Origin of the sequence: Thermoleptolyngbya sp. C42_A2020_037 (assembly GCF_015272455.1) — a bacterium.
In the GTDB taxonomy this organism is placed as follows: Bacteria; Cyanobacteriota; Cyanobacteriia; order Elainellales; family Elainellaceae; genus Thermoleptolyngbya.
The window spans coordinates 113,605-228,947 of record NZ_JACYLP010000048.1; the positions used below are offsets into that span (position 1 = coordinate 113,605).

At 56.6% G+C, this 115,343-nt stretch carries 95 protein-coding genes, 2 tRNA genes, 1 pseudogene and 1 other annotated feature (2 of these 99 only partly in view); of the genes and pseudogenes, 44 read left to right on the forward strand and 54 right to left on the reverse strand.

The window, feature by feature from the left end:
- A protein-coding gene (locus IGS16_RS16785) for an Npun_R2821/Npun_R2822 family protein (RefSeq protein ID WP_367185808.1) crosses the window boundary here: on the forward strand, positions 1-534 show its 3' portion. Its footprint begins 363 nt before the window's first position; the window shows 534 of its 897 coding nt (coding positions 364-897); the start codon falls outside the window, past its left edge; it ends in the stop codon at positions 532-534.
- On the opposite strand, the gene IGS16_RS16790 is transcribed toward IGS16_RS16785, so the two are convergent.
- The 4 genes from IGS16_RS16790 to IGS16_RS16805 form a co-directional block, all read right to left on the reverse strand.
- Positions 531-2,111, reverse strand: a complete 1,581-nt coding sequence (locus IGS16_RS16790) for an HlyD family efflux transporter periplasmic adaptor subunit (RefSeq protein ID WP_297087355.1) — start codon at positions 2,109-2,111, stop codon at positions 531-533. The genes IGS16_RS16785 and IGS16_RS16790 overlap by 4 nt on opposite strands.
- A 69-nt stretch (positions 2,112-2,180) precedes the next feature.
- Positions 2,181-5,165, reverse strand: a complete 2,985-nt coding sequence (locus IGS16_RS16795; RefSeq protein ID WP_297087357.1) for a type I secretion system permease/ATPase — start codon at positions 5,163-5,165, stop codon at positions 2,181-2,183.
- A complete protein-coding gene (locus tag IGS16_RS16800; RefSeq protein ID WP_297087359.1) occupies positions 5,162-6,226 on the reverse strand; it encodes a peptidylprolyl isomerase in 1,065 nt (354 codons plus the stop codon). Before IGS16_RS16800 ends, IGS16_RS16795 begins: the two co-directional genes overlap by 4 nt.
- Before the next feature lie 403 nt (positions 6,227-6,629).
- The gene (locus tag IGS16_RS16805; protein WP_297087361.1) at positions 6,630-8,387 is read right to left on the reverse strand and encodes an ABC transporter ATP-binding protein; all 1,758 of its coding nucleotides are present in this window, start codon (positions 8,385-8,387) and stop codon (positions 6,630-6,632) included.
- Positions 8,388-9,199: 812 nt separating this feature from the next.
- Here IGS16_RS16805 and IGS16_RS16810 point away from each other — a divergent pair.
- Together IGS16_RS16810 and IGS16_RS16815 are read left to right on the forward strand one after the other, a co-directional pair.
- Entirely contained in the window at positions 9,200-10,705 is a 1,506-nt protein-coding gene (locus IGS16_RS16810; RefSeq protein ID WP_297087363.1) for a hypothetical protein, read from the forward strand.
- A gap of 292 nt (positions 10,706-10,997) precedes the next feature.
- Positions 10,998-11,258, forward strand: coding sequence for a DUF3146 family protein (locus IGS16_RS16815; RefSeq protein ID WP_068508581.1), 261 nt, complete (start codon positions 10,998-11,000; stop codon positions 11,256-11,258).
- A gap of 18 nt (positions 11,259-11,276) precedes the next feature.
- On the opposite strand, the gene IGS16_RS16820 is transcribed toward IGS16_RS16815, so the two are convergent.
- From IGS16_RS16820 to ntcA, 3 genes are all read right to left on the reverse strand, one after another.
- Positions 11,277-11,726, reverse strand: coding sequence for a pre-16S rRNA-processing nuclease YqgF (locus IGS16_RS16820; RefSeq protein ID WP_297087365.1), 450 nt, complete (start codon positions 11,724-11,726; stop codon positions 11,277-11,279).
- A gap of 42 nt (positions 11,727-11,768) precedes the next feature.
- Complete coding sequence (locus IGS16_RS16825; RefSeq protein WP_297087367.1) at positions 11,769-13,193, reverse strand: DUF3084 domain-containing protein; 1,425 nt, start codon at positions 13,191-13,193, stop codon at positions 11,769-11,771.
- 220 nt (positions 13,194-13,413) lie between these two features.
- The gene (gene ntcA, locus IGS16_RS16830; protein WP_172353241.1) at positions 13,414-14,085 is read right to left on the reverse strand and encodes a global nitrogen regulator NtcA; all 672 of its coding nucleotides are present in this window, start codon (positions 14,083-14,085) and stop codon (positions 13,414-13,416) included.
- A gap of 463 nt (positions 14,086-14,548) precedes the next feature.
- On the opposite strand from ntcA, the gene fabI reads away from it, so the two are divergent.
- Complete coding sequence (gene fabI / locus IGS16_RS16835) at positions 14,549-15,325, forward strand: enoyl-ACP reductase FabI (protein ID WP_297087369.1); 777 nt, start codon at positions 14,549-14,551, stop codon at positions 15,323-15,325.
- A 160-nt stretch (positions 15,326-15,485) separates the two neighbouring features.
- Here the strand turns inward: fabI and IGS16_RS16840 are convergent, their stop codons facing one another.
- The 3 genes from IGS16_RS16840 to IGS16_RS16850 form a co-directional block, all read right to left on the reverse strand.
- Positions 15,486-18,122: a tetratricopeptide repeat protein gene (locus tag IGS16_RS16840; RefSeq protein WP_297087371.1), complete on the reverse strand. Its 2,637-nt coding sequence runs from the start codon at positions 18,120-18,122 to the stop codon at positions 15,486-15,488.
- 344 nt (positions 18,123-18,466) lie between these two features.
- Positions 18,467-18,901: a VOC family protein gene (locus tag IGS16_RS16845; RefSeq protein WP_297087373.1), complete on the reverse strand. Its 435-nt coding sequence runs from the start codon at positions 18,899-18,901 to the stop codon at positions 18,467-18,469.
- Between the two features lie 371 nt (positions 18,902-19,272).
- Positions 19,273-20,799: a polysaccharide biosynthesis protein gene (locus IGS16_RS16850; protein ID WP_297087375.1), complete on the reverse strand. Its 1,527-nt coding sequence runs from the start codon at positions 20,797-20,799 to the stop codon at positions 19,273-19,275.
- 878 nt (positions 20,800-21,677) lie between these two features.
- On the opposite strand from IGS16_RS16850, the gene IGS16_RS16855 reads away from it, so the two are divergent.
- Positions 21,678-23,273, forward strand: a complete 1,596-nt coding sequence (locus IGS16_RS16855; RefSeq protein ID WP_297087377.1) for a DEAD/DEAH box helicase — start codon at positions 21,678-21,680, stop codon at positions 23,271-23,273.
- 311 nt (positions 23,274-23,584) lie between these two features.
- Here IGS16_RS16855 and IGS16_RS16860 read toward each other — a convergent pair whose 3' ends face one another.
- Together IGS16_RS16860 and IGS16_RS16865 are read right to left on the reverse strand one after the other, a co-directional pair.
- Positions 23,585-24,430, reverse strand: a complete 846-nt coding sequence (locus IGS16_RS16860; RefSeq protein ID WP_297087379.1) for a class III extradiol ring-cleavage dioxygenase — start codon at positions 24,428-24,430, stop codon at positions 23,585-23,587.
- A gap of 5 nt (positions 24,431-24,435) precedes the next feature.
- Positions 24,436-25,179, reverse strand: a complete 744-nt coding sequence (locus IGS16_RS16865; RefSeq protein WP_297087381.1) for a dienelactone hydrolase family protein — start codon at positions 25,177-25,179, stop codon at positions 24,436-24,438.
- Positions 25,180-25,257: 78 nt separating this feature from the next.
- Here IGS16_RS16865 and IGS16_RS16870 point away from each other — a divergent pair, with 78 nt between their 5' ends.
- Together IGS16_RS16870 and mgtA are read left to right on the forward strand one after the other, a co-directional pair.
- Complete coding sequence (locus tag IGS16_RS16870) at positions 25,258-25,449, forward strand: hypothetical protein (protein WP_297087383.1); 192 nt, start codon at positions 25,258-25,260, stop codon at positions 25,447-25,449.
- Positions 25,407-28,019, forward strand: a complete 2,613-nt coding sequence (mgtA, locus tag IGS16_RS16875; RefSeq protein WP_297087385.1) for a magnesium-translocating P-type ATPase — start codon at positions 25,407-25,409, stop codon at positions 28,017-28,019. Before IGS16_RS16870 ends, mgtA begins: the two co-directional genes overlap by 43 nt.
- Positions 28,020-28,057: 38 nt before the next feature.
- Here mgtA and IGS16_RS16880 read toward each other — a convergent pair whose 3' ends face one another.
- From IGS16_RS16880 to IGS16_RS16895, 4 genes are all read right to left on the reverse strand, one after another.
- On the reverse strand, positions 28,058-28,252 hold the full coding sequence (locus IGS16_RS16880) for a hypothetical protein (RefSeq protein ID WP_297087387.1): 195 nt from the start codon (positions 28,250-28,252) through the stop codon (positions 28,058-28,060).
- Between the two features lie 27 nt (positions 28,253-28,279).
- Positions 28,280-30,331, reverse strand: a complete 2,052-nt coding sequence (locus tag IGS16_RS16885; protein ID WP_297087389.1) for a serine/threonine protein kinase — start codon at positions 30,329-30,331, stop codon at positions 28,280-28,282.
- 210 nt (positions 30,332-30,541) lie between these two features.
- On the reverse strand, positions 30,542-31,804 hold the full coding sequence (locus IGS16_RS16890) for an esterase-like activity of phytase family protein (protein WP_297087390.1): 1,263 nt from the start codon (positions 31,802-31,804) through the stop codon (positions 30,542-30,544).
- A gap of 79 nt (positions 31,805-31,883) precedes the next feature.
- Complete coding sequence (locus tag IGS16_RS16895; protein WP_297087392.1) at positions 31,884-32,642, reverse strand: response regulator transcription factor; 759 nt, start codon at positions 32,640-32,642, stop codon at positions 31,884-31,886.
- A 103-nt stretch (positions 32,643-32,745) separates the two neighbouring features.
- Here IGS16_RS16895 and IGS16_RS16900 point away from each other — a divergent pair, with 103 nt between their 5' ends.
- Genes IGS16_RS16900 through IGS16_RS16910 form a run of 3 tightly spaced genes read left to right on the forward strand, consistent with a single transcriptional unit; the run spans position 32,746 to position 34,139 of the window.
- Positions 32,746-32,886, forward strand: coding sequence for a hypothetical protein (locus IGS16_RS16900; RefSeq protein WP_297087394.1), 141 nt, complete (start codon positions 32,746-32,748; stop codon positions 32,884-32,886).
- Positions 32,887-32,915: 29 nt separating this feature from the next.
- A complete protein-coding gene (locus tag IGS16_RS16905; protein WP_172353815.1) occupies positions 32,916-33,164 on the forward strand; it encodes a DUF6761 family protein in 249 nt (82 codons plus the stop codon).
- A 60-nt stretch (positions 33,165-33,224) separates the two neighbouring features.
- A complete protein-coding gene (locus IGS16_RS16910) occupies positions 33,225-34,139 on the forward strand; it encodes an ADP-ribosylglycohydrolase family protein (protein ID WP_297087396.1) in 915 nt (304 codons plus the stop codon).
- Between the two features lie 14 nt (positions 34,140-34,153).
- Here IGS16_RS16910 and IGS16_RS16915 read toward each other — a convergent pair whose 3' ends face one another.
- The 5 genes from IGS16_RS16915 to IGS16_RS16935 all read right to left on the reverse strand — a co-directional run bounded on the left by IGS16_RS16915 (position 34,154) and on the right by IGS16_RS16935 (position 39,606).
- Positions 34,154-35,218 carry an ABC transporter permease gene (locus IGS16_RS16915; protein WP_297087398.1) on the reverse strand — a complete coding sequence of 355 codons (1,065 nt, stop codon included), beginning with the start codon at positions 35,216-35,218 and terminating at the stop codon, positions 34,154-34,156.
- A gap of 43 nt (positions 35,219-35,261) precedes the next feature.
- Complete coding sequence (locus tag IGS16_RS16920; RefSeq protein ID WP_297087399.1) at positions 35,262-35,774, reverse strand: adenine phosphoribosyltransferase; 513 nt, start codon at positions 35,772-35,774, stop codon at positions 35,262-35,264.
- 106 nt (positions 35,775-35,880) lie between these two features.
- On the reverse strand, positions 35,881-36,975 hold the full coding sequence (gene corA, locus IGS16_RS16925; protein WP_367185814.1) for a magnesium/cobalt transporter CorA: 1,095 nt from the start codon (positions 36,973-36,975) through the stop codon (positions 35,881-35,883).
- A gap of 380 nt (positions 36,976-37,355) precedes the next feature.
- The gene (locus IGS16_RS16930; protein ID WP_297087403.1) at positions 37,356-38,624 is read right to left on the reverse strand and encodes a bifunctional oligoribonuclease/PAP phosphatase NrnA; all 1,269 of its coding nucleotides are present in this window, start codon (positions 38,622-38,624) and stop codon (positions 37,356-37,358) included.
- Between the two features lie 484 nt (positions 38,625-39,108).
- Entirely contained in the window at positions 39,109-39,606 is a 498-nt protein-coding gene (locus IGS16_RS16935) for an HNH endonuclease (protein ID WP_297087405.1), read from the reverse strand.
- Between the two features lie 91 nt (positions 39,607-39,697).
- On the opposite strand from IGS16_RS16935, the gene alr reads away from it, so the two are divergent.
- The gene (gene alr, locus IGS16_RS16940) at positions 39,698-40,912 is read left to right on the forward strand and encodes an alanine racemase (RefSeq protein WP_297087406.1); all 1,215 of its coding nucleotides are present in this window, start codon (positions 39,698-39,700) and stop codon (positions 40,910-40,912) included.
- On the opposite strand, the gene hisB is transcribed toward alr, so the two are convergent.
- Entirely contained in the window at positions 40,890-41,531 is a 642-nt protein-coding gene (gene hisB / locus IGS16_RS16945) for an imidazoleglycerol-phosphate dehydratase HisB (RefSeq protein ID WP_068508626.1), read from the reverse strand. The genes alr and hisB overlap by 23 nt on opposite strands.
- 110 nt (positions 41,532-41,641) lie before the next feature.
- On the reverse strand, positions 41,642-42,520 hold the full coding sequence (lipA, locus tag IGS16_RS16950) for a lipoyl synthase (protein ID WP_297087409.1): 879 nt from the start codon (positions 42,518-42,520) through the stop codon (positions 41,642-41,644).
- Positions 42,521-42,612: 92 nt separating this feature from the next.
- Between lipA and IGS16_RS16955 the strand changes: the two genes are divergently transcribed.
- Positions 42,613-42,686, forward strand: a tRNA-Pro gene (locus tag IGS16_RS16955).
- Positions 42,687-42,906: 220 nt separating this feature from the next.
- Here the strand turns inward: IGS16_RS16955 and psb29 are convergent.
- On the reverse strand, positions 42,907-43,635 hold the full coding sequence (psb29, locus tag IGS16_RS16960) for a photosystem II biogenesis protein Psp29 (protein WP_297087411.1): 729 nt from the start codon (positions 43,633-43,635) through the stop codon (positions 42,907-42,909).
- 115 nt (positions 43,636-43,750) lie between these two features.
- Complete coding sequence (locus tag IGS16_RS16965; protein WP_068508638.1) at positions 43,751-44,113, reverse strand: STAS domain-containing protein; 363 nt, start codon at positions 44,111-44,113, stop codon at positions 43,751-43,753.
- 299 nt (positions 44,114-44,412) lie between these two features.
- Between IGS16_RS16965 and mutL the strand changes: the two genes are divergently transcribed.
- Positions 44,413-46,146: a DNA mismatch repair endonuclease MutL gene (gene mutL / locus IGS16_RS16970; protein ID WP_297087414.1), complete on the forward strand. Its 1,734-nt coding sequence runs from the start codon at positions 44,413-44,415 to the stop codon at positions 46,144-46,146.
- Positions 46,147-46,200: 54 nt separating this feature from the next.
- Here the strand turns inward: mutL and IGS16_RS16975 are convergent, their stop codons facing one another.
- The 3 genes from IGS16_RS16975 to IGS16_RS16985 all read right to left on the reverse strand — a co-directional run bounded on the left by IGS16_RS16975 (position 46,201) and on the right by IGS16_RS16985 (position 51,889).
- On the reverse strand, positions 46,201-47,790 hold the full coding sequence (locus IGS16_RS16975; RefSeq protein WP_297087417.1) for a DUF3370 domain-containing protein: 1,590 nt from the start codon (positions 47,788-47,790) through the stop codon (positions 46,201-46,203).
- Positions 47,791-48,476: 686 nt separating this feature from the next.
- Positions 48,477-51,032 (reverse strand): U32 family peptidase, encoded by a 2,556-nt coding sequence (locus tag IGS16_RS16980; RefSeq protein WP_297087419.1) that lies wholly within the window; start codon positions 51,030-51,032, stop codon positions 48,477-48,479.
- Between the two features lie 41 nt (positions 51,033-51,073).
- Entirely contained in the window at positions 51,074-51,889 is an 816-nt protein-coding gene (locus tag IGS16_RS16985; protein ID WP_297087420.1) for a hypothetical protein, read from the reverse strand.
- 348 nt (positions 51,890-52,237) lie between these two features.
- Here IGS16_RS16985 and IGS16_RS16990 point away from each other — a divergent pair, with 348 nt between their 5' ends.
- A complete protein-coding gene (locus IGS16_RS16990; protein WP_297087422.1) occupies positions 52,238-53,188 on the forward strand; it encodes a hypothetical protein in 951 nt (316 codons plus the stop codon).
- A gap of 33 nt (positions 53,189-53,221) precedes the next feature.
- Positions 53,222-53,893, forward strand: a complete 672-nt coding sequence (locus IGS16_RS16995) for a trimeric intracellular cation channel family protein (protein WP_297087424.1) — start codon at positions 53,222-53,224, stop codon at positions 53,891-53,893.
- Positions 53,894-53,974: 81 nt separating this feature from the next.
- On the opposite strand, the gene IGS16_RS17000 is transcribed toward IGS16_RS16995, so the two are convergent.
- A complete protein-coding gene (locus IGS16_RS17000; RefSeq protein ID WP_297087426.1) occupies positions 53,975-56,719 on the reverse strand; it encodes a GAF domain-containing protein in 2,745 nt (914 codons plus the stop codon).
- Between the two features lie 641 nt (positions 56,720-57,360).
- On the reverse strand, positions 57,361-58,599 hold the full coding sequence (argG, locus tag IGS16_RS17005; protein ID WP_297087429.1) for an argininosuccinate synthase: 1,239 nt from the start codon (positions 58,597-58,599) through the stop codon (positions 57,361-57,363).
- A gap of 261 nt (positions 58,600-58,860) precedes the next feature.
- Between argG and IGS16_RS17010 the strand changes: the two genes are divergently transcribed.
- A complete protein-coding gene (locus IGS16_RS17010; RefSeq protein ID WP_297087431.1) occupies positions 58,861-59,463 on the forward strand; it encodes a CHRD domain-containing protein in 603 nt (200 codons plus the stop codon).
- A gap of 214 nt (positions 59,464-59,677) precedes the next feature.
- Complete coding sequence (locus IGS16_RS17015) at positions 59,678-60,379, forward strand: hypothetical protein (RefSeq protein ID WP_297087433.1); 702 nt, start codon at positions 59,678-59,680, stop codon at positions 60,377-60,379.
- 173 nt (positions 60,380-60,552) lie between these two features.
- On the opposite strand, the gene IGS16_RS17020 is transcribed toward IGS16_RS17015, so the two are convergent.
- The 4 genes from IGS16_RS17020 to IGS16_RS17035 all read right to left on the reverse strand — a co-directional run bounded on the left by IGS16_RS17020 (position 60,553) and on the right by IGS16_RS17035 (position 67,166).
- Positions 60,553-60,999, reverse strand: a complete 447-nt coding sequence (locus IGS16_RS17020; protein ID WP_172353850.1) for a tellurite resistance TerB family protein — start codon at positions 60,997-60,999, stop codon at positions 60,553-60,555.
- Positions 61,000-61,137: 138 nt separating this feature from the next.
- Positions 61,138-63,003 carry an ATP-binding protein gene (locus IGS16_RS17025; RefSeq protein ID WP_297087435.1) on the reverse strand — a complete coding sequence of 622 codons (1,866 nt, stop codon included), beginning with the start codon at positions 63,001-63,003 and terminating at the stop codon, positions 61,138-61,140.
- A 294-nt stretch (positions 63,004-63,297) separates the two neighbouring features.
- A complete protein-coding gene (locus IGS16_RS17030; RefSeq protein ID WP_297087437.1) occupies positions 63,298-64,182 on the reverse strand; it encodes a hypothetical protein in 885 nt (294 codons plus the stop codon).
- A 176-nt stretch (positions 64,183-64,358) separates the two neighbouring features.
- Positions 64,359-67,166 (reverse strand): CBS domain-containing protein, encoded by a 2,808-nt coding sequence (locus IGS16_RS17035; protein ID WP_297087439.1) that lies wholly within the window; start codon positions 67,164-67,166, stop codon positions 64,359-64,361.
- A gap of 107 nt (positions 67,167-67,273) precedes the next feature.
- Here IGS16_RS17035 and psbZ point away from each other — a divergent pair, with 107 nt between their 5' ends.
- Both psbZ and ribH read left to right on the forward strand, forming a co-directional pair.
- Complete coding sequence (gene psbZ / locus IGS16_RS17040; protein WP_068508879.1) at positions 67,274-67,462, forward strand: photosystem II reaction center protein PsbZ; 189 nt, start codon at positions 67,274-67,276, stop codon at positions 67,460-67,462.
- A gap of 20 nt (positions 67,463-67,482) precedes the next feature.
- Complete coding sequence (gene ribH, locus IGS16_RS17045) at positions 67,483-68,061, forward strand: 6,7-dimethyl-8-ribityllumazine synthase (protein ID WP_297087441.1); 579 nt, start codon at positions 67,483-67,485, stop codon at positions 68,059-68,061.
- Positions 68,062-68,075: 14 nt separating this feature from the next.
- Here ribH and murB read toward each other — a convergent pair whose 3' ends face one another.
- Positions 68,076-69,023: a UDP-N-acetylmuramate dehydrogenase gene (gene murB / locus IGS16_RS17050; RefSeq protein WP_297087442.1), complete on the reverse strand. Its 948-nt coding sequence runs from the start codon at positions 69,021-69,023 to the stop codon at positions 68,076-68,078.
- A 307-nt stretch (positions 69,024-69,330) separates the two neighbouring features.
- On the reverse strand, positions 69,331-70,863 hold the full coding sequence (gene murC / locus IGS16_RS17055; protein ID WP_297087693.1) for a UDP-N-acetylmuramate--L-alanine ligase: 1,533 nt from the start codon (positions 70,861-70,863) through the stop codon (positions 69,331-69,333).
- A 1,098-nt stretch (positions 70,864-71,961) separates the two neighbouring features.
- Between murC and nadD the strand changes: the two genes are divergently transcribed.
- The 11 genes from nadD to IGS16_RS17110 all read left to right on the forward strand — a co-directional run bounded on the left by nadD (position 71,962) and on the right by IGS16_RS17110 (position 85,475).
- A complete protein-coding gene (nadD, locus tag IGS16_RS17060; protein ID WP_297087444.1) occupies positions 71,962-72,639 on the forward strand; it encodes a nicotinate (nicotinamide) nucleotide adenylyltransferase in 678 nt (225 codons plus the stop codon).
- A gap of 161 nt (positions 72,640-72,800) precedes the next feature.
- Positions 72,801-73,424, forward strand: coding sequence for a TetR/AcrR family transcriptional regulator (locus IGS16_RS17065; protein WP_068508874.1), 624 nt, complete (start codon positions 72,801-72,803; stop codon positions 73,422-73,424).
- A gap of 152 nt (positions 73,425-73,576) precedes the next feature.
- Complete coding sequence (locus tag IGS16_RS17070) at positions 73,577-74,251, forward strand: HAD-IA family hydrolase (RefSeq protein WP_297087446.1); 675 nt, start codon at positions 73,577-73,579, stop codon at positions 74,249-74,251.
- A 143-nt stretch (positions 74,252-74,394) separates the two neighbouring features.
- Positions 74,395-75,951, forward strand: a complete 1,557-nt coding sequence (locus tag IGS16_RS17075) for a hypothetical protein (RefSeq protein ID WP_297087448.1) — start codon at positions 74,395-74,397, stop codon at positions 75,949-75,951.
- Between the two features lies 1 nt (position 75,952).
- The gene (locus tag IGS16_RS17080; RefSeq protein WP_297087450.1) at positions 75,953-77,032 is read left to right on the forward strand and encodes a HAMP domain-containing protein; all 1,080 of its coding nucleotides are present in this window, start codon (positions 75,953-75,955) and stop codon (positions 77,030-77,032) included.
- A gap of 210 nt (positions 77,033-77,242) precedes the next feature.
- A complete protein-coding gene (locus IGS16_RS17085; RefSeq protein ID WP_297087452.1) occupies positions 77,243-78,565 on the forward strand; it encodes a hypothetical protein in 1,323 nt (440 codons plus the stop codon).
- Between the two features lie 223 nt (positions 78,566-78,788).
- Entirely contained in the window at positions 78,789-79,883 is a 1,095-nt protein-coding gene (blsG, locus tag IGS16_RS17090) for an arginine 2,3-aminomutase (protein WP_297087454.1), read from the forward strand.
- Positions 79,884-80,058: 175 nt separating this feature from the next.
- Positions 80,059-80,820, forward strand: a complete 762-nt coding sequence (locus IGS16_RS17095) for a MinD/ParA family protein (protein ID WP_297087456.1) — start codon at positions 80,059-80,061, stop codon at positions 80,818-80,820.
- Positions 80,821-80,877: 57 nt separating this feature from the next.
- On the forward strand, positions 80,878-81,588 hold the full coding sequence (locus IGS16_RS17100; RefSeq protein WP_367185809.1) for a diacylglycerol/polyprenol kinase family protein: 711 nt from the start codon (positions 80,878-80,880) through the stop codon (positions 81,586-81,588).
- 246 nt (positions 81,589-81,834) lie between these two features.
- The gene (locus tag IGS16_RS17105; protein ID WP_297087458.1) at positions 81,835-83,154 is read left to right on the forward strand and encodes a valine--pyruvate transaminase; all 1,320 of its coding nucleotides are present in this window, start codon (positions 81,835-81,837) and stop codon (positions 83,152-83,154) included.
- A gap of 899 nt (positions 83,155-84,053) precedes the next feature.
- On the forward strand, positions 84,054-85,475 hold the full coding sequence (locus IGS16_RS17110; RefSeq protein WP_367185815.1) for a DNA phosphorothioation system restriction enzyme: 1,422 nt from the start codon (positions 84,054-84,056) through the stop codon (positions 85,473-85,475).
- A gap of 294 nt (positions 85,476-85,769) precedes the next feature.
- Here the strand turns inward: IGS16_RS17110 and IGS16_RS17115 are convergent, their stop codons facing one another.
- Complete coding sequence (locus tag IGS16_RS17115; RefSeq protein WP_367185816.1) at positions 85,770-86,072, reverse strand: hypothetical protein; 303 nt, start codon at positions 86,070-86,072, stop codon at positions 85,770-85,772.
- 191 nt (positions 86,073-86,263) lie between these two features.
- On the opposite strand from IGS16_RS17115, the gene IGS16_RS17120 reads away from it, so the two are divergent.
- The 6 genes from IGS16_RS17120 to IGS16_RS17145 all read left to right on the forward strand — a co-directional run bounded on the left by IGS16_RS17120 (position 86,264) and on the right by IGS16_RS17145 (position 91,465).
- On the forward strand, positions 86,264-86,461 hold the full coding sequence (locus IGS16_RS17120; RefSeq protein ID WP_297087464.1) for a hypothetical protein: 198 nt from the start codon (positions 86,264-86,266) through the stop codon (positions 86,459-86,461).
- A complete protein-coding gene (locus IGS16_RS17125) occupies positions 86,458-88,536 on the forward strand; it encodes an AAA family ATPase (protein WP_297087466.1) in 2,079 nt (692 codons plus the stop codon). The genes IGS16_RS17120 and IGS16_RS17125 overlap by 4 nt, the downstream gene beginning before the upstream one ends.
- 42 nt (positions 88,537-88,578) lie before the next feature.
- Positions 88,579-89,268 carry a Uma2 family endonuclease gene (locus IGS16_RS17130; RefSeq protein WP_297087468.1) on the forward strand — a complete coding sequence of 230 codons (690 nt, stop codon included), beginning with the start codon at positions 88,579-88,581 and terminating at the stop codon, positions 89,266-89,268.
- A 210-nt stretch (positions 89,269-89,478) separates the two neighbouring features.
- A complete protein-coding gene (locus IGS16_RS17135) occupies positions 89,479-89,934 on the forward strand; it encodes a DNA phosphorothioation-associated protein 4 (RefSeq protein ID WP_297087470.1) in 456 nt (151 codons plus the stop codon).
- Positions 89,935-89,981: 47 nt separating this feature from the next.
- Positions 89,982-90,527, forward strand: coding sequence for a hypothetical protein (locus IGS16_RS17140; protein WP_297087472.1), 546 nt, complete (start codon positions 89,982-89,984; stop codon positions 90,525-90,527).
- Positions 90,524-91,465, forward strand: a complete 942-nt coding sequence (locus IGS16_RS17145) for an HNH endonuclease (RefSeq protein ID WP_297087474.1) — start codon at positions 90,524-90,526, stop codon at positions 91,463-91,465. The genes IGS16_RS17140 and IGS16_RS17145 overlap by 4 nt, the downstream gene beginning before the upstream one ends.
- Here the strand turns inward: IGS16_RS17145 and IGS16_RS17150 are convergent.
- Positions 91,462-91,692: a helix-turn-helix transcriptional regulator gene (locus tag IGS16_RS17150; protein ID WP_058882655.1), complete on the reverse strand. Its 231-nt coding sequence runs from the start codon at positions 91,690-91,692 to the stop codon at positions 91,462-91,464. The genes IGS16_RS17145 and IGS16_RS17150 overlap by 4 nt on opposite strands.
- 91 nt (positions 91,693-91,783) lie before the next feature.
- On the opposite strand from IGS16_RS17150, the gene IGS16_RS17155 reads away from it, so the two are divergent.
- The 3 genes and pseudogenes from IGS16_RS17155 to dndE all read left to right on the forward strand — a co-directional run bounded on the left by IGS16_RS17155 (position 91,784) and on the right by dndE (position 92,833).
- Complete coding sequence (locus IGS16_RS17155) at positions 91,784-92,044, forward strand: hypothetical protein (RefSeq protein WP_297087477.1); 261 nt, start codon at positions 91,784-91,786, stop codon at positions 92,042-92,044.
- Positions 92,031-92,414 (forward strand): annotated as a pseudogene (locus tag IGS16_RS17160) (DNA sulfur modification protein DndD); the annotation flags it as partial. The gene IGS16_RS17155 and the pseudogene IGS16_RS17160, both read left to right, overlap by 14 nt.
- A 20-nt stretch (positions 92,415-92,434) precedes the next feature.
- A complete protein-coding gene (dndE, locus tag IGS16_RS17165) occupies positions 92,435-92,833 on the forward strand; it encodes a DNA sulfur modification protein DndE (protein WP_297087480.1) in 399 nt (132 codons plus the stop codon).
- A gap of 86 nt (positions 92,834-92,919) precedes the next feature.
- Here the strand turns inward: dndE and IGS16_RS17170 are convergent, their stop codons facing one another.
- From IGS16_RS17170 to deoC, 11 genes are all read right to left on the reverse strand, one after another.
- Positions 92,920-94,116, reverse strand: a complete 1,197-nt coding sequence (locus IGS16_RS17170; protein WP_297087482.1) for a phosphoadenosine phosphosulfate reductase family protein — start codon at positions 94,114-94,116, stop codon at positions 92,920-92,922.
- Between the two features lie 203 nt (positions 94,117-94,319).
- On the reverse strand, positions 94,320-94,718 hold the full coding sequence (rplL, locus tag IGS16_RS17175) for a 50S ribosomal protein L7/L12 (RefSeq protein WP_068508824.1): 399 nt from the start codon (positions 94,716-94,718) through the stop codon (positions 94,320-94,322).
- A gap of 74 nt (positions 94,719-94,792) precedes the next feature.
- A complete protein-coding gene (gene rplJ, locus IGS16_RS17180; protein ID WP_068508823.1) occupies positions 94,793-95,326 on the reverse strand; it encodes a 50S ribosomal protein L10 in 534 nt (177 codons plus the stop codon).
- Between the two features lie 66 nt (positions 95,327-95,392).
- Positions 95,393-95,549, reverse strand: a sequence feature (ribosomal protein L10 leader region).
- Positions 95,550-95,634: 85 nt separating this feature from the next.
- On the reverse strand, positions 95,635-96,351 hold the full coding sequence (rplA, locus tag IGS16_RS17185) for a 50S ribosomal protein L1 (protein WP_297087485.1): 717 nt from the start codon (positions 96,349-96,351) through the stop codon (positions 95,635-95,637).
- Positions 96,352-96,453: 102 nt separating this feature from the next.
- Positions 96,454-96,879: a 50S ribosomal protein L11 gene (gene rplK / locus IGS16_RS17190; RefSeq protein WP_172353831.1), complete on the reverse strand. Its 426-nt coding sequence runs from the start codon at positions 96,877-96,879 to the stop codon at positions 96,454-96,456.
- 7 nt (positions 96,880-96,886) lie between these two features.
- Positions 96,887-97,540 carry a transcription termination/antitermination protein NusG gene (gene nusG / locus IGS16_RS17195; RefSeq protein WP_068508818.1) on the reverse strand — a complete coding sequence of 218 codons (654 nt, stop codon included), beginning with the start codon at positions 97,538-97,540 and terminating at the stop codon, positions 96,887-96,889.
- Between the two features lie 14 nt (positions 97,541-97,554).
- The gene (secE, locus tag IGS16_RS17200; RefSeq protein WP_068516086.1) at positions 97,555-97,749 is read right to left on the reverse strand and encodes a preprotein translocase subunit SecE; all 195 of its coding nucleotides are present in this window, start codon (positions 97,747-97,749) and stop codon (positions 97,555-97,557) included.
- 374 nt (positions 97,750-98,123) lie between these two features.
- Entirely contained in the window at positions 98,124-99,326 is a 1,203-nt protein-coding gene (locus IGS16_RS17205; protein ID WP_297087488.1) for a glycosyltransferase family 4 protein, read from the reverse strand.
- 58 nt (positions 99,327-99,384) lie between these two features.
- On the reverse strand, positions 99,385-101,100 hold the full coding sequence (locus IGS16_RS17210; RefSeq protein WP_297087490.1) for an MFS transporter: 1,716 nt from the start codon (positions 101,098-101,100) through the stop codon (positions 99,385-99,387).
- Positions 101,087-102,214: a DNA repair protein RecO gene (gene recO, locus IGS16_RS17215; RefSeq protein ID WP_297087491.1), complete on the reverse strand. Its 1,128-nt coding sequence runs from the start codon at positions 102,212-102,214 to the stop codon at positions 101,087-101,089. Before recO ends, IGS16_RS17210 begins: the two co-directional genes overlap by 14 nt.
- 95 nt (positions 102,215-102,309) lie before the next feature.
- Entirely contained in the window at positions 102,310-102,990 is a 681-nt protein-coding gene (gene deoC, locus IGS16_RS17220; protein ID WP_297087494.1) for a deoxyribose-phosphate aldolase, read from the reverse strand.
- Between the two features lie 436 nt (positions 102,991-103,426).
- Between deoC and IGS16_RS17225 the strand changes: the two genes are divergently transcribed.
- Both IGS16_RS17225 and IGS16_RS17230 read left to right on the forward strand, forming a co-directional pair.
- Positions 103,427-103,558, forward strand: coding sequence for a hypothetical protein (locus IGS16_RS17225; protein ID WP_297087496.1), 132 nt, complete (start codon positions 103,427-103,429; stop codon positions 103,556-103,558).
- Positions 103,559-103,734: 176 nt separating this feature from the next.
- On the forward strand, positions 103,735-104,679 hold the full coding sequence (locus IGS16_RS17230; RefSeq protein ID WP_297087498.1) for a VCBS repeat-containing protein: 945 nt from the start codon (positions 103,735-103,737) through the stop codon (positions 104,677-104,679).
- Positions 104,680-104,730: 51 nt separating this feature from the next.
- Here the strand turns inward: IGS16_RS17230 and IGS16_RS17235 are convergent, their stop codons facing one another.
- The 3 genes from IGS16_RS17235 to glyA form a co-directional block, all read right to left on the reverse strand.
- The gene (locus IGS16_RS17235) at positions 104,731-106,218 is read right to left on the reverse strand and encodes a hypothetical protein (protein ID WP_297087499.1); all 1,488 of its coding nucleotides are present in this window, start codon (positions 106,216-106,218) and stop codon (positions 104,731-104,733) included.
- Positions 106,219-106,524: 306 nt separating this feature from the next.
- A complete protein-coding gene (locus tag IGS16_RS17240; RefSeq protein WP_297087501.1) occupies positions 106,525-107,838 on the reverse strand; it encodes an amidohydrolase family protein in 1,314 nt (437 codons plus the stop codon).
- A 799-nt stretch (positions 107,839-108,637) separates the two neighbouring features.
- The gene (gene glyA / locus IGS16_RS17245; protein WP_297087503.1) at positions 108,638-109,921 is read right to left on the reverse strand and encodes a serine hydroxymethyltransferase; all 1,284 of its coding nucleotides are present in this window, start codon (positions 109,919-109,921) and stop codon (positions 108,638-108,640) included.
- A 263-nt stretch (positions 109,922-110,184) separates the two neighbouring features.
- On the opposite strand from glyA, the gene IGS16_RS17250 reads away from it, so the two are divergent.
- Positions 110,185-110,258 (forward strand) — tRNA-Pro (locus IGS16_RS17250).
- 579 nt (positions 110,259-110,837) lie between these two features.
- A complete protein-coding gene (locus IGS16_RS17255) occupies positions 110,838-112,799 on the forward strand; it encodes a hypothetical protein (protein ID WP_297087505.1) in 1,962 nt (653 codons plus the stop codon).
- A gap of 28 nt (positions 112,800-112,827) precedes the next feature.
- Here the strand turns inward: IGS16_RS17255 and IGS16_RS17260 are convergent, their stop codons facing one another.
- Both IGS16_RS17260 and IGS16_RS17265 read right to left on the reverse strand, forming a co-directional pair.
- The gene (locus IGS16_RS17260; protein ID WP_297087507.1) at positions 112,828-114,222 is read right to left on the reverse strand and encodes an AtzE family amidohydrolase; all 1,395 of its coding nucleotides are present in this window, start codon (positions 114,220-114,222) and stop codon (positions 112,828-112,830) included.
- Positions 114,223-114,284: 62 nt separating this feature from the next.
- Complete coding sequence (locus tag IGS16_RS17265) at positions 114,285-114,506, reverse strand: DUF4089 domain-containing protein (protein WP_297087509.1); 222 nt, start codon at positions 114,504-114,506, stop codon at positions 114,285-114,287.
- A gap of 229 nt (positions 114,507-114,735) precedes the next feature.
- On the opposite strand from IGS16_RS17265, the gene IGS16_RS17270 reads away from it, so the two are divergent.
- Positions 114,736-115,343: the 5' portion of a hypothetical protein gene (locus IGS16_RS17270; RefSeq protein WP_297087511.1), read on the forward strand. The gene runs 34 nt beyond the window's last position; the window shows 608 of its 642 coding nt (coding positions 1-608); the start codon lies at positions 114,736-114,738; the stop codon falls past the right edge of the window.

Consider the following 115,343-nt stretch of genomic DNA (forward strand, 5'->3'; position numbering starts at 1 on the left):
GTTTTAGAGTATTTGCAGACTTACGACTTTATCTGCTGCGACTATCAGCATCGCGGCGGCATTCAAAATGTGTTTACCTCAGCAATTCTGGAGGCTCCAGGATTTAACGAAAGCGTCCTGGCAGAAATCTTTAACTGTGGCTTTTGGGGTAGCAAAACCGAGTTGATTTCTGCCTCAGACTTGGAGGCTATCTTGGCAGAATGCGCGGCTCATCCTGATTATTTCGACTTTAGCCAAAAAACGTCCGATCAGCCGATTATTAATTATCTAGTGCTAAAGCAAATTCCCAATCGGTTTAACCTGGTGCATCGGCCCGGCGGCGCACCGGGAAGCTGGGCCGGCAGCAAGTTTCGCCAGCGGGATTGGCGACTGTTCGACCCGAACCTGAATCAGCCGCTGCAATACCTCCACTGGGCTGGCTTTCGGCTGCGGCCGGGGTGTCCTTACTGGGCGCTGTGGCAGCACTACCGAAACTTGAATGAGCCAAAACTGCGATCGCCCAAATTTCGGTTCCGCTTGCCGTGGCGGTCTTAACGAACGGTCTTAATGCTCTCGATGCGGCGCGAGAACAGGTCGGTAAAGATGCTCAACACCGTGCGATCGCGCGTAATGATGTTAGCCGTCACCGCCATCCCCGACTGGAGCGGAATTTCTCTGCCATTCACCTTCAAAGTCTGGCTATCCAGCCGAATCTTGGCCGGAAACCGATAGAAGGGATAAATCTGGTCTGGGGGCAGCGCATCTTCGCCAATATTCACCACTTCTCCCTTGATGTCGCCAAATTCGCTGAAGGGGAAGGAGTCGATTCGCACGTCTACAGGCAGCCCTTCGCTGACAAAACCAATGTCTTTGTTGGTGATGTAAACCTCAGCCAGGAGGTTATCTGTGGGCACGACTTTCAGAATCGGTTCGCTCGTATTAGCCACAAAGCCAATGCCCTTTGCCTTTAGGTCAAACACCACGCCATCGATTGGGGCGCGGAGTTCCTGATATTTCAACGTGAGTTCGGTTTGGCTAAGCTGGCTGTTAATTTCAGCAATGCGACGCTCATTGTCTACGATCGCCCGGTTAATCTGGCTGTCAATATCCGCAATCCGCTTTTCGTTGTCGGCAACCCGGGCTAGCAGGTCGGTGCTGGTGGTTGCGACGGTGTTGGAAAGGCGCTGACGAGCCTGATCCACCGCTAAACTCAACCGCTGCTGTTCTAGCGTCAGCCGATTCACCTCTGCCCTGCGATCCATCATTTGTTGCCGCTGCCGCAGCATTTGAATCCGTGACAGTGCGCCCTGTTCTGCAAGCGGCTCGATATCGCGCAAAATGCCTTCGTCGATGGCCAGCGTTTGGCGGGCCGTGGAAAGCTGCTCCTGGGTTTGGATCAGCTGCTGCTGGAGCTGGGCCACTTCAAGCTGGGCGGCGGCGGCGCGGGACTGTGCCTCAAGCTGGTTTGCCGACAGGCGAATCCGCTCTTCGTCGGAAAAGCTGCCGTCTCCCCCATAAACCTGTGCCCGAAAGAGCGCTGTCTCCGAGGCAAGGGCAGCACGGTTGGTCAGCAGCGCCCGCATTTCGGGGGGAATGCTCTGGGGCTGGTTGGATGGCTCCAGAGAAATGCCGCTGAGGGCGCTGCGATAGAACTGATTTTCGGCTAGGTAGGAATCGCGCACCTGCTCTAGTGACCTGCGCTGGGCCGCGGCGGCTGTTGGGTCAAAGCGGATCAGCACCTGCCCTTTTTGGACTCGTTCGCCCTCTTCTACCAAGATTTCTTCGACCACGCCACCTACGGGAGCCTGAATCTCCTGGACGCGATCGCCCGGTTCTAGCTTGCCCGTCGCCGGCACCGCTTCCTCAATCCGCGCCACGGCCGCCCACAGCAGCACTGCCGACGTTACGCCGATGATGCCGCTCACTACTAGCTTTGACCACAGCGAGGTTTGCTGCAAGATCACGGGCTGGTCAAACGCTTGGGCTCGCACCTGCTTTTGCGACGGCAACTGGGTTCCCGTTTCTTCGTCCGGGGATACCAGCACCAGTTCCGTCTCCTCCGGCTGAATCGGGGTCTTTGGAGAGCCGTTGGCGGCTCCGTTTCCGTTGTGTCTGGGGGAGGTCTGAGTCATGGGGTGGGGGGAAAGGGGAGAAGGGGTTGGGTGCAGGAGCGCAAGCCGGAAGTTGGGAACTGGCTATCTCTAAAGCTGCGCTTCCTGCTGCTGATAGAGGCAATAGTAGCGACCACGCATGGCCATCAGGTCTTCGTGGGTGCCCTGCTCCACAACCGAGCCTTGATCCATCATAAGAATCAGGTCGGCGTGGCGGATCGTGCTGAGGCGGTGGGTGATAAAGAAGACGGTGCGGCCGCGAAAATGCTCCGCCAGGTTCATACAGACGCGACGCTCGGAGTCGTAGTCGAGGGCGCTGGTGGCTTCGTCCATGATTAGCAGGCGCGGATTCTGCATGACCGTGCGGGCGATCGCAATTCGCTGGCGCTGACCCCCAGAGAGCGACGCACCCCGTTCCCCAACGCGGGTGTTATAGCCGTTGGGCAGACCCATGATGAACTCATGGGCAGCGGCGACTTTGGCCGCTTCGATAATTTCCTCAGCAGAGGCATCGGGAGCATTCAGCGCAATGTTTTCCTGCACCGTGCCGTCAAACAGCAGCGTGTCTTGGGGCACAATGCCGATTTGCTGTCGCAGCGAATAGAGTTCCACCTTGGTAATGTCGTAGCCGTCAATTAGGATGCGCCCCGATTCCAGGTCGTAGAGGCGAGGCAACAATTTCATCAGGGTACTCTTGCCGGAACCACTCTGGCCCACAATACCGACGAAGGAGCCGGGGGCAAATTCCAGGTTGATATTGCTGAGTTGGAGCGGGCCGGTGGTTCCAAAGCGGAAGGATACGTTTTCGTAGGCGACTTCGCCCTGAATCGGCGGCATGGGAATGTTTAACCGATCCAGTTCGTCAGCTTCAGGGGCAGAGTCTACGATGTCGCTAAGGCGCTCAATCGACAGACCCACTTCCTGGAAGTTTTGCCAGAGCTGAGCCAGGCGCAACAGGGGACTGGTCACGTAGCCCGCGATGATGCGGAAGGCAATCAGTTGCCCTAGGCTAAGCTCCTGCTTTAGCACCAGATACGCGCCCACCCAGAGAACCAGCAAGCCCGAAAGCTGATTCAAGAAGTTGCTAAGAGAGCCTGCAAAGGTGGAGGTTTGCACCGTATTGAATCCGGCGCTGACGTAGCGGGCGTAGCGCTGTTGCCACTGCCAGCGCGATCGCAGTTCCATATTCTGCGCTTTCACAGTCTGAATGCCGCCCAGCACTTCCACCAGATAGGACTGGGTTTCGGCGTTGCGTTCTGCCTTGACCCGCAATTGGTTGCGGATAATCGGCGAGAAGACCACCGCCAGCGCAATGAAGAAAGGAATCGTCGCCAGCGCCACCAGCGTCAGCAGCGGGCTATAGAACAGCATGACGACGATGTAGACGACGGAGAAGAAGGCATCCAGCACGACGGTCAGCGCTGTGCCCGTCATAAAGGAGCGGATATTTTCCAGTTCGCCAATGCGGGTGGAGAGTTCGCCCACAGGACGCTTCTCGAAATACCGCAGCGGCAGCCGCAGCAGGTGGTCGATAATTTGCGACCCCAGCGTCATGTCGATGCGGTTGGTGGTGTCTACGAACAGGTAGGTTCGCAGCGCCCCCAGCAGCGCCTCAAAAAACGCCAGGAGCAGCAGCAAAATGCCCAGCACTTGCAGCGTGTCGGGGCTGTTTTGCACGATCACTTTGTCGATGATCACCTGGATCATCAGCGGGTTGGCCAGGGCAAAAAGCTGCACAAAGAAGGAAGCGAGAAACACCAGCAGCAGCACGCCGCGATATTTCGTCACCGAGGGCAAAAACCAACTCAGGTTAAAGCGCTTTTGTGGCGTTTGCTTGGTGGCCCGCAGCAGCAGCACGTCGCCCTGTTCGCCCCAAGTGGCGGCAAATTCTGACGGCTTGCGGCGCAGCAGCCCCAGTTCTGGATCGGCGATCACCATTTCCCGTTCGCTGACGCTGTAGAGCAGCACGGGGCGATCTTGCCAGCGCACCATTGCGGGGGCTTCCAGGCGACCGACGGATTGGGCCGGCACGGTGACCAACTGGGCGCTGAGGCCCATGAATTCGGCGATCGCCCCGCACAGATCCAGCGGCAGCCCGCCCGTGCGCTCCATCTGGTTCACCAAAATGCGGCGCACCACGTCTCGTCGGAACGGCAGATTTAAATGCTGACAGAGCATCTGGAAGCAGGCCATCGTCGCCTCTAGCTGCCCCCGCCCGCGCACGATGGGGTATTCCTTGGCTTTGCCCTTGCTGTCGATGATGACGGGTTCCAGTTCTTCTGGGCGCTCCGGCGCGTAGGGAATATCGAGCGCTCCAAGCGCTGCGTCTGCCCGACTAGTGTTTTGCGGGTCTTCTGGGGCAGAACGGCGGAACAGAGATAGCGGAAAGCTAACCAGCCGCGCGGGTTTCTCGCCCGCCACCTCGATTTCGTCGAGTAGCCCCAAATTGAGCCGACTGCCGACAGGATAGCCCGTGATTTCGCCGCTGCTGACCAGCCACAGGCGATCGCGCTGGAGCGAGTGCGTGGCAAAGGTTCCCGGCGGAATGCGGCGCACCTCTGCCTGAGATAGCCCTGCGTGGGTCAAATCCTTCAGATCCAGCGTGCCGTCGGCCTGGCGCGACAGTTCTTCCCCCAGCAGATCAAACACCTCAATCGGCGCAGCCTGAGCAGACAGGGCGCTGGCGACGGCTGGCTCTTTTTCTAGCAGGTCGAGGAAGACGCGGGCTGGCAGCGTCAGGCAGATGGATTCCTCGGAGGCGATCGCCGTTTCGCAGGCCACGCGGCGCATCAGGCTGACGGCCCCCAAAACTGCGCCCGGTTGCAGCAGCCCTAGCGTGGTGGGCTTATCGGTGCGGGGGTCATAGCCGAGCGATCGCGCCTGCCCTTCGTACAAAATCGTCACCTGGGCGGGCATTTTTTCGCGCACCAAAATTGCCTGCCCCATCTTGTAGCGGAACGGCTGAACCTGTTCGAGCAGGCGAGCCAGGGCTGTGTTGGAAAGCTGGGTAAACGGAAAGACCGTTGCCAGAAATTCTTGAACCGTTTCTCTGGGGAGGTTTTGGGTAAACGTCATGATTCAACAATGGGGGCAACAGCGGGGGCAACGGTGGGGGCGGCAGGCGGGGAAGACGATAACGTGGTTGGCTTTACGGCTTTCGGATCGGGCACACTCAGCAAAATCGAGGTCGGCACGAGCTGGGGTTGGGCAGCGGGGGGATGTCCGCCGTTGCCTTGTCCGCCTGCTGCACCAGAGGGCGGCTTGGGCGCTCCGGGCTTGGTAGGTGGCTCGGTGGGTGGGGCAGTTGACGAGGAGGCTGGCGGCTGGGAGGATGCGTCTGCCGCAGAAGGCTCGCTGGGTTCGGCGGTGGGCAGAGATTCGGCAGCAAGCGGCACTGTCGGTAGCGCATCCGCCAGAGGACTCAGCGACACTTCATCCAACTGCTGCTGGAGCCACTGATTAAACGACTCGTTGAGCAGGCGACGGCGCATTTGCTCGTCCATCTGGGCAGGGATGAATTTTTCCAGACGAATGATCACAATCCACTCGCCGATGCGGTGGGGCGGCCAGAGTTGCCCCGGCTGGCTAATGGAGAGCATATGCGCCAGTTGGGGATGGGGCACGCTTAGCTCCACTGGGCCAATCAGCCCGTCGGTCTGGGCTTCCGGTCCCTGAGAATAGGTGCGGGCGAGTTCGGCGAAGCTCTGTTCGCCTTCCATGACGCGGAAGTAGATTTCTTGAGCGATGCCCATGTCCTGGGTGCGGATGAGCGAGTAGATGACTTTATCTAGCTTGCTCTTGCGCTCCAGGAAGTAGGATTCGAGCTTGGCTCCCCAGGTGGCTTCTTTGAACTTCTCGATGCGGAGCGATCGCGTGGCCAGGGCATCGAGCTGAGCCAGGGTCATGCCGTGCCGGTTCAGCCATTGCTGACGGGTGGCTTCGTCTACGATCTGGTGCTGGGCGTAGAACTGGTCGCGGGCCCCGATGAGTTCTTCTTCGGCGCAGGTGATGGGGGCGATCGCCTCATCAATCAACACTTCCTGCACCAACTGCGGCAGCATTTGATAGCCTGCCAGCAGCGACGGCAATTCTTCCGATGTGACCGACCGATTCCCAATCTGCAATACGTGTCCCATGCAAATCCATCCATCAACAGCGGAAAACCCTGATGCGTCGTAGTTAACTATCAGGTGTTTGGTGGTCAGCTACGCATATAGTCCCAGCCCGGTCACACAACCCCAACCTAAATTATGGGTTTCCAGGGTTGGAAATCAAAGGATAGTTACGAAAACTTTTAGCTTTGACCCATAAATCTTAGGTAAATCTCTGGGCGAATATTTACGGACATTGCGCGTTGCTGGGCATAGCATTCCCAAATTTTGGACGGTTCTCTACTTTTAGTATTCAGCCAGAAGATTTAGACAGCAGGATTGTGGCTCGCAGGTTTTTTGCATGGCTTGTTCAGATGACAGGCAGGCTGCTAAAGCATACGAACCCTTCAGCGAACTATTAAGCTGATGATGCAAACTGCTATGCACACTACGCAAACTGCTGGGCATAGAACTGGGCATAGCGTCCATCTTGGGCCAAGAGTTCTGTATGCGTGCCAGATTCCACCACGCGCCCCTGTTCTAGCACGAGGATGCGGTCGGCGCGGCGCACGGTGGCCAGCCGATGGGCAATGATGAACACGGTGCGCCCCTGCATCAGTCGCTCTAGCGCCTCCTGCACCAGGGCTTCGGATTCGGAATCGAGGGCAGAGGTGGCTTCGTCCAAGATCAGAATGCGCGGGTTGAGCAGCACGGCCCGGGCGATCGCAATTCGCTGGCGCTGCCCACCCGATAGGTTTACGCCGCGCTCACCCACCCACGAATCATAGCCATCGGGAAATTGTGAGATAAAGGCGTGGGCGTTGGCGATTTTTGCGGCTTCGACCACCGCTTTCTGGTCATAGTCTGTTTGTCCAAAGGCGATGTTTTGGGCGATTGTGCCAGAAAACAGCACCGTTTCCTGGGGGACGATGCCGATTTGCCGCCGCAGGCTATATAGCGTTACGGTGCGGATATCCACGCCGTCGATCAAAATTTGCCCCTGCTGCGGGTCATAAAAGCGTGGCAATAGGTTCACCAGCGTCGTCTTGCCTGCGCCGGAGGGGCCGACTAGGGCGATCGCCTCGCCAGGGAAGGCCAGTAGGCTGAGTTGGTGGAGGACGGGTGATGGAGCGGAAGCAGAATCCTGGTTCCCAACCCCTGACGGGGGATAGGCAAAGCTGACGTTGCGGTATTCCACTTTGCCTGTGACAGGCGGCAGCACGAGGGCATTTGGGGCTTCATGGACGGCGGGTTCCACGTCCAGCAGTTCAAAAATGCGATCGACCGAGGCTTGCCCCTGCTTGAACTCGTTGTAATTATCCGTTAGGTGGGCGATCGGGTCTACCAGCATTGCCACGGCAAACACGTAGCTGCCAAACTGTTCGCCCGTCAGGTTGCCCCGCGAAATTTGCCAGCCCCCCAGCAGCAGCAGCAGCAGCACGCTGACCGCATACATAAAGCCCACCACGGGATACTGCACTGCCTTGAGCCAGGCGGCGGCATATTTTGCTCGGCGATTGCGCTCGGCTTCGCGGGCAAAGCGGCGAATTTCGTAATCCTCAGCAGCAAAAGCCCGCACTAGGCGGATGCCGCTAAAGACTTCGGTGAGGAGCGAGGACAGGTCAGAGACAAGGTTCTGGCTGCGGCGCGAAATCTTCAACATGCGATCGCCAAACCAGCTAATCAGCAGCCCCATCAGCGGCACCATTACCAGGCTGGCCAGGGTCAACTGCCAGTTGAGATAGACCATATAGCCGAAGACAAAAATGAGCTGCAAGATGCAGGGCGTAAAGTCGTGAAACACTTTGTTGACCACTTCGCCGATGCGGTCGATGTCTTCTGTGAGGCGATAGGACAGGTCGCCTGTTTGGGCCCGTTCAAAATAGCCGAGGCTGAGGGTTTGCAGGTGGGCGTAGGTGCGGGTACGGAGGTCGAGGGCGATCGCCAAGGCAGCCTTGGCCATCAGCGCATCCTGACCGTACTGGGCGATTTTTTGCACCAGAAACACGCCCGCCACAATGCCCGCCATCTGCGCCAGCGATCGCACATCCCCCGCCACCAAAAAGCGCAGCAGCCGCCCCGCCAGCCATGCCAGCAGCGGCCAGGCCGCCGTAAAGATGAGCGTGCAGCAAAACGCCCGCACCACAGTTCCCCAGTGGGGTTTGAGGTAGGGCAACAGTCGCCAATAGCCAGACCGAGAATCCAATGCAAACCTAGCCGAATAACTATTCCGAATATTCCGAATACTCCAATGAACCAGAAACCGGGGGCAGGAAGCAACGGCGTGGCGGTAGAGGCGATCGCCGCAGGCTTACAGCAGCAAAAGGAAAAATGTTGGAGACTTTCGGCAGAGAGGTTCTAAGGGCGATCGCCCCCCCAGTTCCAGATCCACACATCAGGCAAATTACGGTTGACGAATAGCTGAATAGGCTGAGTTCTTCACATTTTCCTAGCCTATCAAGCCTGTCAATCATTCAGCGTAGCTCGAAGAATTTCCACATACATCCACAGAGAACGCCCGCAAATCAGGCATTTCAGCCCTTCTCTAAATTTCCTAGAGAGAGAGTCTCTAGTTGGGATACCTCTGCCAAAACTCGCAATTTATGCCGAAATCAAGCTGAAATGTAAAGAAAAAAGAACAAAGTCTCCTAGAATATACGGACATAGCTCTATTATGACCGGGTACTGGCAATATAAACTGTTCGAGTTGTTTCAAAAGCCTGTAATAGACGCAGGTTACGAAAAAACAGAGGATTAAGCGCTCCTCTCTCGCATTTTCAGTTTCGCATTTTCAAAAAATCAGGCAATCTACTGGCGATTCACGATCGAAAAGCAGCATTAGAAAACCAGAGCAAGTTCGCGAAAACCACGCTCATGCCGAATTTGCTGTTTGCCCAATGTCTGGTGTCGTGCCCCCACGGGTCAAACGCAACAGACATCGTTCCCTCTGAGATTGACCTCAGCATTTGAGTCATGCTCTATCAACGTTTGTTTTTTGTTACCAGGGTTTAAAATTTCATGGCAATCGATCCTAATGTTTCTCCCGCAGGCGGTGCTCTGCCCAGCGGTGTCACCATCATTGGTGGTATCGTTCTCGACCTTGTTGGTGTCAATGGTCAGCGCCTTGTTGCACAGCTTGCTGCGTCTGATCTGTACGAAGGTACAGTTACCACTAGCCAGCAACTCATTGGCACCCAGACTGGGCTAACCCCCACCTTTATCAATACGCTTGGCGGCGGGCTAAGTCGGGTTGCGGTGCGCGTTACTCTGTTCGACGGGGATAACGCGCCCTCAGACTTTGACTTTAACCAAAACCGACTCCTGCTTAACGGTTTCGACATCGGCAACTGGAGCGATGTCGAAACCATCACCACAGACGGGCTGGGAAATCCAATTAGCTCTCCCCGCCCTAACTTTGGCTTTGCCAATGAAGAGCTAGACACAGGCTGGTTCTTTGCCCAAGACCCCACCTTCCTGGCGAACTTCTATAATTCGCTGGTTTCGGGACAGAGGGTTGATTACACCTTCGTGGATAATACTGTCGCCGAAAACTTCCTCGACTTCAAGCAAGGGCTAGACGGCAGCCTGATTGGTGGTGGTGGCGGTGGCCCCATCATCGATCCTGGTGGCGGCGGCAACGGTGGCGGCGGCAACGGTGGCGGCGGCAACGGTGGCGGCGGCAATGGCGGCGGCAACGGTGGCGGCGGCAATGGTGGCGGTAATGGTGGTGGCCCCGGTGGTCCAGGGACGCTCCCTGGTGATGTGATTGTGGGGGATGGGCAAACGGGTAATTCGGCGATTCCGCTGAGATGCCGAAACGGTACGCCTGTCCCCTTCCTCACCCCCAGAGGGCAGCGTCGTTTGCAGCCGATGACCTTAACGAGTGGGCCCAACACGCTGACGGTAGAACTGGTGTCTACACAGCCGGGACAGCCACGCAGTTGGCGAGCCGCGGCCGCAGGTTCTCCTGCAAGGGCCCGCAAGTTCAATCGGGCAGGCTATAGACCCGGTGGCGGTTTTGAGATGTTTGGTGGTGGGGGGAATGATGTATTGCAGGTGCGTCAGCGGCAGAACATCCTCCGGGGTCAACAGGGTAATGACATCCTGACGGGTGGCCCACGGCGAGATTTCCTGCTGGGCGGGCGGGGCGATGACGTGATCAATGGCGGCGGCGGCAAGAACACGATTGTTGGCGGTGCAGGGAATGACACGCTCATCGGTGGTCCAGACCGCGATATGTTTGTTTATCGCCGGGTCAATCACGGAACGGATTTGATTCAGAACTATCAGCCAGGGGTTGACGTGATTGACCTGCGGCGCATCTTCGCCCGCGCTCCTTTCCAGGTTGCAGGACGCAGCAACTATCAGCGGCTCAACACGTTTGTTCGGTTGATCGAACGTGAGGGAAATACGCTGGTTCAAATTGATAGGAATGGCAAGCAAGCAGGTAAGTCCTTCAATACGCTGGCGGTTTTGGAAGGAATCGCCGTGAGCCAGCTTAGCTCCTGCGATTTTGTGGTGTAAGGGGCGATCGCCCGTTCGTGCCCGCCCTTTCATCGTTCGTCAAGTCTTTCGTCTCTCTCGTTAGAGGTTGACGACGCGAATTCACTAAAAATGCTGCACGAACCCTACGCGATTGGGTTTGTGCGGCTTTCTTTTTGGGCGATTTTGGTGGGGAGTGGAATCGTCAATGTTTTCTGAGAATGTTTTCTGAGAATGTTTTCTGAGAATGTTTTCCGAGGTTGATGGCGATCGCCCTTGAACTTGCGCCGACCCCGTGCCTATAGTGGAAAGCATTTGACCCCTTTCTTCTTCGATGAGCAAGCGCCTTCCTGAAACCACCGCTTACGTTCGGATTACCCATCAATCCTGGCAGCAGGGCAAAATTGAGGGTGAAGTGCGGGCGAATGCCTACGAGTGGCAGTTTCAGTGGTGCTTTCGGCAGGGGCAACTGATTGTGCAGCCGTCCCTGGGGCGAGCGCTGATCAAAGACCCGCTAGAGCGATTTTTGGAACGCAGCGACTATCAGCTAGAACTGGGGGGCGACTATTCGTTTACCATTCGGGCAGAAATTTGAAGCCTGGCCTGGCCGCGTCTAAACTGGCTCAGACAAGCGATCGAGGTAGCGCTCAATCAGCAAGATTGCCACAATATCGTCGATGGGGCGTGGCGGCGTTCTCATTCCCTGGGGCAACAAGCGCTGGAGTCCCTTGGGTGGATACATTTGCCAGTAGCGATCGCGGGCTTCCAGCGTCGAGTAGCGTTCATCAACCATGACCACGCGGATTGGGTCGATGAAGGCTTCGCTGAGCGATTGTTTCCACTGGCGGGCGCTGGTTTGATCGCCCATGACCAGCAGCGAAATCGGGTATTGCTGGCGGAGCGCCTGAATTGTGGCGATCGCCCGCTCTGCTGCGACGACTTGATGCATAAACAGGTTGCGATCGACCCCCATCACAGCCAGCCCACACTTTTGCCGACCCGGATCGAACCCCAGAATGACGGGCTGCCCCAGAGCTTCAGGTGCAGAAGTGGAATAGGACATGGGTAAACGGCAGGGGTGAAAGGCAAACGGCAGCAGGACGGTTTAGTTCGTTGGCGCGAAGGGCGATCGCTGCGGGGGTGGTGTGGTGTTGACTCTGCTGTCCGTGCTGAACAGAACCCGCCCATTTTGCACGGCGGCCAGGTCGAGCCGAACCGGCCCAGCGGTGAAAATAGTTTCAGAGGCGATCGCATGGAGTTCTACCGGGCGACCGTAGGCTCGAATATCTTGCAATAACCTAACCACAGCCTCGGTCTGTCCGTCCGCAATTTGCAGCACATCGCCCAGCACCCCAGCCTGTCGCGAGCGAAACTGAGCATTGGCAATCAGGAGATTGACACGCTCCACCAATTCTTCATCTCGCATCCGGGTGGGATCGAGCGCAATCGTGACCACCAGATCGCCCTCTCGAAACACCACTTGATTGGGCGCAGCGTTGACATAAACCTGGATGCAAGCCTCGCCCGCCAAGACGCAGGGTTCGCCGATGATGTAATTGCCTGCCGACAAAATCCGCACGACATAATCTTTGCCGTCCTGGATTTGATTGATCAATTGCTCCACCTGGGCGTTGGTAATTTGAATCACCTGCTTGTCTACATTCACCGTGCCCGGTTGAATGCGCTGGCTGGCGAAGCGGTTTGCCTCTAGTAGGAGGCGATTGACAGCGCTGGGAGCAGCCTCCGGGGTGATCACGCGCACCACGCCGGAGGCCATGGGCTGGTTTCTCAGCACCGCCACGCTACCCTGGCGCAGCCCTTGAAATTCGCGCTCCAGGGTTTGCACTTCTGCCAGCAGGGCGCTACGCTGGGCTTCCAGGTCATCCAGTTGCAATTCTTTTTCGCGGATTTGGGCGGTGCGTTCGGCAATCTGGCGATCGCGCTCGGCCACGTCTCGGTCGCGCTGGGCAAGCTGCCGCTGGCGATCGGCCTGGAGTTGCTGAATTTCGGCACGAAGCTGGGTGGCCTGCTGTGATACGTCCGTGAGCAATGTCTGTGCCTGCTGATAGTTGGCAGCGACCTGGCTCAACTGCGACTGGGTGCTTTGCAATTCCTCGCGGGTGCGGGTTTCCTGGGCGATCGCCGCTTGCAGCGACTCGTTGGTGCGGCGCAGGCGGCGCTGAGCGGCTTGTTGTTCTCGTTCAGCGCGATCGCGCTGTCGCTGCACTTCGGCGGTTTGCTGCTGCGCTTGGTTGAGTTCTGCCAGCGCTGCGTCTCGCTCCTGCTGCACGTCTTCTAGCTCAAACACGCCCGTTCGCAGTTGGTCATCGACCGCGAACAAAATGCCAAAGGTCATCGCCGAGATGAGAATCCCCGTCATCACGGTGATCAGCGTGGCAGTTTGACGGGGGCGCAGGCCAAACAGGCTGAGGCGAGCTTTGCCCACCTTCATCCCAAGGCGATCGCCCACCGTGGCCACCACAGCCCCCAGCACCAAAATTGCCGCAATCAAGACCAGCCCGGTGGTCATCGCCGATAAAACTCACACTCAGCTACACCATACTGCAATTGTGCCTTTGAACGGCGTAGCTCGCAGTTGCCCGGATACCGCAACACCGCAAAAATGCTCATACAGGTCGGCCCTCGGCCGAATGATTGCCCCATCCGGTGAACCGTCACCCCGATTTCTGTTTTCACAAGTGCCCCAAAGCTGGGCACCTTCCCTCAGACCTGACCCGAATTCCCAATCCCTAAGTAAACTGCTGACTCAGCGCCACTGGGTTATAAACCGTGATCTTCTTCTTGTGAATAGAGATCATTCGATCCTGGCGCAGGTCGCCCAGCAGTCGCGTCACTGTGACGCGGGTCGAACCAATCGCCTCGGCGATCGCCTGGTGAGACAGCTTCAGGTCGATCGTGATGCCCTCGGACGTAGGAACCCCAAAATCGCGGCACAAAATTAGCAAAAAGCTGACCAAACGTGACCCCATGTCTCGGTGGGCCAACGTTTCAATCATCATTTCGGTTTGCAAAATCCGAGACGACAGCCCCTTCAGCATCAGCATCGACAGGTCGGGATTTTCCTTTAGCGCCTTTTCGACCTGCTCAATCGGCACTGACAGTAGCTCCACTGGCGTAAACGCGACAGAATGATAAAATCGGTCTGCCTTTTGCCCCGTAATCAGCGACAGCACGCCAAACACGCTATTCTCTCTTAGCAGCGCCACGGTGATTTCTTCGCCTGCCTCATAGACTCGCGACAGCTTTACTGCGCCCTTGAGCAAGAAATAAACCCGCTCAGCCGGATCGCCCGGAAAGAAAATCGTCTTTCCCCGGTCAAAGGTTTCTACCATCGGCGGAAACGCGCCGCCGCTCAATTGGCGAAACACATCTGCTAAAGGCTTTTCATGTGAGGCAACCATACCGTCCGATTCCCAGCGCCCTCAGGGAGCGAATATGACCGAAATATGACCGAGACATGACTGAAACAAAAGATGAAAGCAAAACCCAGATTTTGCCCAAGAGGCGAAAAACCAGGATAAATGCAGTCTTAGAACACTTAAACTAAGTTTGGGGCCGCTTTTTGTATCTAAAAACACGCTTCCATAGGAAGAATGATCGTTTCGATACCAATTTCTGCGTTTGCTCTATCGGTAGACCCGACTGAGAGAACCCAGACTCTATTCTGGAAACTGGGCGATCGCCCTCAATCCTGCGTTCCAGACAGCATATCGCAATTGTATCTAAGAGATACAATTTAGGAAAAAATTTTCCCCGCTCACCCCCCAAACCCTTTGCCTTCTCCTCGGCCCACCTTCCTCTATCCTTCCTGCCCCATTTTTGAGTATTTTGTGAATTGCCCTCGAAATTTGGATGCCGTTACCCATGCTTGACCTCGCCGGAAAAAATGCACTCGTCACGGGCATTGCCAACAATCGCTCAATTGCCTGGGGCATCGCCCAACAGCTCCATAAAGCCGGGGCAAACCTGGGCATCACTTACCTGCCCGACGACAAAGGCAAGCTAGAGAAGAAAGTGGCGGAATTGGTTGAGCCGCTCCAGCCCAGCCTGTTTGTGCCCTGCGATGTGCAAAATGATGAGCAAGTCGAGGCGGCGTTTGCCACCGTGCGCGAAAAGTGGGGGCGGCTGGATGTGCTGATCCACTGCCTCGCCTTTGCCAATCGCGACGATCTCAGCGGCGACTTCAGCAACGTGTCCCGTGAGGGCTTTAACCTGGCGCTGGACGTGAGCGCCTACTCGCTGGTGCAGCTTTGCCGCGCCGCCAAGCCGCTGATGACCGAGGGCGGCGCAGTGGTGACGCTGACCTATCTGGGCGGCGTGCGCGTCGTGCCCAACTACAACGTCATGGGCATTGCCAAGGCCGCGCTGGAAATGAACGTGAAATATCTGGCGGCAGAGATGGGCCCGCAAAACATCCGGGTGAACGCGATTTCAGCCGGGCCGATTCGGACGCTGGCCTCTTCTGCGGTGGGCGGCATTTTGGACATGATTCACCATGTCGAAGCGGTCGCTCCCCTGCGCCGCACAGTGACCCAAACTGAAGTGGGCAACGCAGCGGCGTTTTTGTGTAGCGACCTGTCTACGGGCATCACGGGTCAAGTGCTATATGTGGATGCGGGCTACGAGATTATGGGGATGTGAGGACTGGGGTCTGTGTTGAAGGTCGGCTCTCTGGGTGCGTCATGCAAAAAATGAATCTGCCCTATGAACGGGATTGCCATAGCCTCGTAGACGCTTGTAGCAATCCAAAACCGCAAATCCAAAACCGCAAATCCAAAATCAAGAATGAGATAGCCCGTCTTTAGTTCTCCTCAAAGGCGATCGCCACAGGAACTGGCGCAGCATCGGGCACTGCATCGGGGTCAAAGACAGGTGGGGTGCCGTTGCGGGTTTTGGTAAGCCGCTGGAGGTGACTAAAGATCTTGCGGGCGTTGGTTTCGTTGCCCTGCTGGGCGAAGAGTTCGAGGGCTTGCTGCAAGTCGGCGATCGCCCCAGCGGGGTTGCCGGAACGAGCCAGCCCCCGGTAGTAGTAGGGCGTGGGCACATCGGGTGCAAGCTGGATGGCGGCGGCGTAATCGCGAAACGCGGACTTGATTTCGCCCAATTTTTGCGCGGCCAGCCCCCGGAAAAAGTAGATCATGGCGCAGTTGGGCTGGATCGTCAGGGCGTTGGTAAAGTCGGCGATCGCCCCAATCAGGTCGCCCTGCTCTGAGCGCAGATAGCCCCGGTTGCAGTGGGCATCCATTTGGTTGCGGTCTAGCTGGAGGGCCGTGCTAAAGTCGGCGATCGCCTGCTGCTGCTCTCCCAGCTCATCGTGACACAGCCCACGCAGATTCCATGCCAGCGCCTGATCGGGGCGAATGCGTAAAATTTGCTCCACATCGCTGAGTGCCCCTTGCTTATCGCCCAGTTCATAGCGCGTCACGGCTCGATTCCAGTGAGATTGCACATCGGTCGGATGCAGCACTGGGTTTTCAAACCGCTGCGTCAACTGCTGCACGGTGGCGGGGTCGCTCGTCCGCAGTTTGAGTTCCAGCCGGGGAATGCCCAGATCGTCCACCAGCGACTCGTCCAGCCCCAGCACGGCGTAGCGGTCATCCGACACGAGAAAGTTTTCCCGCGTTCCTAAAATCTTGAACTGAAACTGGTTGGGAAACTGTCGCTTCAGTTCCAGCAGGTTTTGCAGCGTTTCTTGCAGGCTGCGGGCTTGCTCAGACGGGGCGTGCCATCGCTGCACCATCGCGCTAAGAAAGCGGGGCAAATCCTGGTCAGCGCTGTAGCACCAGCCGATTTCCAGCCGCCGACCCTGAGACAGAAAATTGTGCAAACGGCGCACCATTGGGCGATCGATAGGGCACTGGCTTGACCAAGGCAGCGTTATCAACAGGCGATCGCCCGTGGTATCCAGCGCTTGCTCCAGCACCAGCCGACTGTTGGGCACATCGAGCAGCGCCGCCGCCGTGAACTCGTCATACAGCGCGGGATGCAGGGCTGTGGCGGCCTCGACTTCGGCGGGTAGTCCGCCGCGAAAATCCAGGACAAACTCGTAGCGCGGCCCCGTTGGATAGGTGCGGAGGTGCTGGTTTAGCTCTTGCAGCACGCCCAACACCGTTGCCTCAACCTGCATCTGGAAGGTGCCGCCTGTGGGGAGCGATCGCAACTGCTGGCTGATGCGCTGTAGCTCTTGCCGCAGCATCGCTTCAACTTGAGCCTCAAATAGCGCTTCGGCGGTTTCGGTCGAGTCGGTCGGGTCGGCGCTGGGAGCTAGGGCAAGGGGGCGATCGCCCGTCTCTGCACGATTTCCAGCCATTAAATCCTGCAACTGCTGGCTGATAATCCGCAGTTCCGCTTGCAGCGCTTGCTCGACCTGTGCTTGAAATTCCTGCTGCTGCTGCAAGGCGCTGACCTGTCCCACAAGTCCGCTGAAATCTCGCTGGGGAACCAGATCGCCCACCACTCTCAGCAATCGGGCAATTTCTCGCCGCAAAGAGGTGGGGTCAAAGGGCGGCGGCAGATTTGCTACCTGCTGGCTCAGGTGATTGACCTGCTGCTGGAGCGAGTGCAGCGTTTCGCGGCTGGGCTGGTCGCGCAGTTGTTGGGTCAGGTCTTGCACCTTGCGCCGCAGCAGCTCCTCCGCCTGCGCCTGCGCGTCTTGCTGTTCATAGAGCGACTGCATCTCGGTCACCAGCGCTGTCCAGTCGCGCCGGGGCACCAGATCAGACACCACGCGAATCAGTTCGGATACTTCCTGGCGCAATGTGCTGGCATCAAAGGGCGGCGGCAAGGCTTGAAGCTGGCGATTCAGCCGAGTGATCTGCTCTTGCAGCGTATTCAGCACCGGGCGCGTCTGGTCGCTGAAAACTTGCAGGCTGGTTTGCAGATGGGCGGTGTCGGAGCGAATCTGGGCGATCGCCGTTTCCAACTCCTCAACCTGGCGAGAACTCGACAGGTCATGCAGCCGCTCGGTGATATGCACCATGTCGTCGCAAAGCTGGCTATATTGGTCGCGCAGCCGCCGCACCTCGCCGCGCACGCTGCCCAAGTCGCCCGCTTCCAGCGCATCCAGCCGAATTTGCAGATCTTGCTGCAAGGTTTTTAGGTCAGCCGCAAAGGCCTCCGACGCTTCCCGGCTTTTCACCAGCATGGACTTTTTCAAACTGCCCATCATCTCTGGCGTGGGCAGCGACCCAATCTGCTGATTCAGCAACTCCACATGCATCGAGAGGCGCTTTTCGATTTCGTCGATGGCAACGCCGACCTGATTTTGCATGGATTGCTCGAATCGGCTGCGGTTAGCCAGGTTGAGCAATACCAGCAGCGAAATGGGTGCGGAGGTGTAGACCAGTTGCGACGTAGTGAAAGAGGCGACGGAACCCACGCCCAAGCCCACCAGCGATGCATACTCCGCCAGATCCAGCCAGTGATATTGTTTACTCACGCTTTGCCCCTCAATGCTGTGAAATCTTGCCAGGAAATCCTGTCAGAAAATCCTGCCAGACAATCTTGCCAATTTGGGGCGATCGCCCTTCAGCTAAACTGTCGTGATTAGCCGCGATCAGCCGTCACAAGGCGAATCGTCCCAAAACAGTGTGTAATATTTTCCTTCTTCCGCTGTGGGTCGCTGGGATCAGGAAACCTGACACACCTTGAAGCAATTTAGGAATTCGCGAGTCTTGAGGGGCTGGAGGCGGAGGGGCAAGAGAAAGGCGCGATTCTCTTGAATGTCATCCCCTAAAGAGGCAAGCAGTAGACCGATGCTCCTTAATTTTTGCTTGCCTGCCTTCAGCCTGCGGTATCTCCAATCTGGGCAAACGCTGCCTGCCCAAAAATCGCGCTGGCATAGCGATAAAACTTAAACTCCATCAGGTTGTAGAACGGATCTTCCAAGAAAAATGTGCGGTGTTCTAGCGGCGTGCCAACAAAGCGCTCTTTGGGCGGCTGATAAAAGCGAAGTCCCAATCGCTGCGATCGCTCTAAAAGGGCTTCCCAATCGGCCTCGTCGGTAAAAATCACGCCAAAGTGCCGGGGATATACGCCACGCTGGGGCATCAGCGGTTCGTGGGCCAGGTGCGCTACGATCTGATGTCCGTAGAGGTTCATAATCACCGAGCTGGCGTTTTCGCGGCCGATCTCGCAGCCCAGCCCATCGGCATAGTAGGCTTTGGCTTCGGCCAGATCACTCACCGGAAACGCTAGATGAAAGAGGGTGGTTGCCATAGTGCTTTGCAGGGGAGTTGCAAATGGTAGGAGACAGCGCCAGGGTCGGAACGCAATTACAGATGCGATCACTGACGCTGAGACACTGAACTTTAATCTCAGATGCTAAATTAACATCTTGCTCAAAGCCCCGTCCGGTTAGCGCTTTACCATAACCCCACTGCTTTTATCTTTCCAATACGGAAAGGCGATCGCCCCTTGGCTGTTGGCAATCTCAACGCAGATTGAAAGTGCGGGTTGAAATTGCCAACATTCGGAGCCAAGTGCAAAACGCCTCGTTCGCCCTACTCACAGCACACGTCAGACTCAGCCTGATCAAAGCGCAGAAGTATTAAAGCGCACTCACCACAGGCTTAATCTTGGCGATCGCTTCAACGGGTGCTGAGACTGCCGCTGTGACTGGCGCTGTTTCGATACTTGGCAGATAGGCTTTCAACAAACAGGCGAATTGTAGGTTGATGGCTATCTAGCGTCGCACCGTCCAACTGAAGATAGTCAGGGTCAGTGCCCCAGTTCAGCACCTTTGAGAGCAACTCAATCGGTGCCTGAGAATAAATAGAGCGGGCAACCCTCATAATACAATCGGCTAGCACCTGTTTAATTTGGCTATCGGCGCTTGTAGGGTCATTGAGAACCTTCCGCACAGCAGCCACCTCAGCTTCTAGACGCTCAAAACAGCAGGGCAAAACAGGAGTCACAATAAAGTCACCAGAGGCATCAACTCGACTCGACACTTTTTCGATCGCGTTGACCAATAAGTTAAACGCTGAGGGATCGTCCCAATCTACATTGCCCCGAAAGAAGCCCTCTTCATAGCCGACGGGCGAACCTTGAAAATAAATTGGGATGTTCTTTCCAGATTGCAGAATCTTGTATAAAGCAACCTCTAGGGTTTCAACCGGCCAGCCCAGATTTCGACAGACCAAAAATTCTAGCTTTCCGGGTTTAGAGACGACGAGACTGTTCAGCAGCAGGCTGACGGCTTCATGAACATTTTGACCACAAACATACTTATCAGGAGCATGAATGTTGACAATTTTCCCGTGCTTGACCTTTTGGTCAAACTGTTCGCAGGCGGCGCTGTTGTCCAGCATATGGGTAAATCTAACCATGCCATACACGGTTGAGCCTGATTGAGCCGCCTGGTCAAAAAGCCATTCACACACCTTTTTGGTGGCTGCATAGACTTCTCCAGTAACATAGCGTGATGCCTTCCCTGTTGAGGAGAATATGCACTTTTTGACCCCATATTTTTCGCAGAATCGAATCACATTATGGGTTCCCATAATATTCGTTGAAACAGCATCCCTAACCCGCTGCTCCGCCATTCCAGGGAGGCGTATGGCTGCCAGGTGAAATACGAGATCGGGCTTTTCTTGGAGGAAAACCTTCTCTAGTTCATTCTGGTCTCTAATATCAATGCCATAGAATTTGACCTTCTCAACTGAATCACCATGCTCGTTTTCAGAAGACGATTCATCTCCCATCAAGTCCAGGCAAACAATTTTCTCAGGCTCAAAGGTTTTCAATTCCTGGATCAGTTGAGTGCCGACGCAGCCATTTCCACCCGTCACCAGAATACGCCGCCCCTTGACCTGCTCTGCGACCAGATCTCGATAGCAGCGAACCCGGCGATTCCATGCATCTGCGAAGGGATCTTCCCTCAGTTGTCCAGCTGCTTGATAGACCTTCGTGAGTTCTTGTGTCAAGCTTGCTAGCTGGTTTAAGACTTGTTCATCCTCAGGTTCAGGAGAACCAGCGGGGACAAGCATCTTAATTTCATTGATAATCTCGACTCTTGATCTTAAAGAAGGTTTTGTACTGCTGCCCAAACTCAGGCATTTTTCGGGTGCTTCATTCGTTTCCAAAGCGAAACCCTGATCTACCGATGTCAGCATAGCCAAAGAGTTCCTTGAATGAGTAGTTAGGCGTAGATTCCCTGTCTTCTTGAACTCGAACGTTCCGCGCAACAGACATGCCGCCGTCCGACAGATGTTGTAAAAATATGATCCTGATAACAAAGACTTTATAGAGATGCTCTTAGGGGTGGGGCAACGGTTCTTGTTCAAAAATTATTAGCTTCACTCTTGATAAACGCATCCGTGTGGTGCAGATGAATGCGAATCTTTACGGAGAAAACTGAAATTATGAAGCTTCAGTGATTGCCTGCCTTAATAAAAGTTAATACGGTGCAAATAAATAAAAGACTATGAAAAAGCCGGAATCATAAAGCTTTTACAATTGATTCTTGAAATAGCATGGGCACTCATCGATTGTGTCGATTCTCGATTTTGAATCTGTGATTCTGGATTGTTAGTCCCGTATCTGTTGGGGCTTCCAGTAATTTCATTGGTGCAGCGCGATCGCCCATCCTGCTTGAGCTTTGCCAAGAAGCGTCCACTCACAGAGCGCGTTTTATCGTGTTTTGTATAGTGTTCTGTATGGCGCTTTACCAGATTCACGCGGCATCTGTCAGGGTGCAATTTTAAGGCATTACACAGCGTGCGGCGTTGGCTTTATATCCCGCTGTAGCTGATAGCTGAAATATCGTTTATCTAAGCTCTTTTGAGTGATTTTGAGTGATAAGTAGATGAATTACTCTAAATTTAAGGAGGCTTTCTCGCCAAACCTCTTGCTCTCGATGGGTGACTCGTTTTCTTAAATCGCAGCACAAGGTTTTGACGGCTTTCAGTACACGCGAACTCTATTCCGGGCCGTCCTTTGCTACAGTAAGCCTTAGAGATTTTGCCTGTTGCTTGCCCACAACGCTTCGTGCATGACTGCCCAAAACGCGACCGATCCCACGCCGCCGACGCTGCGCCCTTATCAGGTGCAGTTGATTAGGGATCTTTACAACAAGCTAGGCGAGGGCTATCAGCGCGTGGCGGTGATTGCTGGAACAGGCGCAGGAAAAACGGTGATTGCCGGGCAAATCTGCGCCCATGCGGAGGCGCGGGGCTGTCGGCTGCTGTTTTTGGTGCATCTGGATGTACTTGTAGGGCAGACCTACGATAAGATGCGATCCTTTGGGCTGCACTGTGGCTTTATCAAAGCGGGCTGGAAAGAAGACCCGACTGCGCCGATCCAGATTGCCAGCGTGCAAACCATGACCAAGCGCCACTGGTGGAAAAAATGGCACGCCGATGTGGTGCTGTTTGACGAGGCGCATACGACGGTCTTTAGCCAGGTGGGGCAGCAGGTGCTTTACAAAACCCATCCCCAAGCGGTGCATCTGGCGCTGACGGCGACTCCATATCGCCTGGGCAAGTCGCAACTGGGCGACCATATGGAAACGCTGGTGGCCTCGCCCGTGCCGTCGGTGCTGCAAAAGATGGGCTATCTTGCGCCGATGAAGTATTACGGGCTGTCGGCGGAGCATCAGATCGACCTGTCGGGTGTGGGCACGGTGGCGGGCGACTATGACGAGCGGGCACTGAAAAATGCGTGCGATCGCCCCGAATTAGTCGAACGCATTGTCGAAGAATGGCTGCGGCTGGTGCCCGACAAGCGCACGATCGCCTTTTGCGTAGATGTAGAACACGCCCGGCACGTTGCTGAAGCCTTTAACCAGGCAAATGTCCCAGCGGCAACGGTGGACGGTGAAACGCCGATTAAAGATCGCCAGAAGCTCTACGCCGACCTGCGCGACGGGCGCATTCTGGTGCTGACTTCCTGCAACGTGATCAGCATTGGCTTTGACGAGCCGAGCGTAGAGGTGGGGCTGCTGCTGCGGCCAACTCAGTCGCGGGCGCTGCACCATCAGCAGATTGGGCGCGTCATGCGAATTGCGCCCCACACGGGCAAGCTGCATGGCACGATTCTCGACCAGGCGGGCAATTTGGCGCGGCTGGGCTTCCCGGAAGACATCCAGTTCTATCACCTGCCTACAAAAGAAGACCCCGAAGGCACAGGCATCGGCAGCGCTCCGACAAAGCAGTGCCCCGGCTGCGGGCGGATTGTGCCGATTTTTTTGATGACCTGCCCCGATTGCAAGCACGAATGGCTAGACGAAAGCCAGGTTTGCCTGGATGACCTGGAAGAGGTGCTGAGCGACGAGCAGGTGCAAATGATCGAGGAGCAAGAAATGCTGCGCTTTTTCCACGCTCAGCGCAAGCGCAGCTATCAGGAAGGGGCGGCCCCGTCGTGGAGCGATCGCCGCTTTTTTGAAAAATTTAACTGTATGCCTAAGGATGCCTGGTGCCTCGGCTCGATTTTCGGCCCAGCACCCACCCTAGACGACAAGCACAACTACAAGCATTATCTGATGCGCGTCGCCCAACGCCAGGGCAAGTCGATTGCCTGGGTGATCAGCGAGTTTCAAAAAGAATTTGGTTCCCACGGCTGGGAGGCAATTTTTCTCAAAAATGCCTGACTTAACCTGACTTAAAATGCCTGAGTTTTTCTATGTGCCCAAATGCGAGAAGCAGACAGCCAGTAGCCCCCACCGCTGTCTGCTTCTGCGAGGATGATCGGAGCCACCCTCCCGTTTAGGATAAACGGTTTGGCAAAAAATGGTGTGAAGGCAACCATTGATTTTTCAGAAGAAACATGAGGGACTTTAAGCTTTTGCAACAAGTCCTACAGCTTCCCGATGGTGGCTCTGCGATTTCGGGTTGCCAATCAAGTGTTTATGAGGCTTTTAGCCATTTCATCCGTAGCGTCACGCTAGGAAAATTGTGATATTTAGTGCAACGAGATTGAAGGTTCGTGAATAGTCATAGCAGCAGAGGCAGAATCGGGAAAACGGTCTTCTCCGCTGAACCCATAGGCGGCCATGCTGAGGATGCCGTAGGTGGTGCTGTGGTGTAGTTGGGTGCCGCGATCGCCCCCTGCGCCCAGCGCCACCAGCAGCGGCAAAAAGTGTTCTTCGCTGGGGTGGTTTTTGGCGGCGTGGGGGGCAACCTGGCGATAGTTCAGCAGCGCATCGGTGTCTCCCTGGGCGATCGCCGTTTCTAGCCACTGGTCAAATTCCGTCACCCAGTCCGGCGGCGCAGCGTCAAAGGCATAGCCGCCAAAGGCTCGCAGGTTGTGGGTGGCGGCTCCGCTGGCAAGGATCAGCACGTTTTCCTGGCGCAGGGGGGCGATCGCCCGGCCCACTTGCAGGTGATGCGCGGCTCCCAAATGCGGCTGCACCGAGAGTTGCGTCACGGGAATATCGGCTTCTGGATACATCAGCAGCAGTGGCTCCCATGCGCCGTGGTCGAGTCCGCGATTGGGGTCGAGCGCTACGGTCATGCCCGCCTCCGTCAGCAGCTTTTCGACCCGCTCTGCCAGTTCCGGCGCACCGGGCGCAGGATATTGCAGGGCGTAGGTTTCTGGCGGAAAGCCGCCAAAGTCGTGAATCGTTTTCGGCTGGAGAGCGGTACTCACAGCGGGCGATCGCGTTTCCCAGTGGGCCGACACAGCGAGGATGGCTTTGGGGCGCGGTAGCTGTGTGCCAAGTTGCTTGAGAAACTCCACAGCGGGCGCAGTTTCATATAGCGGTAAATCGGGTGCGCCGTGGGAAACGAAGAGAGAAGGAAGAGACATAGGACTTAGGACACCTTGTTGAGATGTTGACGGAGAAACTGAGTTAGCTCTTGCCACGCATCCTCAGCGGCGGCGGCATTATAGGACGATCGCTCGTGGCAGAAAAATCCGTGGTCGGCATCGGGGTACACTTTGAGCCGATATGCTTTGCCCAGGTCTTTGAATCGCGCCTCGATGTGCTGCACGCGCTCCGGCGGAATGAACGGATCAGCGCCGCCGTGAAACAGGTAGACGGGCACGGTGATGTCTTTGATCGCCTCTACCCAATCGTCCAACACCATGCCGTAAAAGGGAGCGGCTGCCGCGATGTCGCTGGAAAATCGACACGCGGTTAAAAAGGTCAACCCCCCGCCCAGGCAAAACCCGGTAACGCCAATTCGATCGGGTGAAACGTCGGGTTGTGCCTTGAGGAAGGCGATCGCCGCCTTGAGATCCTGTTCCACGGGCTGCCCAAAATCCATGCGATACATGGTCGCCATCGCCTGTTCCACCTCCTCATAGCCAAATTTGTTGTGGGGCAATTCGCGGTAGTACAGGTCTGGCGTGAGGACAATGTAGCCCTCGGCGGCGATGCGAGCCGCTACGTCCCGAATGTGGGGGGTTAGCCCAAAGGCTTCCATCAGCAAGAGAACGGCGGGACTGGATGCCGACGCAGCGGGCGCAGCGGGGCGATAGAGAAAGGCGGGCATCTCTCCACTGGGCGTGGGGATGATTGCCTCAGTTTCCACGATTGCCGTTTTGAGAACCATTGGGCATCCCTGTCCTACCATAGGCTATTCAGCCTATGGTAGGACAGGGATGCTTGAATTGACTTTTGGAGCGTTGGGATGCAGCAGGCTTGTAGCAGCAGACTTGTATTGGTCGGGGTATGGCTGGACACGTCGGCGATCGCCCCAGCACGGCATCATGAAAAGCAGCCCTCTGGCGAGGTGTTTGCCCTATGCTCTCCTGGTTTTCTGTTGCGTCCCATCGCGCCATGCCTGCTGCGTCTGGTGAGTCATGGCTGCCGCTTGCAGTAAAAGCGGCTCAAACCGATCCTCATCATCTGCTGAACCAGCTCGAGACGCATCCCTATGGGCTGACGGCTGTACAGGCTCGCCAGCGCCGCCGCCAGTTTGGGCCCAATGAAATTGCCCATGACTGCACCCCCACCTGGTATCAGCAGTTATTCCGCGCCTTCAATAGCCCGTTTGTGTATTTGCTGCTAGTGCTGGCGATCGCCGCCTGGTTCACTCGCGATCAGCGGGGTGCAGCGCTGCTTCTGGGGATTGTGTTGCTCAGCGGGGTGCTGCGGTTTGCGCGGGAATATCGCTCCAGCCGCGCCGCCGAAAAGCTGCGGGCCCTAGTCGAAACCACCGCCACCGTCAGCCGCTACGACGATTTGCTGCCAGCCGAGCGCCGCCAAGAAGTTCCCATTCGCAAGCTGGTGCCGGGGGATATCGTACATTTGGCTCCAGGGGATATGGTGCCTGCGGATGTGCGGCTGCTGGAGGCCAATAACTTCTTTGTGGGCCAGTCGATCCTCACGGGGGAATCTGACTTGGTGCAAAAATATAGCGCCGTCCGCGCCGTGCCATCGCCCGACGGCGACTGGTGGGATCTGCCCAACCTTTGCTTTATGGGAACCACAGTGTTGGGGGGCAGCGCTCGTGCCGTGGTGATAGCCACTGGAGCGCAGACCTATTTGGGAATGCTGTCGAAAACGCTGATCGGGCGGCGATCGCCCACTAGCTTTGACACGGGCATCAACCACATCACCTGGCTGCTGATCGGGTTCATCGCCATCATGGCTCCCAGTGCGGTTTTGCTCAACGGCCTGGTTCGCGGGCAGTGGACGACTTCTCTGATCTTCGGGGTGGCGGTCGCTGTGGGTCTGGTGCCAGAGCTATTGCCCCTGATTCTCAGCATTGGCCTGACACGCGGGGTCAGTGCCCTGGCCCGACAGCAGATGCTGGCCAAGCGGCTGGATGCGGTGCAAAACCTGGGCGCAGTTGACCTGCTGTGTACCGACAAGACGGGCACGCTCACCCAAAATCAGGTGTCGTTTCACAGTGCGATCGCCCCCCTGGGCCAGCCCAGCCCCGATCCGCTGGCCGATGCCTACTTGAACAGTTACTACCAGACGGGCATTCAAAACCGATTGGACGATGCCATTTTGGAAGCGGCTGACGCGAGTGCCTTGTCCCAGGTTGCATTGACCCATCGCAAGCTGGGGGAAGTGCCCTTCGATTTTGCGCGACGGCGACTGTCTGTGGTGGTCGAACAGGAGGGTTTTCCGCGGCTAATCTGCAAAGGGGCTGTGGAGGAGGTGCTGGGTCTATGCAGCCACCTCCAGCACCAGGGAGAGCCAACGCCCCTGACCGAAGCGCTGCATCAGCAGACCCTCCAAACAGCCCAGCAGTTTAGCCAGCAGGGGTTTCGGGTGCTGGCCGTGGCCTGCAAGCGGCTGGATGCACCGCAGGATCACTATGACCCGACAGATGAGGCGGGGCTAAGGCTAGTGGGATACCTGACGTTTCTCGATCCGCCGCAGGAAACGGCAAAGGGGGCGATCGCCGCCTTGCAGCAATACAACGTGTGCGTCAAGGTGCTAACTGGAGACAATGAGCATGTCGCCCGCACGATTTGTCAGGAGGTCGGGCTGCCCGTTCAGCAAGTCTGCCTCGGTTCGGCGATTGACCCGATGACCGACAAGGAACTGGCTGCCGTGGCTGAGAACACGACGCTGTTTGCCAAGCTGTCGCCCCTGCAAAAAGCCCGAATTGTGCAGGTTCTCAAACAGCAGGGACACACGGTGGGCTATTTGGGCGATGGGGTCAACGATGCGCTGGCCCTGCGAGAGGCGGATGTGGGCATTTCGGTGGAGTCGGCGGTGGATGTGGCCAAGGAGTCGGCCGACGTGATCTTGCTTGAAAAGAGCCTGCTGGTGCTGGAGCAGGGCATTGTGGAAGGTCGCCGCACCTTTGGCAATATCATCAAGTATCTGAAGATGGCGACCAGCTCCAACTTTGGCAATGTGCTGAGCGTGATGGGCGCTAGCGCTCTGCTGCCCTTCTTACCGATGCAGCCGCTGCAACTCCTGGTGCAAAACTTGCTTTACGACCTGTCCCAAACGGCGATTCCCTTTGACCGAGTAGATGAGTCCTATCTGGTGCAGCCCCAGCGCTGGTCTGTGCGGGATTTGCGGCGGTTTATGTTGTGCTTTGGTCCCGTCAGTTCCATTTTTGACTATGTGACGTTTGCGGTGCTGTGGGGGGTGCTGGGGTTCAACTTGCCCGCTGATGCGGCGCTGTTTCAGTCGGGCTGGTTTGTCTACGGGCTGTTGTCCCAAACCCTGATTATTCATTTGATTCGCACGGTTAAGGCTCCGTTTACCCAGAGTACGGCCGCCTTGCCTGTGCTGGGGATGACGGGGCTGGTGATGGCGATCGCCCTGCTGCTCCCCTTTACGCCCCTCGGTGTGAGTATTGGGCTGGTGCCGCTGCCGGCCCGCTATTTCCTCTGGCTGGTTGCCATTCTCCTGGGCTACTGGCTGGTCACTCGCGGGGTCAAAGCCGCCTATATCCACCGCTTCAAGACCTGGCTTTAGAAGGGTTCATCTGCTAAGTTTGCCAGGTTCCTGCCCGCCTAGGCCGATGACCGCCTCTGCCAGGTGAGCCAGCCCAGCAGCACCGCCATCGCCACTGTCGGGGTTAGCACGATCGCCCACACGACTTCATCCCTGGCAGGCACCAGCGCCAGCGGTGGAAAGTATTTGATGGCGATCGCCCCCAGGGCAGAACCACCCATCACCTTCGCCAGTAGCCCTAAACTATCTCTCATCCCTGCTTGTGCCTGATTGTGAGGGTTCTAGTTAATCGCTGTCGCCCGCAGCACAAAGTTCACGGTCTGGTTGGCGCTCACGTCGATCTGATAGCGGCCCGACTGCGGCAGCCCCGGCCCGATTTGCAGCGTGCCGCCCGATGCACTGGAGAGCGATCGCCCGTTTGGGTCGCGGATATCCACCAGCACATCACCCTGAATGATCTCGACGACAAGACCCTGGTCGCTCTGCAAATCCACCAGATAGCGCCGCATCCGGTTCACTCGCACCTGGCTATCCACCTCCCGCGACTCCCCGGGCAACAGATTCAGCGCTTCGGTGCGGATATCGACTTCCGGCGGCGGCTCTGGCGTGGGTAACGGATCAGGCGGCGGCGGTGGCGGAGGTGTGGGACTCGGCGGCACGCCTTCTAAACTCAGATTCAACGCATAGTCCGTCCGCGAGATGCCCGACAGCGGCTTCACCTGCACGACGTAATCTCCTGCATAGGCTGCCGTGCCGCGCCACTGCAACACCTGCGAGGCCTGTCCGTCCACAGGCTGGCGATCAGGATTCAGCACTGTCATGATCACGCCATCGCCATCCAGCCGGGCCGTCAGCGCCTCTCCTGCTTCCATCGAAATCAGGTAGTTGATGGTTTGGTTATCTCGCAGGCTGCCCCGTGCTGTGGTGTTGGAACCGGGCCGCAAATTGAGCCGCTGGTCAAACTCGACGGGCTGGCTGGGCGAGGGACTGGGCGAGGGCGACGCCGTTGGGCTGGGGCTGGGCGAGGGCGACACCGTCGGGCTGGGCGTAATCGTTACGGTCGGCGACGGCGTTGCCACAGGCGGACTGCCGTTCAGCAGCGCACTCACCACCGCCCAAGACGCAATGCCCGTAATCGTCGCTAGCCCAATGCCAATCGCCAGCACTGCCAGCGGATTGTCCCACACCGAGGTCTGGCGCGGCGCAGGAATTGACCGATTGGGCACTTGCCGACCCGCATTGCCCACTGCCTGCGTATGCGCCGTCGTCGTGCTGGGCGGCACGGGTCGCCCCACTGCTACCGTCTGCATCTGCGAGAGCGGGTCGGGCGGCGGGCTGGCGTCGGGCTGGGGCGTTTGGGATGGGTGCGCGGCCGGATAGCCCGGTTGCGAATAGCCTGGCTGGGGATAGCCCGCTTGGGGATAGCTGGGCTGGGGATAGGTGGGCGACTGGTAGCCGGGCGGCTGGTAGGTGGGCGGCTGCGTTGCGGGATAGGTCGCCGCATTGGTTACTGCCTGGAGCGCCTGGGCAACTTCGGCCACCGATTGATAGCGATCGCCCGGCCGATAGCTCAGCATCTTGTTCAACACCTGCGCCAGTCCAGGACTAACGTTGGCGTAGCGCTGCCAGTGCCAGGTCAGGTTCATGTCATCGTAGAGATCCTGCGGCTCCCGCCCCGTCAGCAGCACCACCGCCGTCACCGCCAGCGCGTAGAGATCGCTGTTGGGATAGGCACGTCCCGTCTGCATTTGCTCACTCGGCGCATAGCCCAGCTTGCCGACGGTGGTCGATTGCGTCGCCGTTTGCAGCCGTGTGGCAATTTCCTTCACCACGCCAAAGTCAATCAGCACCGGAAGCTGATCCGCTTGCCGCAGCATGATGTTATCTGGCGCAATATCGCGGTGAATGATGCCACGGGCATGGATATGGGCTAGCACAGGCAGCAGTTGCCGTAGCAGTTGCACCACTTCTGGTTCTGAAAATGTTTGTCCACTCAGCTTGCGCTCCGTCAGCAAATCCCGGTAGGACTTGCCTTCTACATAATCCTGCGCCAAAAACAAGCGCTGATTTTCCTCAAACGTGGCGCGAAACTGGGGAATCTGCGGGTGCTGAATCTGGTAAAGAATCGCCGCCTCCCGCTGAAACAGTTCCTTCGACTTTTCCAGCGCATAGTCTCCCGACTGCGACGGAATGAATTCCTTTAGCGCACACCGCTCGCTAAACCGCCCCAAATCCTCTGCCAAATACGTGCGCCCAAACCCGCCCTGGCCAAGCAGCTTCACCAGGCGATAGCGATTTTGTAAAACAGTGCCAGCGGACAAAGGAGGTTGCATGTTAGGGGTTGGGAGTTAGGGGCAGGCGATGGGAAGCTAGTTCAACAGTATAGATACAACAATTGTGGGATCAATTTCGGAAGCGGGGGGTGGATGAGTGGATGGGGTGACGGGGGAAAGGACGGAAAAAACGAAAAATGGAACCTCTTCGTTCTTCGTTCTTCGTTCTTCATTCTTCGTTCTTCATTCTTCCCTCTCCATCACTCCTCTTCACCGCAGGCGAAATAGCAAAAACTGCGTCACCTGGAGCGGGTTGAAGTTATCATCGCTGACCAGTAGCAGGCTGGCGGAGCCGTCAGGAAGACGGGGGCCGAGGGTCATGGCTTCCAGGTTATCTAACCGGATGCCTAAGTTGCTCAGGTTGAGCAGAAGGCGCTTGCGGACGGGCTGGATGCCGCTCAGGTCGCCCTGGAGTTGGGGCATCCCAGAGGTGTCGGTGGCGTTGCCCATCACCATCTGGAAGAGTTGCGCGGTCACGCCTGTTTGCGGCGTAAAGGCCCGCTCTAGGCTGAGGAACTGTCCACCCGCATCGATCGCCAAGAGTTCTGTCAGCCCGGGTTCGCCTTGCTCTGGCGGCAGCGCGTCTCGGTCATAGAGATGCTCGGCCAGCAGGGTTGCCTGGTCTTCGCCGATGAGGTAGTGCAGCAGGCGCAGGGGCGGCAATTCACCCGGCGAGCCAGCGTCCCGATCCTGAAGCAGCGAAGACTCGGTGGCGGCAAACAGGCGAAAGGGTTCTAGATGGCCGGCCGTGCCGAGGGCGCTGGGGTCGGGGGTGAGAGACTCAAAGCCCAGGTTTTCCTGCACGCCGCGTGGCGGCTCGTCGGCGGACGGTAGCAAATAGCGCTCTGGAAGTTTGAGACGAGATTTTCGGCGGCCAGTTTCCAGGTCGAACTCGTCGATGAAGGGCGGAATGCCCTGGCTGGGGATGCCTTCGCTGGCGATGTAGAGGGATTGGCGGGGCGTGAGGGCGATCGCCTCTGGATCGACCGTTCCTGCTGCAAAGGGCTGGCCGTCTTCAGTCAGCAGCGGTGTAACGGATTCCACTTCAACGGAGCCGATGCGGGGATTTTCAGGGTCAACCTGATCCAGCGTGAGCTTGAGCGTGTAGAACCGGGCGGGGCCGAAGTTGCTGCGGTCGTCCGACAGGGCGTAGAGGCGATCGCGCTGACGGTCATAGGCCAGCCCCGACAGACCGCCCACGGGCGCACCCTCAAACTCCTGCGGTGGCAGTCGGTATTCGCCCAAAAAATCTACCGACAGGGGCAAAAATAGCCGTTCTTCTGCATTGACGTGGGGCAGCGTGCAGCCTGCGGTTCCCAACAGCAGCAGGAAGAGAAGGGGAAGGGCGATCGCCCTCTGTCCTTTCAACGTTTTGCCGAGCCACTGCGCCAAAACTCGCAGCCCAACTTGCAGTCCATTACTTCGCAGCAGCGGCTGAATGCCAGAATCCTTAAAGAAAAACCCGAAACCCATAACAACAGCAGACAAGCGCAGCTAGCAGCAGCATAGCGCAACCGCCGCTTCTTCCGACGTAGTGAAAGAGGGTCTTAACTCAGGACAGAGAATGCATCGCTGCTCGGTGGTTGTGGTTTGGGCTGGGATTAGAGGCGGCGACCAGACCCGGCCCGGCGACTTCGGTATTGAAGCGATAGCCGACGTTACGGACGGTTTGGATCAGATTGGGCTGGCGCGGATCGACCTCGATTTTTTTACGCAGAGAAAGAACGTGCGTGTCCACAGTGCGGTGATTGTCGATGGCATCGGGCCAGGCTTTGCGGAGCAGTTCCGAACGGCTGAGGGGCAAGCCACCCGCCTGCGCCAGCACGTAGAGCAGGCTAAACTCTTGCGGGGTCAGGTCGATTAGCTCGTGCTTGAGATGAACGCGGCGCTGCACCAGGTCGATTTTCAGATCGCCATAGTCCAAAATGGCCGGGGCCACCGTGGGGCGACTGCGGCGGGTCAGCGCCTCTACCCGCGCCAAAAACTCCTGCATTCCAAAGGGCTTAGTCAAATAGTCATCTGCGCCGGCCCGCAGACCAGCTACAATATCGGACTCGGTGCTGCGGGCCGAGAGAATCAGCACAAAGGGCTGGCTCTGCTGTCGCAGCCATCGGCAAAACTCCAGCCCGTTTCCGTCTGACAGATCTGAATCTAGCACTACAAGCTGGGGCTTACGGTTCAAGTAGACATCTTTGGCCTGCTGCAAGCTGGCAGATTGATAGACCGAATAGCCGACCTGCTGGAGGTGCCACCCGAGAAGCGATCGCAAATGGGGATTTCCCTCGACAATTTGGATGCAGACAGCGCTCACAATGTCTAGCTACGACTTAGCTGATGATACGGATTGTTTCTAAAGCTAACAGAGCGCTTGTCAAGGTTTTGTAACCACTGCTACGGGCAATGCGACTCAAGCCTTGACAAATGGGCCGTTTGTGGAGAACGGGCTGGCACGGCGGTGGGTTGTAGAAACGTCGTTGAAACTCGGTATTCAGAATGCTTATCTGTCTGGTCAGACTGGGGCGATCGCCCCTACTCCACCCCAGTCTTCGGGGTAAAATAGGGCATAGCATTGCACCACCTCTCCATGCTTCAGGACGCACAAATTATCCGGTTCTATCAGCGCCTCACCGACGCGCTGAATGAGCAGTGGCATCGGGGCTATCGCTTCGACGAACTGCGCCTATACCTCGATGGATATCTGGCCGCCCTTCGGCATACGAACGTCGTCGAACCTTACCTGATTCACCAACTCGAAGAAGAAGCCACTCGCTATCTTTACGACCCCTCTAGCTTCGTTGAGCCGCAGCCCGAGCCAGAGGTCGATTTCTACTAAGCTCTCTGATCTCACGTTGTCTCCTCATTTCTGACCCGGATTGCCTCGGGCCTGTTTAGAATGCCAGTTTCACCTCTAGAACGTGCGCGGGGCTGTCTGCTAGGGCTGGCCGTGGGGGATGCAGTGGGCACCACGGTCGAGTTTCAGCCGCGTGGCTCGTTTACCCCGATAGCCGACATGGTGGGCGGCGGCCCCTTTCGGTTGGCAAAGGGCCAGTGGACCGACGACACCTCGATGGCGCTGTGTCTCGCCACAAGCCTAGTGGAACGGGGCACCTTCGACGCAGCCGACCAGATGGAGCGCTACTGCGCCTGGTTTGAGCGGGGCTATCTCAGCAGCACTGGGGTCTGTTTTGACATTGGCAACACGACCCAACAGGCTTTGCAGGCTTACAAAGCGTCTGGCAATCCCTTTAGCGGCTCGACTCATCCCAGAGCGGCGGGGAATGGCTGCTTGATGCGGCTGGCTCCAGTGCCGATTTTTTACTTTCCCGATGGCGATCGCACGCGGCATTTTTCTGGCGAGAGTGCCCGCACCACCCACGGCGCAGCGGAGTGCGTCGCAGCCTCGCAGCTATTTGGCGAGATTTTGCATCGCGCTTTAGCAGGCGCAAGCAAAGCCGAAATTCTGTTGGAAAGTGATCCAGCATCCTTTGCCGAAGAGTCCGTGGGGGCGATCGCCCAAGGCACGTATCGCGACAAACCCATCGACCAAATCCACGGCACAGGCTATGTCATCCAAAGCCTGGAAGCCGCCCTCTGGTGCTTTTGGACGACCAACACCTACGAGCAGGCGATTCTCGCAGCGGTGAATCTGGGTGACGATGCCGACACCACCGCCGCCATTTGCGGCCAGGTCGCGGGCGCGTTTTATGGCGAGTCGGGCATTCCGTCCCACTGGCTGGAGCCGCTGACGTTGCGCGACGAAATTGGGCAACTGGCGGAAAAGCTAGTGGCGATCGCCCCTAACCCCTAACCCCCAGCCCCTAATCACTGCATACTGCTCAGCTTGATCCTTGGATCAACCGCCTTCAGCAGCAGATCCGCTAGCAAATTGCCGATGATCAGCATCGCCGCGCCCATCATCAAACTCGCCATCACCAGATACAAATCCTGCGCCGTAATCGCCTCCAGCACCAGTCGCCCCAAGCCGGGCCAATTAAAGAAATTCTCCACAATAAATGAGCCGCCCAGCAGACTGGCAAACTCGAAGCCCAGCAGCGTCACCAGCGGGTTCAGCGCATTTCGCAGCGCGTGGACGTAAATGACGCGATTTTCCGGCAGACCTTTGGCGCGGGCGGTTTGAATGTAATCCTGTCGCAACACGTCCAGCAGTTCGCCTCGCGTGATCCGCTGAAGCCCCGCAAACCCAACCAGGCTCAGCGCCAGCGTCGGGAAAATCATGTGCCAGCCGATATCCAGCAGCTTGCCAATTGGGGTCAGGTCGGCGTGGTTGATGCTGGTCATGCCGCCCACGGGCACCAGCGGTGAGAGTTGCTGCGCCAAAAACAGCAGCAGCAGCCCCATAATCAACGCGGGCATCCCCTGACCGATGTAGCTGATCACGCGGAAGATGCGGTCGATCAGCTTGTTCTGATTCACCGCGCCGATAATGCCCAGGGGAAGGGCGATCGCCCAGGTAATCACCAAAGAGGCGATCGACAGCAGCAGCGTCGCCGGAATCCGCTCCCACAGCAGCGAGGTCACCGGCCGCTGAGAATAGATAAAGCTCACGCCAAAATTGCCGCGCGTGAAAATCTGCCACAGCCAGCGAAAATACTGCTCAATCGGCGACTTGTCCAGCCCAAACTGTTCGCGAAACGCACTTAGCGTCTCTTCCGAAATCTGCGGATTTTGGCGCAGCGTGTCCAGATAATCTCCCGGCGCAAGCTGAATGATGAAAAAGCTCAGCGCCGAAGCCAGCAGCAGCGTCAGCGCCCCTTGCAGCAGCCGTTTTACCACATAGCCCACGGTTTCGCTGGCAAAGAACCGTTGCACCTGCACCAGCCCTTCCGAAAACCGCTGTTGCGCTGAAGCCGTGTCGCGAGAAGTCATAGTCGCCCTGCCTAACCTGAGCCTAAACGGCAGCTTAAACCGCCTAATATTCCACCAGGGTAACAACTGGAACGTCCGGCAGTTTCTTTCGCCCCTCCAGTCCCGTCAGTTCAATAATGAACCCAAACCCCGCCAGCTCACAGCCCGTTTGCTCCACTAGCTTAGCCGTTGCAGCAGCCGTGCCCCCAGTCGCAATCACGTCATCCACAATCAAGATGCGGGCAGGCGGCTCGGCCGCATCGCGGTGAATCTCCAATTTGTCGGTGCCATATTCCAGTTCATATTCGACGCTGTGAACCGGAGCAGGCAACTTTCCTGGCTTTCGCACCGGAATAAACCCGGCCTCCAGCTTGTAGGCCAGCGGTGCCCCAAAGATAAACCCACGAGACTCCATGCCAATAATGTAATCCACTGACAGATCGGCACAGCGATCGGCCATGCTGTCAATCGTATAGCGCAGCCCTTCGGGATCACGCAGCAGCGTAGTAATGTCTCGAAACAAAATTCCCGGCTGGGGGAAATCGGGAATATCACGAATCAGCGATTTCAAATCCATATTTCAAATCTACAAAGTCTGTGGAGAGTCTCTAGCTTGAAGAACTGGGCACGCAGAGATTGTAAACTGTTTGCTGAGCAGTTCAACCAAACGGACAAATCCAGCGCTAGTCTTCCCGGATTCCTGAATAATTTTCAAACCAGCCGCGCTTCCAAAAATAAAACAGCAGCCCCGCCGAGGTCAGCAGCATCACTGCCCAGCACAACGGATAGCCCCAGTACCAGTTCAGTTCGGGCATATTCCAGGGAGAAGCGTCAGGATTGAAGTTCATGCCATAGACCCCGGCAATAAATGTCAGGGGAATGAAGATGGAGGAAATCAGCGTGAGCTGCTTCATCAGTTCGTTCATGCGGTTGCCCACAGAGGAGACGTAGACATCCATTAGACTGGAGGCGACCTCCCGATAGGTTTCTACCATGTCCAGCACTTGCACGGCATGGTCATAGCAGTCTCGCAGATACATCCGCGCTTCGTCCTGGAGCAGGTCTTCGCCATCGCGGATGAGGGCGCTGATGGCATCCCGCATCGGCCAGATCGATCGGCGCAGGTTAAGCAGTTCTCGCTTGATGGTGTGGATTTTTTCTAGGGTGGTGCGGACAGGTTTTGCGACTACCTCATCTTCCAGTTCTTCTAGCTCCTCGCCGTAAGTTTCCAGTACCGGAAAGAATCCGTCCACAATCGAGTCGAGCAAACAGTAGGCCAAATAGTCGGCTCCACGGCTGCGAATCGTGCCCTTGCCCAGGCGAATGCGCTCGCGCACGGGTCCAAAGGAGTCGTATTCAGGTTCTTCTTGCACCGTCAGCAAATAGTTTTTTCCCAGAATAAAGCTCACCTGCTCGGTGAAAAAGCCACGACCGCTGTCCTTCAGCGTCACCATGCGGGTGATGAGCAGCAGTTGGTCGCCATATTCCTCGACTTTTGGACGCTGGGGCACGTTGACGATATCTTCTAGAACGAGCGGATGCAGGTTAAAAATATTGCCCAGGCGCTTGAGTACGTCTTCGCTGCCCAGTCCTTTGACATCTACCCAGGAAACTGAGTCGGCATCTAGGTAGGGAATCGCTTCTTCTGGTTCGTTGATGGGAATTCGAGTCGCACTGTCTTCGCAATAGTCAATCAGGGTAATGACGGGGGGCGGTGCGTCGTCCTCAATGGTGAGTGTTCCTGGTAGGGCACCCGGCTCATGGTAGGAATATTCCATGTAGGGGTTATCGTCTTCTTCTTCATCAGTCAAACCCTCGACAAAGAAGGCGCGGGAGAGTGCCTCGGCCGTCAGTTGTTCCACCCTGTTATGGGCTTGTTTTGCATGAGAACTGGAGGGTTTGGCTGCCATAGATTTAGTCCTAAGCATTGGGATCTGACTGCTGAACGGGGGCAGACGGGAAGACCCGGGCCAGCGCTATCAGAAGTGAAGTCAAGAAGAGGCTGTGTCAAGCATACTCCAGGTCTGCCTGCGTGCCTGTAGCGTAGCCTGTGGCATGAACGGGGGGGTTGGGCAGAATTGAAGACCAAGCTGCCCAGAATTCCCAGTGATTTTATTCGGCGGGGTATAGATTAGCTTAAGCGCGTTGCTGCCAACCTCTACGATGTGCGGATTACTTCGTCTTCGGGGTTGACCAGTCGCAGCAGCTTTTGCTTTAGCTGAGAGTCGAACACTTCCCACTTGAGGCGGGTGTAGTCGCTGTTTTCGTTGAAGCCGGAGAGAAAACCCATCGGAATCTCGAAGCCACCTGCCATCGATCGCCCGCCGCCAAAGTATCGTCCCTGAGCATCTTGTCCAAAGGCTTCCTTGATGAACTCATCGGGGTCGAGGGTCAACTTGTTGGTACGGAGGGAGCCGATGACGATTTCCAGGTCTTCGTCTTCGTCGTGGACAATACCGTAGACCACGGCCGTATGGACGTTTTCCTCTGTGACCAGGAAATCGGCTGCTTGGGGAATTGCGTCGCGGTCGTCGTAGCGTAAGTAGCCGACCCCGGCGATGGAGAAGTTGTTGCGAATGATGCGGTTGCGGAGCGATCGCTCGATGACATCCATCACCCGCTTTGAGCGAGAGGATTGCAGCACCGCGTTGAGTAGCTGCGCGTCGGCGTAGCGGCTGAGGTAGGCCGCCGCCAAAAAGTCTTCTTCTTGCGCCTGCATCAGTCGATTGGTATCGCAGCGCAGCCCATGCATCAGCGCCGTGGCACATTTCACATGCTCGTTATTGCTGGTGTCCAGCCGCACCATGCCGGACTGAATATATTGCGTCAGGATGGTGGCTGTGGCGCGGGTTTGGGGGCGAATGTCGGAAAACTCGGCGTGGAGATCGCTCTGCAAGCTGTGATGGTCAATCACAACCGCTACGGGAAGCTTGAGTTGCTCAATCAGGGGCAATAGCTGCGTGGTGGTGCCCTGGTTATCTACAAACACTGCGCCGCCGTAAACCGAGAGGTCTTTTTCCTTTGCAGCTTGATAGCTCCAGCGCTGCACCGGCAGCCCCGTCAGCCGCACCAAGGCAATGTTTTCTTGGTGGCTGAGGGTGCCCGCGTAGACAATATCGCAGCGAATGTTGAACTGGTCGGCGATGAGCTTGTAGACCCAGGCGCTAGAGAGGGCATCGGGGTCGGGAAAGTCTTGCAGAATAATCAACTGGCGATCGCCCCGATGCTGTTCCAACAACTGTCGCAAAGCGGTGGTCTTTTGCTCCGTCAGCCGTCGTCCTTGGGGAGTTGAGAGTGTCCAATCGGCTCGCCGTTGAAAGGGGTCGTCGCTGTCTGTTGTGGGGCGATCGCCCGTGCCAAAGGCAACCGAACCAGACCCTATATCCGTCGGCAGTACATCTAGAGAAGGAACTGAATTCAATTGCATAGCGTTGGAAACTGATGTCAAAAACGGATACTAAGTTACGCTTGCACGTTGCGCTTACAGGCTGCTTCTAGGTTGCTTATAGGCTGCTTCTACTGCGTTGCATTTACGAGTTGCATTCACGGGTTGCAACGATCACTTGCAAAGCTTAAATCCACCGTAGGGGAGGGCAGTATCCCCAGTCAACCGAGTGAGCGATCGCTCATCAATCCTTTTTCTTTTCACGATCCCCGTTCCACACAGCCCTCTAAACTGTGCGCTCTGCCAAACCCGCTTTGTCAAGCAATTTCAAGACGTTTTGCGCCTAGGTCGAGGTTCGCTTCATTCCCCTACTGCGATCATGACAAAAAAAACATCGCTTCGCAGTCCACCTAGGGGCCAGTTTCCCGACCTTTCGCCAGACATAGCCTCAGAACCCAAAACCCTTGTAGAACTAGGGTTGGGCGATCGCCCAAGCAAAAACCCCCGTGCGATCGCCGCACAGGGGTCATATGCCGATGACATACTTCTGCCACTCTTGATGCACACCGCTTTTTACGTGCTTAGTGACTTCAAAATATAGCCCGCTATGGGGGCGATGGGGTGGACGGCGTAAAATCATGTTGGCTTCTTTGGGCGTGCGGCTTCCTTTTTTAACGTTGCAGCGGACGCAGGCGGTCACAATGTTTTCCCAGGTGTCTTCGCCCCCGCGCGATCGGGGCAAGACGTGATCCAGCGTTAGCTCATCGCCCGTATAGCCGCAGTATTGGCAGGAATGGCTGTCTCGGTGGAGGATATTGCGGCGAGTCAGCGGAATTTCTTTGTAGGGAACGCGGACGTAGTGGCGCAACCGAATCACCGTCGGCAGGGGAAATTTGTCATACACAAGCTTGCCATTATGCTCGACTTGCTCCGCCTTTCCCTTAATCAGCAGGATGACTGCCCGTCGCCAACTAGTAATGTTGAGCGGTTCATACGAGGCGTTAAGAACCAGAACCTTGCCCATTGATGGCTGGATTTATAAAAAGGTTTAAAGGATGTTAACACGCATACTAGCATAGTTAGCACTTGACCAGAGAGTGTGTGAGGAGTGGGGTATGTTGAGCTGGGAACACACGCCAAGCCTGATCCCGATGCAGCGGGAGCGGGCTTGGGTGGAGATTGACCTATCGGCGCTGGCCCACAATGTCCAGCAGTTGCAGACGCGGCTGGCAGCGGGGACGGAACTGATGGCAGTGGTAAAGGCGGATGCCTATGGACATGGGGCAGTGGCGATCGCCCAAACCGCGCTGCAAGCCGGAGCAACCTGGCTGGGCGTAGCCACGATTCCCGAAGGCATTGAGCTGCGGGAGGCGGGCGTTCAAGCGCCGATCCTGGTGCTGGGCGCAACGAACACAGCGGAACAGGTGCAGGCGATCGCCCGCTGGCGGCTCCAGCCGACGCTCTGCACCCCCCGGCAAGCACTGGTTTTTTCGGAAACGGCAGGCAAGCTAAACCTGCGGCAGCCGCTGCCGGTTCACCTGAAGCTGGATACAGGGATGTCTCGGCTAGGTGCGCCTTGGCAAGAGGCAGCGGCATTTGGGCAACTCGTGCAGGGGTTGCCGCACTTGCACATTGCCAGCGCCTATTCTCACCTAGCGACGGCGGATGAACCCGATGAAACCGTGATGCGACTCCAGCAGCGACGGTTTGAAGCGGCGATCGCCCAGTTGCGGCAGGCGGGGGTCAATCCACCCAAGCTGCACTTAGCTAACTCGGCGGCGACGCTGGCCGATCCAGCGCTGCACTACGACCGGGTGCGCGTCGGGTTGGGGCTATACGGACTCTACCCTGCTCCGCATTTAGCTAGCGGGATTGACCTGCGCCCGGTGATGCAGGTGAAGGCGCGAGTGACGCAGGTGAAGGCGATCGCCGCTGGCACGGGTGTCAGCTATGGCTATCGCTTCATTGCCGAGCGGGATATGACCATTGCCACCGTGGCGATCGGCTATGCCGATGGCGTACCGCGCAACCTGTCGAACCGGATGACAGTGCTGGTGCGGGGACGGCACGTTCCCCAAGTAGGCGCAATCACGATGGATCAGCTCATGCTAGATGTCAGCACGATTCCCAATCTGCAAGAGGGCGAAGTGGTGACGCTGCTGGGGCAAGACGGGCAGGCGCGGATCTCCGCCGACGACTGGGCCGAGACGCTGGGCACGATTTCCTGGGAAATTTTGTGCAGCTTCAAGCATCGCCTGCCCCGACTGACTATTAACCAATCGCAGCCTGCCCACAGCGCCCAGCAGCCTACAGCACGCCCTTCGAGCTAGGAATCGCTCCGCCCCGACGCGGGTCCACTTCCACTGCCATCCGCAGGGCGCGGGCAAAGGCTTTAAACGTCGCCTCGATAATGTGGTGCGAGTTGATGCCGTCGAGCTGGCGGATGTGCAGCGTGATCTGGGCGTGGTTGACCACGGCCACAAAAAACTCGCGCACGAGCTGGGTGTCGTAGGTGCCGACGCGCTGCGTGGGAATTTGTAGCCCATAGCTGAGGTGCGGCCGACCGGAGAAGTCCAGCGCCACCTGCACCAGCGCCTCGTCCAGCGGCGCGACAAAGTGCCCAAAGCGATGAATCCCCTTGCGATCGCCCAACGCCTTAGCCAGCGCCATGCCCAGCGTAATGCCCACGTCTTCATTCGTGTGGTGGTCGTCGATATGCACATCGCCCGTCGCCCGCACCTCCAGGTCGATCAGCCCGTGCGACGCAATCTGATCCAGCATGTGGTCGAGAAACGGCACGCCCGTTTGCGCCACGCAGCGTCCCTGCCCGTCCAGGTTCAGGCTCACCTGCACGTCGGTTTCTTTGGTGGTGCGGCTGATGGCGGCAGTGCGATCGCTCGTGATGCTGGACGAATTCGGAGTAACCGTTACGGGTTCGCGGGTCTGCATGAAGAATCCTGTGAGACGAGATCTCTAGCTATTATCCCAAAAGCTGGGGCGCTGGATGAGCCTTGTCCAACCGTCTGCCTCAAGCCTACCCCCAAAACCCAAACCCCCAATCAACGCGGATTCTGCTGCATGAGCGATCGCACTTGCTCTGCGTGGTAGGAACTGCGCGTCAGCGGCGAAGACACGACTTGCAAAAAGCCCATCGCCTCGCCCGCCACACGCCATGCATCGAACTGTTCCGGCGTAACGAATGCCTGCAACGGCAAGTGCTTGGGGCTGGGCTGGAGATATTGCCCAATCGTGAGAATGTCGCAATCGACTGCGCGCAAGTCCTGCATCACCTGGCGCACTTCTTCATCCGTTTCGCCCAAGCCCACCATAATGCCCGACTTGGTGTAGACCGAGGGAGCCAGTTCGCGCGATCGCCTTAATAACTCCAGCGTGCGGGCATAATCGCCCTGCGGACGCACCCGCCGATACAGCCGAGGAATGGTTTCGGTGTTGTGATTCAGCACTTCGGGACGAGCGTCCAGAATTTGCGCCAGCGCCTCCCAGTTGCCACACAGGTCAGGAATCAGCACCTCAATGGTGGTCTGGGGCGACACCCGCCGCACTGCTTCGATGCACGCGACAAATTGGGCCGCGCCGCCATCGGGCAGGTCGTCCCGGTTCACCGAGGTAATCACCACATGGTTTAGCTTCATGCGGCGTACGGCTTCGGCGAGGTTTTCTGGCTCCTGCGGGTCGAGTGCTTTCGGCTTTTTCTCGAAATCAATATCGCAATAGGGGCAGGCGCGAGTGCAGGCGGGCCCCATGATCAGAAACGTCGCTGTGCCCGCATTAAAACACTCGCCAATGTTGGGGCAGGAGGCCTCTTCGCAGACCGTGTTTAGCCCCAAATCCCGCAGGATTTCTTTGACCGTTCCGACTCGTTCCCACTGCGGCGCTTTCACCCGCAGCCATTCTGGTTTGGTTGGCTTGACCGTCACTCGCTGTTGCCCGAATCACACTGTTTGAATTATAAAGGCTAGGCTGATTGCAGCGTGTGGTAGGCTAGAATGTCTAAGGTGGATTTCACCGCCGGGATGTAGCGCAGCTTGGTAGCGCACCTCGTTCGGGACGAGGGGGCCGAAGGTTCAAATCCTTTCATCCCGATTTTTTAGATTCCTCTCAGGCGTTTTGGCTGCATTGAGCCGAGACAGTGCCCAATTTTCCGCATCTAGGGGTGCTGATCGGGGGCGATCGCCCTTCACATCAAGTCTCCCCATAAAAGAAAAAGCAGCGCCGAGTGGGTAGAGCAGCACTGCTTTTTCAGGGGCTTTATGACAAAGGCTTTATGATGACAATGACAGAGGTTTTATGGCAGGCCTCGGCCTCAGTTGGGTTCGGATGATGAGCTAGGTGGAGTAGCGATCGCCCCATCTTCAGGCTTCGCCTCCTTTGCCTTGGCCCGCTCTTCCTTTTTCTTGCGGTCTGCCTTCAAAATGTCCTCTAGCACAGCCCGCGCCTGGGTCATCTTGTCCAGGTTGCTGCGATAGAGTTCTAGATCTTTCTGCATTTTGTCGGCAGACAGGTTCAGCGCATCACCAAGGGACTGGAGCGCTGCCACTCGGCGAGCCTCGTCCTTCATCATGTCGCTGTCCATCTGTTCCAGCAGGGTATATAGCCCAATGGCAAACAGGCGGCTGTACTTAAAGTTTGGATTGCTCGCCACACCGCGCAGTACGCCGACCAACCCATCCGTCGGTTCCGTCGATTCTCGCACCTTAGACACCACATCCTCTGGTGAAAGATGGGCTGCCTCTGCAAGCAGGCGCTCTGCGTCTTGCCGATAGACTTGGGGGTCGCCGCCAACCGCCCGGCATAGGGCGTTGAAGATTGACTCCTGATCCGGCTCCGGACGATAGCCCTGCATGAAGCGGTCGAAGGTGGTCACCACGCCCAGTGCATACACTGGGTCGTAGCGAAAGTTGGCGTTGACCATGAGCAGATGCGTTTCTACCATCAGCTCTTCTACCACGCGCCGATAGATTGAGTTGATCGGGCGCGTGTGCAGGCTATAGAAAGCACGCTTGGTATCAGAAACAGTGCGAACGTCGTTCACGGGAAGTCTTAAATTATTGTGATCCCATTATCCCATATCGCGGAGGAATGGGGCGCGATGGGACACGAGGTGGCAGCATTGGGGCGATCGCCCATTATCTGCCCTGTCTGACCCGTTAGCCCGTAACCACGCTGCGGGGCACGCCTTCTAGCGCTTCTTCCTCGGTTTCAAAAATTTCAAACACCGAGTCCATCATGGTCACCTCAAATACCAGCTTGGCTTCGGGGTGGACGTTGCAAATTCGGAAGCTGCCCTTCACTTTGTCAGCATCGCGCATCCCAGCCACCAACGACGTGAGGCCAGAACTGTCGATAAAGTTTACCTGTGACAAATTCACGACAATGTGGGGGCTGAGTCGGGAAATCGACTCTTGCAGCTTCAGGCGAAACTGCCAGGCCGTCGTGATATCCAAGCGTCCGGTGGGCATCAGGACGATGACCGTTTTCCCGTCTGGAGTGGTGTGTGTCCGCTGCTCCATAGTGTTGCTTCAGTCTCCCCGTTGTCCAAAAGGTTTGTAAAAGTTTCTACCAGTGTTCCCAGGAAGCTACCCTGGCCAAACAATCTACGAGAAAACTTGATTCGGTCAGGAAACGCCATCAGGTTTACAATAGCCGACGCTGGGTTTCAGTTTCAGTAGACTATATTTCTTCAAGGCGAGAACTTATGCAAAATCGCCTCCACCCGTCCGCTTAGCAGGGCAAGTCTAGGTCAGAGTTGACCTGTAGATTGCAAAATTAGGCAGAATGTTAGGGGTTCTGTCCTAACCAACCAAACCGGATGACGCAATCCATCCAGCCCCTTTCGGACGCAGTCGTGAATCTCATTGCGGCGGGCGAGGTGATCGACTCGCTGGGGGCAGTGGTGCGAGAGCTGGCGGAAAACGCGCTGGACGCGGGCGCAACTCACGTCAGCATTGCTGTATGGCCCGAGCGGTGGTCGCTGCGCGTGGCGGACAATGGCAGCGGCATGGGCCATGCTGATTTGCGCCGAGCGGCCGCGCCCCACAGCACCAGCAAGATTCACGCCAGCGAAGACTTGTGGAAGATTCGCAGCCTGGGCTTTCGGGGTGAGGCGCTGCACAGTTTGGCGCAATTGGCCGATTTGGAAATTGGCAGCCGTCTGGCAGATTCGACGGAAGGCTGGTGGGTGCGCTACGACCGCCAGGGCCACCCTGTGTCGGAAACCACGGTGGCGATCGCCCCTGGAACAGTGGTCACGGTTTCGCACCTGTTTGGCAACTGGCTGCCCCGCCGCGAGGGATTGCCGCCGATGACCCAACAACTCCGCGCCATCCAGCAGATGGTCTATCATCTGGCGCTGGGCCATCCGCAGGTGACGTGGGTGGTGCAGCAGGGCGATCGCCCCTGGTTTAGTCTGTGGGCTAGCCAGTCAGCGCGATACCTCTTGCCGCAAATTTTGCGCGACGTGCAGCCGGGGGATTTGGTGGAGGTTGAGTTGGGAGCGGATGGGCGTAGTGGGGACGTAAGAACGCTCGATCCCTCGCGCTCCACACTCCTGCTGGGTCTACCCGACCGCTGCCATCGCCGCCGTCCAGACTGGGTCAAGGTGGCTGTGAATGGGCGGGTTGTCCAGGTTCCAGAACTGGAACAGACAATTTTGGGTGCGTTTCGCCGGACGCTGCCGCGCGATCGCCATCCGGTTTGTTTTCTGCATCTGCACCTGCCGCCGGAGCAAATTGACTGGAATCGCCACCCCGCCAAAGCCGAGATTTACCTGAAGGAACTGGACAGGCTGCAAGCACAGGTACAAGAGGCGATCGCCCACGCCCTCAGCCTTCATGCCAATAGCCTGAGCGACACTGCCCACAGCCAGCGCATCGGGCAAGTGCTGCGGACTGCCGAGTCTGGTGGGGGCTATACGCTGGGCAGACTGGGCGAACCTAATGAATCCATCGGTGAGGAATCTCCTGAGGAATCTTCCGCGCCTGCGCTCCCGCCCCATGCCGCGCCCACTCCGCTGCGGGCGATCGCCCAGGTTCATAACATGTACATCCTGGCAGAACACCCCGCAGGCATCTGGCTGATTGAGCAGCACATTGCCCATGAGCGGGTGCTGTATGAGGAATTGTGCGATCGCTGGATAGTCGTGCCCCTCGATCCGCCCGCCCTATTGCCTAACCTCTCTACCGCCCAGGTCGAACAACTCGTTCGCATTGGGCTGACGGTGGAACCCTTCGGGGACACACTGTGGGCCGTCCGCACGGCTCCGGCTCCGCTGGCGCAGCGGGAAGATTGTGCAGCGGCCCTGCTGGAACTAAGCTTGGGCGGTGATCTGGAGACAGCGCTAGTGGCGACGGCCTGCCGTACGGCCATCCGCAACGGCACGCCGCTGACCCTACCCGAACTGCAAACTCTGCTCGACCGCTGGCAGCAGACCCGCAACCCGCGCACCTGCCCCCACGGTCGCCCAATTTGCCTGTTGCTGCAAGAATCTAGCCTGTCGCGCTTTTTCCGACGGCATTGGGTGATCGGCAAGAGCCACGGAATTTAGGAATCTAGGGGTTGCAGATGTGATTTTTCTGTGATTCTTCCCCCAAAGGACTGCCTACGGCTGAGGAGAGGCTTCCAGCGTAACGGCTGTACCGCCTTCTTCTTGCGGTGTCGGCCGAGGCACTTGCCCCGGTGCCAGCGTTTGAATGGTGAGCGCCTGGGGGGGCGTGGCATCGGGCGGGTAGAGCAGTTCAACCTGCACCTGACGGCGATCGCCCCGTCTCAGGTTTAAGGTCAATAGCGGCTCGCCCTGCTGGCCGCGTCGCTGCACCACATGCACATAGCGGGTCTGGGTCACCCCCCAGTCATTCACATATCGCAGCCGCAGCGTCCCCCGGAAAAACACTCGGCGATCGGGCGGATTCAGGAAGCGCAACGCCTGACCCCGCAGCGATTCGTCCTTCATTGGCGTTTGGAACAGCAGCGCCACGGTCTGCTCTTGGTTGGTGTTGTTATACAGCGGCAGCGTCAGGTTATAGCGCACACCATAGTTGCCATGACCCCGATAGGCGGTATCCGGATAGCGAACCAGCATGGGCGCACTCTGAATTTGCCCAGTGCCCAGGGTATGCCGATCAACCGTGCTAATGGCGTAGGAAATCGCTCCCCCTTGCTGGGGAATCGTCAAATGATCAACCCCATCGCCATCCGTCAGCACGGCATCCCAGCGAGAACCCTGTGACACGCCAGCCACCCGGCTGTAATAAAATCGACCAATCTGACGGGCGTTGGGCGGCGTTGGGATGCGATCGCGCGGCCCAGCCACATCGCCCTGCTGCAAGAGCGCCAGCCACTCCTCCATGCGGGGCGATCGCTCGGTGCCGTTGCCATTCACTCTGGCAAACATGCCCAGACTTGCCAGATGCACAGGGCCATCGCTGGACAAATGCAGCAGCGCCGATCGCCCGTTGATGGGCAGATTGGCATTGGATGGACGAGCCGGGCGACGCGCCTCACCGTTTTGCACCACATCGGCTGCCTCTGCCGCGTCTAGCCCCATATCTTCCGGATCGACAATAGGCAACGGCTCACGATTACGGTACGACTGCAAGCTCCGCAGGGGAATGGGTTCGTTTAGCAGCAGTTGCACATAGCGGGGTGGAATCGTGACCCGCTCCGGCAAAATGGCTTGACTCAGCCCTCGCAAGATGTCGCCCATTGTGCGGCTGCCCGGCCCTGCAAACACTGTGGGTCCAGCATTCGCGACGTAGGAGGGCAGGTCATAGAACGGAGCTTCCTGGCTCAGGTAACTGGCAGACTGATGAACCTGAATCGTCACCGGGCGATCGGATGGATTGTAGGCCAAAAGCCCAATGTAGAGCGTCCGCACGTCGGTTGGCGTGCGCCCTTTGGCAATGTGATGGGCGAACACGTCAAAGCGCCCTTCAAAGGCGTAGTTCAAGTGGGCAGAGGGAACGCGCATTCCCTGCGGTGGAAAGGTGGATAGCAAGATGCCTTCCTGCTGCACCAGTTCCGGACTGTTGCTGTTAAACACGGGCACCGAGTCAAGCCGCCCCGGCAGGGGGCGCACCTCCTGAGCTTCGACGACATGGCTGAGTCGTGGGGTCGGCGGAGGTGGTGTAGGGATGTAGACCTCGGCCGGGGTGGCTTGAGCAAGGGGAAACAGTGGCAAAAATGGAAGCATGAGAACCTGCGAGAAACCCAAATCTAAAAGACTCCAAATCACCCTGAGAGGGGCAAAAGCAACAGGACAAATCAGGACTAGCTCAAGCGGAAATATCGAGCTTGAGCAGATTGAATGAACTTACCCAAAAAGCCCCAATTTTTACTTTTGGCAAAAGCACCTGAGGAGTGCGCTTCATCCTCAAAAGCGGATGTGCTAGTCCGCCTATCGCGCTGAGCCGCGCCTTCTGGCGGTCAGCGGTTTACCAGAGTCAAAAGCGCATCTGTAAACAAGTCCCAAGGGGAAGGGAGGTTTGACTGTGTTCCACAACGCAACGTCTTGTAATGCAACGTCTCACCATATCACTCCAAACCACTACACACTACTTTCACAACTAGGGCACACCCGGAAGTCGTGACAGCGAGCAAGGGGGGCATAAGCTGCTGGTCGCGGTTCCTCAATCAGGTTACCCAGAGATTGACCAGAAGACACATGTGCCTCATGTCTCAGCTTGGAAACCCTGTCAAAACTATACGGGAAATTGACACAAGATGAAGAAATCCTAAGGGAGTTGATCCAGGATTTTTTTATGCTTGGTCGAGGTTTATGCTTCCTTTCAAGAAAGAAGGCATAAGTTCATCAAAAATTCACAAACTAAATTCACAAACCAGCGCGTGAATCAGGAAGGACTGCTTCAGAAAAGTGGGTCAAGAGTTGAGGGTTCCCCGCGTCACGCCGAGCTGATTTTGTAGCTTGAGATCTTTCCACAGCGCAGTTCCGCTTAATGTTCCCTCCAGCAGCGCTTGATATCGCTGGATGGTTTGCATGACCTGAGCAGGCGTTTCGTTGAGAAATTCCAGGCGAAACGCCTGCGCCCCAAGCTGCATGAGTCGATGAACCGCTTCTGCGCCGGTTTGGGCAGTGCCGTTAAATACAGTATTGCGACAGCCTGCGTCGGCTTGCAGGATATGCTCTGTGCCCGTGCGATCGCGCAATTTGACTACCTGCTTTTCGCAGGGGCGACCGCAGTTGGTATAGTCTGTGCCCTTGGAAAGAAATGCACAAAAGACGCAGTGTTCCATGTGAAACATGGGCATGTGCTGGTGAATCGTGATCTCAAACCAGTCTGGTGGGCAACTGGTCAATAGGCCCTCTAGTTGCTGGAGGTTGAGATCGTAGGATGCGGTGAGTCGCTCTAGCCCTGCCCGTCGAAAGTGGTCGGCGGAAAGCGCGTTGGCCACATTCAGCGAAAAATCGCCGATACGGCGCTGGTCGGCAAAAAACTGGAGATGGTCGTAGTTTCGCACTAGATAGCCATCTGCCTGGGCACGTTGCACCTGCTGCAAGATCCAGGTTTCACCGGGTTTGGTAATGCGGGGCGGCGCAACGAAAATTTCCAGGGAGTCAGAGTTGGGGTGACTCCGAACTAGCCCGACCGCTTCGTGGTATCTGCGCGGGTCTTCAAATTCGCAGTAGAGCGTCTGAATTCCTGCATCGAGGGCGGCTTGCAGTTGAGATAGGGTACGAGTAAGGGCGATCAGGCTGGGGGGAACAGGGGAGCGGGCGGGAAGGGGAGGGAGGAGGGTGTGCAGGGTGGCGTGGGGGTTGAGATGCCAGGGTTTTGGCTGGATGCGCTGGGCTTCGAGCTGGGCGACGAGTTCTCGGCGGAGGCGGTTGAGTTCGCGGATGGGCAGCATGGTGGCGCTGCCCAAGTAATTTTGCAGGGAGCCGAGGCGGAAGGGCGTGTTGCCGAGCCGTCCGAATTGTGCCCGCAGGCGTTCGGTGGTGAGGGGCTGGGTTTGGGCGATCGCCAGTGGCAGTTCCGATTCTACCTGGGCGATGTGGCCCTGCTCGTCGCGGGCGATCGCCACCAGCGGTTGCCCCACGTCGCCATGCACCTCGATCGAGATGGGCTGCTGAAACCTGGGCGTGTCGCCTGCGTAGCTTTGCCGAAGCTGCCGATCGAGGTCGGGGTCGCTGGTTTTCCAGAGGCGATCGCCCACGCGCACCCGCCGCCAGTCCACTGCGCCGCGCCCAAAGGTGAGGGTTGCTTCGTCACCCTGCATTTCGACGGAATACACCCGGCCGCCTTCTTCCGGGGCATCGGGGTGGCCGCTGTCGAACACCACACCATCGCCCGGTTTTAGCGGAGCCTGGAGCCTTATCATGGCTCGCTCATTGCGGATGCGGGTCACTTCGCCCAGATAGACGCCCCGCTTTTTGCCAAATCGCGCATGGACAAGTTCCTGGTTGTTGATGCCGCGAAACCATCCCGTGTAGAGGCCGCGAGAGAAAGCCATTTCAAGGTTGTAGCGGTCTTCAGGAGATGAGGCGCTGGGGCGTTCTGCAAATTCATCGCTCTGGCGCTCTGAGACCATCTGCCAAACGCGATCGAGCGCGTTGCGATAGACCCGTGTGACGTTGGCGACGTATTCTGGCGATTTCAGGCGACCTTCGATTTTCAGGCAGGCTACGCCTGTGGCCACCAGGTCGGGCAATACGTCGAGTCCAGATAGATCCTGGGGGCTGAGCAAATAGTGGCGATCGCCCAAATCCACCTTCTGCCCGTCTGCAATGAGATCGTAGGGCATTCGACAGGCCTGTGCACACTCGCCCCGGTTGGCAGAGCGGCCGCCAAGGGATTCGCTGGTCAGGCATTGCCCAGAGTAGGCGACACACAGCGCCCCGTGGACGAAGACCTCCAGCGGCATGGCCATAGCGCGATTCGCGCCGCGATCCCTGAGGGAATCGCCCAGTTGCTGCTGGATCTTTCGGATGTCCTTGAGGGAACACTCGCGGGCCAGCACCACTAAGTTGCAGCCCAGCGCCTCGGCAAAGGCGACCCCGGCAGCGCTGGTAATGGTCATCTGCGTGGAGGCGTGGATGGGGAAGTCGGGCGACAGGTGGCGAATTAGGCGGCAAATGCCCACATCCTGGACAATTGCCGCATCCACCCCTGCCGCGATCATGGTTCGCGCATACTGCTCGGCTTCGGCGAGTTCTGCCGGAAAGACCAGCGTATTCAGCGTGATATAGCCCTTCACGCCGCGCCGATGTAGAAATGCCATTAGGTCTGGCAAATCGGCTTCGGTAAAGTTTTGCGCCCGCATTCGTGCATTGAACCGATCCAGCCCGAAATAGATCGCGTCGGCTCCGTTTTCGACCGCAGCACGGGCGCAGTCCCAGTTGCCGGCTGGGGCCAGCAGGTCTGGGCAGCGCGGCGGGGCGATCGCCATCGGACTCGAAGACAAAAGAGTATCCATAAGGCTGGAGCTTAGGGGCCATCTATGGCTTAATCGGCGGCTCAATCGGCAGAAATCTCTTGCGCTTCGCGCTCATCGGCTTCTGGCTTGGCCGCAGAAGGAACTTCGAGCGGAGGCACATCGGGTGGAGTATGGGCTTCGACACGGGGCGCAGAGCCAGACTCAGCGGCGATCGCCTCCGGTTTGCGCTCCGAAAAGCCCCAGACAAACAGCAGCGCAATCACCGAAATCATTGCCCATTGCGGCGGCACGAGGCTGTCGTTAAACACCCTGATCAGCAGCCGCAAGCCCACCAGCCCCACGGTGATGTAGCCCGCGTCTTCCAGATGGGTGTATTCATCCAGCCAGCGGATAAATAGCCCCGCCAATAGCCGCAGCGTGAGAATGCCAATTAGCCCGCCCGTCAGCACTAGCCACACCTCCTGGGAGAGGGCGATCGCCGTGGTAACGCTATCTAGCGAAAACGCCAGATCGGTCACAGCGATGACCGGAATTGCCTGCCAGAGTGACGTAAAACGGGGCCCACGGTGGTGGTGTTCGCCGTCTTCTGTTTCATCGGACGTGAAATACTTAAACACGAGCCAGAGCAAATAGAGCGCGCCTGCCAGCTCAAACTGCCAAAACCGGATCACCCAGGTTGCCGTCAGAATCAGGATGACCCGAAAAATAAACGCGACGACCAGCCCCAAATTCAGCGCGTCTCGCTGCATTTTTTTGCCGTCTAGCCCTTGGGCGATGGCTGCCAGCGCGATCGCATTGTCGGCAGACAGCAGCGTTTCGAGGGCCACCAGCACCGTCAGCAGAAGGAACGTGTCTACACCCAAGTTGGGAGACAAGTCGAGCAATCTATCTAGCATGGCGGCAATCTCTAGGCAAACAGCAACGCAAACGGCGAGAATCTCTGCAAAGAAGCAGCAGTGGAGCGCAGATTAAACGAACCATATTCTTCACAGCATTCCTTCACAGCATATCGAATTTAAACCCAAATCTTTGTCTCAGAAAATTCCAGGGATGAATCAAAGGCTTTTGCGGGTTCAGCAAAAACGTCTGCCCCATGCACGAAACCACGCATGAAATCCGACCTCGACCTCGACCCGACTCGCTTCGTTGGGCTGAAATCCGGGTATGGTGAGGAGGCGATCGCACGCCTGTAAACCCGCCCGCTGCTACACTGCTTTTCCGAGCGTTCCCTCAAGTTGTTGGTCATGTCGCTTTTTTCTGCTGATTCTGCTAAAAATTTGCCTGAGAACTGGTCTGAGAATTTGCCCGCACTACTGGCGCAATTTCGGGCTACATACCCGGCCGCCGGACTGATTGCCGACCTGCTGACCGTGCAAAACAGTCGCTATGTCGTGCGGGCTAGCGTAGTGATGGGCGGGCTGACGCTGGCCACAGGGTTGGCCGAAAGCGCCAGTCTCGAAGACGCAGAAGATCGGGCGCTGGGGCGATCGCTCCGGGCGCTAGGGCTGTATGGATTGGGCATGAATGACGGATTGACTGCCTCTGTCCAGACATTTGGGCAAGCTAGCGGGCAAGTTGGCGGGCAAGTTGGCGAAACTAACCTCGGGCACACGCCTGGATCTGCACCGATGGATGCACCCTGGAATCGCTCACCGAGCGTTTTGCCCAGCGCCAGTTCACCGGTGGATAGCACTGTTTCTACCGTGCCACCGATTGCCCCAGCGAGTGACCCTGCGACCAAAGCGGCGATACTCCCGACTGAAAGCGACTGGGACAAACCCGATCCGCTTGATCCGCCCCTGCCGCCCGAAGACGAGCTAGACCCCGGCCCCGTTGTGGCAGATTTCTATGCCCATATTTCCGCATCTGACGACGGTTTTCCAGAAGCCTCCGAACCCGTTGATTTATCCCAAATCACTAAGCCCGCCTCGCAGATCAGCGCCAAACCCTCTCGCAAAAAATCCACCAGTCCGTCGCCCGCGCCCGAACCCGCGCCGCCCGACCCGGCTCCGACTGCTATTGACTTTTCCGACATCCTCGCTGAAACCGATGTAGAACTACGCCGCTTGGGTTGGGACGCAAAACGCGGCCGCGAACACCTGAAAGCCACCTATAGCAAGCGATCGCGCCAGGAACTCAACGAAACCGAACTCTACGACTTTCTGGATTTTCTCAAGTCTCAGCCCAATCCCTGACCCACAGCGCTTCATCCTCTGCTTAATCCTCTGATGTCTCTAGATGCGATCGCCGCTCAACTTGAACGCTTCGCCACGGTGCAATATCCGCTAGAAGTGTCGGCTGTGATCACCTCGGCGCTGTCGGGGATGATTGCTGCCCGCAAGAAGGGGCTGGATTTGGTGGGCGTGTATGCGATCGCCTTTGTGAATGCCTTTGGGGGTGGGACGTTGCGCGATGTGCTGCTGGATCGGCGACCGTTCTTTTGGGTGCGCTATGAGGGCTATGCGGTGCTGGTGCTGCTGTTGGCAGCGCTGTATGTCTATGGGTCGCGCCTGCTGAAACCAGTCAAAGCGCCCGCCTATCGAGTCTTTGCGCTGTTGGATGCCTTTGGGCTGGCCCTGTTTAGCATTTCTGGCACGGCCTTTGCGCTGGAGTATCGAATGCCGCCGTTCACCGCGTCGCTGCTGGGCGTGATTACGGGCGTGGTGGGCGGCGTGCTGCGCGATATCCTGCTGGTTCAGATTCCCGTCGTTTTTCGCAAGACCGCCACGCTCTATGCCACTTGCGCCTTTGTCGGCTGCTGGGTTTATCTGGTGCTGGTGTTGTGGCAGGTGGATATGGCGATCGCCACCGTTGCCGGATTTTGTACCATTGTCCTGCTCCGAATGCTGGCGCTGCGCTACAACCTGACGCTGCCTACCCCATCAGAGGAAGAGGATTGAGGGGTCAGGTTTCACGTTTCAGGGATCAGGTTTCAGGTGCTAGATGAATGCCTCAATCCCTAATCCCGAACCCCTAATCCCTCACTTTTCCGTCATGGTCCACACGCCGTCTTGCCAGGTTTCGTCGTTGGGCGGATGGCTGAGCCAGTGCGTGCACCGGTCGAGGTGGAGCTTGGCGGCTTTGTCTTCGTTGTTCACGTCTTGCAGCAGCGTGGCAAAAGCGCTCATCGCTTTGACGAAATCGCGGTTCAGGTAATGCTTTCGCCCTTCGTGATAAAGGTCGATCAGCCGCTTTTTCTCATCAGGAATGAGTTCGTCACGCAGCCCCACCAGTTCGTAAATACTGACGGGCTGCGTCTTGCCCTTCACCCGGATACAGTCTAGCTCTCGTGCCCAGATCCGATCGGCGCAGGGCTTGTAGGTATTCTCGCTGATGATGATGTCGGTGCCATATTGCTTGCTGGCGCTTTCCAGGCGCGACCCCAGATTGACCCCGTCGCCAATGGCGGTGAACTCCATGCGGCGACTGGAACCGATGTTGCCGCTGATGACGATATCGGAGTTGATGCCAATACCAATGCGAATCGGCGGCTTCTGACGCTGCACGCGGTCGGCGTTAAACGCGGATAGTCGATGTCGCATCTCGATTGCCGTTTGCACAGCCATCCACTCGTGATCATCCAACGGCAGCGGTGAACCGAATACTGCCATGATCGCGTCGCCGATATACTTATCCAGCGTGCCCTTATAGGCAAACACGGCATCTACCATGCTCTCGAAATACTGGTTCAGCATTTCCACCACCTCTTCGGCGGTCATGCTCTCGGTCAGCGTGGTGTAGCTGCGAATGTCGGAAAAGAGGACGGAAACTTCCTTGCGATCGCCCCCCATTTTGGCCGCGTTGGGGTTCTCAAAGAGCAACTGCGCTACTTCCTGCGACATGTAGCGCGACATGGTGCTTTTTAGCCGCTTTTCGCCGCTGATGTCGTCCATCACCACCAGCGCTCCCGACACCTGCTCCGGGTCACTCGCATCGGCGATGGTGTTAATCGACAGGTTAATGCTATGCTGCTCCACGCCTTTGACCGCATTCAGCGTTTGATCCGGGTAATACTGCTGACGGCACTTGTCATCAGTCGGCGTGAGCGCCATTTTGAACCACTTGGAAAAATCCCCCTTTTCCAGCCCAATCAGTTCCTCGGCGTGCAGACCCTCCAGCGGGTCGGTGTCGCTCAGACCCAGCAGTTTGCGGGCACTTTCGTTGGCGGCGATGATGCGCCCCTCTTTGTCGGTGGAAATCACGCTGTTGGAGAGCGATCGCAGAATATCGCGCTGGAGTTGTTCTTGCTGCTTCACCGTGGCAAACAGCTTGGCGTTTTGCAGCGCCACACCCGCCTGAATGTTGAACGCCTGCATGAACTCCTGATCGTTGCGGTTAAAGCTAGCCCGCCAGATCTCCGGCGCTTCGGGATAGTTTGCCGGGTCGTAGGGCGGATGGTCGCCCTGCTTTTTCTTATTGATCAGTTGAGTGACGGCGATCAGTTCGCCATCTGCGTTGAACACGGGCATACACAACATGCTGCATGTGCGATAGCCCGTCTTTTTGTCGGTTTCCTTGGCAGTGTCGGAGTTGGGGTGATTGTAGAGGTCGTAGGGAATGAGGACTGGCTCACCCGACATCGCTACCTGCCCCGCAAAGCCAGCGTCCATCGGAATGCGAATTTCTTGCAGCACGCCGTTGATCGGCAGCTTGGTCCAGAGCTGGTGCTGGTCTCGATCCAAGAGCCAGAGCGTGCTGCGATCGGCCTGCATCAGTTCCTGGGCCTCTTCCATCACCCGGCCCAGCGTTTCTTCCAGGTCGAGGCTGCTCTGGCTGAGAGATTTGGTCGCCTTCATCAGCGCCGAGGCGGCCCGCTGCTGCTGGGTTGCCTTGTAGAACGAGCGGGACGATTCCAGAATTAGCCGGATCGAGGGCGCAAACTCTTCAAACACCTGCTCGTCTTGCGCGGTAAAGCCGCCCAGGTCGATGCGCTCGTCTAGGTGCGCTTGCAAATCACAGTTGGGCTTGAGCTTGTTGATCAATTGCACAACGGCCACCAAGTCGCCCTGATCGTTCAGCAGGGGCATGGCCAGCATGGTGTAAGTGCGGTAGTGATTTTTCTTGTCGAGCGCCTGAGCCGCCTTGGAGCGGGGATCGTCGTAAAAGTCGTAGGGAATATTGACGACCTGCTTGGTGGTGGCGACTTCGCCCGCAATGCCCACGTGCTTGGGAATTCGCAATTCCAGGTTATTGCCGTTTTCGTCTTCGGCGACGATCGCCCACAGTTCGTCTTTCTCGTCGTCTAGGAGAAAAATTGTGGCGCGATCGGCATTCAGCAGTTCCCCGGTTTTCAGGGTGATGGAATGCAGCATCTCGTTCAAGATGGCATCAAATCCCTGAGAATCCATCAGGTTGTCGAGCATCGAGAGGGTTTGATTGACCACTCTTAGCTTTTGCTCAACATCGGTAACGACCTGCTTGAACGTATCCTGGGTCAGCGGCGCGAGAAAGGACGAGAAAGATCCCTTGGTGGTGGCCAGGGCGCTGCCGGGGTTGGCGCTGCTGGAGGGGCTGGTGGCGCTTGGATCGCTGTTTGGATTGGGGGGAGGGACGGGGGGGGAAGCGGGTGATTCTGGCGGATGCGATCGCCCAGTCAATTGCCCAGTATTCGAACCATCGGCGAGGACTTCTACCTCCACCTCTACCGTAACCGTTGCATTGTCCCCATCAAGCGGGTTGGCCGATGGGGAGGACGTGGAATGTAGATGCGAGGAGGGGGCGCTCATGGCAGTTCCAGATAGAAACAGGGCGATGCGTCTGACTCAACTTCTTTCAAGTTACCCAAACGCCATTACGGATTCACAGCCAATGAATTCGACAGTCCTATGCATCTCCTGTGCATCTTATGCAACGAACCATGCAATGAGGGCTTAGGAGAACCATCCGACAGGGTTTTGAGGGGGCGATCGCCCTCGTGTTTATCCTACCAAGGGGCGATCGTGCAACTCCATCCCCATCCGCAAAAGGCCCACACTGGATGCACTCATTAAGACTCTAGCCGCCCAACTGGGGATCGACAAGGCGCAGAGGATACGGAATCACCCAGACATAGGATTGTTGCTCCCTCAAAAACCCCCTATCATCAGCGGCAGCATGGGTGAATCCTGTTCATCTGTTTGGTGATTTATCCACCACTCCAGTTCTTCATTCACCGTTTGCTTAGTTTGCTTAATGAAGCCCTTGAGCATCTGGTATCGGGCAAGGCGCGGTATCGGATTGTGCTAAAACGTTAGGGTTTCGCCTGCTGCTGTTTTGCCTGCCAAAGCGCAAGTCCCCGGAGATGCGAGTTGACTGCTTGGGTGCGTCGCACACGAACAATCAACTCGCATCCCAGTTTCGGGCCACGTTCAACGCAGTCCCCAGTTCTTCAAAGACCGACCTGACCGCTGGTAGCCAGCACGCGGGCGCTCACGCCAAAGACCCGCAGCAGCCCCTCCGAGTCGCCGTGGTTATAGTCGCCCACGCCCTCCATTGAGGCGTTTTCTTCGGAATAGAGGATGTGGGGCACATCGTCGGCCGAGACGAAGGAGATATTGCCCTTGTAGAGCGACACGCCGATGGTTCCGGTGGCAAGTTCGGCCGTGTTGGCGATCGCCGCCAGCATCATCTGCGTTGCCCGGTCAAACCAATAGCCCTGGTAGATTTGCTTGGCCACCAGCAGCGAAAGCTGGTCATAAAACTCCCGCGCCCGCCGATCCAGAATCAGTTGCAGCAGGTAAGCGTAGCAAGTGCCAAGGGTTTCTACGCCGGGGCTTTCGTACACGCCGCGTGACTTGATGCCCACAAAGCGGTTTTCCACAAGGTGCGTGCCGATGCCGATGCCGTGCTTTCCGGCGATCGCATTCGTCTTCAAAAACGCATCCACCAGATTCACCGATTCCCCATTCACGCTCACCGGGCGACCCTTTTCAAACCGCACGGTAAAGGCTTCTGGCGTGTCGGGCGCATCCTGCGGATAGCAGCCCATAATCGGCTTTACGAACTGGGCGGGCGTGGTCAGCGACTCCAGCATTCCCGATTCATGCGTCAGCCCCAGCAGGTTGGCATCGGTGGAATAGGGCTTGTCTTTGGTAGCCGTCACGGGCAGTCCGTTTTCCTGACAGAAATCAATCATCTCGCTGCGGCCGGGGAACCGCGCCAGAAAGCTCTCGTCGCGCCAGGGTGCATACACCTCAAACTCTGGAGCCAGCATATTGGTAATGAGCTGGAATCGTACCTGGTCGTTGCCGCGCCCCGTTGCACCGTGGCTAAAAATCGTCAGCCCGCGCTGCTTCATTTCCAGAATCATTGCCTTGGTCAGGGAACAGCGGGCAATTCCCGTCGTGTTCCAATAGCGCCCTTCGTAGCAGGCCTGCGACTGAATCACCTTGAGACCATCTTCGGCGATCGCCTCTCGCACGGGCAACAGCACAAAGTCCACCGCACCCGCCTTCAGCATCCGCTGGCGCACCGCGTCCATATCTTCCTCGTCCGGCTGCCCCAGATCGGCCGTAAAGCACACCACGTTTACGCCCTGGTTTGTGAGCCAGCGCGTAATGGTGCAGCTATCTAGCCCGCCCGACCCGGCAAACGCGACGGTTTTTCCCTTTAAATCTTGCACTTTCATGAGCAGCCTTCCTAAATCTAAGCAGCGCCTTTGCTGGAGCAGCGCACAACCAGTCGTGATGGGTTCAAATACTGGCGATCGCCTCACCCAGAACAGAGAGCATTATCCCCTGTCTTTTGATAAATTCTGTCGGGCTGGGTACAGATTTCCGGCGCAAATTCAAGCTGGAGGATTGAATCATGAATCCAAGCTTCGGCTTTGGGCGTAGTGTTCATTAGGATTCATCGCAATACTGCAAGTGCTATCGAACGCCTCAAAGCCATGATTCACCCCAAAAAGATTCTGTTCCATTTCGTTCTGGGTGCGCTGACGTGCCTATCGCTCGTGGGGCTGTCTACGCCCTCCCTGGCCCAAGCCGTCTTTGGCTGGGTGCGTCCAACCGACCCCGCCCTCATTGCGGAGGTGCGTCAGGCAGAAACCGTGCTGCTGGCGCAGGGAATGACCCGTTCCTCTTTCCAGCGCTTTGCGGCAACCCTGAGCCGGGGGGCGGTGGTCGGCGCATCTCCTTCTGGGCGGGCCACGGGTGCGGCCGGAGCCGTGCTGTCGGGCGATCGCCTGGTGGTGCGGGGCGACTTTCGCAATCTGGCCGGCCCCCTGCGCGACTACACCGTTGATCCAGTCGATCCGCCCAACCCCAACATCACCTCAGCAGTTCACATTCACCGGGGCGAACCCACAGCCAACGGCCCCTTCCAGTACGCGCTGACGGTGACGATGAGGGGCGATCGCGACGGTCGCTTTGCGGGAGAATACACCCTCACGCCAGAACAACGGCAAGCGCTGGAAAGCGGCAATCTCTATCTGGATATTCACACCACGCGCAACCGGGCCGGCGAACTGCGCGGCGTGCTGCGTCCTTACTAAACGACTGTCTCTAATCAAGCGTCTGCCCATTCTTCTGGGTCTGAGGGACGTTGGCTCTTAACAGGTTGGCTCTCAAGCAGAGTCTGCCCCCCCTTCCCAATCGGTGAGGTGGGGCTTTTTTGATTGCGGAACTTGATGCCAGAAATTGTAGACCTATAGGGAAAGACCCCAGAGATTGATGGTCTGGGCTACAAGGTCTATGGCAAAACAATTGATGACTCATGCAATTCGGGTGAAGTGGGCGGCGGCCCTGGTGCTGACGGCGGGACTGGGGGCAGCCATAGCCTGCACCCCGCCTGCGCCCGGCCCAGCCACTCCCGACCCTGATGTGGTGCTGCATCCGGTAGATGCGCCGCTGCGGCCGCCGCTGACAGAAGACGCACTCCGTCAGGCAGAGGCCGAGATGCAGCAGCGGATTCAGGCCGATCTGGACTTGCTGGGGTTGGGCAAGATTGGTTCGGTGGGGTCGCCGATTTCTTCAGAACTGGTCGCCTATCGGCAAACTTGGGCAGAGACAGACCCAGACGTGGCCCCGTTTTTGGGAACCTGGGAAAAAGAGTGGGATATGCTGCCCCATTACTTTATGACGGTGTTTCCGTCAGAGGTGCCAGGGCGCGTATGCCTGGTGCGCTATAGCAAGCAGGAAACGGCAACCGTGCCGTTTGAGGTGTATGACACGCCGCTGGAGTTTTCTGTGGCGCAGGTGGCGGAGGGGCAACTGCTGGCTAGCAATACGCAATCTGCGCGATCGCTCTTGCGGCAAGCGCCGGTGATGGATTACGAGAGCGAGTTTTTGGCAACAGTTGAGCCAACGGGGAATATGCAGGTCTATGCCTCCCAGCGGCCCCCCGCGATCGCCCCCACCTGGCCCGCAGCGCTGATGGAGCAGTTTCGTGCGGCTGGGTGTCGGGAGTAGAGCGATGAAAAAGGGCGATCGCCTCTTCAATTGGGCGATCGCCTCTCACGATGAACCGACTTACAACCTAGTGCAGTGTCATGGTTTAGTTTTAGGGTGATGCCTTGGCTCGTAGTAAGCGCTTCAGCGCTAAAGCGCTTACTCCCAACCTAAGTTCTAGCTGTGACATAACACTAGCCGCGATTTTTAATGAGCATCACGTCTACAATCTTCTCGGCCGCGGCTTCGGAAATGCCGAGGGCTTGATAGAGATCGTTGAGAAACTGCTGCTCTTCCTGGGTGACACGGCCATCGGCCAAAACCAGATCGGTGGCAACCGCAAAGGCCGATTCCTTTAGCTCAAAGGGGAGAGAGTCTTTGGCGATCGCAAACAAAACCCCAACCCCATCTCGCCGGAGGATGCTAAACAGCTTGTCAAACATCCGCCGCATAATGTCGCTCGAATAGCTGCGGAAGAGTTGCATCCGGTTCAGCGTACTCATCAGCCCCGACAGCTCTTCGTCTGCCAGATAGCCATCAGAGGCAACAGCGGCCAGGGCGATCGCTGCGTAGGCTTCGGCAGGGCTAAAGGTTTCCTGAACTGTGTTTTGTACGCCAAACATTCGATCGAACAAACCCATAGCAATGTCTCCAAAGTAGAGGGAATAGGCCGCGCCGACAGCCTGTTAATTGATTGCTCATCTTTCAGCAAGTCTGAGCAGCTACAGCCTAACTCAGAGTTCCCGCAGTCACCCCAACTCTCTACTCTGGCTTTTTGACTAAGCCTGGGCCTGTTGGGGCTGGTTGAAAGGCAACTTCAAGGGAATCTCAAAGCAAAATTCCGACCCTTCCGCCGGAGATGAGGTGCATTCCAGCGTACCGCCGTGGCGCTCGGTAATGATCTGATGGCAAATCGACAGCCCTAGCCCGGTTCCGCGTCCCACAGGTTTGGTGGTGAAAAAGGGATTAAAGATGCGCTGCTGCACGTCTGTCGTCATGCCCATCCCGTTGTCTGCGATGCAGACCGAGACTCGCTCATCTTCGAGCAGGCGGGTTCTAATCCAAATTGTGGGAATTTCGTCTTGCGTGTCTGGTAATAAATCTTTCTTCCAATCTGTGCAACGTGCCTGGCCCCGGTCTTGTGGAGCAGCACTGCTGAAGCTATCTGCGTGTTCTCGCATTGCCTCTAGCGCGTCGATGGCATTGCTCAACAGGTTCATAAAGACCTGGTTGATCTGTCCGGCGTAGCACTCGACGAGCGGCAAGTCGCCATAGTCGCGGACAATGCGGATATCGGCCCGGTTTGGCGTACTCCGGAGGCGGCTGTTGAGCAAAAGTAGCGTACTGTCCAGCCCTTCATGCAAATCGACAGACTTTACTTCAGACTCATCCAGCCGAGCAAACACACGGAGCGATCGCACGATTTCGCTAATCCGCTGCGTGCCGACCTGCATCGACCCCAGCAGCTTGGGCACATCATCCTGAATAAATTCCAGCCCCAGTTCCTCTGCCTTTTCACAAGCAGCAGGCAGATTAGGGACGTGTGACTGATACAGGTGCAGCATTTCCAGCACATGCTGCATATACTCGCGAGCGTGGAGCAAATTGGACTGAATAAAGCTCAGGGGATTGTTAATCTCGTGGGCCAGACCGGCTACAAGCTGCCCCAGGCTCGACATCTTTTCCGTTTGAATCAGTTGCGACTGAGTGGCCTTGAGGTCTCGCAGGGTTTGCTCAAGGTGGGCGTTTTTCTCTTCTAGCTCTTGGGTGCGCTGCCGGACTTGTTCTTCCAGGTTGCTGTTGGCACTGGCCAGGTCTGCCTCGCGCTGCTGCACCTGCTCTACCATTCGCTCAAAGCTGCTGGCCAGTTGGCTAATTTCATCTCGCACATAGCGACGATGAAACTGCGTCAGCGCCCGATCGTATTCGCCCTGGCTCATTTGCTCGGTGGCATCGGTCAGGTCGATAATCGGTCGCGTAAAGGAGCGGGCCAGCAGCACCACCAGACCCAGCAGCAGCAAGTAGGTGCTGCCAAAGGCGATCGCCAAGCTTTTGCGAATGTCTCGTTCAACACTTTGGATCTCGTCAGCCCGAAAATCGATCCCCAGCAGCCCAATCACCTGCCCCTCAGCATTTTTAATCGGGCCATAGGCAGAAATCCAGCTTCCCCAAGGGTCGGTGTAGGGCGAGAGCGTCAGCGTCACTTCCGAAAATCCCTGATAGAGGCGCGTTTTGTCCGGTGTGGCGAGGTAGGCTTCCCGAAAGCTTGTGGCGTTCTCCGGCTGGAAGACTCGCAGGCTGTCCCCAATCCAGAGTGCTTCGTAGGGTTTGGCTCCCTTCACCAGGGTATAAGGATTGGCCCGTGGCTCTACATTATGAATTCTCATCAGCCATTCTTGATGGCGCTGATAGAGGGGGTTTGAGGTGGGCACTGGCCCGTTTTGGGGCGCAGGTAGCCGGGAAAGCTGCGAAAACTCGACTGGATCAATACCGGCGATCGCCCCGTCGAGCGTATTCACCATGTCCTGCCTTAGCCCCTCCCTCACCCGATTTAGCGCTTTGCTATAAAGCCAGCCGTATAACCCGACAAAAACCAGCCCGCTAGCTATCGCAAAGCCCAGCATGAGCTTGAATTGGAGGCTCATAAAAGGATGGCGAGGCGGTGAAGGAGAGTAGCTAAAGCGAGCGCTGCGAGGCAAAAAGTCTAAGGACATAACTGGCACAATCTCGATCCAGGTTAGGAAGGCCAGCGCTGGGATGTGCTGAATCTGGCGGTGGATCTCACTACTTAAGATGCCCGATTTTTCAATCGTTTAACAGAATAACCCGCGAAAAACTCTCACCCTAGAGCATCCACTCGTTGTAATGTCCTAAGCCTCCAGCTTGTGGCAATGGCTTCCTCTCTCTGAGCAGTCCAAAAAAGGCAGGGGCCGGAGGGGCTAGGGGAATGGCGGCGACGAGGGGGCTGGCAAAACCGGGATTTCGACGGACTGAGTTTGTCGAGGGGGTTCGGGTATGTCGGAACTGGGTTTGGTTTTGTGGATGCTGTCTGAGAGCGGCGGCGCTTGCACAGGAGGGGGAGGTTCAGGCGGAGCAGGCTCAGACGAAAACCGGGAAGGGGCCGGGGGCTGTGAAATTTGAGGAGGTGGCTCCACGGGAACTGTATCTGGAGCGGCCCAGGCCGGTTCCTCGACTGGGGGAAGGCTCAGCGGGTCGGCGAACTCCTCCGGAATCTGGCGACGGCTTTGGATTGGAGGAGATTCCTGGAACTGTCGTTCTCGGATCGGTGCTGTGTGCGGTGGCGCTTCGGGTAGCACCTCTTCCGAAAAAGCTTCTGGGGAATACCGCCTGACTGGATCATCCCCCACCCAGCCTTCGATCGGCGGAAAGGATTGCTCATTATTCACGAACGGATCGAGCAAGGCCGGTGGCTCTCCGGTATGAGGATGCTGGGACTGGTGGCGGATGGCCCAGCCCAACGCGGCACCCCCCAGCCCGGCAACCACAGAGGTTAGCAGCAGCGACGCGATTAGCCAGCCCTGTCTGCCCTTGCCAGACGATGGGGGCGCAGAGGTTGGCGAAACTATAATCGTTGTTTTGGGCTTTCCCCCTGTTGCATCGGCGATCGCCCCCTGAGGTAGCTGCTGGTGCGGCTTTTGGGGCGGCTTCTGGGATGCTGTCTGAGTCGTTTCTTGGAGCGTTGCCTGAGATGATTCCGGGGGCGACGGGTTGCTATGGCTGCTGGCCCCGCTGCCGTTCATCTCTACGTCGAGGCTGTCGGATAAGGGGATGGGATTGGAGCCAGAGTCGTTAGGTGGAGTCATAGGCGGAGTGGTGGGGAGGATCACTGCGGATTGTTAGGTAGTCATTTCCAGAGGACAGACATGAGTTGCTTGTGAAGGACAGCCGCCGTGTTGTTTAGAATACTTCACCATTCCCTACCATCCTACCGTGACCGGGATGCTCCTATGTTTACAGCGATTTACAGCGATTTGCAGCGCTAGCGCTGGGGAAATTGGCGAGCTAGGAGATGCTCTGCCTGTTGGCGCAGGGTCTCTGGGTCGCCCTGCAACTCGCCATCCAGTGTCGCCGCCAACAGCCTATCTAGCATGGGTTTGAACTGCTTGCCGGGTTTGTATCCAAGGCGCTTGAGGTCGTTGCCGTCGAGGGGCGGCTTCACCTGCGACCAGACGGTGAGATAGTGCCAGATCAGGCGGCGGCGGGGGCGGGGGCTGCGAACCGTTAGCAGGGCCAGCGTGGGCAGGTCATAGGCGGCGAAATGGCGCACAATCTGGCTGGGACGTGGCGGCTCGGTAGCGTGCTGCATCAATTGCTCGAAGTTGGACAGGGCAGTTTCAACGGCGTGCAGGCTGGCGAGGCGCTGGATGCTATCGGCAGGAAGCTGGAGGCCAGTGGCGATGCGCTCTCGGACGCTAGACGGATCGTTGGGTGCAGCAGGTTCCGGTGCGTCTGTGGGGGAATCGGGGGGCAGGTGGGCGATCGCCACTTCTAGCAGCAGCAGCCAGTGTTCTAGCCGATGGTTAGGGTCAAACCGAGTCAGCCAGCGATCGCCCAGCCGCAGTTGCCGCCACAGTTCTGCATCCAGCGTCAGGGCGGGGTGCAGGCAGCGCAGCGCGTCCAGGTCAGCCAGTTGCCGAATCGCGGCTTTCCAGTAGGGCGCTTCCAGGATGAACTTGAGTTCGCGCCGCAGACGGGTTTGCAGCGCTGGGGCCCGGTTCATTTCTTCCTGAATGCGAAAATAGACCCCGCTGGCGATCGCATGGCGAATTTGCGCCTCCGTTTGGGGGTCGAGGGTGAACCCCAGGCGCACAGCAAAGCGCACCGCTCGATAGATGCGGGTGGGGTCTTCGATAAAGCTATTGGCGTGGAGGACGCGAATCTGGCGATCGCGCAAATCCAAAATGCCGCCAAAGAAGTCGAGCAGTTCTCCCCGGCGCGGTTGGGTCAGGCGAATTGCCATTGCGTTGATGGTGAAATCGCGGCGATAGAGATCCTGGCGAATTGAGCTGGCTTCGACTTCGGGGTTGGCGGCGGGGTAGGGATAAAATTCGGTGCGGGCGGTGACGATGTCGATCCAGAGGGAGTCAAGCTGGGGATGGTGATGCCAGGTGAGGGCGGCGGTTTGAAACTTGCCGTGGACCTGGAGGCGGGCTTCGGGGTGCTGCTGCTGGAGCGATCGCGCTAGTTCTACGCCCGCCGCCTGATCGGCCGCCTGGTGAAAGCCATCTACAACTAGGTCAATGTCTGGCAACAGGAGCGGCCCATCGGTTTGCAGCAGCAAATCGCGCACCGACCCGCCCACCATGTATAGCTGCCAGCCCCGCGCTGCGGCTAGGTCGGCCGTGTCTCGCAAAATATCCCACAGGGCAGGCACGAGGCGATCGCCCAGCATTTCCCAAATCGCATCCGGCAGCGGACACAGGCCGCCGCGTCTGGTGATGCCATCCAGCGCCTCGGCTTCTCGCTGCTGCCACACCTGACGCAGCACATCTGTCCGGGTGACGATGCCCACGAGCCGTCCCTCATCCAGCACGGGCAGCCGCCCAATGTCATAGGTCACCATCAGCGACTCGATTTCTGGCAGCGGCGTACTGGGCGTGATGGTTTTGACATTGGTAGTCATGTAGCCCTTCACCGGGGCGTGGCCAAAGCCGTGGTGAAAGGCGATATCCAGGTCGCGCCGAGAAATCACGCCCACCAGCCGATCCTGCTCGTCTACCACCGACAGACCAGAATGCCCGTAGCGCAACAGAATTCGCTGGGCTTCGGCAATGGTGACATCGGGACGAATGGTGCGGACGGGGGACGACATCAGGCTGCGGGCCGTGGGCGGGGTTGGAATCGCAGTGCGTAGCCGCTGCACCAGTTCCGTTAGCGTGGCTTGAGGAGCGCTCGTTCGCAGCGTTACCGCCGCTGCCGTGGGATGCCCCCCGCCACCCAGCGGCTTGAACAGTGCCCCCAGGTCTGCCACTGCGCCGCGACTGCGCCCGATCACCGTCAGACGCGACTCGTTCAGGTGTTCCTCCGACCTGCCCGATTCGACTTGGCCATACTGCGCCGCCAGCAGCAGCACGTCGCTTTCCGTCAGCGTGGTCAGGTGGCTGGCCAGGCTGGAGAGGCCGGGAATATAGTCTGCCGTGGGCAGCAGCACCCACGCCAATCGGTAGCCCTGCACGGTTTCGGTGTGGATCTGCTCGAGGGCGATCGCCAGCAAGTCTTGAAGCTGGGGCGACAGACCCGGTTCTACATAGGCGGCGATCGCCTGCACGGTCGCACCCTCCTGCATCAGCCAGGTGAGCGCCGCCGCATCGCGCACGGTGGTATGGTCGTAGGTCAGCGACCCCGTATCGACATGAACCCCCAGCGCCATGACCGTTGCTTCTGCAGGCGTGAGGCGAATTTGGCGCTGCTGCAAAGCTTCCGCGATCAGCGTCGTGGTTGCCCCGACGGCCTCGACCTGCCGTGTTTTGGCGGGAATATCGCCGCCCCCCTCTGGATGATGGTCGTAAATTGTAATCTCAACCGGGAGATCCAGCCATTCTGCTGCTTTACCGAGGCGATCGCGCCATTGTGTGTCTACTACGGCGATCGCCCGAATCTTTTCCGGATTCACCGCCCGCCGCTCGATCAGCGCATACTCATCTCGGTGTAGCGCTAGAAACTCTTTGACCGCAGGATGACTGCCCCCGGTCAGCACAATCCGCGCCCCCGCCCACAGCCGCGACAGCCCAACCGCCGCACCCAGCGTGTCGAAATCAGCCGTGGTATGGCAGAGGATGAGATCCATGAGGGTTCAATTTCTGATAGCTTAACTACTGGGGCTATTGGGGCACGGGGTTTGCTTCTAGTCTGCCTTATAACATTTCATCTTTAGCTGTGTTGGGAGGAAACGCGATGTCTATTTTGTTCCAGCTTGCGCTTGCCGCTCTGGTCTTGCTGTCGTTTGTGATGGTGGTGGGAGTGCCTGTGGCCTACGCTTCGCCCCGCAACTGGGATCAGTCCAAGCAGCTTCTATTCCTGGGTTCCTTTGCCTGGGTGGCGCTGGTGATTGTGGTCGGTGTGCTGAATTATTTCGTGGTATAGAAACCAAGTCTGGTAAATTCATGGCCGTTTTTGAGGGAACGTTTACCCAAACCGAGTCGTTGCGCTTTGCCATCGTGATTGGGCGGTTCAACGATTTGGTGACGGGTAAGCTGCTGGAGGGCTGTCAGGACTGCCTGAAGCGCCACGGCATTGATCCAGATCCGCAGGGCACTCAGGTCGATTATGCCTGGGTGCCAGGTTCTTTTGAGATTCCGCAGGTCGCTCGGCAACTGGCGCTGACTCGCCGCTACGACGCGATCATCTGCATCGGCGCAGTCATCAAAGGGCAAACGCCGCATTTTGACTATGTGGCAGGCGAGGTGTCGAAGGGCATCGCGGCTGCCTCGTTTCAAACGGGTGTGCCGGTCGTGTTTGGCGTGTTGACAACGGACTCGATGCAGCAAGCACTGGAGCGGGCAGGCATCAAGAGCAATAAGGGCTGGGATTACGCCATGAGCGCGATCGAGATGGCGACGCTGATGCGCCAGATCCGCACGGCAAATCCTGATTTGGGCAACGGGCTACTAGGGGCAAACAACCCGCAGTTGCCGTCGCCGCTGAAGAGTGCGATCGCCCCGACCGACCCTGACGGGTTCTAGCGTGTCGTGAGCCGCTAAAATTCTCCCCAAATCTTCACTTCTGGCTCCAGCATGATGTCCCAGCGCTGGGACACTTTTTCCTGGACGTGCCGAATCACGCGATACACGTCGCTGGCGGTGGCATTACCCAGGTTCACGATAAAGTTTGCGTGCATAGGCGACACCTGCGCCCCGCCAATCTGGAAGCCTTTTAGACCTGTTTGCTCGATCAGCCAGCCCGATGTGTACGGATCTGGATTGCGAAAGACACTGCCGCAACTGGGCAAGTGGTAAGGCTGGGTAGAATGGCGGCGCTCTTGGCAGGCGCGAGTTTCAGCCGTAACCGCCGCTGCGCCTACCTCGGGACGAAGCTGGAAGGTTGCCTGGGTCACTAGGCGGCTGGTATCGCCTTGAAGAATGGACGTGCGATAGCGAAAGCCTAGATCCGCTGGCGAGAGTTCCTGCGTTTCACCCGTTTGCGTCACCAGCTGAGCCTTCACCAAAATATCGGCGGTGCAAGCCTGGTGTGCGCCCGCGTTCATGGCTACTGCGCCGCCAACGGTGCCGGGGATGCCCACGGCCCACTCCAGCCCCGCCCAGCCCCGATCGGCTGCTTTCCAGGCCAGACGAGCAATCGGCTCTCCAGCAGCCGCGATGAGTCGTCCGGTTGCCTCGTCAAACTGAGTCTGGCGTAGGTGGCGCGTGCAGATCACCAGTCCTGGCAAGCCGCGATCGCTCACCAGCAGGTTAGACCCCAGCCCCAGCAGCGTGAGGGGTAGCCCTTCCGCCGTTGCCCAGGCAAAGCACGCCCGCAAGTCCTCCAAGGTGCGCGGCGAGACAAACCATTCCGCTGGCCCACCCACTCGGTAAGACGTGAACCCGGCTAGAGAGACCATCGGGCGAACCGCACAGGTTGCACCAACGGGCGTAAAGGGAACGCGATGTTCAAAACTGGGCTGAGGGACTGGGTTGGCCAATGTCATAACCTGAGGAAACGCAGTGCAGACGCTAAAGCGCACAAGACTCTGAGCCAAGACTCCGGAACAAGACCCCGGATCAAGACTCTGAGCACGGCAGAACCGCAGACGGCTTCTTGCTGCACCGTCTTGATCATGCCGCTTTTCAGTTTAAACCCGGATTGAACCGGGCCCAAAGCACCCCTGCGAGAATCTGCGCCAGAAGCTCCCAGCATCGACCCCAGCATCGACCCCAGAACTGACCGCTATGCTGTCGGAAGACGACCGTTTTAGGCAGACTTTTAGGCAGACTGATAGAGCTTTAAGCAGACTTTTAGGCAGACTGATAGCTTGCCAGTGCGTTCTGGGCTTCTAGGGTTTGATGGGCAGACACCAGTTCTGGAATGATCCGGTTCAGGTTGCCCGCACCCAGGAACAGCGCCAAGTCCCCCGGCTTGAGGGCGCGGGTCAGGAAGGCAGACACGTCATTCAGCGTGGGCTGGTAAATGACGTTGGGATGGTGCTGGGCGATCGCCGTTGCCAAGTCTTCTCCAGAAATGCCCGTCGTGTTGACTTCGCCAGCGCTGTAGATGTCGGTTGTAATGACCAGATCAGCATCGCCAAAGGATCGGGAAAATTCCTCCAAAAAGACCTGCGTGCGGCTATAGCGGTGCGGTTGGAAAATGGCTACAACGCGCCGCTGCTCGCTGGCAAACGACTCGACCCGCAGCCGCGCCGCCGCCAGCGTCACCTGAATTTCGCTGGGGTGGTGGGCGTAGTCGTCGATGAAGAGAATTTCGTTGGCTTCGCCGCGCAGTTCGAACCGACGACGGGCCCCCTGAAAGCTCTTGAGAATCGTGGCGATTTGGTCAAATTCCAGGTTGAGATGGCGACCCACAGCGATCGCCGCCAGGGCATTGCTCAGGTTGTGGCGACCCAGCACCGTCAGCTTCAGCGTGCCCAGCAGCGTGCCCCGCTCCCACACGCGGGCCGTCGTGCCTGCGGCTCCGTACACCACCTGATCCACTGTGTAATCAGCGCCCAAGGCAGGATTGAGGCTGTAGCTGATATGCGGCGGCACTTCCGTCCGCAGCAGGTCACAATCCCAGCAGCCCACCAGCACCTTGCAGTTATCAGCAAACGCCTGGAAGGTTTTGACGACTTCATCCACCGTGGCGTAATGATCGGGGTGATCTAGCTCGATATTAGTAATTACACCGATTTCAGCCGCCAGCTTCACCAGCGACCCATCCGACTCATCCGCCTCAGCCACCAGATATTCGCCCTGCCCTAACCGCGCATTGCCTTCCCAAGCGCTAACTTCGCCCCCGACCACAATCGTTGGGTCAATTCCTGCCCGCAGCAGCAGATAGCCGATCATGCTGCTGGTGGTGGTTTTGCCGTGGGTGCCCGCAACGGCGATGCCCCGATACTCCTGCATCAGCGCCGCCAGCAGGTCAGAACGATGAAAAATCGGACAGCCCAAGTCCAGCGCTGCCCGATATTCAGAGTTATTGGGGTTAATTGCGGTCGAACAGATGACCTGCGGCAACAGATGGGAAACAGGCAGGGGATGCGGGGCGATCGCCCCACGAGCAACGGGTTCTGCACCAATGCTAACAACGGCCAGATTGCCAGCTTCTTCGGGAACAGCCCGCACCACTGCTTTGCCGTTGGCATCCGCTCCAAAAAATTCTAGGTTAGAAGCGTCTTGGCTCAAAAAGATGTGAGCGCCTTCTGCCTGCAATCGTCGAGTGATATCGTTTAGGCAGATATCTGACCCAGAAACGGGCAGGTTCCGCTTGGCTAGGATGTAGGCAAGCGCCGACATGCCAATACCGCCGATGCCGATGAAATGGAACGGCATACCGCTAAAATCAACAGGATTCAACGTCCTCACTCCTTCTACACCACACCACACAATGTCACGCGATATCATAGCAAGAATTACTTTTTCGGGATAGCTAAGGGGCGATGCACGTCCTGATCAGGAGTATTGATCAAGGGGCTGAATGGCTCAAATAAAGGGTTGATTAATTTTTTGAGCCAAATGGGGTTGACGACTAAAACGGAGCATCGTCCGTAAGAATCAATTAAGAACTAGGTGGTTTCCCCCACTTAATGACTGCCAATAGTGACTGCCAAGTTGCAGCACTTTGTAAAAAGAGTCAAGTAAAAAGTCAGCCGGCCTGTCGATCTAAAACTTGCCTCTAAGATATTGCCTTGAATAATTGCAAAAATCTAGTTCAGAGACTCATTTAGTTGGGTTGAGAAACTCCTTGAAATCACCATTCGGGAACCATCTGAAGCCCCTGACTAACTGTCGATAGAGCGTTCAGCGGGGGCAAGACAATGCAAAATCTGTCCTGCTCTTCGTCCTTGCAAGGTGGATTAAAATCCTGCTTTGCCTAATCCTCCTAATTCTTAATCAGTACACCCCGAAACCATGCCCGGATTGCTTAATCAGTCCCTAATTTTCGGAGAAATCAGCCCAGAGAACTCAGCATTAGAGAATTCTGTCTTGTCGCACCACAAAGATTTGGAAAACTGCTGATTGCTCAAAGGCAGCTTGGAATTTACACAATCTTACTCAAGATTCCCAAATTTATTACAGTAATTGCTGAAATTGCTGAATCTTTAAGCCTGTCTTGAGGCATACCACAGTCTAAGGGAATGGCTGGATTGGGCGATCGCCCCGACGCACCTTGTCGCCAAGCAGTAGCAAAGCAATGGGGTACACCCCGACGCGCCCATCGAATGACCCTGATAACGGCGACCCCTGATAATGGCAGGAGCGGGCAAGTCTGCCGCTCGGCAGTTCTGTCATCTGGCAATACTCTGGCAATACTGATGAATACAGCGCTCACGTTCCTGATTTCGGGACAAGCCTGATTTTGGGACAAGCCTGATTTCAGGACAAGATTCGGACAGGCTGGAGATATCGTGCCCGTGATTTCAAACCCCTATGCAACGTCTGGGCATTTTTGGAGGCACGTTTAACCCACCCCATTTTGGGCATCTACATATCGCGGAGTCTGCTTTGCGCCAGGCGCAACTCGACCGAGTGCTGTGGATTCCTGCGGTGGTGCCGCCCCATCGTCAGGGACAGGATTTGGTGGCGATCGCCCATCGACTGGAACTGGTGAAGCGGGCGATCGCGCCTCACCAGTCCTTTGCGCTCTGCTGCGTCGATCCCAAAACAGCGGGCGATCGCTCCTACGCCATCGACCTGCTCCACCAGCTAGAAACGCAATACACGCAATATAAATATATAAGTAACAATCATGAAATCGGAGCTGCCGATAATCAATGGTTTTGGATTATCGGGCAGGATGCCTTTGCCACGCTGCCCCGCTGGTATCGTCGTCAGGATCTCATTCCCCGCTGCACCTGGCTGGTTGCGCCGCGCCGTCCCCTCAGCCCCGCCGCCACTCCCGCTGCCACTCTCGCCGCCACCGTCCAGATTCTCCAGTCCCAGGGAATTGACATCCGCTGGCAGCAGCTCGACCTGTCGCCGCTAGACATTTCCTCTAGCCAAATTCGGCAGCGCGTGGGCGATCGCCTGCCTATCGACACCCTCGTCCCCGATGCCGTGCGTGAATACATTGAAGAGAAGCGGCTTTATCAGTGCCCTAATCTCTAATTTCTGTAACAGGTGCGTCTTTTCTGGGTTTCCCGATCGACAATGTTGCATACGGATAAGCGGTAAGCGGTGGGGCGATCGCCCTTCCGTCTTCCATTTCTTGACCACTTACCCCGCGACTCCCTCCATCTCCCCGCTCCCCGTCCCCTCCGACTGGCGCTATGCCTCTGTTTCAGCGACCCCCCCAGACCGAAGGCGAAACGCGCACGCGCATCCTGCGGGCGGCGCAGCGGCTGTTTGCGCGGCGGGGCTATGACGGCACAACGACACACGATCTGGCAATCGAAGCAGGTGTGGCCGAGGGGACGCTGTTTCGACACTTTGAAAACAAGAAGGCGATTTTGGTCGAAGTCGTAACGCAGGGCTGGGTGGAACTGCTCACCGACTTGCTGACAGAACTAAGCGAAATGGGTAGCTCTAGGGCGATCGCCCAGGTGATGCGAAAGCGAATGCTGAACCTGCACCAAAACGCCGACATGCTGCGGGTGTGCTTTTTGGAAGCACAGTTTCATCCCGATTTGCGCGATCGCATCCAGACCGAAGTCATCAGCAAAATGACCGATGTCGCCGAAGCCTTCTTTCAGACCGCGATGGACAACGGTATCTATCGCCGTATGAACCCGCGCACGGTTGCCCAGGTATTTCTAGGAATGTTTACGGTGGCTGGCTTTAGCCGAGACACCATCATGCCCGAACAGTCCTCCCCCGCCGCTATGCAGGAAATGGCCGAAGGCATTGCCGATATCTTTCTCCACGGCGTGCTGGCAGACTCCAGCGAAGCATGAAGCGATTTTAGATTGCCGATTTTAGATTTTGGATTGTTGACTTGCATCGCCCAAAATCCAAAACCCAAAATCCAAAACCCAAAACCCAAAATCCCCCGCCTCTCTTTCTGTCATACTGCGGGTGGCAAGACGCAGGCAGAGGGACGTTTGGCATGTTGAAAGCACTATTGTTTGACCTGGATGGAACCGTTGCCAACACAGACCCGCTGCACTACCAAACCTGGAAGGCGGTGATGGCAGAGTTGGGCATGGAAATCGACCGCGAGTTTTATGATGCCAACTTCAGCGGGCGGCTGAATGAGCAGATTGTCCGCGATCTGCTGCCGCACTTATCGGCAGAGGCGGGTGCAAAGCTGAGTGCCGAAAAAGAGGCCCGATTTCGCGAACGGGCCACGGGCATGGAGCCAACGCCGGGACTCTGGGATGTATTGCACTGGATGCAGCATCACGAGTTGCAGCGGGCTGTGGTGACGAATGCGCCCGTGGAAAATGCAGCGTTCATGATGAAAACCCTGGACCTAGAGCCGCTGTTTTCGGTAGTGGTGCTAGGTGATGAGTTGCCCAAGGGCAAGCCCGATCCGCTGCCCTACCAAACGGCGCTGAACCGTCTGGGCGTGTTGGCAACCGAGGCGATCGCCTTTGAGGATTCGCCCTCTGGGATTCGCTCGGCGGTGGGTGCGGGCATTCCCACGGTGGGTGTGGCAGCGACTCACTCGGCAGAAGAACTAAGCCAGTTGGGGACGCTGCTGGTGGTTCAAGACTTCACAGACCCGCGTCTGTGGAGCCTGCTGGAATCAGCCAGGAGTCTGCAACCCACCCATTCCTAAACACCGGGCTTCAAATCCCCAATTCTGGAGGCGCGTTCCTTCACGAAAGCTTGTTGTCAGGCTGGTGAACTCGCTCCGATTCCGGGCAACCTACGAAATAGGACAGACTGCGAACTTCATCTACGCAGCGTCGTGATGTAGGGGTGCCTCTCCGGTGGCGATCGCCCGTGCAGCTTGCAGGGAACTCTGGATCAAGCCCAAGTTGGGCCGCCAAGAGCGTTGTCAGCGAATATGCCGTCAGCGAATATGCCTGGAGCTTTGGGCAAGGTTCGCCCTGCATCTCCGCGATCGCGACCCTGTGCTGGCTTTCGTCGGAATCCTCCCAGAACTGCGGAATCACCCATGCCCTTGCCATGCCCTTGAATGTTAATCAATTTCTGAACGTGCGAGCCGACGAAACCAGGCTGGTGCTGACGCTGGGCTTTGCGCTGTTTGCCAATGCCCTCGCCCAAAAGGTGTCGGAAATCGCCTCCCTGAGCAACTTTCTGGTAGACGTGGGGCCGTCGCAATTTTTGGTGGTGCTGGTTCTCAGCAGCCTGATTACCATCGCCATGACGGGATTACAGTCTCTCTGGGTCGATCGGTTTGATCGACTGACGATGGTGCGCGGCATCAGCGCGATTTTGGCGCTGTCGTTCATGGTGCTGCGGCTGATGTTTTTGCTGAGAACTCCCGCCTGGCTGAACTACGGGCTGTTTTATCTGCTGTCGGATCAGCAGTTGATTTTCTTCCCGATGGCGTTTTGGGTGCTGTCGAGCGATGTGTTTGACGTGGCGCAGAGCAAGCGGCTATTTCCCCTATTGGGCAGCCTGGGATTTGCAGGCAGCCTTGCAGGCATCGGGGTTACGGCGCTGTCGCCGGGGCTATTTTTGCATTTGCAGATCAAGCCAGAGGAACTGCTGATGCTGAATATCCTGCTCTATTTTCTGATGTATGTAGGGCTGGAAATGGGGCTGAAGGACACCAAATTGCGGCAGATTCAGCAAAAGTCGGAAACTCTGCGCGAAGCCCTGTCTGAGGGCTGGGAGTTTGTTAGCCAGGTGCCTGCGTTCCGCTATTTGATGGTTTCCATTCTGGCGATGATCGTCTGCGAAACGATTGTGGAATACCGATTTTATGCAGTGTCGGGCGGGGCGATCGCCAATGCGGGCACCTACCAAACCTTCCTCAGCCTATTCACGCTGGGGCGCACGATCGCCTATCTGGGCATCCAGACCTTCCTGACCCGGCGGCTGATTACCCATCTCCAGCTTAAGGATCTGTTCCTGGTTCAGCCCGTCAGCAGCCTGCTAGGCGCTTCGGCGATGCTGGCAATGCCGGGACTGGGCGGGGCGATCGCCGGAGTGTCGCTGCAAAAACTCCCTCAGTACAGCATCGATGAAACCGCTCGTAAAGCGTTTGCTGGGCTGGTTCCAGAGGAGCGGCGGGGGCGGGTGAGCCTGTTTCTAGATAGCTACCTGGTTTCCCTGGGCAGTATTCTGGGAGCGCTAATGACAGGAACCATCTTGCTAGTGGGGCGCTTGGGGCGGGGCGATCGCCTGCCTCCCCACCTGCTGTATCTGGGCGTTGCTGGGCTAATGGCGCTGCTGTCGCTGTGGGCCGTGTTGCAAATGCGAGCCGTGTATGACAAAAGCCTGCTCAACTGGCGGCTAAAGCGTCGTCAGCGCGGCAAGAGCGTCCTCGACAAACTGGAGTTTTAGCGTGCAAAAGGTTGCCATGAGCCAGATCACCTCCTCTGCATCTGCTGCCAAACTGGCGGAGAAACAGCGCTTTTGGAGCCTCCGCTGGAAACTGCTCACGGGCTTTACGCTGGTGTTCAGCACGGTTTTTGCGGTGGTGTATTGGTGGTTCTACAACTTTTCCACCGAAAAGGCGATCGCCCGCCTCAAGCAGGATCTGGAAAGTACCGCCATCGGCACTGCCCACGACATCGACGCAGAGGAACTGCTGGCACTGTATAAAACGGGCGAACGCAACGCAGAGGGCTTTTCAGACGATCCGCGCTATCTGCACCAGTTGGAATGGTTTGAAACCGCGCACCGCATTTCGCCCAATGTTTACGCCTACAGCTTCATCCTGGGGAAGCCGAGCGAAAACCGCCGCATCGGCAAACCGGCCACGACAGGCGATGAACTGGAGGTGATATACCTGGTGGATTCCCTCTGGCGATTTTTGCCAGAACGGGCGCTGCCGTTTTTGGAACCCGATAAGCCCTCGTCCTATTCGCTGCGGGCCTTTCAGGCGGGCGAAACGGTCAACCGCGACCTCTACACTGACCAGTGGGGAAGCTGGATTTCCGCCTACACCCCCATCCGCGACAAGAGCGGAAAAATCGTCGCTGTGCTGGGAGCCGACATCGAAGCCGATCACGTATTCGAGGTGCAGCAACAATTGCGCGATCGCCTTTTGCTGTCGTTTTTGGCAACCTACGGCACGCTGTTTAGCCTGGTCTACCTGCTGTCGGGCATTTTGTCTCGCCCGCTGAAGGAACTGTCCGCCGCCGCCGAGCGCATCGGGGAAGGCGACTATAGCCAGGATCTCACTGCGCTGAGCAAAAGCGAGGTGCAGGACGAAATTTCTACCCTTGCTCGCGTGTTTCAACTCATGGTGGATAAGGTGCGCCAACGAGAAGAATCCCTCAAACAGCAGGTCGCCAGCCTCAAAATCGAAATCGATCAGGTAAAACGTCAAAAGCAGGTGCAGGAAATCGTAGAAACCGATTTCTTTCAGGATTTGGTCGTGAAGGCGCGGAAGCTGCGAAATCGGCCAATGGAAGAATAAATTTGAGGTGAGTTCAGAACTTACCACCTTGGGGACTCTCAGCCTGTTCCCCCCGTAGTCTCCCTTCACAAGGGGGGAGCCGAACTGCTCCGGAGGTCTCCCGATTTCAAGTAAAGCGGCGCATCTGCGGGGGAATTTAGGAAATCGAACTGCGTCAGCCTGTTGTTATATGACCGGTCTGTGTCATCATTCACCTGCTCAATTCCAATCATGCTCGCATCTACCACTCCCTTAGTCATTCTGGGCAATACGCTAGAGGCAAACGGCTATCTGCTCTATCGAGAGCCAGATCTGGCGAAGCGGGAGGCGCTGATTCGGGGGTTTCGCGTGGCCAATGAGCGATCGCTCTTGTGGCTGGGCGATCGCAAGCTGGTGATCACCGAAGCGCCCGTTGCTCATGTGGACTATTTGCAAGATCGGCTGGGCTATTCGCAGCTTCAGCACGCCTGCCCGGAGCATCCCTCAGATTCCATCTGTGCCGATATTTTGCGAGAGCCTGCGCTGCTCCAGCGGATCGTAGATTTTGCAGACGATGCGGGCGCACTGCAACTCATTCCCTACGCCACTACGCCTGCGGTTCACAAGCTGGCGGATCTGCTGCGACAGGCGCACGGGCTGACGGTGTACTTGCCGGAAAGTCCTGCCCCCGATCGGCTGTGGCTGCGGGAGTATGTGCAGACAAAGCTAGGCTTTCGGATGCTGGTGGGGCAGTGGATGGGGAATTGGCTGCCGGAGGGCTATGTGGCGCGGAGTGTGGAAGAAGCAGGGGCGATCGCCCACACGTTTCTTCAGCGCGGTCAGGGCTGCATCGTCAAGGCCAATACGGGCTTTTTGGGCATTGGGCATACGGTGTTTCGCCCGGAAGCCGCTCTCGAACTAGCGGAAATTTGCGCCACCCTCCAGCAGAACCCTTACTACGCCGGAGATCTGCTGATTGTAGAAGCGCTCATTCCCAGCGCTCAGGGGCTTTCGCCTTCGGCGGAGGTGGTTGTGCCTGCTAACCCGTCGGAACCGCCCTACCTAATTGCCATTTGCGCTCAGCAGGTATTGCCGTCGGGGGCCTATGCCGGAGAAATGGTCAGCCCGGACTGGAGCAACGCGCCCTGGTATGCCGACCTGAGCGCGGCCGCCCTAGAAATTGCTCAAAAACTTCGAGCGATGGGCTACATTGGGCACTTCGATCTCGATGGAATTGTGGATGATGCGGGAACCCTATACCTGTTGGAGGTAAATGCCCGCCGCACTGGAGGAACGCATGTGTATGAATTGGCCCAGTTTTTGCTGGGAGAGCGGCGGGCGCAAACGGCGACGCTGCTCAGTTGCACCAGTGCGCCCTGTCCTGCGGTGAGCCACTGGGCTGACCTGGAAAGGGCGATCGCCGATCTGCTGTTTCCACAACCGTCGGGCTGGGGCGTGGTGATTACCAACAGCGCCGCCCTCGACCAACATCAGGTGGGCTATGTGGTTCTGGCGGCGAGTCAGACCGACGCGCTGAAACTCCAGCAAACGCTCCTGGCTCGGTTAGCCGTCTGAGCTAGCAGCAAGATATCAGGGCAGCAAGATAGAGACCCCTTAAAGGGCGAATGTCGATTCTCGATTTTGGATTTGCGATTTTGGATGGGTAGTTGAGCCTGGTGGGGGCTTTCAACAATTTTAGTCGTAGCGCCACTTCAGAGAATTGACATAAGAAAGGCGCGCAAATCTCCGGGATTAAAGTTTTTTCGTAAATTCGGGCTGAAATCAGGGAAATTCATCCATGCCGAAAACACAGGACTTGGTTTGGTCAGACTGGCGATCGCAGCTTCAGCACCGCATCCAGACCCTCGAAGACTTGCAGCAGTGGGTCAACGTTACACCCAACGAGGCGGAGGCGATCCGGGCTTCGGCGGGGAAATATCGCTGGAGCATCACGCCCTACTATGCCTCACTGATGGATCGCAACGATCCCAACTGTCCGATTCGCCTCCAGTCGGTTCCCGCGCTGCAAGAGTTTCAGTCTTTTCCTGGGGCAGAACCCGATCCGGTCGGCGACACGATTTATCGCAAAACCAACCGCGTCGTTCACAAATATCCCGACCGCATTGTGCTGCTGGTGACGGGGGTCTGCGCGGTGTATTGTCGCCACTGCACCCGCAAGTTTCACACGACCGACCTAGAAGGCACCTATTTTGAAACCAGCGAAGCCGCCTCCTGGGAGCAGGATTTTGACTATATCGCTAGCCATCCCGAAATTCGCGATGTGCTGCTGACGGGCGGTGACCCGCTGACCTATTCGGACGAAAAGCTGGAGCTGATTATTTCCCGATTGCGGAAGATTCCCCACGTAGAGATTATTCGGATTGGCAGCCGCTATCCGGTGCTGCTGCCGATGCGGATTACGCCAGCGTTTTGCGCCATGCTGGAGAAATATCACCCCATCTGGCTAAATACGCATTTCAACCATCCCAAGGAGATCACGCCGGAAGCGGCTGAAGCGTGCGATCGCCTCCTGCGGCATGGCATCCCAGTACAAAACCAGAGCGTGTTGCTGAAGGGCATCAACGATGACCTAGAGACCATGCGATCGCTCCTGCACGGGCTACTCAAAATCCGTGTCCGCCCTTACTATCTCTATCATTGCGACAACGTGACGGGCGTGTCGCACTTCGCCACCAGTGTGGAAAAAGGGCGAGAAATCATGCGAGGATTAATGGGTCACACCACCGGGTTTGCCGTGCCCCAATATATCGTCACCACGAAACTGGGCAAAATTCCCCTGTGGGAAACCCAGGTTCATCGTGACGAGCAGGGCTACTGGCTGGAAAATTATCAGGGTGAAACCCTCCGCCTTGCCAAAGCAGACGGATACTAGCAGCATCCAGGATTGAGCGATTGCCTGTATTGCTCTTTACTGCATCAAAACTGCATCGAATCGAGCGGTCTGTATTGATCTGTATCGACTGCCAGTACCCGCCATTTCCGATCTATCATTTCCGGGTCTACCATTTCCTACCCGCCCCGCCGACGCATTTTCTTCGAGGTTTTTCATGTCCAAAGTGGTTTCCGTTCACTCCTACCGAGGCGGCACCGGAAAGTCCAACACGACCGCAAATCTGGCCACTATGATTGCGCGGCAGGGCTATCGCGTGGGCATTGTAGATACCGATATTCAGTCCCCCGGAATCCACGTCCTGTTTGGCTTTGGCGAAGACGACATGGAGCGATCGCTCAACGATTATCTCTGGGGACGACGCTCGATTTCCGATGTGGCCTACGATGTGACTTCGGTGCTGGAGGGCAAAGGGGGCGATCGCAGTAAGGTGTATCTCGTTCCCTCCAGCGTCAAAGCAGGAGAAATCGCCCGCGTGCTGCGCGAGGGCTACGACGTGGGGCTGCTGAATGAGGGCTTTCGGGAACTGATCGAAACCCTCAAGCTCGACTATCTGTTTATCGACACGCACCCCGGACTAAACGAGGAAACGCTGCTGTCGATTACGATTTCCGATGTGCTGGTGCTGATTCTGCGTCCCGACCAGCAGGACTATCAGGGGACAGCGGTGACGGTGGATGTGGCCCGCAAGCTAGAAGTGCCCAAGCTGCTGATCGTCGTGAACAAGGCTCCGCAAGTGCTGGATTTCAACCAACTCAAGCAGCGCATTGAGGAAACCTACGATGCGCCTGTGGCAGGCATTTTGCCCCATTCGGACGACATGATGGTGCTGGCCAGCACGGGTATTTTTACAATGAAGTATCCCAACAACCCGCTGACGAACGTGGTGGAGGCGATCGCCCATCAGGTCATGGCCTAGTTGCCGCGTGGCTCGCCGGATGGATACTCCACCAGATATTCCACCAAAGGATAACCCTTGCTGAGTGCCCTCCCCTGGTATGCATCTGCTCCGCCGCTGTGGCTGCAACTGGCGGCGGCGGCGCTGTGGGTGGCGGGAATTACGCTGCTGGCAGAAGGGCTAAATCGGTTTCAGCTAGTCGAGCCGGAAACCGTCCGCAAAATCGTCCACATCGGCACCGGTAACGTGATTCTGATTGCCTGGTGGCTCAAGATTCCGCCCTGGGTGGGGCTGAGCTTTTCGGTGTTGTTTAGCCTGGTGGCGCTGGTGTCCTATCGGTTCCCGATTCTGCCTGGGATCAACAGCGTCGGGCGCAAGAGCCTAGGCACTTTTTTCTATGCCGTCAGCATCGGCGTGCTGATTGCCCTGTTCTGGCAGGTGCGTCCGCACTATGCTGCGCTGGGCATTTTAATCATGGCGTGGGGCGACGGGCTGGCGGCGCTGGTGGGCCAGTCCTTGGGGCAACGCCGCTACAAAATTGGCGACATCGAAAAAAGCTGGGAAGGGACGCTGACGATGGCGCTGGCGAGTTTTGTAGTCGGTGGGCTGGTGCTGGGAATTTCTCAGGGAACCTCGGCGCTGTGGGGCGTGGCGGCCCTGGTGGCGATCGCCGCGACGGTTCTCGAAACTTTCTCAAAATGGGGCATTGATAACCTCACTGTGCCCATCGGCAGCGCCCTGCTGGCCTCCGCTTTGGTGGAACAAGTTGGGCTGGGCGGTTTGGGTTAGAAACAGGGGCGATCGCCCTCCTATCTTTCAAGTTTGCCCGCCGCCCAGAACAATTCCATCCAAAAATCGCCCCAACTGTCGGATTGACAGAAGCCCTTTTGTCGCGCACATTACATAAATCTGGACATAAATCTGGAGTCGAGAATCAGGCGCGAGGAATCAGTTGCACCTTGCCTCTCTCTACATCCCGTCGATCCCTTTCCAACTCAGCGTTTCGGAGCCATCTTCCTCATCCCATACCCGCCTATGCTTCCATCTCTCACTCAGTTTGGCGAACAGATGTCCCACCTGACCGGGGTGCGGGCGATTATGAAAGACATTATCGAAACGCTGCGAACTGCCCAGGGACGCGAGTTTATTAACCTGAGTGCGGGCAATCCGGTGATTTTGCCAGAGGTGGAACAGCTTTGGCGCGACTGTACGATGGAACTGCTGGACAGCCCTGAATATGGCGAAGTGGTGTGTCGCTATGGCTCCAGCCAGGGCTATCAGCCGCTCATTGATGCGGTAGTGGCAGACTATAACCAGCGATATGGTCTGAATTTGGGCGATCGCAATATTCTTATCACCCCTGGTAGCCAGTCGCTCTACTTTTTGGCAGCAAACGCGCTAGGCGGCTATACCACCGACGGACGGCTGAAGCAGATCGTGCTGCCCCTTAGCCCGGACTATACAGGCTATGGCGGTGTGACGCTGATTCCCGAAGCGCTGCGGGCCTATTGCCCCCGTTTAGAGATCGATGCCACTGCCCATCGCTTCAAGTATCGCCCCAACTTTGACCAGCTTGAAATCAACGCAACCACGGGCTTTGTGCTGTTTTCGCGGCCCTGCAACCCCACGGGCAACGTGCTGACAGATGACGAGGTGCGGAAAATCGCGGCAATGGCGGAACCCTACGATGTGCCTGTGTTTGTCGATTCGGCCTATGCGCCGCCGTTCCCGTGTTTGAATTTCACCGAGATGACCCCGATTTTTGGCCCGAATATTGTTCATTGCACCAGCCTCTCAAAAGCAGGATTGCCTGGTGAGCGCGTGGGCATTGCCATTGGCGACGAGCGGGTGATTCAACACTTAGAGGCATTTCTCACCAATCTCTGCCTGCATTCGCCCCGCTATGGACAGGCGATCGCCGCCCGCGCCATTCGCTCTGGTCGGCTGGCAGCGATTTCTGAACAGGTCATCCGTCCCCACTATCAGCAGAAATTTGCCGCCCTAGAGGCTACGCTAGACAAGGCCATGCCCACAAACCTGCCCTGGTTCTTGCATCGGGGCGAAGGGGCGATCTTTGCTTGGCTCTGGCTCAAGGATTTGCCAATGAGCGATTGGGAGTTTTATCAGCATCTCAAGCAGGCAGGAGTTATCGTCGTCCCTAGTAGCCCGTTTTTCCCCGGTTTGCAAGAGGACTGGACGCACACGCAGGAATGCTTCCGGATTAGCCTCACTGCTTCCGAGTCGGAACTGGTTGAAGCGATGCGCCGACTCGCGCAAGTCGCCGATCGGGTCTATGCTCGATCGAGCATCAGCCAAACAGAACTGGCAGCCCGTTATGTCAATTTTTCCAAGTAGATAAAGATAGATAGAGTAAATAGAGCAATGAATTAAGATTGCTGAAAGCCTCCTAGATGCTTGACTGGCAACCCAAAATCGCAAACAGGTTACGAGCAGCTTGAACAGTGGCGAAAGTTGGTCACGAGTGCGTTTCTCATGGTTGGTCTATTTGCTGATCAACATACCTCACTGGCTGCAAAAACGCTGTATCCACAATTGGTATGGGCCTCAAAGACCTCTCATTGCGAAATCAGTATCGCAGCGATCGCCACAACCTGCTGGCAGACTTCTACATTCCCTGTTTGGAGCGAGCGATCGCCTATGATCGTGCCGTCGGTTTCTTCTCCAGCACGTCTCTGGTGCTGGCGGCTCAGGGGCTAGCCGCGCTTGTGAAAACGGGCGGGAAAATGCGCCTGATTGCGTCCCCATGTTTATCAGATGAAGACATTCGGGCGATCGAACAGGGGCTAAAACAGCGGCAGGACGCGGTTACAGAGGCGCTGTTGCGAGAGCTGGATCAAGAGTTTGAAGAGGTCGTTCAGGATCGTCTCGCTTGCTTGGCCTGGCTGCTGAGGAATGAAGTTTTAGAAATCAAATTGGCAGTTCCTTGCAACATCCGGCGACGAGGAATTTATCACGAGAAGCTGGGCATTTTTAGTGATGCGTCGGGCCACCAGATCGTCTTCACGGGATCTGCCAATGAAAGCGCCAATGCCCTTAGCGACAATTTTGAATGCATCGATGTCTTCCGTTCGTGGCAGGTTGGCGATGCGGAGCGCATTGCAGAAAAAACGGAGGATTTTCAGCGGCTATGGGACAACGAAACGCCCAACCTAGAGGTGCTCGCTTTTCCAGAAGCGGCGCGGCGATCGCTCCTCCAACGCTGCCCATCCGAAGCGCCAACGCGAGAACCAAAGGTGGCATCGTCGAGCGGCAGCTATGAGTTTGAGAGCATCCATCGCCCCCAGCAGCCAGCGGGCATCCCCACCCTGCCCTTCTGGCTGACGCTGCGCCCCTACCAGCAGCAGGCGATCGCCAACTGGTTTGCCAACAACGGTCGGGGCACCTTGAAGATGGCGACGGGCAGCGGCAAAACCATTACGGCGCTGGCGATCGCCGCAAAACTCTATCAAGCGATTCAACTGCAAGCGCTGATTATCATTTGCCCCTATCGGCATCTGGTGCAGCAGTGGGCGCGGGAATGCCGCAAGTTTGGCATCACCGACCCCCTCCTGGTGTTCGAGAGCCGGCATCAGTGGCAGGGTTGCTTATCTAATCAGCTTTATAACGTTAAGGCTGGTCATCAACCCTTTCTGACCGTGATCACGACCAACGCTACACTGATCACCGATGGTTTTCAGTCACAACTGCCTTACTTTCCCAAGAGAACCCTGATCGTGGGCGATGAAGCCCATAATCTAGGAGCCAGACGGTTGGCCGCCAGCCTGCCGAGCAACATCGGGCTGCGGTTGGCACTGTCGGCCACCCCAGAACGCTACTTCGACGAGCAGGGAACAGAAGCGCTGCTGGACTATTTTGGCCCGGTGCTGGAGCCAGAATTTACCCTGAAAGATGCGATCGCCCAGGGGGCGCTGGTTCACTACTTGTATTACCCGATTTTGGTTGAGCTGACGGAATCAGAAACAGAACGCTATTCGGAATTGACCACGCGGATTGGGCGAGCGATGGCGATGGGGGAAGACCCGGATGAAAACGAGGGACTGGCGGCACTGCTCAACCAGCGGGCGCGACTGGTGGGGGCAGCAGCGAATAAGTTAGAGGCGCTGCGGGAGGTCATGCGATCGCGCCTAGACACCAGCCATACCCTGATTTACTGCGGCGACGGGTCGGTCGAAGACGACACCAGCGCCGAAAGCCAGCGACAGCTAGAAGCCGTGACCCGCCTGCTGGGGCGCGACCTGGGCTATCGGGTCAACACCTACACTGCTGAAACCACGTTAGACGAGCGCGAAGACCTGCGGCACCAGTTTGAAACTGGAGAACTGCAAGGGCTGGTGGCAATTCGCTGCCTAGATGAAGGGGTAGACATTCCGGCGATCGAAACGGCAGTGATCTTAGCCAGCAGCGGCAACCCCCGGCAGTTTATCCAGCGGCGGGGGCGAGTGCTGCGACCCCATCCGGGCAAACGCCGCGCTACCATTTTCGACATGATTGTGTTGCCGCCCGATTTGGGGCGGGAAACCTTAGAAGTAGAGCGAAATTTACTCAGAAAAGAACTGACCCGCTTTGTGGAATTTGCCGACCTGGCGGATAACGCGGGCGAAGCACGGAGCCAACTGCTCGACTTGCAGCAGCGCTATGGACTGCTGGACTTGTAAGCCCCAGCCCTGTAGGACGCTATTAGGCGTAGCCGCAATCCACCACTCCGTAAGCCTTTGATGCGTTACGCTGACGCTAGCACATTCTACAAATCACAATGTCTATCTACTTATCGATGCAGTTGCTGGATGATAGATAACCTTGAACGCCCGCTAGTAACCTCTATGCTATCCCTGCCAATGTTCTGATCCCACCAATGCAGGGTTGGGTTGCTAGCACGACACAACAACTACTCAGATTCCAGTAAAAAATCCAAAATAAGATTCGTATCAACTAAAACTCTCATTAAGAAATTATTGAGAATACTTTTCGACCAGTCGCTCTTTCAACAGGGCTTTGACTTCAGCATCTGTAGGAGCAGGCTTGTCTGTTTTCAATAATCCACGCATTTGGTCAATTAAAGCCGTTCGTTCTGCCCGTAAACGCCCCCGCATAGAACTACTAGGAATATCAGTAGATGGTTGCGCGGCTGTCTCTGTTTGGCTGACCTGCTTGTTAAGCTCCTGCTGAAGTGACTGAATAATGAGATTGACCAGCGTCAACCGATCGCTTAGCGACAATTTGAAGGCTTGTTCTTTAGCGTCCTGGAGTGACATAAGGGAATAATGATGAACACCAGTGTCTAAAATCTTAGTCAATTCTAGTCGTCATTGCTTCCCAAGGGTTCCTGGATCTAGAGTCCAACGGATAAGCTGACTATACGGCTACTTTCGATAGACAAATTCGATGGACAAACCATAGACAAGATAGCCCAATCACCGCAACTCACTCGAACCTCCGACGAACCATGACCTCAGAACAGCCGGATCAGTCCTCAGCCCCCTCTTCTGCTCACTCTGTGATGGAGCCGATTGAGTCTGCTCCGCCGGAGGTCAAGCGCTTGATCACGCGAGTGCTGAGAGCAGAGAACGACAAGCTGCATCTCAAGAATCCAATGGGTATTAACGATGACATTTTGCAGATTGTCAAAGAGGAGGTGCAATGAGGCTGCTGTCGATTCAGTTGCACAATTTCCGCCAGTTTTATGGCACTACACCAGAGCTACGACTGTCTGCCAGTGGCGATCGCAAGGTAACGGTGATTCATGGCAACAATGGGGCAGGAAAAACCTCCCTGCTCAATGCCTTTACTTGGGCGCTGTATGAAAAGACGACGGCGGCCTTTGCCTCGCCGGATCAGTTGGTGAATAAGCGGGCGCTGGCAGAGGCAGCAGTTAATGAACCCGTCGAATGCTGGGTGGAATTGGCCTGTGAGCATGGCGCTACCCAATATCGCATCCGTCGTTCCTGCCGTGCCTATCGGACTGACACTGGGGAGATTGTGCCGACTAGGAGCGACTTATCGCTGAAATATGCTGGGGAAGATGGGCGCTGGCGAATTTCTGAGCAGCACCTAGATGACGTAATTGGGCGCATTCTGCCCGTGAGTTTGCATCAATACTTCTTCTTTGATGGAGAGCGGATTGAGCAAATCGTGCGCTCGAATAAGAAAACGGAGATTGCCGAGGCCACCAAGGCCCTGTTGGGGGTGGAGGTGTTGACCCGCGCCATTCGCCATTTGGGAGAGGCCCGCAAAACCCTAGAAAAAGAACTGGAACGGTTTGGCGACCCGGAGACCCAAACGCTGGTGCAGCAAAAGCAAACGCTGGAGGAAGAGCGGGAGCAAATCGCAGCGCGGCAGGGCGAGATTGAGTCAGAAATTGAGCAGTTCAAACGTCAGCGGCAGGCAGTGGCAAACGCACTACGCGAGTCGGAGGCGGTGCGGGCAGAGCAAAAGCGGCGCGATGACCTAGAAAGCCAGAAGCAGTCGGTGCGAGATGCCCTGGAGCAATGTCGAGTGCGGCTGAAATCGACCCTTTCGACGCGGGGCTATACGGTGCTGCTGCCGGGGGCGATCGCCCAGTTTCGGGCGCTAGAGCAAGGCCTGCGCCAGCGCGGCGAATTGCCTGCTGATATCAAGCAGCAGTTTGTGCAAGATCTGCTCGATCGCCAGCGCTGCATCTGTGGCACCGTGCTAGAGGCTGGCAGCGACCATCACCATCAGGTGAAAGCATATCTAGAGCGGGCGGGGCTGGCAGACGTGGAGGAGACGGTGATCCGCATGGGGGCGCAGATGGAGGCGATCGCCCGCCAGATTCCAGTCTTTTGGCAAACCGTAGACGAGGAGCAGCGCAAGATCGGTGAGCTGCGCCAGACCCTATCCCGCATCGAGACGGAGCTAGACACCATCCACGAGCAACTCCGCAATAGCCCCCTCGAAGATATCCGCAACCTGGAAAAGCGCCATGAAGACATTGACGCGAAAATTCAGGCGTTGAACCGGGAGCAGGGCGAAAACGACCAGCGCGTGAAAGACCTGAGCCAGCAGATTGAGGATCTGCGGCGACAGATCGAAAAACACCAGGCGACGGAAGCGCGACAGACCCAGACGCAGCGCCGGATTACCGCCACCGAAGAGGCGATCGCCCGTCTCAAGCAAGTGCAGACGAATGTGGATCGGGTGTTTCGCAGCGACCTAGAACGACGGGTGCGGGAGATTTTTCAGCGGATCGTGGTTGCGCCCTATGTGCCGCGCCTGACGGAGAAGTATGAGCTGCATCTAGTCGAAAGCACCACCGGGCAAGAGCGGCTGGTGCCGGCCTCGACCGGAGAAAACCAGGTCTTGAGTCTGTCGTTTATCGGCGCCATTATCGACCGGGTGCGCGACTGGAGCCGCCGCGATCAGCAAAACCGATACCTAATGCCGCCGGATGCAGGCAACTACCCGATGGTGATGGATTCGCCCTTTGGCAGCCTAGACGAAACCTATCGGCGGCAGGTGGGGCGATCGCTCCCCACACTGGCTAATCAACTGGTGGTGCTGGTGAGCAAGACCCAGTGGCGCGGCGAGGTGGCAGAAGAAATGGGGCCCCACTTGGGACGGCAGTATGTGCTGGTCTATCACTCGCCCAAGGCGGATGTGGAGCCAGATGCGATCGCCCTCAACGGCAAGTCCTACAACCTAGTGCGTCGCAGCCCCAACGAGTTTGAGTACACTGAGATCATCGCAGTCGAAGGGTAGACTGGCATGGGTCAACGTCGCCCCGCAAAGGAGCCTTAGCCAATGGTGAATACCTTACCCGCACCGCAAAACCTGGTCACCGATGCGTGGGTCAAAGCGAGTTGGGAGACGTTTCTGGCGCTGGGCGATCGCCCTGAACTAGAACAAGCCCGGTTCTATTACGACGCTGACTCGATGAGGATTGAGACGATGCCGATTGGATCTGGGCATAGTCAGGATAATACAATTCTTGCCCAAACCGTCAGTCTCTACAGCACGGTCAAAAATATTCGCCTCAAAGGCTTTACCAATGGCAGTTTTCGCAAACCAGGCGTGCGCGAGTGTCAGCCTGACCTGGCGTATTACATTGGGGCAGCGTTCCGCATTCCACCCAAGTCTTCTCAGCCCATTGATGTTAACGAGTTTGGCGCGCCGCAGTTGGTGATCGAAGTGGCCTCTACAACCCTCAGCGATGACCTCGGACGCAAGCGCCTGCTCTACGAGCGGCTGGGGGTGCAGGAATACTGGGTGGTGGATGTGGAGCAGGGTGAGGTGATCGCCTTTGCAGTGGCGGATGGGGGCAGTCGGCAAATCCGCGAGTCAGAGGTGCTGCCGGGACTGGCGATCGCCCTTGTGGAAGAAGCCCTCCAGCGCAGCCAGACGGAAGAAGACGGCGAGATTAACCGCTGGCTACTCCAGGTGTTTTATAGCCAACCGCAAAATGCAGGACAAGAGCGTGAAGGACAAGACTGATGGCTGACGTACAAGAGGGGCGGATGGGGTGGGGGCGGCTAAACTACACCCGGAGGCAAGGTTGACCATGACGACCACACCCACGACCCCAACCCCTCAACCACAGCAAAAACTCACCGTCGCAGACTATTTGGCGCTAGACGATGCCTTGTGTAAACTCCCCACCAAACCTGGGAACCCTAAAACCAATCGACTTCCTGACTCACCAGTATGGCGCTTGCTAGGATTCAAATTGCAGCAGATAAGGCCGAGTTCGTTAGATCGCTTCACGCCAAAGAAGGAGATGAAGGCGTGTTTCTCACCTACGGAGATATCTTATCTTTCGCAGCCGCGCTAGGATTTCATTACAAAAAAAGAGTTCCCTTTGAAAAAGCATCTCGGAAAGATCCTGATCCCGTCCTTCAGGAGCAGATCAGAGATAAATCGATAATCGGACTGCTTGCTTTTGCCGAAACTCAAAACGCTCGAATTTTATCTCAGGATGAAGAAAGCGATCAACAAAAAGCCAGAATTTTTCAGGAATATGCAAATGGTGGGCTTGAAATTCTTCAAGAGCAACTTCGTGGCAGCTTAAACTACGGAGAGCAGATACTCTTATTTTTAGAATCCTTGAGAGAAACCAAAGATTCAGATTTTGAAGAATTTGATTTAACAAAGTTTTTGTAGAAACAAGAATTATAAAATTATAAACTTATCGAGATGTAAACAGTCCTTTGAAGATTGAAGCACTTGACTACTATGCCAAGAAGTTTCAGCGATTGAGAGTCGATCGCGCTCATGGAGTTGCACCCCACAAACCTATTTTGCTGCTGTCAGTGATCGAGCATATCCAGCGTGGAACTATTGAAAATAATCAGATTTACCTAAAGGCTGAGTTAACTGAAACATTTTTAAAGTATTGGAGCTACCTGGGATCACTGAACCATCGCCCAGATATTTCTCGACCATTCTTTCACATGAGAAGTGGTAAGTTCTGGCATTTTTGGGCAAACTCTGGTTACGAGCATCTCATTTCATCAGGTGTGAAGCTTAAGACCTTTGCCGAAGTGAAACGTGCAATCAGATATGCCTATCTTGACGAGGATCTATTTGAATTTTTATGTCAGCCAGATATCAGGAGCAGCCTAACCGCAGTTTTGATCTCTCGATGGTTTCCAGGTCAGCACGCATTGATTGAAGAGATTTCACAAACAGATCGATTCAGAGAACCTCCTGCCTACATTCCCGAAGACTTTTCAAATTTCTACAGCCCTCAATGAGTAAGCCATTTAGCGATTACGTCAAAAAAATTGCCAAGCTCCGGAGAGATAAGGATGCTCCACACAAGCCAATCCTGTTAATCGCTGTACTTGAGTTGATTGATCGTGGACAAATTCAGCATAATCAGATCTATTTGTCTCCAGAGTTGGTGGCAGCATTTCTTAAATATTGGGGAAGCTTGGTAAAGAATCCCAAATATCACTCCGATATTTCTCTCCCTTTCTTTCATCTAAAAGGAGACAACTTCTGGCATCTAATGGCGAATCCTGGATTTGAAGCAACTATTGCTAGGAAGGTAAAAATTAGAGGTTTGACTGCTCTGAGAGAGGTTGTCAAATATGCTTATTTAGATAAGGAATTATTTGAATACCTTCAAGAACCAGCCAATCGACTAAGATTTAGTGAAGTATTGATTCAGACTTACTTTCCAAAAGAGGCTCAGCAATTTGAGGGCATTCAAGGAAGAGACGAGTTGGAAGATATTCAGCTTCGACTCTTTGAGAAAGGTGGCGCAGTCTATGATACTTCAGATTTGAAAGATGAAGAGAGAGCCTATGTTAGGGATACTGCCTTCCGGCGAAATGTAGTCCGTCTCTATCAACATCAATGTGCCTTATGTCGATTGAAAATCGTCAGCTCTAACAATCAAACTATTGTGGATGGAGCACACATTAAACCGTTTGCCGAGTTTCGAGATGACAGGTTTGATAATGGTCTATCGCTTTGTAAGAACCATCATTGGGCCTTCGATCGCGGCTGGTTTAGCATTGATGATAATTATCGGGTGATTGTTTGTTCAGACCGATTTGAAGAAGAATCACCCCCAGGATTGCGATCGCTCAAAGACTTCCATCAAGAGCCAATCTTGCTCCCAGAGCAACATCAGCCCAGAGTCGAAGCGCTGCAATGGCATCGCTCTTTTTGGAAAGTTTCCTAGTCTACCTCATCCATCAGATACAGCTTCGCGAATGCCTTTGCTGCTTCTGGATTGAGTGTTTTCAGTGCCCGCACAATTTCAATTACGGTTTCTGCGGTTGGATCGCGCTTCTCATTGACCCATCGGTAAATGTTGTTGCGCTCCACATTCATTTCAACCGACAGGCTGTATTGGCTAATGTTGTAAGTTTCTAGCACCTGCTTAAGTGCTTGTCCAGCTTTTCCCATGCGCCCATACTGTCAGAGAACAGTAACGCATCAAACAACCCAATGGTTGACTGTCATCCAAAAGGTCGTCTATGATTACTAAAACGTCCTAATGGTTGACATTATGAGCTTTATCGACAGCAATGCTTCCAACCCTCCCCATCAGCCGCCTGCTGACTCGACCGACCACTCAGCCGACGACGAACCTGTCAGAATCACCCTCACAGGCTCCCGCCGCGCCGTCAAACGCGCCATCAACGACCTGCACCAACTCAAATATGTGCGGGGGAGCGAGTGGAGCCGCCTAATTGCGCTTCAAAACTCTAAAGAAGTGATTGCAGTCGCCATTCGGCGGTTTTTTGGCCATAGATAAAGCCGACACCTTTCGGCTCGCACTCTTCGACACCAGCGGAGACCCCCTGCCCAAGCATCGTCTCTCCGCCGGAGAAAAGCAGCTTTTGGCGATCGCCCTCCTTTGGGGTCTGGCCCGTGCCAGTCGTCGTCCCTTGCCCGTCGCCATCGATACACCCCTCGGTCGCCTCGATGCAGCCCACCGCCAAAACCTCGTCGAGCGCTACTTTCCTCAGGCCAGCCACCAAGTCATCTTGCTGTCCACCGACACCGAAATTCGTCAGGAAGAAGCCACCGCTCTTCGCCAGCAAGGGGCGATCGCCCGCGAATACCTGCTACACTACGACCCTGCCACCCAGCAAACCACAGTAGAATCAAGTTACTTCTGGTAGGTTAGCTCCGCTTCACCCTGATGGAACCACCTGTCGATCGCATCAAGCTTTCCCAAGCCGCCAAAGACCAACTCATCAAGCTGAAGCGCATCACCAAAATCGACCAGTGGAACATTCTCTGCCGCTGGGCCCTGTGCTATTCGCTGGCCGAACCGTCGCCCCCCTCCCCCGTGCCCATCCCTGCTGATAGTAACGTGGAAATGTCGTGGCAGACCTTTGGCGGCGACATGGCTGATCTGCTGCTCCTGGCGCTCAAGCAGCGCTGCCACACCGATCGCCTGCCCACCGATCAGGAAACCCTCGCCACCCAGTTGCGTCTACACTTGCACCGGGGCATCGGCTACCTGGCTGGTGACCCCTCCATCAAAGCGATTGATCCCTTGACTGAGAAAGCCGTTGCAGCAGTGCCTCAGGCGTAAAGACCTGCATTCTATCGGTAGGAAAGTCCTGGGGGGTGCGCGTCACGATCGCGCTCAGTGGATGGGCGATCGCCGCCTCATTTGTTCTAAAGCCGATCAAACAGGAGGGGCTGAATACTGCCGTCGGGCAAGATTTCCGGTAGCCACTCATCGCCGTGGGGTTCTGTGCCGTCCCACTTGTCAGGGTATGTGCCCGCCGCGATCAGTTCTTCAATCCGTGCCAGTTCTTCATCGTTGATGAGGCTAATGGGCGATCGCCCCAGTCGTTCTGCGACCTGGTTCACCTCGGCCTGAATGCCAAGCACCTGCGTTAGCATCCAGCGCCGCGCCTCTAGCGTCAGTGGCCCCAGCCGATTTTGCTTGGCTGCCAGCGTTCCGTCTTTGTTCACCTCGCCGTGTTTGCGGTGGCGATATTGCGGCTTTTTGATTTCCCAATACAGGGGGCGGAGCCGTTGCAGGGGTGCAAGATAGGCCCATTCCGGCTGGGCCACCACGCGGTCAAGGGCAGCGTCTTTTTGCACCAACGGGCAGCCAATACAGCCCGTGCGAGCGTTTATGGGTTCCTCGCCGTCGCTCACGTCCTGGCCATACACCTTGGCGATCTCAAAGGTGGGAAATCCCAACTCAACATCCGCTTTCACCAACCAGTCCCAAACGTGGCAGACGCGCCAGTGGACGATGGGGGCCAGCATATCGGCGATCGCCTCTGACGTACTTTGCTGAAACCAGCCCTGTCCGCACTCGCCACCATCCTTCGTGCAGCTAATGGCAATCCGCTGGTCACGGGCGGCACTCTCCCCAATCCGCACCCCCGTCAGCATGAGGAACTTTTCGCCCCGCTCCTGTCGCAGGGCTTCTAGCTCCTGCTCCATGCTCATGACCTTAAGCTTGGGCGTACACCAGCGAAACGTGTTGGATGGCGGCGGCACGCCCCGACCCAGCATGTAGACGAAATAGCGGTAGTCCAGATCGGGCAAAACGACGCGAGTGTGAAACCCTCGCCGCTCCAGTTCCTTGAGGGTGCCCATCGCCGCCCGGTGCAGCGGCGGTAGCTCTTGGCGAGTGTCGGCATACAGGACGATTAAGCTCTCAGGTTTGGGAATTTGCCCTGTTTCGATTAGGTGGGCAACCAGGGTGACGGTTGCGGAGGAATCTTTGCCACCAGAGAAGGCGATCGCCCAGTGCTTGTAAAGGGAACCGTAATGACACAGCGACTCTGCCGATAGTTCAATACTCTTCGGCAGCGTCATCCGCTCTTCTTCAAATAGACTCAGGGTTTTCATCAATCGCGCTTTCGGTGTCCTCTGGCTCTTAACAATAGCAAAAAGTAACAATAGCAAAAAAGAAGAGGTCGCCTCCAATCTGAGACAACCCCCTCTTACGAAGCACTCCCTACGGGTAAAGGAAGCGTTAGGATAACCAGGAGCCTGGCAAGCCCTGAATGGGATGGTTTTTAGTCCTAAACCCAATTCCTAACGCCTGAAACCTACTTGATAGCGACCTTGCCACCCGCTTCTTCCAGCTTCTTCTTGGCTTCTTCGGCGGCTTCCTTGGGCACCCCTTCGCGTACAGCCTTGGGCGTGGATTCCACTACTTCCTTGGCTTCCTTCAGACCCAGACCCGTCAGTTCGCGGACGATCTTCAGCACGGCGATCTTCTTGTCGGCGGGCACTTCTTCGAGAATCACGTCGAATTCGGTCTTTTCTTCGACTTCCTCAGCCGCAGCCGCACCGCCACCTGCGCCTGGAGCCATCATCATCATGCCGCCAACAGGAGCCGCAGCCGTCACGCCGAAGGCTTCTTCGATTTGCTTTACCAGTTCAGCCGCTTCCAGCAGGGTCAGCGACTTGAGCTTTTCCAAAATTTCATCGGTTGCAGTAGACATAGTTTTCCTCTACGAGTTGAGTTTTCAAAACACGAAACGATAGCGCGATCGCCCCCACCGGGCTACACACCTTTCTAGGCAGCGTCTTTGTCCTTGTCGGCGATCGCCTGCGTCACGCGAGCCAGCGAAGACGGCACTTCCTTGATGCCCACGGCCACCTTGGTCGCCACCGCGTTGATTGCGCCTGCGATTTGGCCCATCAGTTGTTCCTTCGACGGCAGATCGCCGATAGCCTTCACGTCGTCTTCGGTCAGGGCACGCCCTTCCATTACGCCGCCACGCAGCACGGTCTTTTTGGAGACCTTCTGGAACTCCTGATAGGCCTTGATCGCGCCACCTACGTCCTCTTTGATTAGCAAAAAGGCCGAAGACTCTTTGCACAGAGCCGTCATCGGTTCCCAAGTTTCGTCGCCCTGCACGGCAATCCGCATGAGCGTGTTCTTGGTTACTTTGCACTCTGTTCCCGAAGGACGCAGCCGCCGCCGCAAATCGGTAATTTCGGCAACGGTTAGCCCCTTGTAGTCAATCACTACGGCCATTTGAGACTGGCTCAAACTCTCTTTGAGTTCTGCCACAATCTCTTTTTTGTCCTCTAGTGTTCTACCCATCTCTGTCTCACCTCCTTAGCGTTGGGTGTGAATCACCAAACTTGGTTGCGCTGAATCCTGAACATGAAATAAAAAGAAAAAGCCCCGGCGATCGCCAGGGCAAGTCCAGACAGAGTTAGAGACTCCACCATTTGGCGAGTTCTAACCCAACATCAACACTTGACCTCGGCAGGATGATTAAGCCATTTGCCCCTGCTGTCTCTGGCCATCAGGATTCAGTTGTAAAACGGTCAATTTTGAGTCTGCGTCTACGCTCCTTGGATTGGAACAAACCTAAACAAACGGCTCATTAGATGAAGACTCTGCGCTCAGGCTGCGTCGCCCACCTTCATGTCGCGCAGTGCCGCAATGTCCACCTCAATCGACGGCCCCATTGTAGAAGCGACGTACATCGTCCGCCAGTAGCGACCCTTCGCGCCCGAAGGACGGTTGCGGTCGATGGTTTCTTGCAGCGCCTTCAGGTTGATCAGCAGGTCTTCGGGTGAAAAGCTAGCTTTGCCAAACATCACGTGAACGATGCCTGACTTGTCAGCCCGAAACTCTAGCTTACCTGCCTTAAATTCGTCAATGGCTTGAGCCAGATCAAAAGTCACCGTGCCGCCTTTGGGAGAGGGCATTAGACCGCGAGGCCCAAGCTGGCGACCCAGCTTTGCTACCTGGGGCATCACGTCTGGCGTAGCGATCAGCACGTCAAAATCCATCATGCCTTTCTGGATTTCGTCGATTAGCTCCTCAGAGCCTGCCAGATCTGCGCCCGCATTCGTGGCTTCTGTCACCTTTTCGCCGCGAGCAATGACCGCGACCCGCACAACCTGACCCGTTCCCTTGGGCAGCGCCACCGTGGTTCGGAGCTGCTGATCCGTGTATTTGGGGTCAATCCCTAGGCGGATGTGGGCTTCGGCAGATTCCGGGAACTTCGCCGTGGCGGTTTCCTTGAGCAGGGCCAGTGCCTCTAGCGGTGCGTAGGGGCGATCTTCAACCTTGGCTTGCAGTTCGCGCAAGCGTTTCGATACCTTTTTCACCATTTTGAGAATCTCCTTGGGGTGCTAACGGGCGATCGCCCTCCCCCGAATCATGAACTAGTTCAACCAAGCAAACTCAAACACACAGGCTCAACCCTGCAGATTCTAGTCGGCAATCGTCACGCCCATGTTTCGGGCTGTCCCTTCCACAATCTTCATTGCTGCCTCAACGTCGTTTGCGTTCAGGTCAGGCAGCTTTGTCTGAGCGATTTCCCGCAGTTGAGCGCGAGTAATCGAACCCACCTTCTTCTTGTTTGGCTCACCCGATCCTCGGTCAATCTTAGCTGCCTTGGCAATCAGCTTGGATGCCGGAGGCGTTTTCAGCACAAACGTAAAGCTGCGGTCTTCAAACACCGAAATTTCTACCGGAATCACCATGCCAGCTTGATCAGCCGTTCTGGCATTGTATTCCTTGCAGAACATCATAATATTGACCCCGTGCTGACCCAGCGCAGGCCCAATCGGCGGCGCAGGGTTTGCTTTACCTGCGTCGATTGCCAGCTTAATAATCGCGACTACCTTTTTTGCCATTGCCTCACTAACTCTGCTTTTGAACCTGGTTAAATTCCAACTCGACCGGGGTATCTCGCCCGAAGATTGAGAGCAGTGCCTTGAGCTTGCTGCGCTCTGGGCTGACCTCAATCACTTCGCCTTCAAAATCCTTAAACGGCCCTGACAAGACCATAATCTTGTCTCCAGCGGCCATGTCAATTTTGACAACTGGCTTTTGCTCTTGGGCACGCTTGAAGATCCGTTCGACTTCTGAATGTCCGAGCGGCATTGGCTTGACATGTCCCCGCCCCCGTCCATAGCGGCGCTTTTGCTCAGCGCCAACGAAGTTAATGACGTTGGGCGTGTTTTTCACGACCTGCCATGCTTCGTCGTCCATCACCATGCGGATCAGGACATATCCCGGAAACACTTTTTCTGCGGCCTCCTTGGGCTTGTTGCCCTTTTGCGGCTTTAGGATTGGCGTTTGGGGAATCTCGATTTGGAGAATGCGATCGGCTACATCGAGCGTCTCGATTCGCTGCTCCAAGTTCATCTTGACCCGGTTTTCGCAGCCTGAGGCAACCTGGACGGCATACCAACGGGGCGTTCCACGAGGCGATGACTCATCTTCGTAATGCTCGGGATTGGCGGCTTCTTCCTCAACAGACAGCAGATTGTCTGACTCATCCGATGCAAGCATGATTCAGCACTCCCTTAGAACACCTTTCCGGCAGCCCAGATGAAGAAGTTGTCAAACAGATAAATGATCGTAGCGGAGAGGGTCACCATCAGGATGACGGCAAGCGATTCACTGACCAACTGCTGACGGCTGGGCCAGACGACCTTATCCAATTCTTCTTTGGTTCCTTTGAGGAACTCAGAAACGTTAAACCCTGATTTTTCGGCGATCGCCTTTGAGTCAGCCCCCTTGGCAGGCTTCGTCTCCGTAGACTTGGCGACATCCTGAGCCGTTTCCTCTTTTTTCTCTGCCACGATCACACTCCTTGCCTGAACGGGGAATAGATGGAGAAAAACGCGCATCTCTGGGGCGGACGACCTGCCTATCCGCGTGAAAGTGCTTCACACTAGATTGTAAGGAGAGACAGAACAAACAAGAGCGCAGAGGCACTCTTATATTTTCTTATCTCTACTTAGACAATCTGTGGCACACCAGCCGCAGCAGCAACCACCCCAGGCCCAAATTGCGCTTTCCCATCATAACACAGATAATTGAAGCTACCCTGACACAAGAAAGCGAGAGGACGCATCAGAAAAGTGGCCGTCTAGTGGCTATACCAGTTTCGCTGAATCGATGGGGGCGATGAGATCAGCTGAGTTCGATGCTGGGCTAGCACCTGTCGATACAGATCTTCGAGTCGGCTGATGTTGCGGCTGAGGGTGTAGCGATCCAGCACCCGCTGGCGGGCTTTTTGCCCCAGCAGCAGCGTCATTTCGGGATGATCCCCAAACAGCGGCAGCAGCGTTTGCAACTGGGATAGCACGCGCTGAGTGCTAAGCACAATGCCCGCGCCGGCCTCCAGCACTTCGCCATCGGCCCCAGCATCTGTTGCCATACAGGCCACTCCGCAGGCCATTGCCTCCAGCAGCGACAGCGACAGACCTTCCACTAGAGAAGGCAGAATGAACACATCGGCTCCCCGCAGAATTTCAATGCGCCGCTGCTCATCGGCAACAAAGCCCAGCCATACAATGCCCAAGTCTTCACCATAAAACGGGCGCAGCGTCGGCGCAAGCGGTCCATTGCCCACGATCGCCAGCTTGCTGCCGGGGGGCATTTCCGACTGTTTCCAGGCCTTGAGCAGCGCTTCTACGTTCTTTTCGGTTGCGATGCGGCCCTGATAGACAAACAGGCGACGGGCATCCAGTTCTGCTTTGATGTTCGACGGGCCGGGTGAATATTTCTCCACGTCTACGCCGTTGGGAATCACCGCCAAACGGTTATCCGGAACTCCCAGCCGCACCAGCAATTCGCGCTGAATTTCAGAGAAAATGATGACCCGGTGGTAGTGGGCCAGAAATGGCGCGTAGAGCTGATACATCAAGTGCTGGGTGCCCGATGTCAGGTTGCGGCGCTTGCGGTCAAAGGGTGGGTGAAATGTGGAGACTAGCGGTAGGTTTAGCTCTTCGCAAATCTCTGGCAGCACGAAATCCAGCGGCGAGAGCGTCAGCGACGCATGAACTAGGTCAGGCTTGAGCCGCTGGAGCGCTTGGGTCAGCACTTTGCTGGACTTGGGCGAGGGAATGGTATAAATCTGTGACTTGTAGAGACAGGGAATAGAGACTTCTTGAAGTTCTTCCTGGATTTCTTCCGGAGGCTCTACCTGAGATTCTGGAGGGAATTCCTCCTGGGCAAAGTGGAGAAAGCTAACCTGATGCCCCCTTTCTAGGAGCGCGTTTGTGACTTCGCGCCCGTAGGTGACATTGCCACAGAAAGGAGATTTTTTGCCAAGCCAAGCAATATGCATTCAACTTATCGAAAGAATAATTGAGAAAAGTTGGGGTATGAATACAAGAATTTAATCATCATTTAATCGTTTGCGATACGGTGGCAGGATCAGAGGTGCTGATGGACTGGGTGAAGACACCTGCGGCGATCGCCACTGCGGCCAGCCCCAGAAACACCACTCGCAGTCCTAGCAGTGTTTCAGCCACGCCCGCCAGCGCCAGCGGCAGACTGAGGGCAATGTTCACCGCATTGTTTTGTAGCCCAAACACTTTGCCCCGCATTTCTTCTGGCGTTTCTTCTTGAATTACCGTTTGCAGCGGAATCGCCACGATCGCCGCGCAAGCGCCAAACAGCACCAGCAGCAGCAGCGTCGGCACCAACTGCTGCGTAAAGAAGGACAGCGCCGCCAAGGCTGCACCCATGCCCAGCGCCCCGTAGAGGCTGAGGCGATGTCTCCGCAGGCGCGTGCCCGAATGCCCCAGAGTCACCGCGCCCAGCGCCATGCCGACCCCACCCGCCGCCAGCAAGAAGCCAAACTGCGATGACTTGATGGCGGGCATCACCTCCGCCAGCCGCACCGCCAGCACTGCCAGTGCCGCAAAGATGGAGAACAGCACAATGAGCTGGATCAGCGCTGCCCGCACTCGCCTTTGCTGTTTGAGATAGCGCAGCCCGTCGCGGATGTTTTCCCAGACGGGGGGTAGGTCGTCTTTGGACTGGTCGATGGTTTCGTGGGGCTGGATCAGCAGCAGCAGCAGTCCTGCTAGGGCGTAGCTTAGACCAACAATGAGTTCCTTGCCGATGTTCAGGGTTAGCCCAAACTGGGACGCAACGTGGGCGATCGCCCCATCGGCCAGCGCCAGCAGCGGTTCCCCCACGGCAAACCCCACGATCACCGAGGCCATCATCGTCGTGGTATAGAGCGAATTGGCAGACAGCAAATGCTTGCGCTCTACCAGCATGGGAATCGCCGCCTGCTCTGCTGGGGCGAAAAATTGCGTCAGCGTGGACACCAGAAACGTTACGCTCAGCAGCACCAAAAAGCCAACCGGAATGCCTGCCAGCGGCGACCAGCCCTGAGAGATCCACAGCAGCGGCGGCAGCACCAGTACCAGTCCGCCCCGCAGCAGGTTCGTCGCAACCAGCACGGCTTTTTTGGACCAATGATCGACAAACACGCCAGCTACCGAGCCAAACAGCACCGCCGGAATGGTGAACGCCACCATCACCGACGACACCCAGCCGCTCACCGTTTGCCCCGCGGACTGAAAGCGGCTGGTGATGAGCATGATCATTAGCACCAGGTAGACCTTATCGGCAAGCTGGGAAAACACCTGCCCGCTCCACAGCGCCAAAAAGTTGCGGTTCCGCAGCACGGGCAAAAAGCCGCGCTCCGATTCTGGCGTGTCGGAGTCCTGAGGGTCGTCTCCTGTAGATTTTCCCGCGTGGATATTGGCAGCGCCTGGGTTGGTAGGTTCGTCGGTCTGGTGGCCGCTGGGTTTTGGGCTGGTTTCTAGCAGAGATGCAGCCGAGGGTTCAGGCACGGCTAAATCGGGGGTGTCCGCCGCCTTGCCATTTTGAGAAGACTTGCCGTTCTCCGGCAACTTGCCGTTTTTCGCTGCGTTCTGGAGGGGTGACGGATCATCCGGTGTGGGGGATTCCCACTGTCCGACCTGGCCTCGATAGCGGTCGGAACTGTGCCGCTCAGCAGGGGTGGGCGGTTGGGGGCGATCGCCTTCTTCATCAGAAGTGATCATCCGCAGGGGAACCAGGTCGGGATCAATCCGTTGCATCTTGCGTAGGAGAACAGGACAGGGGCGAAACAGCCGCGAAGCAGGTCTCGATTAGGGCGGCTGACTGAATCGGACGGTCAAAATGGTACTGGGCGTAATGGCGCAGCAGTCGTTCCACCCGCATCCAGACTTCATGAGGGGGATGACTATCCCACGGAGAAGCGACCACTGGCGACCTATCTGCCTGGAGCCACATTGCAATCAACTCCGAGTCGCCAAGGCGCTGTAAAACTGCAAGCTCGGTGGCTGAGATGGGCGTGCCCAAGCGAGACCCGGCGGTGGATTGGGGCCGGGAGCGGGCAATCGCATATCGTCCTTCCGGTTCTGCCAGCGTAGCAGGGCTTTTTGCTGCGGGAGTCATAGAATCGCTGGATGCCTTGACCTTCTTAATGGGCTTTGGCTTGGATCGAACAGCAGCATTCAGGCTCTCTCTATTCTCAAGCACAGCGGTCGTCGATGCTAGGGCGGGGTCATGCGGATTTTGCGAATCCTGTGGATTTTCAGAGAGAATCTCCCCAGGCTCCATTCGAGACAGCACCTCCCAGCACACCACCCCGCCAGCTGCTGCGTGAAATCCCGCCCGCCATTCACCTCTCGCTTCGGGACTCATCCCACTAGGAGGCGCAATCGGCTGCTGGGTCACGCAACAGTCATGAACCTGCGGTGCAACGCCCGCCAGTTTTAGCAGTTGATAGGTTGCCTGCACTAGGCAGGGCAGCGTAGCGCTGGCGGGCAACTGCTCGATGCGACGGAGGGATTCACTGAGCTGAGTAAACAGCTCATCCTGGGGCTGATTGCTGAGAGCCTGACATAGCGCTAGTTCTGCTAGATATTGCCCCGCAGTGAGTTTTCGCAAATCCTGGCTCAGCCCCGTGAAAGACTCGACCCCCTCTGCCTGAATAATCTTGTCCAGAGTCCGGCCCTTGGCAATCAGCAGTTGATTCACCACAAACAGGCCGCTGCGTCCCCGCAGGCTGGATTCGTGTTTGCGCGATCCGGGAGCTACGACCCGAATCAGCCCATGTTCGCGAGTCAGCACCGTCAAAAGGCGATCGCTCTCGCCCATCGGCATTCCTTTGAGATTGATTCCAACAGTCTTGTAAGTGCCGCTCATGGGGGGAGGGATGGAGTAACGGGGTAGCGGGGTGATAGGGCATGGGGGAGTGAAAGCTTCGGCATTCCGTTACTCCATTCCCCAACGGGTCTCCCTCAGCCCCCTCGATCCAGAGTATCAAACTGCTGGACGAGTTCTGGGCCGCGAGAGGTGCCGATGCGGGTCGCTCCTGCCCGGATCAGGTCAAGGGCTTGCTCAGCCGTGCGGATGCCGCCGGAGGCTTTGATGCCAATGCGATCGCGCACAATTTCTTTCAGCAGGCGCACATCGGCGACCGTTGCGCCCCCATTCCAGCCCGTGCTGGTTTTCAAATAGGCGGCTCCCGCATCCATGCAAATCTCTGCCGCCAGCCGCTTTTCTGCCGGAGTCAGCAGGCCCAATTCCAGAATTGCCTTGACCGGTTGCCCTGTGGCTTCGCAGATTTCTGCCACTTCCCGGTGCAGAGCGTCGGTTTTGCCTTCCCGCAGCCAGCCCAGATTAATCACCACGTCCAGTTCGGTTGCGCCATTTTCGGTGGCTTCTTGCGCTTCATACAGCTTGGTTGCTGAGGTGGAAGCACCCGTTGGAAAGCCAATCACAGCGCAGACCTGGGGTGATTTGTGGTGCAGCAGAGACACCGCCTGCCGGACATGGACTGGAAACACGCACACCGCTGCGAAATTAAAGCGGTCAGCGGCTTCGCAGCACTCGGACACTTGCTCAGAAGTAGCTACCGGACTGAGCAACGCCTGGTCGATAAAGGCAGCGAGATTAAGGTTGGAATGGGAGTCTGGCATTAGCCGAGAGTGCAAGCAGATAGAAGGGGGGCAATCAAAACACTGAACAACGCTGAAAAAAGCATGGCATGAAAAGCCAAAAACTAAATCCTTTTTTGGAATGAGTGCGTAGGTAGAAGTAGGTCAGGTGCGTGTGCGATTAACGGTGCAGTGAGCGTGCTATGCACACACCAACTAGCCCGGCTGGCAATTCTCCAAGATCCACCAAATGGAATATGCTGCAATTTGTTAAAAACTGTAAATTAGGCTGGCATACTTTTGATTAGTTGATTCAGTTGATCAGTGCAGGAAAGCGGATTAATCAATCTGCATGGGTGCCGCAAGCGGGCGCGAGTTGAGCAAGCGGGAACTGAACCAGTGCAAATTAAACCGGTGCAAATTAAACCGGTGCGAATTTAGAAAAGGAGCGCTCATGAAGCTAAAGATCTCTGAAGCGATGACCAATCGATTACTGAGTCTGTTTCTGTGTGTGGCGACGGTGGGCGGAACGCTAGCGCTGTTTGGCAGCGTTCCTTTGATTGCTCGGGTGGGGGCGGCGATTCAGGAAGCGGGTCAAGTGCGCGAGTGACGATAAGCAGAGGGATGGTGTGTCAGTTTTGGAGGGCTTTCTCCGAAAGATTTTAGTCCCGGATGCCAGAAGTGCCCGGATGACAGGGGCGACGTTCAGTACGCTGATATAAGGGGAATCCTTTTAGAAAACGTGGGAAGCCCTAAAGCGGAATCTAGTTGCTTCTGGAGGGTCGGATGAACCGATGCACGGCGGAGGGGAGGCAGCGACCCAGCAATTTTCTAAGCCGATTGCCGAATCAATTGCCCGATCCATTGAGGGGACTTGGGCGGCGATCGCTCTGTTGGGCGATTGCACTATTGTTGAGTAGCTGTGCGGCAGCGGCGACCGAGGCGACCGAGATTGAGCTAAACGAGGCCCTGGAACAACCCAAAGAACTCCGCGAAGGGCCAGTGCAGGTTCGCTTTCGCTATCGCCAGGGTGCCGAAGTCTGGAGCGGCGAAGTTCAGTACACGCTGCTGTATGATGGGCAGCCGAGGCTTGAACAGACCCAGGAAAGCACCGCCTACGGCGCGGTCAGCCTGGAAGACCTAGACGCAGATGGCATTGCTGAAGTGATCATCCGCACCTATTCTGGTGGCGCGCACTGCTGCACCTCCTATATCATCCACCGCTGGCAGGGCGATCGCTTCGAGACAACCGACACGGGTTTCCGCGATGGCGAAGGCGGCAGTTTCCGAGATCTGGACGGCGATGGGCGGTTAGAGTTCGTCGCATTTGACAATGCCTTTCTCTACGCCTTTAGCAGCTACGCTGGCTCATTTCCGCCCTCTCAAATTTGGGCGCTGCAAGACGGGCAGTTTGTAGACGTGACCCGGCAATATCCAGCAGAACTGAGGGCGATCGCCAACCAGATGCGCGAAGCCGTGCTGACCGTTCAAGCAGACACCAACGAAGTCAACGGCATTCTGGCAGGCTACGTGGCGCAGATGATTCTGCTGGGCGAATACGAGCAGGGCTGGGCGTTCATGCTGGCCAACTACGATCGCACCTCAGATTGGGGACTAGAAATCTACAAAGACGGGCAGGTTGTCTATCGGTATCCCGACTTTCCTGCCGCCCTCGAAGCATTTTTGACTGAGCAGGGCTACCTTCCGGCTGGAGGTTCTGCTGCCCGATAGTCCGGCGCTGCCCTGGCTCAGAACCCTAGAACGGAACTCCAGAACAGAACCCTAGAAGCGAATAGATAGCCGCAGTCCTAGGCCGTGCTGATCCAGGTCGATTTCGCTGCGTCTGAGGCCGCTGCCATCGCGAAATTCGTAACCATTGTAAACGTAGGCTACCCGCAGAGTGACGGAGCGAGAAAAGCTATAGCCCACGCCAGCCTGAAAATTAAAAGTGGTGTCGCGTTCGGCGTTGATGTTGAACCCAGACACGCTGCTTTCCAGTCCCAGGCTCCAGCGTGGCGAAAGCTGTAGCCCCACTCGCAGCCCAACCAGCGGCTCAAGGGTGGTGCGGGAGGAACTGAATTCTCGATTGATTGGGATGGTGTTGGGGCCGATCCGCACCTCGTCTACTTCGATCTCCTGTCTCGAAATATTGGTGCGGAGTCCTAGAATGGGATCGACGACCAGAAAAGGGAATGGGTTGGTGGGGGTGGGCGATCGCCGCAGGGATTGGTTAACCACGCGGTAGTATGCAGCCAAATCGATCTTGCCCTGGCGCAGAGAAGCACTGGCATCGGCCCTGCCCTCTACCTCAAAGGGAATGCCAAAGCGCAGGAGGCTTCCTGCGGGGAACGTGACGGGCAGCGTGCCACTCTGGGCCAGCGACAGATAGAAGCCGTCGAGCAAAATCCCAAACCGACCGTTCTGGGCATCAACCCGCAGGCCGCCATCGAAGGCGCGATCAAGATCCAAAAAGTCGTCCAAATCCGCCCGAATTGTAGTCGATCGCCCCACGGCTGCAATGTCTGCCCTCACATCCAGCGGGATAAAGAAATACGGCTCTACGGTAACCTGCCAGCGGCTACCCGACCTCGCCCCTCCGGACTCTGCGGAACCAGCCAACTGCCCCTCAGGATCAAAGGGTGCAGATTCAGAAGAAAACTCGCCTTCGGGCAAATCGGCCGGTTCCAGTTCCGGCAGGTCAACAGGCTCCAGCGCAGGCTCAGATAGCTCATCCAGCACATCAGGCGAGTTCTGCGCCAAGGACGATTCATCCAGGGAAGATTCATCAACAATGGGTTCTTCGACGGGCAATTCATCCAGAAGCAACTGTGCAGCGGGTTGTGGCTGCGGTTCGAGCAATGGCGGCTGTGCAGGGGTGTCCCTCTGGATCTGCTGGATTTGAAGGCCTGCAATGGTTACAGGTTCGGGCTGAGGGGTGGCAGCGGGGATGGAATTGGGATGCAGGGTGATGGATGAAAACTTAGAGGCTTCGCGCAACTCTCCCAAGGCAGCATCTTCAGAAACCACCGCCAGTGCTGGACTTTCTGGAGTATCTAGATGGGTGGATTCAGCCGATTCGGGCGCGGATGGACGCGGTTCTGTGGCGTGGGCTGGGGCGACCCATCCGACCACTGCCACCGACGCTGCAATAGAGAGCGTCTGGGCGATCGCCCTCATGCGCCTCTTGGATGACCGACACTCCTCCAGCCTCCCGGTTTGGGAAAGATGCTGAGAACAATACCCCTGGGACAATGCAGATTGGCGAAGCATGATAAAAACTCTGAGAAATGGCAAATTGAAATGCAAAATGTATAGCACAAAGTTAAGTGAAACTAAAGTTCAGTGAAGCGAGTTTGTCAAAACCAAAGTTTCGTAAAACTAGCTCAACAGACCTAAAACTTCAGCAAAACATTTCAGCAAAATATCAGCAAAGCAGTGGGCAACAAGCTTAGAATTCGACAATTTCGACAATTGGACGAAACCACGGGTTGCAGATTGGATGCAAGAACCGGAGCGCAATGCAATCTCATCCATCTGTCCTCCTAGAAGCCAGATGGATGAGCCAGAGAATCCCCATCAGCTCAGCAGATTTTTGTAAATCTTGCCGTCTTTCATAATCACCAGGAAGTTTTCAGCAGGATTATCAATCAGCCGAATGTTTTCCAGAGGGTCGCCATTCACCAGCAGCAAATCTGCCAGAGCGCCCTCTTCGACTACACCGAGCTTGCCTGGATAGGGATTGCGCGGCCCGGCCATCGCCAGCAGTTCGGCATTGTCGTGCGTTGCCATCTTCAGCACTTCCGCGGGCGTATACCAGCGCACCATTTTTGACAGCAGCCTGCCCCGTCGAGCCGTTTTTTCAGGGTCATACAGGATGTCGGTTCCCCAAGCAGTTTTGATGTTGTATTTCTTGGCTAGCCCATAGGCGATATCAGTACCCTCTGAAACCTGCAACTGCTTCCTGCGGCTGTCACTGCCTTCGGGATAGGGGTTGGCATCTTCGTCATCTAGAAAGGGCTGCATACTCAGCCAGACTCCCTTTTCGGCCATCAGTCTGGCCGTTGGCTCATCCATCAACTGACCATGTTCAATACACTTCACCCCAGCTCGAATCGCAGTCTGAATTGCTCTTGGCGTGTAGGCATGAACCGTGACGTAGGTGTTCCAATCTGCGGCCGCATCCACGGCAGCGCGAAATTCATCCTCGGTGTATTGGGATACATCGAGGGGGTCATAGACCGAAGCCACACCGCCACCTGCCGCCAGCTTGATTTGAGTGGCTCCCCGCATTAGCTGCTCACGGGTTGCCCGGAGGACTTCGGGCACACCATCGGCGATCGCCCCCACGCCATATTTCTCAGCCAGACTCAGTTCCGAAGTCGGCGTTCGGGGCAGTTCATCCAGCGTGCGAAAGTCCCCATGACCCGACGTTTGAGAAATCATCGCGCCCGACGGCCAGAGTCGCGGCCCCGCGAGTTGACCCTGGTCGATCGCCTTTTTCAGATCAAACACCGGCCCCGCCATGTCCCGCGCACTCGTAAACCCGTTCATCAGCATCTGAGTAGAACTCTCAGCCGCAGCCCGAAACACCCGCTGAACCAAGGCATCTCCCCCAGCCCCCGCCTCGAACAGAGCCGCCTGACCCGCAACCCCTTCCAGAAACAGGTGAGCATGGGCATCGATCAATCCTGGCATCAGCACTTTGCCTTCCCCGTTGATCAGGAGAGTGCGGAGATCGGCAGGAACCGGAATTGGCGAAGTGGAAATACGCTCAATCTTGTTGTCAATGACTAATACATTGGTCGGGCCCGACAGCCGGGGAGACGTGCCATCAAACACCCGCACATTTTGAAACACAACGCGATTGATGCCCGGATTTGGAAAGTTCATAGCAGGTTGGCTCTGCGCCCAGCCCACCTGCGTTGCCAGACCAATCAGAATAAGGAAAATGATTCCTAAGATAGCCGAGTATCGAAATCGGGAACCCATATGCTTTCTATTCACAACTTAACGTAGACCTAGTAGCTTTTCCAAAGCTAGCTAGATGCACTTTTTTACAAAACCTGCAATTAAAGGGCACCTCGAAAAATTCAGTTCCTCTTGAGAATGGCTACGAGAAAACGAGGATTTCAGGCTTCTAAAATTCTCAATAAAGCAATTGATCGAGGTGCCCGAAACTTAGTTTCAAGTTAGTGCCAAATCTTGCGATCGCCACTCGCAAACCCAGGCTGATGAAATGAGACAGATCGCTAGATAAAAACCTGGGATAAATAGAGATGTCTATCGAGAAATAGCAATAGATAAAGACGTGGCAACCTATGAATTTCCGTCCACAAGATACCACCTGAGTCTGACCGAAACAAGTAATTGTTAATATCTCTTGACCTAGCTGAGGAATTAGCTGTTGAGGCGATGCAGCAAGCTTTGGATACAATTCACCTTAAAAAATATAAAATCAAGGCGGCATACCCTCCATTAGGATTGTGATGCTGAATACCGTGATGCTCAATACAATCAAATACGCCCGATGAATTGCCGAATGTCTACGAATGATCTGGTGAATCACGCAAATATCAAACCTTAAAAATGAGTATTAAAAAAAAGAGGCAAGTATCATAACTCACCTCCTTCTTGATTGGGCGTTAAGCTTCGATTTAGGGTTAATCGGCCGTGTATTTCATGAATGGGTTTACACCAGCGCAGGCACTGGGGCACTGAGATGGGGGTAAAGCGGGAAGCGACTGCACAAAGCAGCGATGCGATCGCGGCAGGTTTGGGCTACAGCTTCATCTTCTGGGTTTAAGAGGCGATCGCTGATAATATTGGCAATCTCGGTGAATTCTGCCGTGCCCATGCCGCGAGTGGTCATTGCGGGAGAACCCAGCCGCAGACCGCTGGTGACAAAGGGCGATTCGGGGTCGAAGGGGACGGTGTTTTTGTTGGCAGTAATGCGGACACCGCTCACCAATTGGTCGGCCACTTTACCCGTCATACCAATCGAGCGCAGATCGACTAGCATCAGGTGGTTGTCCGTGCCGTTCGACACCAGCTTCAGTCCCCGTGCCTGGAGTTGGGCGGCCATTGCCTTGGCGTTTTGAATCACCTGCCCCGAATAGGTGCTAAAGCTGGGCTGGAGCGCTTCGCCAAAGGCGACGGCTTTGCCCGCGATGACATGTTCCAGCGGCCCGCCCTGGGTTCCCGGAAAAACAGACTTGTCCAGCTTCTTGCCCAGTTCGGCATCGCGGGTGAGAATGAGGCCGCCACGAGGCCCGCGCAAGGTTTTGTGCGTTGTAGTGGTGACGACATCGCAGTGGGGAATGGGGCTGGGGTGGTGGCCCGTGGCGACGAGGCCGGCGATGTGGGCGATATCGGCCAGCAGGTAGGCTCCAACCTCATCGGCGATCGCCCGGAATTTCTCAAAATCGATCACGCGGGGATAGGCCGAATAGCCGCAAATAATTAGCTTGGGACGGTGGTGCAGCGCCACCTCCCGGATTTCGTCAAAATCAAGCTGCTCGGTGTCGCGGTTCACGCCATAGTGACACGCCTTAAACCACTTGCCCGACACGTTCACCGGCGAACCGTGGGTCAGGTGGCCGCCGTGAGACAGATCCATGCCCATAAACGTGTCGCCCGGTTCCAGCAGCGTCAGAAACACCGCCATATTTGCCTGTGCGCCGGAGTGAGGCTGCACGTTGGCATGAGCCGCGCCAAAAAGCTGCTTTGCCCGGTCGATCGCCAGTTGCTCCACCTCATCCACAAACTCGCACCCGCCGTAATAGCGCTTGCCCGGCAGCCCTTCGGCATACTTATTTGTCAATACAGACCCCTGCGCCGCCATCACTGCCGCTGAAGTGAAGTTTTCGCTGGCGATTAGCTCTAGATGGTCTTGCTGGCGCTTTAGCTCTTTTTGAATCAAGCCTGCCACTAGCGGATCGGTTTCTACTAAAAGATCCCAGTTTGTTTGAGTCACACGCACGCTCCTAAGGTTGTTTTAGGTTGTCGCATCAAGGTCAAGAAGGCAGGGGGGTGAGAGGGTCGTCCTGCTTTCCCAGAGTTTTGATCATACCGCTGTTCCGCAGGAGACGGATTCACCCGATCTGCGGCTATTTTTAGGGACTGGTCATCGCTGCACTCAGGTTGCTCGCAAATTTTGGTTAGCCAGACCTTTGCCATCATGCCCACTTACTGTGCTATATTTGTTAAGCGCATTTCGCGCATACCCTACAGCAATATCGGGGCGTAGCGCAGCTTGGTAGCGCACTACTTTGGGGTAGTAGGGGTCGTGGGTTCGAATCCCGCCGCTCCGATTGGATGAAACCTCGCAGCAATGCGGGGTTTCGCTGCTTTAAACCAAGCTTTTTTCCAGTTAACCTTTTTCAAGCGTTTTGTGGACTTATTTAAATCTAGACTCAACACCTGGATTTATATGATCTCTAGTGGCAACATGGCTCGTACTGGAGCCATGCATGAGCTTAGAGCAGTCGTTTGCTCCGAGAGATCGCGGCTTGTTGGGCTGGCTGTGTCTCCTGCCCAGCTCATCAGTGTTTCTAATCTTCAGAACTCATTGACGGTAGAAACGCCGATGGTTGACGGTAGCTACGATACTCTTCTCAAGACCTGTGTGAAGGTAAGGTGTGAATGTAAGTGATGCAGATAGAGATGGACTAGTAAATTATCCAGATCTGCTTGAGTTGTTGTTTGATTTGTGCCGTAAAACACAGTCTGATAAAGAAATACAAAAATTTTGTAGCCAAAATAGCAGTTTGGGAAAGAATATAGGTGAGTGTGTGCTCTGGTGGGTTCTGTTGTGCGGAGCATAGAACTTCGTTCATGCCAGATTGCACAATCTCGGATTACTTATTCTTACTTTTGTCTGAGGTGCTGTTATGGGTCAGCTTACAGGGCTGCTACTGGGAACGGCGTTCGACGATGTGTTTGCGGCGAATGTTGCGCTGGAGGTGGTTGATCCGGGTGAAACCGAAACCCTTGGGACGGCGATCGCCCGCGCTCGCATCGAAACATTTGAGGGTAGCGACACGGTAACAGCACAGGTGTCGGTTACGAACTGGGCGGGCAATCCTGCTGCAATGGGTGTGCTGAATAGCGGGATCATACTTGGCGCAGGGGGCGATCGCCTGGAGGTCGCCGCAACGGCTAACGGCATTTTTTCAACAGCCTATGGGATACGCTTTAGCTCGCTGCACGGGGGCGATGGCGACGACACGTTCACCATTACCGCCCGGAGTTTGATCACAGCGCGCATTCCTTCCTCCGGTAGTACGGGAATTGGGCTATCAAATACAACCCTTGATGGCGGCAATGGCAACAACACCATTTCCATCAGCGGTCTGGCTGAAACGGGTGACCGATGGTTTTTCCACCCTGCCAGCGGCTACGGTCTGCTGAGTGGCTCCATTACCGTGGGCACAGGCGACGACCGAATCGACATTACAGCAATCGGACGCGGGTCGGGTTCCCAAACGACGGGTGCAGGATATGGGGTGAAGCAGGGGGCGATCGCCACTCATGGCGGCAATGATCTCGTCACCATCACGGCAACGGGCGAAGGTACAGGGTTTGCGAATACACTGACCTACGGGCTTGTAGATAGCGCTGTGCAGATGGGCGACGGAAACGACACGCTCGATATTGCGGCCAACAGCCTGTCTAGAGATTACTTTTCAGGAACGAGCAAAAGCTACGGTGTGGATCGCAGCCTTGTCGAGGGGGGCAATGGGGGCGATCGCATTATGGTTTCTGCCTACGCAGTTGGCCAAGTGATTGGTAACCAACCTGAAAGCTATGGCGTGAGCAGCAGCACAATTTCTGGCGGCGAGGACGATGATGAAATTATTCTCAATGCTACAACCATTGCGAGTTCGCAGCGATTTGGTGTCGCGATTGGTGCTGGCTATGGGGTTCAGCGCAGCGACGTGCGCGGCGATCAAGGCAACGACACGATTCGCATCAACGTGCACACTTCTGCATTTGCCTATGGAGGAGCAAAGGCTTTGGCCTATGGCATCGACCATTCATCAGTTGCAGGGGGTGATGGCGACGATTTGGTCACAATTGTCAGTGGGACGAACACAAATTCTTATCTAGGGCGAGGCACAAGCGGAGTCCAAGCTGCTAGTTATGGCATTTCCCATAGTAGTCTGAGCGGGGGGAATGGTGACGATACATTGCAGATCGAGGCTAGGGCACAATCTGTCGTTGACTTGCCTAGCGAGAGTCAGACGGCGATCGCCTACGGAGTCTATAGGGCAAATGTTTTAGGCGATCGCGGCAATGACACAATCATCATTTCTGCGGCAACGACCGCTCGGGAAGTGCCCGGTAGCCAAAGCGTTGCCTATGGTGTGCAGGACGGGCACATCGAGGGCGGCGATGGCAATGATGTTATCAGAATCTCTGGAGGGGTTTCTAGTATCCCAACCCCTTACAATCGTGATGGGTTCTACAGTCATACAGCGTATGGCGCTGTGAATAGCAGCGTCAGTGGTGGCGATGGAAATGACCTGATCACAATTTCAGGAACGACGTTTGCCATCCAGGATGCGCTGATTTCTGGCGGCAGTGGGGACGATACATTCCAAGTCGGCATTGGCCAGGGAACGCTGGACGGCGGCACAGGGAATGATCTGGTGATCCTGGATTTTCTCGATTTGCAGACCATGACGGTGACCGCTTTGGGCAATAGCGGTTTACGCATCGTTGGAACGCAGAATGGACAAGGTAGGGATGCCGCCTGGACGCAAACCATCTGGAATATGGAACGCTTCCAGATTGGCAGCGAGGTGTTCCACACGGCAGGCGATTTGATCCACTTTTTGCAGGTTGGGTAAGCCCACAAAAGATCTGCCGTATCCTGCTTCAAACCCGTGCCACCGGAGCCGCGACTACGCCAGCCTGTTCCAAAAATGCGCCTGCTCGGAGCACCAGTGATTCATTGTAGGGTGCGGCGATAATCTGCACGCCGAGGGGCAGCCCGCCTGACTGCTGCACAGGAACAGATAAAATCGGCAGCCCGATGAGGGAAAGCGGCTGAGTATACAGACCCAAGTTGGGGCGAGTGAGCATTTCTTGCCCGCCAATAGTCATGGTTTCTTGCCCAATGAGCGGCGCGGCACAGGGCGTGGTGGGTGCAAGGATTAGATCGACGTGCTGAAAGAGTTCCGCAAGGCGATCGCCATACCAGCGCCGAAACCGCTGCGCCTGGAGATACCAACTGGCAGGGATAAGCGCACCGGACAAAAAGCGATCGCGCGTGGCGGGGTCAAAGTCGTGGGGGCGCGTCTTCAGGTTCGGCAGGTGCAGATTGCTGCCTTCGCAGGTGGTGATTAGATACGCAGCAGCGCGGGCGCGGTGTGCTTCAGGTAAGATAATGCGCTCCGTTGCGCCAAGGGCCCGGGCGACGGTTTCCACAGCGGCAAACACCTCTGGCTGTCCGCCCGTAGCAAAATAGCCATCAGCGACAGCAATTCGCAATCCGTCGATGCCCCGATCCAATTGTGACAGGGTTGGTTCGGCGGGTCGAGGACTGCACACCGGATCGCGGGGATCGGGCCCATGCATCAGCTCAAAGCTGAGGGCAATATCGCGCACCGAGCGAGCAAACGGGCCGATGTGGTCGAGGCTGGCGCAGAATAGGGCAGAACCGGCGCGGGAAACTCGTCCATAGGTCGGCTTTAGCCCAAAAATGCCGCAAAACGCTGCCGGAACGCGGATTGATCCGTTTGTATCTGACCCCAGCGAGAGGGGCACTAGCCCGCCCGCCACCGCCGCCGCCGACCCGCCAGACGATCCGCCTGCGACCCGGCTCAGGTCGTGGGGATTGTGCGTTGCGCCGTAGTGGCTGTTTTCCGTCACAAACCCATAGGCGTATTCGTCCATATTCAGCCCGCCCAGCAGCACCGCGCCCGCTTTTCGCAGGGCAGCCACAGTTGTCGCATCCGTCGAGGCTGGCGGATTGTCGCGGTTGATTTTGGAGCCTGCCAGCGTGACGACCCCTGCAATATCCAGCAGGTTTTTGACCGCAAAGGGCACGCCTGCCAGGGGCCCCGGATCTTGCCCAGCGGCGATCGCCCTATCCACCGCCGCCGCCTCTTGCAACGCCTGCTCCCGCAGCACGTCGGTAAAAGCATTCAGCTTGCCATCCAGCGCATCAATCTGCGCCAGTGCAGCCCTCACTACCGTCTCAGCAGTGAGTTTCTGAGCGCGAACCGCAGCGGCGATCGCAGTTGCATCGGCATTGGAAAGGTCGAACATAAGAGGGGGGAGGGGGGGTGGGGGGCAAGATGTCGGGGTCGCTGAGTGGCTCCGTCACGCCATTACCCCGTCACGCCACCAGTTCCGCCTCCAATCGGTACAAACACCGCCGCACTCTCCGCCTCTGGCGACAGGGGAAACTCCAATACAAGTTGGGCGATCGCCGCGGTGCGCTCTAGATTGGCGATCACGCCAGGTTTACAGTCGGGGGGAATGGGCAGACCAATCAGGGCGGCAGTCTGTTCAGCGTAGCGTTCCAAATCAATAGAGTCGGCAGAGAACATGGCTGGGAGGCAGAGAGTTGATGCAATTCCACCCAGTCTAGGGGCTAGGTTCCCCAGAATCAAGCCTTGCACCCAGGTCGCCCAAAATCTGCGCTACAAGTCTGAGGTTGCATAGATGCTGAAATAGATTCTGAAACATATCGCCACAAAATATTTTGGATTTTCCGCAACTTACGTCAGGCAGATTGTGTCTATTTCTCTGGTGTGTTTCTGAAAAAGGAAGTTCCTGATGAAAAAGGTTTTTTGGATGACGATGGCGGCGGGGTTGGTGGCTGGCGCGGGGGCGCTCGCCCTGGCGTTGCCCCAGATGTCCGTTGCAGGGGGGCAGCGCGGCGGCACTCGCGTTCGCATTAGCGAAGACGGCACGCAGCTCCGGTTGACCTCGGAAGGGCGATCGCAGACCATTTCGGCCAACAGCATGAACGTGCGCGTTCTGGACGGTGTGAACTGCGAAAGGCTGCAAATTGAGCCAGAGCAAACGCTGAACGGGCAGCGATTCCATCCGTCTGTCGGTATTGATCCCCAAACAGGCAATGTCGCCGTCGGTGTAATTCTGCAAGAATGTGTGGAAACGCAGCTCAGCGCTGTATTTGTCATCGACCCGCAGGGCAGCGGTCACGCCCTCTACCGAGTACAGGTTCCGGGTCAACGGGTATTGCAAGACGAGTTCACCACCTATCCAATGCGGGATTTGATTAACATCGGCTATCTGGGGAATGATCTGCTGGTGAAGCACGGTGACGCTTCTGGTTCCGCTGCGATTATGGTGTTCACGCCATCGGGCACGCCTGCGGGTCAATACGCAGGCTGCGTTTACACCGCCATTGAGGAAGGCAG

What these genes read in the sequence shown, in the direction of transcription:
- IGS16_RS17265 (WP_297087509.1), bottom strand. Translation starts at nt 114,506, where the DNA reads ATGTTCTCTGCCGACTCTATTGATTTGGAACGCTACGCTGAACAGACT.
- IGS16_RS16990 (WP_297087422.1), top strand. Translation starts at nt 52,238, where the DNA reads ATGTCGCTTTTTTCTGCTGATTCTGCTAAAAATTTGCCTGAGAACTGG.
- IGS16_RS17235 (WP_297087499.1), bottom strand. Translation starts at nt 106,218, where the DNA reads ATGCTTCGCCAATCTGCATTGTCCCAGGGGTATTGTTCTCAGCATCTT.
- IGS16_RS17020 (WP_172353850.1), bottom strand. Translation starts at nt 60,999, where the DNA reads ATGGGTTTGTTCGATCGAATGTTTGGCGTACAAAACACAGTTCAGGAA.
- IGS16_RS17025 (WP_297087435.1), bottom strand. Translation starts at nt 63,003, where the DNA reads ATGAGCCTCCAATTCAAGCTCATGCTGGGCTTTGCGATAGCTAGCGGG.
- IGS16_RS16965 (WP_068508638.1), bottom strand. Translation starts at nt 44,113, where the DNA reads ATGGAGCAGCGGACACACACCACTCCAGACGGGAAAACGGTCATCGTC.
- IGS16_RS16890 (WP_297087390.1), bottom strand. Translation starts at nt 31,804, where the DNA reads ATGGGTTTCGGGTTTTTCTTTAAGGATTCTGGCATTCAGCCGCTGCTG.
- IGS16_RS17125 (WP_297087466.1), top strand. Translation starts at nt 86,458, where the DNA reads ATGAGGCTGCTGTCGATTCAGTTGCACAATTTCCGCCAGTTTTATGGC.
- IGS16_RS16860 (WP_297087379.1), bottom strand. Translation starts at nt 24,430, where the DNA reads ATGTCTCTTCCTTCTCTCTTCGTTTCCCACGGCGCACCCGATTTACCG.
- IGS16_RS17115 (WP_367185816.1), bottom strand. Translation starts at nt 86,072, where the DNA reads ATGTCACTCCAGGACGCTAAAGAACAAGCCTTCAAATTGTCGCTAAGC.
- psbZ (WP_068508879.1), top strand. Translation starts at nt 67,274, where the DNA reads ATGTCTATTTTGTTCCAGCTTGCGCTTGCCGCTCTGGTCTTGCTGTCG.
- nusG (WP_068508818.1), bottom strand. Translation starts at nt 97,540, where the DNA reads ATGCTTGCATCGGATGAGTCAGACAATCTGCTGTCTGTTGAGGAAGAA.
- deoC (WP_297087494.1), bottom strand. Translation starts at nt 102,990, where the DNA reads ATGCCAGACTCCCATTCCAACCTTAATCTCGCTGCCTTTATCGACCAG.
- IGS16_RS17120 (WP_297087464.1), top strand. Translation starts at nt 86,264, where the DNA reads ATGACCTCAGAACAGCCGGATCAGTCCTCAGCCCCCTCTTCTGCTCAC.
- rplL (WP_068508824.1), bottom strand. Translation starts at nt 94,718, where the DNA reads ATGTCTACTGCAACCGATGAAATTTTGGAAAAGCTCAAGTCGCTGACC.
- IGS16_RS17240 (WP_297087501.1), bottom strand. Translation starts at nt 107,838, where the DNA reads ATGAACTTTCCAAATCCGGGCATCAATCGCGTTGTGTTTCAAAATGTG.
- IGS16_RS17260 (WP_297087507.1), bottom strand. Translation starts at nt 114,222, where the DNA reads ATGTTCGACCTTTCCAATGCCGATGCAACTGCGATCGCCGCTGCGGTT.
- IGS16_RS16935 (WP_297087405.1), bottom strand. Translation starts at nt 39,606, where the DNA reads ATGGGCAAGGTTCTGGTTCTTAACGCCTCGTATGAACCGCTCAACATT.
- nadD (WP_297087444.1), top strand. Translation starts at nt 71,962, where the DNA reads ATGCAACGTCTGGGCATTTTTGGAGGCACGTTTAACCCACCCCATTTT.
- IGS16_RS17085 (WP_297087452.1), top strand. Translation starts at nt 77,243, where the DNA reads ATGCTCGCATCTACCACTCCCTTAGTCATTCTGGGCAATACGCTAGAG.
- rplK (WP_172353831.1), bottom strand. Translation starts at nt 96,879, where the DNA reads ATGGCAAAAAAGGTAGTCGCGATTATTAAGCTGGCAATCGACGCAGGT.
- IGS16_RS17070 (WP_297087446.1), top strand. Translation starts at nt 73,577, where the DNA reads ATGTTGAAAGCACTATTGTTTGACCTGGATGGAACCGTTGCCAACACA.
- IGS16_RS16980 (WP_297087419.1), bottom strand. Translation starts at nt 51,032, where the DNA reads ATGGATACTCTTTTGTCTTCGAGTCCGATGGCGATCGCCCCGCCGCGC.
- IGS16_RS16880 (WP_297087387.1), bottom strand. Translation starts at nt 28,252, where the DNA reads ATGAGAGATAGTTTAGGGCTACTGGCGAAGGTGATGGGTGGTTCTGCC.
- IGS16_RS16800 (WP_297087359.1), bottom strand. Translation starts at nt 6,226, where the DNA reads ATGGGACACGTATTGCAGATTGGGAATCGGTCGGTCACATCGGAAGAA.
- IGS16_RS17000 (WP_297087426.1), bottom strand. Translation starts at nt 56,719, where the DNA reads ATGAGCGCCCCCTCCTCGCATCTACATTCCACGTCCTCCCCATCGGCC.
- IGS16_RS16870 (WP_297087383.1), top strand. Translation starts at nt 25,258, where the DNA reads ATGCAGCAGGCTTGTAGCAGCAGACTTGTATTGGTCGGGGTATGGCTG.
- IGS16_RS17130 (WP_297087468.1), top strand. Translation starts at nt 88,579, where the DNA reads ATGGTGAATACCTTACCCGCACCGCAAAACCTGGTCACCGATGCGTGG.
- IGS16_RS16915 (WP_297087398.1), bottom strand. Translation starts at nt 35,218, where the DNA reads ATGACTTCTCGCGACACGGCTTCAGCGCAACAGCGGTTTTCGGAAGGG.
- IGS16_RS16845 (WP_297087373.1), bottom strand. Translation starts at nt 18,901, where the DNA reads ATGGCAACCACCCTCTTTCATCTAGCGTTTCCGGTGAGTGATCTGGCC.
- recO (WP_297087491.1), bottom strand. Translation starts at nt 102,214, where the DNA reads ATGAGCGGCACTTACAAGACTGTTGGAATCAATCTCAAAGGAATGCCG.
- mgtA (WP_297087385.1), top strand. Translation starts at nt 25,407, where the DNA reads ATGCCTGCTGCGTCTGGTGAGTCATGGCTGCCGCTTGCAGTAAAAGCG.
- IGS16_RS17255 (WP_297087505.1), top strand. Translation starts at nt 110,838, where the DNA reads ATGGGTCAGCTTACAGGGCTGCTACTGGGAACGGCGTTCGACGATGTG.
- blsG (WP_297087454.1), top strand. Translation starts at nt 78,789, where the DNA reads ATGCCGAAAACACAGGACTTGGTTTGGTCAGACTGGCGATCGCAGCTT.
- mutL (WP_297087414.1), top strand. Translation starts at nt 44,413, where the DNA reads ATGACGCAATCCATCCAGCCCCTTTCGGACGCAGTCGTGAATCTCATT.
- IGS16_RS16795 (WP_297087357.1), bottom strand. Translation starts at nt 5,165, where the DNA reads ATGACGTTTACCCAAAACCTCCCCAGAGAAACGGTTCAAGAATTTCTG.
- IGS16_RS16790 (WP_297087355.1), bottom strand. Translation starts at nt 2,111, where the DNA reads ATGACTCAGACCTCCCCCAGACACAACGGAAACGGAGCCGCCAACGGC.
- IGS16_RS17170 (WP_297087482.1), bottom strand. Translation starts at nt 94,116, where the DNA reads ATGAAAACCCTGAGTCTATTTGAAGAAGAGCGGATGACGCTGCCGAAG.
- IGS16_RS16910 (WP_297087396.1), top strand. Translation starts at nt 33,225, where the DNA reads ATGCCAGTTTCACCTCTAGAACGTGCGCGGGGCTGTCTGCTAGGGCTG.
- IGS16_RS16825 (WP_297087367.1), bottom strand. Translation starts at nt 13,193, where the DNA reads ATGACCACCGGGCTGGTCTTGATTGCGGCAATTTTGGTGCTGGGGGCT.
- IGS16_RS17225 (WP_297087496.1), top strand. Translation starts at nt 103,427, where the DNA reads ATGACCAATCGATTACTGAGTCTGTTTCTGTGTGTGGCGACGGTGGGC.
- rplJ (WP_068508823.1), bottom strand. Translation starts at nt 95,326, where the DNA reads ATGGGTAGAACACTAGAGGACAAAAAAGAGATTGTGGCAGAACTCAAA.
- IGS16_RS17105 (WP_297087458.1), top strand. Translation starts at nt 81,835, where the DNA reads ATGCTTCCATCTCTCACTCAGTTTGGCGAACAGATGTCCCACCTGACC.
- IGS16_RS17035 (WP_297087439.1), bottom strand. Translation starts at nt 67,166, where the DNA reads ATGGATCTCATCCTCTGCCATACCACGGCTGATTTCGACACGCTGGGT.
- IGS16_RS17205 (WP_297087488.1), bottom strand. Translation starts at nt 99,326, where the DNA reads ATGCATATTGCTTGGCTTGGCAAAAAATCTCCTTTCTGTGGCAATGTC.
- IGS16_RS16920 (WP_297087399.1), bottom strand. Translation starts at nt 35,774, where the DNA reads ATGGATTTGAAATCGCTGATTCGTGATATTCCCGATTTCCCCCAGCCG.
- IGS16_RS16905 (WP_172353815.1), top strand. Translation starts at nt 32,916, where the DNA reads ATGCTTCAGGACGCACAAATTATCCGGTTCTATCAGCGCCTCACCGAC.
- IGS16_RS16810 (WP_297087363.1), top strand. Translation starts at nt 9,200, where the DNA reads ATGGCAATCGATCCTAATGTTTCTCCCGCAGGCGGTGCTCTGCCCAGC.
- dndE (WP_297087480.1), top strand. Translation starts at nt 92,435, where the DNA reads ATGGAACCACCTGTCGATCGCATCAAGCTTTCCCAAGCCGCCAAAGAC.
- argG (WP_297087429.1), bottom strand. Translation starts at nt 58,599, where the DNA reads ATGAAAGTGCAAGATTTAAAGGGAAAAACCGTCGCGTTTGCCGGGTCG.
- IGS16_RS16815 (WP_068508581.1), top strand. Translation starts at nt 10,998, where the DNA reads ATGAGCAAGCGCCTTCCTGAAACCACCGCTTACGTTCGGATTACCCAT.
- hisB (WP_068508626.1), bottom strand. Translation starts at nt 41,531, where the DNA reads ATGCAGACCCGCGAACCCGTAACGGTTACTCCGAATTCGTCCAGCATC.
- IGS16_RS16820 (WP_297087365.1), bottom strand. Translation starts at nt 11,726, where the DNA reads ATGTCCTATTCCACTTCTGCACCTGAAGCTCTGGGGCAGCCCGTCATT.
- rplA (WP_297087485.1), bottom strand. Translation starts at nt 96,351, where the DNA reads ATGGTGAAAAAGGTATCGAAACGCTTGCGCGAACTGCAAGCCAAGGTT.
- IGS16_RS17010 (WP_297087431.1), top strand. Translation starts at nt 58,861, where the DNA reads ATGATTCACCCCAAAAAGATTCTGTTCCATTTCGTTCTGGGTGCGCTG.
- ntcA (WP_172353241.1), bottom strand. Translation starts at nt 14,085, where the DNA reads ATGGTTGCCTCACATGAAAAGCCTTTAGCAGATGTGTTTCGCCAATTG.
- IGS16_RS17065 (WP_068508874.1), top strand. Translation starts at nt 72,801, where the DNA reads ATGCCTCTGTTTCAGCGACCCCCCCAGACCGAAGGCGAAACGCGCACG.
- IGS16_RS16885 (WP_297087389.1), bottom strand. Translation starts at nt 30,331, where the DNA reads ATGCAACCTCCTTTGTCCGCTGGCACTGTTTTACAAAATCGCTATCGC.
- alr (WP_297087406.1), top strand. Translation starts at nt 39,698, where the DNA reads ATGTTGAGCTGGGAACACACGCCAAGCCTGATCCCGATGCAGCGGGAG.
- IGS16_RS17030 (WP_297087437.1), bottom strand. Translation starts at nt 64,182, where the DNA reads ATGACTCCACCTAACGACTCTGGCTCCAATCCCATCCCCTTATCCGAC.
- IGS16_RS17150 (WP_058882655.1), bottom strand. Translation starts at nt 91,692, where the DNA reads ATGGGAAAAGCTGGACAAGCACTTAAGCAGGTGCTAGAAACTTACAAC.
- IGS16_RS16850 (WP_297087375.1), bottom strand. Translation starts at nt 20,799, where the DNA reads ATGCTGACATCGGTAGATCAGGGTTTCGCTTTGGAAACGAATGAAGCA.
- IGS16_RS17155 (WP_297087477.1), top strand. Translation starts at nt 91,784, where the DNA reads ATGGTTGACATTATGAGCTTTATCGACAGCAATGCTTCCAACCCTCCC.
- IGS16_RS17230 (WP_297087498.1), top strand. Translation starts at nt 103,735, where the DNA reads ATGAACCGATGCACGGCGGAGGGGAGGCAGCGACCCAGCAATTTTCTA.
- IGS16_RS17145 (WP_297087474.1), top strand. Translation starts at nt 90,524, where the DNA reads ATGAGTAAGCCATTTAGCGATTACGTCAAAAAAATTGCCAAGCTCCGG.
- IGS16_RS16995 (WP_297087424.1), top strand. Translation starts at nt 53,222, where the DNA reads ATGTCTCTAGATGCGATCGCCGCTCAACTTGAACGCTTCGCCACGGTG.
- IGS16_RS16930 (WP_297087403.1), bottom strand. Translation starts at nt 38,624, where the DNA reads ATGCAATTGAATTCAGTTCCTTCTCTAGATGTACTGCCGACGGATATA.
- IGS16_RS17210 (WP_297087490.1), bottom strand. Translation starts at nt 101,100, where the DNA reads ATGCAACGGATTGATCCCGACCTGGTTCCCCTGCGGATGATCACTTCT.
- IGS16_RS16865 (WP_297087381.1), bottom strand. Translation starts at nt 25,179, where the DNA reads ATGGTTCTCAAAACGGCAATCGTGGAAACTGAGGCAATCATCCCCACG.
- murB (WP_297087442.1), bottom strand. Translation starts at nt 69,023, where the DNA reads ATGACATTGGCCAACCCAGTCCCTCAGCCCAGTTTTGAACATCGCGTT.
- ribH (WP_297087441.1), top strand. Translation starts at nt 67,483, where the DNA reads ATGGCCGTTTTTGAGGGAACGTTTACCCAAACCGAGTCGTTGCGCTTT.
- murC (WP_297087693.1), bottom strand. Translation starts at nt 70,863, where the DNA reads ATGCCGTTCCATTTCATCGGCATCGGCGGTATTGGCATGTCGGCGCTT.
- corA (WP_367185814.1), bottom strand. Translation starts at nt 36,975, where the DNA reads ATGGAATATTCCTACCATGAGCCGGGTGCCCTACCAGGAACACTCACC.
- fabI (WP_297087369.1), top strand. Translation starts at nt 14,549, where the DNA reads ATGCTTGACCTCGCCGGAAAAAATGCACTCGTCACGGGCATTGCCAAC.
- IGS16_RS17015 (WP_297087433.1), top strand. Translation starts at nt 59,678, where the DNA reads ATGACTCATGCAATTCGGGTGAAGTGGGCGGCGGCCCTGGTGCTGACG.
- IGS16_RS17095 (WP_297087456.1), top strand. Translation starts at nt 80,059, where the DNA reads ATGTCCAAAGTGGTTTCCGTTCACTCCTACCGAGGCGGCACCGGAAAG.
- IGS16_RS16985 (WP_297087420.1), bottom strand. Translation starts at nt 51,889, where the DNA reads ATGCTAGATAGATTGCTCGACTTGTCTCCCAACTTGGGTGTAGACACG.
- IGS16_RS16975 (WP_297087417.1), bottom strand. Translation starts at nt 47,790, where the DNA reads ATGCTTCCATTTTTGCCACTGTTTCCCCTTGCTCAAGCCACCCCGGCC.
- IGS16_RS16855 (WP_297087377.1), top strand. Translation starts at nt 21,678, where the DNA reads ATGACTGCCCAAAACGCGACCGATCCCACGCCGCCGACGCTGCGCCCT.
- IGS16_RS17135 (WP_297087470.1), top strand. Translation starts at nt 89,479, where the DNA reads ATGGCGCTTGCTAGGATTCAAATTGCAGCAGATAAGGCCGAGTTCGTT.